The sequence below is a fragment of the Rhizobium sp. 11_C7_N12_5 genome (genome assembly GCF_051811145.1).
In the GTDB taxonomy this organism is placed as follows: domain Bacteria; phylum Pseudomonadota; class Alphaproteobacteria; order Rhizobiales; family Rhizobiaceae; genus Rhizobium; species Rhizobium lusitanum.
In genome coordinates, this window is sequence record NZ_JBPWPY010000001.1 from 3,225,187 (window position 1) to 3,340,529 (window position 115,343).

The 115,343-nt window shown below is 61.2% G+C and carries 102 protein-coding genes, 1 pseudogene and 2 riboswitches (2 of these 105 only partly in view); of the genes and pseudogenes, 57 read left to right on the plus strand and 46 right to left on the minus strand.

Going from position 1 to position 115,343, the window contains the following annotated elements:
• From AB8B29_RS15875 to AB8B29_RS15885, 3 genes are all read left to right on the plus strand, one after another.
• Positions 1–11, plus strand: the end of a protein-coding gene (locus AB8B29_RS15875) for a hypothetical protein (protein ID WP_047553853.1). It extends 604 nt beyond the left edge of the window; 11 of the gene's 615 nt are visible here — the last part of the coding sequence; its start codon lies beyond the left edge, outside the window; the stop codon is at positions 9–11.
• Between the two features lie 90 nt (positions 12–101).
• Positions 102–335 carry an AbrB/MazE/SpoVT family DNA-binding domain-containing protein gene (locus AB8B29_RS15880; protein ID WP_112442027.1) on the plus strand — a complete coding sequence of 78 codons (234 nt, stop codon included), beginning with the start codon at positions 102–104 and terminating at the stop codon, positions 333–335.
• 1 nt (position 336) lies between these two features.
• Positions 337–741, plus strand: a complete 405-nt coding sequence (locus tag AB8B29_RS15885; RefSeq protein WP_112442029.1) for a type II toxin-antitoxin system VapC family toxin — start codon at positions 337–339, stop codon at positions 739–741.
• 17 nt (positions 742–758) lie between these two features.
• Here AB8B29_RS15885 and AB8B29_RS15890 read toward each other — a convergent pair whose 3' ends face one another.
• Both AB8B29_RS15890 and AB8B29_RS15895 read right to left on the minus strand, forming a co-directional pair.
• The gene (locus AB8B29_RS15890; RefSeq protein ID WP_112442031.1) at positions 759–3,914 is read right to left on the minus strand and encodes a multidrug efflux RND transporter permease subunit; all 3,156 of its coding nucleotides are present in this window, start codon (positions 3,912–3,914) and stop codon (positions 759–761) included.
• Positions 3,914–5,077 (minus strand): efflux RND transporter periplasmic adaptor subunit, encoded by a 1,164-nt coding sequence (locus AB8B29_RS15895; protein ID WP_173412156.1) that lies wholly within the window; start codon positions 5,075–5,077, stop codon positions 3,914–3,916. Before AB8B29_RS15895 ends, AB8B29_RS15890 begins: the two co-directional genes overlap by 1 nt.
• A 207-nt stretch (positions 5,078–5,284) precedes the next feature.
• Between AB8B29_RS15895 and AB8B29_RS15900 the strand changes: the two genes are divergently transcribed.
• Positions 5,285–5,908 (plus strand): TetR family transcriptional regulator, encoded by a 624-nt coding sequence (locus tag AB8B29_RS15900; RefSeq protein ID WP_047637713.1) that lies wholly within the window; start codon positions 5,285–5,287, stop codon positions 5,906–5,908.
• Here the strand turns inward: AB8B29_RS15900 and AB8B29_RS15905 are convergent, their stop codons facing one another.
• Entirely contained in the window at positions 5,909–6,379 is a 471-nt protein-coding gene (locus AB8B29_RS15905) for an Lrp/AsnC family transcriptional regulator (RefSeq protein ID WP_037196181.1), read from the minus strand. It lies immediately after the preceding gene.
• A gap of 151 nt (positions 6,380–6,530) precedes the next feature.
• Here AB8B29_RS15905 and AB8B29_RS15910 point away from each other — a divergent pair, with 151 nt between their 5' ends.
• The 4 genes from AB8B29_RS15910 to AB8B29_RS15925 all read left to right on the plus strand — a co-directional run bounded on the left by AB8B29_RS15910 (position 6,531) and on the right by AB8B29_RS15925 (position 11,575).
• Positions 6,531–7,280: a tryptophan 2,3-dioxygenase family protein gene (locus AB8B29_RS15910; protein ID WP_037196178.1), complete on the plus strand. Its 750-nt coding sequence runs from the start codon at positions 6,531–6,533 to the stop codon at positions 7,278–7,280.
• 350 nt (positions 7,281–7,630) lie between these two features.
• Positions 7,631–8,989 carry an Nramp family divalent metal transporter gene (locus AB8B29_RS15915; protein ID WP_112442033.1) on the plus strand — a complete coding sequence of 453 codons (1,359 nt, stop codon included), beginning with the start codon at positions 7,631–7,633 and terminating at the stop codon, positions 8,987–8,989.
• Between the two features lie 132 nt (positions 8,990–9,121).
• Complete coding sequence (locus tag AB8B29_RS15920; protein ID WP_112442035.1) at positions 9,122–10,951, plus strand: M23 family metallopeptidase; 1,830 nt, start codon at positions 9,122–9,124, stop codon at positions 10,949–10,951.
• Positions 10,952–11,197: 246 nt separating this feature from the next.
• A complete protein-coding gene (locus tag AB8B29_RS15925) occupies positions 11,198–11,575 on the plus strand; it encodes a DUF427 domain-containing protein (RefSeq protein ID WP_037195990.1) in 378 nt (125 codons plus the stop codon).
• Here the strand turns inward: AB8B29_RS15925 and AB8B29_RS15930 are convergent.
• From AB8B29_RS15930 to AB8B29_RS15945, 4 genes are all read right to left on the minus strand, one after another.
• The gene (locus AB8B29_RS15930) at positions 11,572–12,642 is read right to left on the minus strand and encodes an ABC transporter ATP-binding protein (protein WP_037195988.1); all 1,071 of its coding nucleotides are present in this window, start codon (positions 12,640–12,642) and stop codon (positions 11,572–11,574) included. The genes AB8B29_RS15925 and AB8B29_RS15930 overlap by 4 nt on opposite strands.
• A 20-nt stretch (positions 12,643–12,662) precedes the next feature.
• On the minus strand, positions 12,663–13,511 hold the full coding sequence (locus tag AB8B29_RS15935) for a carbohydrate ABC transporter permease (protein ID WP_047637711.1): 849 nt from the start codon (positions 13,509–13,511) through the stop codon (positions 12,663–12,665).
• The gene (locus tag AB8B29_RS15940) at positions 13,504–14,442 is read right to left on the minus strand and encodes a carbohydrate ABC transporter permease (RefSeq protein WP_047553871.1); all 939 of its coding nucleotides are present in this window, start codon (positions 14,440–14,442) and stop codon (positions 13,504–13,506) included. Before AB8B29_RS15940 ends, AB8B29_RS15935 begins: the two co-directional genes overlap by 8 nt.
• Positions 14,443–14,747: 305 nt before the next feature.
• Complete coding sequence (locus tag AB8B29_RS15945) at positions 14,748–16,049, minus strand: ABC transporter substrate-binding protein (protein WP_037195980.1); 1,302 nt, start codon at positions 16,047–16,049, stop codon at positions 14,748–14,750.
• A 220-nt stretch (positions 16,050–16,269) separates the two neighbouring features.
• Between AB8B29_RS15945 and AB8B29_RS15950 the strand changes: the two genes are divergently transcribed.
• From AB8B29_RS15950 to AB8B29_RS16000, 11 genes are all read left to right on the plus strand, one after another.
• Complete coding sequence (locus AB8B29_RS15950) at positions 16,270–17,472, plus strand: ROK family transcriptional regulator (RefSeq protein ID WP_047637708.1); 1,203 nt, start codon at positions 16,270–16,272, stop codon at positions 17,470–17,472.
• A gap of 40 nt (positions 17,473–17,512) precedes the next feature.
• Positions 17,513–18,613, plus strand: coding sequence for a Gfo/Idh/MocA family protein (locus AB8B29_RS15955; protein ID WP_037195976.1), 1,101 nt, complete (start codon positions 17,513–17,515; stop codon positions 18,611–18,613).
• A gap of 24 nt (positions 18,614–18,637) precedes the next feature.
• Positions 18,638–19,279: a ThuA domain-containing protein gene (locus tag AB8B29_RS15960; RefSeq protein ID WP_037195974.1), complete on the plus strand. Its 642-nt coding sequence runs from the start codon at positions 18,638–18,640 to the stop codon at positions 19,277–19,279.
• A 377-nt stretch (positions 19,280–19,656) separates the two neighbouring features.
• Positions 19,657–20,685 carry a zinc transporter ZntB gene (locus tag AB8B29_RS15965; protein ID WP_047637928.1) on the plus strand — a complete coding sequence of 343 codons (1,029 nt, stop codon included), beginning with the start codon at positions 19,657–19,659 and terminating at the stop codon, positions 20,683–20,685.
• A 600-nt stretch (positions 20,686–21,285) separates the two neighbouring features.
• On the plus strand, positions 21,286–22,368 hold the full coding sequence (locus AB8B29_RS15970) for an ABC transporter ATP-binding protein (protein WP_037196176.1): 1,083 nt from the start codon (positions 21,286–21,288) through the stop codon (positions 22,366–22,368).
• Positions 22,369–22,383: 15 nt separating this feature from the next.
• Complete coding sequence (locus AB8B29_RS15975; protein ID WP_047637707.1) at positions 22,384–23,454, plus strand: ABC transporter ATP-binding protein; 1,071 nt, start codon at positions 22,384–22,386, stop codon at positions 23,452–23,454.
• A gap of 2 nt (positions 23,455–23,456) precedes the next feature.
• Positions 23,457–24,329: a carbohydrate ABC transporter permease gene (locus tag AB8B29_RS15980; protein WP_047553883.1), complete on the plus strand. Its 873-nt coding sequence runs from the start codon at positions 23,457–23,459 to the stop codon at positions 24,327–24,329.
• Positions 24,330–24,376: 47 nt separating this feature from the next.
• Positions 24,377–25,249, plus strand: coding sequence for a carbohydrate ABC transporter permease (locus AB8B29_RS15985; RefSeq protein WP_234903919.1), 873 nt, complete (start codon positions 24,377–24,379; stop codon positions 25,247–25,249).
• Between the two features lie 12 nt (positions 25,250–25,261).
• Entirely contained in the window at positions 25,262–25,549 is a 288-nt protein-coding gene (locus AB8B29_RS15990; RefSeq protein ID WP_037195965.1) for a DUF2160 domain-containing protein, read from the plus strand.
• Between the two features lie 68 nt (positions 25,550–25,617).
• Positions 25,618–27,348, plus strand: a complete 1,731-nt coding sequence (locus AB8B29_RS15995) for an ABC transporter substrate-binding protein (protein ID WP_037195963.1) — start codon at positions 25,618–25,620, stop codon at positions 27,346–27,348.
• Between the two features lie 303 nt (positions 27,349–27,651).
• Complete coding sequence (locus AB8B29_RS16000) at positions 27,652–28,506, plus strand: 5'-nucleotidase, lipoprotein e(P4) family (protein ID WP_037195962.1); 855 nt, start codon at positions 27,652–27,654, stop codon at positions 28,504–28,506.
• A gap of 260 nt (positions 28,507–28,766) precedes the next feature.
• Here AB8B29_RS16000 and AB8B29_RS16005 read toward each other — a convergent pair whose 3' ends face one another.
• Entirely contained in the window at positions 28,767–30,062 is a 1,296-nt protein-coding gene (locus AB8B29_RS16005) for an ABC transporter substrate-binding protein (protein ID WP_037195960.1), read from the minus strand.
• Between the two features lie 149 nt (positions 30,063–30,211).
• On the opposite strand from AB8B29_RS16005, the gene AB8B29_RS16010 reads away from it, so the two are divergent.
• The 4 genes from AB8B29_RS16010 (at position 30,212) to AB8B29_RS16025 (ending at position 34,854) form a co-directional block, all read left to right on the plus strand.
• Positions 30,212–31,234, plus strand: a complete 1,023-nt coding sequence (locus tag AB8B29_RS16010; RefSeq protein ID WP_037195958.1) for a LacI family DNA-binding transcriptional regulator — start codon at positions 30,212–30,214, stop codon at positions 31,232–31,234.
• A 39-nt stretch (positions 31,235–31,273) separates the two neighbouring features.
• Entirely contained in the window at positions 31,274–33,130 is a 1,857-nt protein-coding gene (locus AB8B29_RS16015; RefSeq protein ID WP_037195956.1) for a DUF2264 domain-containing protein, read from the plus strand.
• Positions 33,127–34,152, plus strand: coding sequence for a hydroxyacid dehydrogenase (locus tag AB8B29_RS16020; protein ID WP_037195954.1), 1,026 nt, complete (start codon positions 33,127–33,129; stop codon positions 34,150–34,152). The genes AB8B29_RS16015 and AB8B29_RS16020 overlap by 4 nt, the downstream gene beginning before the upstream one ends.
• Positions 34,153–34,266: 114 nt before the next feature.
• Entirely contained in the window at positions 34,267–34,854 is a 588-nt protein-coding gene (locus tag AB8B29_RS16025) for a transglycosylase SLT domain-containing protein (RefSeq protein ID WP_037195951.1), read from the plus strand.
• A 49-nt stretch (positions 34,855–34,903) separates the two neighbouring features.
• Here AB8B29_RS16025 and AB8B29_RS16030 read toward each other — a convergent pair whose 3' ends face one another.
• From AB8B29_RS16030 to AB8B29_RS16045, 4 genes are all read right to left on the minus strand, one after another.
• A complete protein-coding gene (locus AB8B29_RS16030; RefSeq protein ID WP_047637705.1) occupies positions 34,904–36,166 on the minus strand; it encodes a Gfo/Idh/MocA family protein in 1,263 nt (420 codons plus the stop codon).
• Between the two features lie 111 nt (positions 36,167–36,277).
• On the minus strand, positions 36,278–37,699 hold the full coding sequence (locus tag AB8B29_RS16035) for a mandelate racemase (protein WP_047637704.1): 1,422 nt from the start codon (positions 37,697–37,699) through the stop codon (positions 36,278–36,280).
• Complete coding sequence (locus AB8B29_RS16040) at positions 37,696–37,893, minus strand: hypothetical protein (RefSeq protein ID WP_112442047.1); 198 nt, start codon at positions 37,891–37,893, stop codon at positions 37,696–37,698. The genes AB8B29_RS16035 and AB8B29_RS16040 overlap by 4 nt, the downstream gene beginning before the upstream one ends.
• A 166-nt stretch (positions 37,894–38,059) precedes the next feature.
• Positions 38,060–38,755 carry a TetR family transcriptional regulator gene (locus AB8B29_RS16045; RefSeq protein ID WP_047637701.1) on the minus strand — a complete coding sequence of 232 codons (696 nt, stop codon included), beginning with the start codon at positions 38,753–38,755 and terminating at the stop codon, positions 38,060–38,062.
• 181 nt (positions 38,756–38,936) lie between these two features.
• Between AB8B29_RS16045 and AB8B29_RS16050 the strand changes: the two genes are divergently transcribed.
• The 6 genes from AB8B29_RS16050 to AB8B29_RS16075 all read left to right on the plus strand — a co-directional run bounded on the left by AB8B29_RS16050 (position 38,937) and on the right by AB8B29_RS16075 (position 45,374).
• The gene (locus tag AB8B29_RS16050; protein ID WP_047553920.1) at positions 38,937–40,223 is read left to right on the plus strand and encodes an ABC transporter substrate-binding protein; all 1,287 of its coding nucleotides are present in this window, start codon (positions 38,937–38,939) and stop codon (positions 40,221–40,223) included.
• 61 nt (positions 40,224–40,284) lie between these two features.
• Positions 40,285–41,196: a carbohydrate ABC transporter permease gene (locus AB8B29_RS16055; protein ID WP_063835585.1), complete on the plus strand. Its 912-nt coding sequence runs from the start codon at positions 40,285–40,287 to the stop codon at positions 41,194–41,196.
• Positions 41,189–42,073: a carbohydrate ABC transporter permease gene (locus tag AB8B29_RS16060; RefSeq protein WP_037195926.1), complete on the plus strand. Its 885-nt coding sequence runs from the start codon at positions 41,189–41,191 to the stop codon at positions 42,071–42,073. Before AB8B29_RS16055 ends, AB8B29_RS16060 begins: the two co-directional genes overlap by 8 nt.
• A gap of 73 nt (positions 42,074–42,146) precedes the next feature.
• Positions 42,147–43,172 carry a Gfo/Idh/MocA family protein gene (locus tag AB8B29_RS16065; RefSeq protein WP_037195923.1) on the plus strand — a complete coding sequence of 342 codons (1,026 nt, stop codon included), beginning with the start codon at positions 42,147–42,149 and terminating at the stop codon, positions 43,170–43,172.
• A 7-nt stretch (positions 43,173–43,179) separates the two neighbouring features.
• Complete coding sequence (locus tag AB8B29_RS16070; protein ID WP_037195921.1) at positions 43,180–44,250, plus strand: Gfo/Idh/MocA family protein; 1,071 nt, start codon at positions 43,180–43,182, stop codon at positions 44,248–44,250.
• A 44-nt stretch (positions 44,251–44,294) separates the two neighbouring features.
• Complete coding sequence (locus AB8B29_RS16075; RefSeq protein WP_037196172.1) at positions 44,295–45,374, plus strand: ABC transporter ATP-binding protein; 1,080 nt, start codon at positions 44,295–44,297, stop codon at positions 45,372–45,374.
• Between the two features lie 73 nt (positions 45,375–45,447).
• On the opposite strand, the gene AB8B29_RS16080 is transcribed toward AB8B29_RS16075, so the two are convergent.
• From AB8B29_RS16080 to epmA, 7 genes are all read right to left on the minus strand, one after another.
• The gene (locus tag AB8B29_RS16080) at positions 45,448–47,919 is read right to left on the minus strand and encodes a glycoside hydrolase family 2 protein (RefSeq protein ID WP_037195918.1); all 2,472 of its coding nucleotides are present in this window, start codon (positions 47,917–47,919) and stop codon (positions 45,448–45,450) included.
• Positions 47,920–47,997: 78 nt separating this feature from the next.
• On the minus strand, positions 47,998–48,957 hold the full coding sequence (locus AB8B29_RS16085; RefSeq protein WP_080760453.1) for a DUF1839 family protein: 960 nt from the start codon (positions 48,955–48,957) through the stop codon (positions 47,998–48,000).
• An 8-nt stretch (positions 48,958–48,965) separates the two neighbouring features.
• Entirely contained in the window at positions 48,966–49,874 is a 909-nt protein-coding gene (locus AB8B29_RS16090; protein WP_047637699.1) for an amino acid--[acyl-carrier-protein] ligase, read from the minus strand.
• Between the two features lie 5 nt (positions 49,875–49,879).
• The gene (locus AB8B29_RS16095) at positions 49,880–51,073 is read right to left on the minus strand and encodes an acyl-CoA dehydrogenase family protein (protein ID WP_037196170.1); all 1,194 of its coding nucleotides are present in this window, start codon (positions 51,071–51,073) and stop codon (positions 49,880–49,882) included.
• Positions 51,073–51,324: an acyl carrier protein gene (locus AB8B29_RS16100; RefSeq protein WP_037196168.1), complete on the minus strand. Its 252-nt coding sequence runs from the start codon at positions 51,322–51,324 to the stop codon at positions 51,073–51,075. The genes AB8B29_RS16095 and AB8B29_RS16100 overlap by 1 nt, the downstream gene beginning before the upstream one ends.
• 350 nt (positions 51,325–51,674) lie before the next feature.
• On the minus strand, positions 51,675–52,727 hold the full coding sequence (locus AB8B29_RS16105) for a lysine-2,3-aminomutase-like protein (RefSeq protein WP_037195908.1): 1,053 nt from the start codon (positions 52,725–52,727) through the stop codon (positions 51,675–51,677).
• Positions 52,724–53,788, minus strand: coding sequence for an EF-P lysine aminoacylase EpmA (gene epmA, locus AB8B29_RS16110; RefSeq protein ID WP_037195906.1), 1,065 nt, complete (start codon positions 53,786–53,788; stop codon positions 52,724–52,726). The genes AB8B29_RS16105 and epmA overlap by 4 nt, the downstream gene beginning before the upstream one ends.
• A 151-nt stretch (positions 53,789–53,939) precedes the next feature.
• On the opposite strand from epmA, the gene efp reads away from it, so the two are divergent.
• Positions 53,940–54,509, plus strand: coding sequence for an elongation factor P (gene efp, locus AB8B29_RS16115; RefSeq protein ID WP_037195905.1), 570 nt, complete (start codon positions 53,940–53,942; stop codon positions 54,507–54,509).
• 107 nt (positions 54,510–54,616) lie between these two features.
• Here efp and AB8B29_RS16120 read toward each other — a convergent pair whose 3' ends face one another.
• Positions 54,617–56,476 (minus strand): ABC transporter ATP-binding protein/permease, encoded by a 1,860-nt coding sequence (locus AB8B29_RS16120; protein ID WP_037195903.1) that lies wholly within the window; start codon positions 56,474–56,476, stop codon positions 54,617–54,619.
• Between the two features lie 165 nt (positions 56,477–56,641).
• Here AB8B29_RS16120 and AB8B29_RS16125 point away from each other — a divergent pair, with 165 nt between their 5' ends.
• The 10 genes from AB8B29_RS16125 (at position 56,642) to AB8B29_RS16170 (ending at position 65,824) form a co-directional block, all read left to right on the plus strand.
• Positions 56,642–57,484 (plus strand): AAA family ATPase, encoded by an 843-nt coding sequence (locus AB8B29_RS16125; RefSeq protein ID WP_037195900.1) that lies wholly within the window; start codon positions 56,642–56,644, stop codon positions 57,482–57,484.
• Positions 57,484–57,906, plus strand: a complete 423-nt coding sequence (locus AB8B29_RS16130) for an NUDIX hydrolase (RefSeq protein ID WP_037195898.1) — start codon at positions 57,484–57,486, stop codon at positions 57,904–57,906. Before AB8B29_RS16125 ends, AB8B29_RS16130 begins: the two co-directional genes overlap by 1 nt.
• A gap of 78 nt (positions 57,907–57,984) precedes the next feature.
• Positions 57,985–58,062: riboswitch (SAM riboswitch) on the plus strand.
• 50 nt (positions 58,063–58,112) lie between these two features.
• Positions 58,113–59,039: a homoserine O-acetyltransferase MetA gene (gene metA / locus AB8B29_RS16135; protein WP_037195896.1), complete on the plus strand. Its 927-nt coding sequence runs from the start codon at positions 58,113–58,115 to the stop codon at positions 59,037–59,039.
• Positions 59,040–59,042: 3 nt separating this feature from the next.
• A complete protein-coding gene (locus AB8B29_RS16140; RefSeq protein WP_037195894.1) occupies positions 59,043–60,230 on the plus strand; it encodes a vWA domain-containing protein in 1,188 nt (395 codons plus the stop codon).
• 110 nt (positions 60,231–60,340) lie between these two features.
• On the plus strand, positions 60,341–60,763 hold the full coding sequence (locus tag AB8B29_RS16145; protein ID WP_037195892.1) for a hypothetical protein: 423 nt from the start codon (positions 60,341–60,343) through the stop codon (positions 60,761–60,763).
• A gap of 202 nt (positions 60,764–60,965) precedes the next feature.
• Positions 60,966–61,991: an aldose epimerase family protein gene (locus tag AB8B29_RS16150; protein WP_037195890.1), complete on the plus strand. Its 1,026-nt coding sequence runs from the start codon at positions 60,966–60,968 to the stop codon at positions 61,989–61,991.
• Between the two features lie 122 nt (positions 61,992–62,113).
• Positions 62,114–62,887, plus strand: coding sequence for a GntR family transcriptional regulator (locus AB8B29_RS16155; RefSeq protein ID WP_037196166.1), 774 nt, complete (start codon positions 62,114–62,116; stop codon positions 62,885–62,887).
• Positions 62,884–63,915: an SIS domain-containing protein gene (locus AB8B29_RS16160; protein ID WP_037195888.1), complete on the plus strand. Its 1,032-nt coding sequence runs from the start codon at positions 62,884–62,886 to the stop codon at positions 63,913–63,915. Before AB8B29_RS16155 ends, AB8B29_RS16160 begins: the two co-directional genes overlap by 4 nt.
• Positions 63,915–65,072 carry an N-acetylglucosamine-6-phosphate deacetylase gene (gene nagA / locus AB8B29_RS16165; protein WP_037195886.1) on the plus strand — a complete coding sequence of 386 codons (1,158 nt, stop codon included), beginning with the start codon at positions 63,915–63,917 and terminating at the stop codon, positions 65,070–65,072. Before AB8B29_RS16160 ends, nagA begins: the two co-directional genes overlap by 1 nt.
• A 23-nt stretch (positions 65,073–65,095) precedes the next feature.
• A complete protein-coding gene (locus AB8B29_RS16170) occupies positions 65,096–65,824 on the plus strand; it encodes an SIS domain-containing protein (RefSeq protein ID WP_037195883.1) in 729 nt (242 codons plus the stop codon).
• Positions 65,825–65,918: 94 nt separating this feature from the next.
• Here the strand turns inward: AB8B29_RS16170 and AB8B29_RS16175 are convergent, their stop codons facing one another.
• The 5 genes from AB8B29_RS16175 to AB8B29_RS16195 form a co-directional block, all read right to left on the minus strand.
• Positions 65,919–69,098 carry an efflux RND transporter permease subunit gene (locus tag AB8B29_RS16175; RefSeq protein WP_037195881.1) on the minus strand — a complete coding sequence of 1,060 codons (3,180 nt, stop codon included), beginning with the start codon at positions 69,096–69,098 and terminating at the stop codon, positions 65,919–65,921.
• Positions 69,095–70,276, minus strand: coding sequence for an efflux RND transporter periplasmic adaptor subunit (locus AB8B29_RS16180; protein ID WP_037195879.1), 1,182 nt, complete (start codon positions 70,274–70,276; stop codon positions 69,095–69,097). Before AB8B29_RS16180 ends, AB8B29_RS16175 begins: the two co-directional genes overlap by 4 nt.
• A gap of 312 nt (positions 70,277–70,588) precedes the next feature.
• On the minus strand, positions 70,589–72,418 hold the full coding sequence (locus AB8B29_RS16185) for an ABC-F family ATP-binding cassette domain-containing protein (protein WP_037195877.1): 1,830 nt from the start codon (positions 72,416–72,418) through the stop codon (positions 70,589–70,591).
• A 2-nt stretch (positions 72,419–72,420) separates the two neighbouring features.
• Positions 72,421–73,074, minus strand: coding sequence for a thiamine diphosphokinase (locus AB8B29_RS16190; protein ID WP_037195875.1), 654 nt, complete (start codon positions 73,072–73,074; stop codon positions 72,421–72,423).
• A gap of 73 nt (positions 73,075–73,147) precedes the next feature.
• On the minus strand, positions 73,148–73,675 hold the full coding sequence (locus AB8B29_RS16195; protein WP_112442051.1) for a MarR family winged helix-turn-helix transcriptional regulator: 528 nt from the start codon (positions 73,673–73,675) through the stop codon (positions 73,148–73,150).
• A 166-nt stretch (positions 73,676–73,841) separates the two neighbouring features.
• Here AB8B29_RS16195 and AB8B29_RS16200 point away from each other — a divergent pair, with 166 nt between their 5' ends.
• The 5 genes from AB8B29_RS16200 to AB8B29_RS16220 all read left to right on the plus strand — a co-directional run bounded on the left by AB8B29_RS16200 (position 73,842) and on the right by AB8B29_RS16220 (position 80,816).
• Positions 73,842–75,377, plus strand: a complete 1,536-nt coding sequence (locus AB8B29_RS16200) for an MDR family MFS transporter (protein ID WP_037195872.1) — start codon at positions 73,842–73,844, stop codon at positions 75,375–75,377.
• 70 nt (positions 75,378–75,447) lie between these two features.
• Positions 75,448–75,564, plus strand: a riboswitch (TPP riboswitch).
• 50 nt (positions 75,565–75,614) lie between these two features.
• Complete coding sequence (thiB, locus tag AB8B29_RS16205; protein WP_037195870.1) at positions 75,615–76,643, plus strand: thiamine ABC transporter substrate binding subunit; 1,029 nt, start codon at positions 75,615–75,617, stop codon at positions 76,641–76,643.
• Between the two features lie 10 nt (positions 76,644–76,653).
• Positions 76,654–78,291, plus strand: a complete 1,638-nt coding sequence (thiP, locus tag AB8B29_RS16210; RefSeq protein ID WP_037196165.1) for a thiamine/thiamine pyrophosphate ABC transporter permease ThiP — start codon at positions 76,654–76,656, stop codon at positions 78,289–78,291.
• Positions 78,284–79,012 (plus strand): thiamine ABC transporter ATP-binding protein, encoded by a 729-nt coding sequence (locus AB8B29_RS16215; protein WP_047637692.1) that lies wholly within the window; start codon positions 78,284–78,286, stop codon positions 79,010–79,012. Before thiP ends, AB8B29_RS16215 begins: the two co-directional genes overlap by 8 nt.
• Before the next feature lie 379 nt (positions 79,013–79,391).
• The gene (locus AB8B29_RS16220) at positions 79,392–80,816 is read left to right on the plus strand and encodes a M48 family metalloprotease (RefSeq protein WP_037196164.1); all 1,425 of its coding nucleotides are present in this window, start codon (positions 79,392–79,394) and stop codon (positions 80,814–80,816) included.
• 39 nt (positions 80,817–80,855) lie between these two features.
• Here AB8B29_RS16220 and AB8B29_RS16225 read toward each other — a convergent pair whose 3' ends face one another.
• The 5 genes from AB8B29_RS16225 to AB8B29_RS16245 all read right to left on the minus strand — a co-directional run bounded on the left by AB8B29_RS16225 (position 80,856) and on the right by AB8B29_RS16245 (position 87,187).
• Complete coding sequence (locus tag AB8B29_RS16225) at positions 80,856–81,719, minus strand: RNA polymerase factor sigma-32 (protein ID WP_037195866.1); 864 nt, start codon at positions 81,717–81,719, stop codon at positions 80,856–80,858.
• Positions 81,720–82,123: 404 nt separating this feature from the next.
• The gene (locus AB8B29_RS16230; RefSeq protein ID WP_034509382.1) at positions 82,124–82,696 is read right to left on the minus strand and encodes a CarD family transcriptional regulator; all 573 of its coding nucleotides are present in this window, start codon (positions 82,694–82,696) and stop codon (positions 82,124–82,126) included.
• A 396-nt stretch (positions 82,697–83,092) separates the two neighbouring features.
• Positions 83,093–83,431 carry a ferredoxin FdxA gene (gene fdxA, locus AB8B29_RS16235; protein ID WP_034509384.1) on the minus strand — a complete coding sequence of 113 codons (339 nt, stop codon included), beginning with the start codon at positions 83,429–83,431 and terminating at the stop codon, positions 83,093–83,095.
• A gap of 207 nt (positions 83,432–83,638) precedes the next feature.
• On the minus strand, positions 83,639–84,043 hold the full coding sequence (locus AB8B29_RS16240) for an RNA-binding S4 domain-containing protein (RefSeq protein WP_037195864.1): 405 nt from the start codon (positions 84,041–84,043) through the stop codon (positions 83,639–83,641).
• A gap of 3 nt (positions 84,044–84,046) precedes the next feature.
• Positions 84,047–87,187, minus strand: a complete 3,141-nt coding sequence (locus AB8B29_RS16245) for a helicase-related protein (protein WP_439006609.1) — start codon at positions 87,185–87,187, stop codon at positions 84,047–84,049.
• Positions 87,188–88,458: 1,271 nt separating this feature from the next.
• Here AB8B29_RS16245 and AB8B29_RS16250 point away from each other — a divergent pair.
• The 3 genes from AB8B29_RS16250 to AB8B29_RS16260 all read left to right on the plus strand — a co-directional run bounded on the left by AB8B29_RS16250 (position 88,459) and on the right by AB8B29_RS16260 (position 89,250).
• Positions 88,459–88,614: a DUF3309 family protein gene (locus AB8B29_RS16250; RefSeq protein WP_075853478.1), complete on the plus strand. Its 156-nt coding sequence runs from the start codon at positions 88,459–88,461 to the stop codon at positions 88,612–88,614.
• Positions 88,615–88,661: 47 nt separating this feature from the next.
• Entirely contained in the window at positions 88,662–88,916 is a 255-nt protein-coding gene (locus AB8B29_RS16255; protein ID WP_037195857.1) for a YMGG-like glycine zipper-containing protein, read from the plus strand.
• A 160-nt stretch (positions 88,917–89,076) separates the two neighbouring features.
• Positions 89,077–89,250: a hypothetical protein gene (locus AB8B29_RS16260; RefSeq protein WP_174157027.1), complete on the plus strand. Its 174-nt coding sequence runs from the start codon at positions 89,077–89,079 to the stop codon at positions 89,248–89,250.
• A gap of 44 nt (positions 89,251–89,294) precedes the next feature.
• On the opposite strand, the gene AB8B29_RS16265 is transcribed toward AB8B29_RS16260, so the two are convergent.
• Positions 89,295–90,020, minus strand: a complete 726-nt coding sequence (locus AB8B29_RS16265; protein ID WP_037195853.1) for a beta-ketoacyl-ACP reductase — start codon at positions 90,018–90,020, stop codon at positions 89,295–89,297.
• A gap of 123 nt (positions 90,021–90,143) precedes the next feature.
• Complete coding sequence (locus tag AB8B29_RS16270) at positions 90,144–91,325, minus strand: acetyl-CoA C-acetyltransferase (protein WP_113118908.1); 1,182 nt, start codon at positions 91,323–91,325, stop codon at positions 90,144–90,146.
• A 240-nt stretch (positions 91,326–91,565) separates the two neighbouring features.
• On the opposite strand from AB8B29_RS16270, the gene phaR reads away from it, so the two are divergent.
• The gene (phaR, locus tag AB8B29_RS16275; protein ID WP_034509395.1) at positions 91,566–92,138 is read left to right on the plus strand and encodes a polyhydroxyalkanoate synthesis repressor PhaR; all 573 of its coding nucleotides are present in this window, start codon (positions 91,566–91,568) and stop codon (positions 92,136–92,138) included.
• Between the two features lie 222 nt (positions 92,139–92,360).
• On the opposite strand, the gene rpmF is transcribed toward phaR, so the two are convergent.
• The 4 genes from rpmF to mtgA all read right to left on the minus strand — a co-directional run bounded on the left by rpmF (position 92,361) and on the right by mtgA (position 94,951).
• Entirely contained in the window at positions 92,361–92,546 is a 186-nt protein-coding gene (gene rpmF, locus AB8B29_RS16280; RefSeq protein ID WP_006724402.1) for a 50S ribosomal protein L32, read from the minus strand.
• Positions 92,547–92,723: 177 nt separating this feature from the next.
• Positions 92,724–93,371 (minus strand): glutathione S-transferase family protein, encoded by a 648-nt coding sequence (locus tag AB8B29_RS16285; protein ID WP_047554289.1) that lies wholly within the window; start codon positions 93,369–93,371, stop codon positions 92,724–92,726.
• Between the two features lie 16 nt (positions 93,372–93,387).
• A complete protein-coding gene (locus AB8B29_RS16290; protein ID WP_113118915.1) occupies positions 93,388–94,110 on the minus strand; it encodes a DUF1868 domain-containing protein in 723 nt (240 codons plus the stop codon).
• A 94-nt stretch (positions 94,111–94,204) separates the two neighbouring features.
• Positions 94,205–94,951, minus strand: coding sequence for a monofunctional biosynthetic peptidoglycan transglycosylase (mtgA, locus tag AB8B29_RS16295; RefSeq protein WP_047554408.1), 747 nt, complete (start codon positions 94,949–94,951; stop codon positions 94,205–94,207).
• Positions 94,952–95,130: 179 nt separating this feature from the next.
• On the opposite strand from mtgA, the gene AB8B29_RS16300 reads away from it, so the two are divergent.
• A complete protein-coding gene (locus tag AB8B29_RS16300) occupies positions 95,131–96,045 on the plus strand; it encodes a polyprenyl synthetase family protein (RefSeq protein ID WP_113118907.1) in 915 nt (304 codons plus the stop codon).
• 199 nt (positions 96,046–96,244) lie between these two features.
• Entirely contained in the window at positions 96,245–96,886 is a 642-nt protein-coding gene (locus AB8B29_RS16305) for a LysE family translocator (protein ID WP_113118906.1), read from the plus strand.
• A 15-nt stretch (positions 96,887–96,901) separates the two neighbouring features.
• Here the strand turns inward: AB8B29_RS16305 and ispG are convergent, their stop codons facing one another.
• Both ispG and AB8B29_RS16315 read right to left on the minus strand, forming a co-directional pair.
• Positions 96,902–98,155: a flavodoxin-dependent (E)-4-hydroxy-3-methylbut-2-enyl-diphosphate synthase gene (gene ispG / locus AB8B29_RS16310; RefSeq protein ID WP_047637680.1), complete on the minus strand. Its 1,254-nt coding sequence runs from the start codon at positions 98,153–98,155 to the stop codon at positions 96,902–96,904.
• A gap of 127 nt (positions 98,156–98,282) precedes the next feature.
• On the minus strand, positions 98,283–99,482 hold the full coding sequence (locus tag AB8B29_RS16315) for an MFS transporter (protein ID WP_113118905.1): 1,200 nt from the start codon (positions 99,480–99,482) through the stop codon (positions 98,283–98,285).
• Between the two features lie 267 nt (positions 99,483–99,749).
• Here AB8B29_RS16315 and AB8B29_RS16320 point away from each other — a divergent pair, with 267 nt between their 5' ends.
• The gene (locus AB8B29_RS16320) at positions 99,750–100,622 is read left to right on the plus strand and encodes a DMT family transporter (protein ID WP_037195833.1); all 873 of its coding nucleotides are present in this window, start codon (positions 99,750–99,752) and stop codon (positions 100,620–100,622) included.
• Positions 100,623–100,650: 28 nt separating this feature from the next.
• Here AB8B29_RS16320 and AB8B29_RS16325 read toward each other — a convergent pair whose 3' ends face one another.
• From AB8B29_RS16325 to AB8B29_RS16340, 4 genes are all read right to left on the minus strand, one after another.
• On the minus strand, positions 100,651–101,337 hold the full coding sequence (locus AB8B29_RS16325) for a GNAT family N-acetyltransferase (RefSeq protein WP_047554294.1): 687 nt from the start codon (positions 101,335–101,337) through the stop codon (positions 100,651–100,653).
• Entirely contained in the window at positions 101,334–101,825 is a 492-nt protein-coding gene (locus AB8B29_RS16330) for a MarR family winged helix-turn-helix transcriptional regulator (protein ID WP_037195828.1), read from the minus strand. Before AB8B29_RS16330 ends, AB8B29_RS16325 begins: the two co-directional genes overlap by 4 nt.
• 322 nt (positions 101,826–102,147) lie before the next feature.
• Complete coding sequence (locus AB8B29_RS16335; protein ID WP_037195825.1) at positions 102,148–103,221, minus strand: acyltransferase family protein; 1,074 nt, start codon at positions 103,219–103,221, stop codon at positions 102,148–102,150.
• Complete coding sequence (locus AB8B29_RS16340; protein ID WP_131511887.1) at positions 103,214–104,230, minus strand: SGNH/GDSL hydrolase family protein; 1,017 nt, start codon at positions 104,228–104,230, stop codon at positions 103,214–103,216. The genes AB8B29_RS16335 and AB8B29_RS16340 overlap by 8 nt, the downstream gene beginning before the upstream one ends.
• Positions 104,231–104,707: 477 nt before the next feature.
• On the opposite strand from AB8B29_RS16340, the gene AB8B29_RS16345 reads away from it, so the two are divergent.
• The 4 genes from AB8B29_RS16345 to AB8B29_RS16360 all read left to right on the plus strand — a co-directional run bounded on the left by AB8B29_RS16345 (position 104,708) and on the right by AB8B29_RS16360 (position 107,496).
• Entirely contained in the window at positions 104,708–105,481 is a 774-nt protein-coding gene (locus AB8B29_RS16345) for an amino acid ABC transporter substrate-binding protein (protein ID WP_047554412.1), read from the plus strand.
• Positions 105,482–105,568: 87 nt separating this feature from the next.
• Complete coding sequence (locus AB8B29_RS16350; RefSeq protein WP_113118904.1) at positions 105,569–106,249, plus strand: amino acid ABC transporter permease; 681 nt, start codon at positions 105,569–105,571, stop codon at positions 106,247–106,249.
• Positions 106,246–107,007 carry an amino acid ABC transporter ATP-binding protein gene (locus AB8B29_RS16355; protein ID WP_047637677.1) on the plus strand — a complete coding sequence of 254 codons (762 nt, stop codon included), beginning with the start codon at positions 106,246–106,248 and terminating at the stop codon, positions 107,005–107,007. Before AB8B29_RS16350 ends, AB8B29_RS16355 begins: the two co-directional genes overlap by 4 nt.
• A 30-nt stretch (positions 107,008–107,037) precedes the next feature.
• Positions 107,038–107,496: a GNAT family N-acetyltransferase gene (locus AB8B29_RS16360; protein ID WP_113118903.1), complete on the plus strand. Its 459-nt coding sequence runs from the start codon at positions 107,038–107,040 to the stop codon at positions 107,494–107,496.
• A gap of 30 nt (positions 107,497–107,526) precedes the next feature.
• Here the strand turns inward: AB8B29_RS16360 and aidB are convergent, their stop codons facing one another.
• From aidB to AB8B29_RS16375, 3 genes are all read right to left on the minus strand, one after another.
• Positions 107,527–108,348, minus strand: coding sequence for an AidB family quorum-quenching N-acyl homoserine lactonase (gene aidB / locus AB8B29_RS16365; protein ID WP_113118902.1), 822 nt, complete (start codon positions 108,346–108,348; stop codon positions 107,527–107,529).
• An 82-nt stretch (positions 108,349–108,430) separates the two neighbouring features.
• Positions 108,431–111,892 carry a pyruvate carboxylase gene (pyc, locus tag AB8B29_RS16370; protein WP_037195808.1) on the minus strand — a complete coding sequence of 1,154 codons (3,462 nt, stop codon included), beginning with the start codon at positions 111,890–111,892 and terminating at the stop codon, positions 108,431–108,433.
• 80 nt (positions 111,893–111,972) lie between these two features.
• Positions 111,973–112,713, minus strand: a complete 741-nt coding sequence (locus AB8B29_RS16375) for a helix-turn-helix transcriptional regulator (protein ID WP_047637921.1) — start codon at positions 112,711–112,713, stop codon at positions 111,973–111,975.
• Positions 112,714–113,082: 369 nt separating this feature from the next.
• Here AB8B29_RS16375 and AB8B29_RS16380 point away from each other — a divergent pair, with 369 nt between their 5' ends.
• Positions 113,083–114,852 carry a glucan ABC transporter ATP-binding protein/ permease gene (locus AB8B29_RS16380; RefSeq protein WP_037196158.1) on the plus strand — a complete coding sequence of 590 codons (1,770 nt, stop codon included), beginning with the start codon at positions 113,083–113,085 and terminating at the stop codon, positions 114,850–114,852.
• 386 nt (positions 114,853–115,238) lie between these two features.
• Here the strand turns inward: AB8B29_RS16380 and AB8B29_RS16385 are convergent.
• Positions 115,239–115,343: pseudogene (locus AB8B29_RS16385) on the minus strand (porin) (its annotated part continues 503 nt past the right edge of the window); the annotation flags it as partial.

Consider the following 115,343-nt stretch of genomic DNA (forward strand, 5'->3'; position numbering starts at 1 on the left):
CGCCGATGTGATCGCCAGGAGAACCGGCACACTGCGCGACTGCCTTGAACTCGGCCTCCAAAAGTAGGACCTCTGCTTCAGAGATCATTACCGAGGCGCGCATGAGCACGACTGTAAAAGCAAAGGGACAGGTCACGATTCCCAAGGCCGTTCGCGACATGCTGGGAATCGGACCTGGCAGCCAGGTCGATTTTCGCCGGACGGCCGACGGCAACATCGTCGTCGTGCCGGTGGATGCCGGCAAGCAAGTCAGCCGGTTTGCCAAGTTTCGCGGGCATGCCGGAAAGGGCATGAGCACCGACGAGATCATGGCATTGACGCGCGGCGACGGCTGACGTGATCCTTGTCGATTCCAACGTCCTCCTGGATATCATCACGAATGATCCGGTGTGGTTAGATTGGTCGTTGGCACAGCTTGATGGCGCAAGCCTTCTCGGCCCTCTTTGCGTCAACGATGTCGTCTATGCCGAGATCTCGGTTCGCTACGATAGAATAGAAGATCTCGACGCCATGCTCGCGGAAACCGGCATCGAGATCATGCCCATCCCGCGGGCAGCGCTCTTCCTCGCAGCCAAGGTTTTCACCCAATACCGCAAATCGGGCGGGACACGCGGCGGTGTCCCGCCCGATTTTTTCATTGGTGCTCATGCGGCCGTTAGCGGCCTGTCCCTGCTGACCCGCGACACGAAGCGCTTCCAGACTTACTTCAAGTCGGTCACGCTCATCAGTCCACCGACCTAAGGGCGGAGCAGGAAGCCCTACTCCGCCGCCTGCGCATGCGGACGATGATCGATCGCCTCGTCCTCGTCGTCTTCCGGTTTCGGCTGTTTCCAGGCGATCAGGCGGTAGAACATCGGGATAAAGAAGGTGGCGATGAAGGTTGCCGCCAGCATGCCGCCGATGACGCCGGTGCCGATTGCATGACGGCTGGCCGAACCGGCGCCGGTGCTGATGGCGAGCGGGACGACGCCGAGGATGAAGGCAAGCGATGTCATCACGATCGGGCGGAAGCGCAGCCGCGCCGCCTCGAGTGCCGCGTCAGCCGCACTCATCCCTTCCTTGCGTTTCAGCACGGCGAACTCGACGATCAGGATGGCGTTCTTTGCCGCGAGGCCGATCAGCGTCACCATGCCGATCTGGAAGTAGACGTCGTTGGTGAGCCCCCGCAGATAGGTGGCGAGCAGCGCACCGAACAGCGCGAAGGGGATCGCGGTGATGACGGCGAGCGGCAGGCTCCATTTTTCATACTGCGCGGCAAGAATGAGGAACACCATGATGACGCCGAAGATCATCGCCTGCGTGCCCGCGCCACTGGTCTCCAGCTCCTGATAGGCAGAGCCCGTCCAGGCGATCTGGAAGCCATCAGGCAAGGTCTCGGCCGCCACCTGCTGCATGGCCTTGATCGCATCGCCTGATGTATAGCCGGGCGCCGGATTGCCGGTGATCTTGGCGGCGTTGAAGGCATTGTAGCGTTCGAGTTGGTCCGGCCCGATGACGCGCGACACCTTGATGAGCGCATCGAGCGGGATCATCTTGCCGCTGTCGGAGCGCACGAAGACCTGGCGCAGATCGTCAGGCGATTCGCGGAAGGGCGCCTCCGACTGCAGATTGACCTGATAGTTGCGGCCGTAGAGCGTGAAATCGTTCACGTAGAGGCTGCCGAAGGTCGCCTGCATGGCATCGAAGACCGAGTTGATCGGCACGCCGAGCGCCTTGGCCTTCTCACGGTCGAGATCGGCGCGGAACTGCGGGACGTTGGTGTCGAGTGTGGTGCGCACCGCCGCAAGCTCCGGCCGCTTGGAGGCGGCCGCGACAAGCTTCTGCGCTTGCTCCGAAAGCCCCGCGACGCCCTTGCCGCTGCGGTCCTGTACATAGACCTCGAAGCCGCCTGTCGTCGACAGGCCCTGGATCGGCGGCGGGTTGAAGGCAAGCACCATGGCGTCCTTGATGCCCATGTTGGCGCCGATCATCGGGCCTGCGAGATTGCGGGCGTCGAGTTCGGGCGTCTTGCGCTCGCTCCAGTCCTTCAGCGTCACGAAGGCAACGCCGGCGCTGCTCTTCAGGCCGCCCGACAGCAGGTCGAAGCCGGAGACCGCAAAGACGTTCTCGACGCCGGGAAGCTTCTCGGTGTTGGCAAGCGCCTCATCCATGACGGCCTGGGTGCGCGTCAGCGAAGCCGCCGGTGGCAGGATGGCGATCTGGAACAGCGAGCCCTGGTCCTCGTCCGGCACCAGCGATCCCGGCAGCGTATAGAAGAGATAGCCGGTCACGCCGAGCAGGCCGGCAACCAGCACGCAGCCGACGATGACGCGCTTCAGAAAGAAGGCGACGCCGGCCGCATAGCCCTGCGTCAGCCGCTCGAAAGCCCGGTTGAAGATACGGAAGGGCAGTACCGGCTCGTGATGGCCGGGCTTCAGGATCAGCGCGCAGAGTGCCGGCGTCAGCGTCAGCGCCACGATACCGGACAGGGTGACCGAGATCGCGATAGTGACCGCGAACTGCTTGTACATCTGGCCCGCCAGCCCGCCCATGAAGGAGACCGGGATGAACACGGCGCAGAGCACCAGCACGATGGCGATGACCGGGCCCGTGACTTCGCCCATCGCCTTGATGGCGGCCTTCTTCGGCGACAGCTTCTCCGTCGACATCAGGCGCTCGACATTTTCGAGCACGACGATGGCATCGTCGACCACGATGCCGATCGCCAGCACCAATCCGAACAAGGTCAGAAGGTTGATCGAGAAGCCGAGCAGATACATGCCGGCAAAGGTGCCGATGATCGAGATCGGCACGGCGATCACCGGGATCAGGGTTGCCCGCCAGTTCTGCAGGAAGACGAAGACGACGACAATGACGAGGAGGATCGCCTCGATGAAGGTGTGCACCACCTCCTCGATCGATACCTGGATGAACTTCGTCGTGTCGTAGGGAATCTGATAGGCGACCCCATGCGGGAACGACTTTTGCAGCTCGTCGAGACGGCCCTTGAGTGCCGCCATCGTATTCAAAGCATTGGCGCCCGGCTGCAGATAAACGGCGATCGGAACTGCCGGCGTGCCGTTGAGGCTGCTTTGGATGGAATAGCTCTTGGTGCCGAGTTCGATGCGCGCCACGTCCTTCAGCCTCAGCGTCGCGGCATTGGCCGTCGAACGCAGGATGATTTCGCCGAAGCCGTCGACATCGGGCAAGCGCCCCTGTGTCGTCACGGTATAGGTGAAAGCCTGCGGATTGTTGCTGGGCTGGTCGCCGAAGCGACCGGCGGCAAATTGCGAATTCTGCTCCTGGATGGCGGTCGCGACATCGCTCGGCGTCAGATTATATTGCGCCAGCTTGTCCGGCCGCAGCCAGATGCGCATCGAATAATCGACATCGCCGAGCAGGTTGACGTCGCCGACGCCGGGAATGCGTTTGAGATCGTCGATGACGTTCAGAAGCGCGTAGTTGCCGACATAGGTGCGGTCGTAGCGGCTGTCGGTGGAATACATCGCCACGAAGCCGAGGATGGAGGTCGAACGCTTGGTGACGACGACGCCGAGGCGTGTGACGTCCTGTGGCAGGGTCGAGACCGCACGCTGCACGCGGTTGTTGACGTTGATCGCAGCCTGATCCGGATCGGTGCCGAGCGCGAAGGTCACTGTGATCTGCATCGCGCCGCTGTTGGAGTTCGTCGACTGCATGTAGAGCATGTTTTCGACGCCGTTGATCTGCTGCTCCAGTGGAGCTGCAACGGTCTGGGCCACCGTCTCGGCGCTGGCGCCGGGATAGGTCGCGGTGACCACCACCTGCGGCGGCGTCAGCTCGGGATATTGCGCGATCGGCAGAATACGTATGCAGACGGCGCCCGCAAGCAGAATGACGATCGAGATCACCGCCGCGAAAACGGGGCGATCGATGAAGAATCTGTTGCCCAACATCAGTTCTGCGCCACCTTTTTCGCGTCCTTGGGCGTTGCATCCGCCGTCGCCTGCACAGCTGCGCCCGGGCGCACCTTGATGATGCCTTCGGTAATCAGCTTGTCACCGGCCTTGAGGCCCGAAAGCACCAGCCAGCTGTTGCCGACCTTCTGGCCGAGCGTTACCGGATTGACGTGCGCCTTGCCGTCCTGGTCGATCGTGTAGACGAATTGGCCCTGCGGGCTCTGCATCAATGCCACTTCCGGGATCGTGATGGCATTGTCGAGCGACACGCCCGTTACCCGCGCGCGCACGAACTGGCCCGGCAGCAGCCGGCGATCGGGATTGTCGACCACGGCGCGGGCCTGCAGCGTGCCGGTCGACACGTCGATCGTGGAGGAGGTGAAATCGACGACGCCGTCATGATCGTAGCTCGTGCCGTCGCCGAAAGAGATTTTGACGCCGAGATTGGGCGCTTCGCCCTTGGCCTTTTTCATGTCGACGAGCCGGCGCACTTCGGCAGCCTCGGAATCCGAGAAGGAGAAATTGACATAGACCGGATCGAGCTGGGTGATGTTGGTGAGCAGGCCGGTATCGCCCGTGGTGCCGATCAGGCTTCCTTCGGAGACCTGTTCCAGGCTGGTGATGCCGCCGATCGGTGCGGTCACCTTGGTATAGTCGAGGTTGAGCTGCGCCGTCTGAACCTGTGCCCGCGCGGCCGCGACCGCCGCTTCCGCCAGCTCCCGCGCCGAAATGGCGTCGTCACGGGCCTTTTGTGTGGCTGCATTCTGGTCGAATAGGTTGATGTTGCGCTTTTCTTCGCGCTGAGCCTGAGTGAGCTGCGCCTGCGCCTGCTGAAGCTGCGCCTGAGACTGGGCGAGCGCTGCCTGGTAGGTCGCCGGATCGATCAGGAACAGCACATCGCCGGCCTTGACCTCGGCACCTTCGACAAAGTTTCTTTTCAACAGGATACCGCCCACGCGCGCCCGCACATCGACTTGCCTAAAGGCGGAGATGCGCGCAGCATATTCGTAGGAGAGCGATACGGTCTGGGGCTTGACCTCGATTGCCGTCACCTGCGGCGGCGGCATCTGTCCGGCCTGCTGCGCGAGGGAGGGAAATGCGCCGAAAATGAATAGTCCGGCTGCGGCGAGACTGCTGCGCAGGAGGAGAGAAATATGCATCGTCATGGAAAATCACCGCGATCTCAGACATTTTTGTTGCGCCGCAATATACAAACATCCATGAATGATTGTAAACATCAAATCGACGTGACTTTTTGCTCGATATCGTGTGCCGCGCATTGGCGCTTAGATATTAGCGTATGAAATCAAATACATGGAATGAGGCGAATGACCCCCTTTCGCCTCAAGGAAGCTTCGAGGAGGAGCATGCGCAGAACCAAGGAAGATGCCGCCAAGACCAGAGAGGAAGTCCTGACCGCCGCCGCCGCGGTTTTCTATGAAAACGGCGTAAGCGGCTCCAGCCTCGAGAAGATCGCCCAGCGTGCCGGCGTAACACGCGGCGCGATCTACTGGCATTTCAAGGACAAGGCCGAGGTTTTGACGGCGCTGCATAGCGAAATCCGCCTGCCGCAGGAGGCGATCGTCGATCATGCGCTGGAACATGGCCACGACGATCCTCTGGGCCTGATCGAGCAGGCATCGATCGAGGTCGTGCATATCCTGGCGAATGACGAGCATCAGCAGCGCGTCTTTGCCATTATGATCCTCGGCTGCGAATTCACCGAGGATCCCTCCGAGACTGCCCAGCGCATCATCACCGCCAACGCCGAAATGTACGAAAAGCTGCAGAAGCTGATCGACATGGCCGACCAGCAAGGCAAGCTCGCCAGCGGCTGGACCGTCGACACCGCCGCCCGCGCCTTCCAATGCTCGATGAACGGTCTTTTTGCCGAATGGCTGCGATCGGGCAAGTCGTTTCCGGTGGTCGATGTCGGCGAGAAGCTGGTGCGCAGCCTGATCGGCTCGATGCGGCGCAGCCAAGACCGGTAATTATTCGCGGGCGTGCCGCATGGCTTCGGCAAGCGAGATGTCCGACTTGATCTCCCGGGTCGACATCGATGTCACGGTGTGCCGCACGCCGGGCAGCCTGTTGAGCTCCTGCCGCAGCAGCCAGTCGAGCGCCGCCATGTCGGTGGCCAGAATATGCAGGAGATAATCGGCCTCGCCGGTGGTCGCATGACAGCGCCAGATCAGCGGATGGCGTCGCACGGCGGCTTCGAAGACATCGAAACGCTCGACATCGATCGAGACCTGCACGAAAGCCTCCAGGCCGAAACCCAGCCGGGCCGGATCGAGCGCCGTCCTGTACCCCCTGATCACGCCCGCCTCCTCCAGCGCCTTCACCCGCTTCCAGCACGGCGTCTTGCTGAGGCCGACCAGCTCGGCGAGAGCGGCAAACGAGATCCGGGCATCCGCCTCCAGCGCGGCAATGATCTTGTGATCCAGTGCGTCCAATTTCATCGTTCTTTCCATATCGCTGAAAATGATCGATCGTACTCCTGTTTTCCAATTTTGGGTGACAAATTGGAACAATGTTCAAGCTGAAATTTCGTATCCTTCGATAGGAGCAAACATGCTTGGCGGCCGCGGGCCGGATGAAAAGGGAACGAAGATGCAAAAGGAAGAATACTACGCCCGTATCGAAGCGCCCGACATGCGCGACTACGGCGTCTACCTGCAATGCGACAAGCTGCTTGCCTGTCAAAAGCCGTTGAGCGGCATGGTCAACGGCGATGAATTGCAGTTTCAGATCGTTCACCAGGTGGAAGAGCTCTGGATGAAGCTCATCGCCTACACGCTGGTCGACGTCATCGGCTTCATGGAGGAGCGCAACACGCACCGCGTCGTAACCCTCATGGGCCGCGTGCATCGGCTCATGCGCATGATGACGACCCAGCTCGACCTCCTGGAAACCATGTCGCCAAAGGAATACCAGGAAATCCGCCTGCAGCTCGGCAATGGCAGCGGCCAGGAATCGCCCGGCTTCAAGTTCCTGCTGCGCATGCCGCCAGATCTCTGGCACGCCTTCAAGGCGCACTATCTCGATGCCGCCGGACTGACGATCGAGGATATCTACGACGGCAAATACGATCACGGCGACAGCTACGTGGTCGCAGAAGCCTTGGTGGAATTCGACGAACTGTTCCAGAAATTCCGCGCCAACCACATCTATCTCATCCAGCGCTCCATCGGGCTCGGCTCCAAATCCCTGAAAGGCCGGCCGGTTGACCTGTTGCAGGCCGGCGCCCGTCACCGCTTCTTTCCCGATCTCTGGGATATCCGCGCTGAGATGACAGATCGCTGGGGCAGCCAATATGGTGTGGTCCGGGATTCCATTTCCAAGCACGACGCCGCCGAATAGGCGACAGTTGAAAGCAACCTTCCGCCGCGCGGCATCACGCGATGGAAGGTTTTCACTGCCCGCGCACAACCGCGACAGTGGGGTTGGCGCGATATGTGTCCCTCCTCACAAGGCGCGTCGTTAGCGCCTATAGTCGACGACCATCTTTCCGACGGCGGACCCTCCTTCCACGAGGGTGGAACCCTCTCCTCCCCACAATAACAGCGACGTCAACTCCGGCGGCAACGGCATAGGCAAGGTGCTTTGCTGCCCGATAAAATGCCAAAACCATGAAATATAGCCTATTGCATAATGTTGATATCCAGCATATTTGTTTAGTCACTTCAAAATTCGATCCTCCCGGAGTCCGCATGACGCAAATTCAGGAAGCCGCCGCGCAAGACCGCGCATGGAAATTCGCGAGCGCCGACGAGGACGACCGCCCAAGCCTTCCCGAAGTCAATTCCACCATCAAGGTTCCCCATACCGGCACCTGGGTTCGGCGCCTGATCGCCTTCCTCGGACCGGGCTATATGATCTCCGTCGGTTACATGGACCCCGGCAACTGGGCGACGGACATCGCGGGCGGCTCGCAATTCGGCTACACGTTGCTTGCCGTCATCATGCTGTCCAACCTGATGGCGATCCTGCTGCAGGCACTGTCGGCCAGGCTCGGCATCGTTACCGGCCGTGATCTCGCCCAGGCCTGTCGCGATCACTATCCGCGGCCCGTCAACCTGGCTCTATGGTTTGCCTGCGAACTGGCCATCATCGCCTGCGACCTCGCCGAAGTCATCGGCACCGCGATCGCTCTGCAGCTGCTCTTCGGAATTCCGCTGATCGGCGGCGCATTGATCACCGCGCTCGACGCCTTCCTGCTGCTGCTTCTTATGAACAAGGGCTTCCGATATCTCGAAGCCTTCGTCATCGCGCTGCTGGTCGTCATCGCCACCTGTTTTGCCGTGCAGATCGTCGCTGCCGCGCCTCCGGTCGCAGGCATCCTCCACGGCTTCATCCCTTCGCCCGAGATCGTCACCAATCCCGCGATGCTCTACATCGCCATGGGCATCATCGGCGCGACCGTCATGCCGCATAATCTCTACCTGCATTCCTCGATCGTGCAGACCCGCGCCTATAAGCGCAATGACGAAGGCCGCCGCGACGCCATCAAATGGGCAACCCTCGACAGCACCATCGCCCTGATGCTGGCGCTCTTCGTCAACGCCGCGATCCTGATCGTCGCTGCCGCCGCTTTCCACACCAGCGGCCATGCCGACGTTGCCGAGATCGGTCAGGCATACGAACTGCTGTCGCCGCTGCTCGGCCTCGGCATCGCCTCCACGTTGTTTGCCGTCGCGCTGCTCGCCTCAGGGCTCAATTCGACCGTTACGGCGACGCTCGCGGGCCAGATCGTGATGGAAGGCTTCCTCCGCCTGCGGATTCCGCATTGGGCAAGGCGACTTTTGACCCGCGGCCTCGCAATTATTCCGGTTGTGTTCGTGACCGCTATTTATGGTGAAAAAGGTACTGCCAATCTGCTCGTGCTGAGCCAGGTCGTCCTGTCCATGCAGCTGCCCTTTGCTGTCATTCCGCTGGTCCAATTCGTCACGAATCGCGAGAAAATGGGCAAATTCGTCGTCTCGAGAAGTATTGCCATTCTCTCCTGGCTGGTCGCGGCAATCATTCTGGTGCTGAACTTCAAGCTTCTCTACGACACCATCTTCGGTTGACGAATCATCCGGAACGCGCGAATCTGGACCTGTGGACGATCACGGCAATTAACAGAGTCGTAATATTTGCCTAGATTTCGCCATGATTTGCCCTAGTTTGGGCCCACCGCAGTCTGCAGGGTTCCTCACTTCATGGTCGAAAGTCCATTGCGCGTCCAATTTCCTGCAGAAGCTGCGATGCAGGCGCGGCCGCATCATGAATTTCACATTCCGTTTCTGCCTCGCTCCCCACATCTTCGCCATCTGATCGCGATCAGCCTGGCGGGCACCGCTTCCTTCGGCCTTCTCGCAAGCGTGCTCTATCCATTGCTGGCGCATCATACCATCGAACAGGCCGTGCCGATGCGCACCGCCCAACTTGCGCGCCCGCAGCCGGCGCTGCGCAAGAGCACCCGCATCGCCGCTGCAAAACCGCGTTTCGATGGTGCCCGTTTCGCGCAGGTGGCAGAGAAAACCTCGAGCGGCGAAACCCGCATTTTCACCTATCACCGCACGACGCTGGTTTTCAAATCGGCGGAATCCGCAAACTCAGACGGCAATCTCGGTGCCATCAACGCCTCTTATGGCGGCGAACGTGCCGAGGAGGTGGTGTTCTCGCCGCCGTCGCTGTCGGATATCCGCCATGGTATCTATCCGCAGACGACGCATTATGATGCTGTTCGGCGCTCGCGCTTCCCCGTTCGCGGCGTTCCGCTGAATGTCAGCGTTTCGAGGGCAACCACGGGCGAGTCTGGCCGCGAGTTCCACAAGCTCGTCTCCATGCCGAAGGACAAGCAGGATCTGCAGGACATCCTGGCATCCGCGGGCCTCAGCAGCGACGCCGGCGATGAGCTGCAACGTGCGCTTGAGACCGACACGGTTTCCCCCGGCGACAGCCTGGAACTGCTGCTGGAGAAGAAGGGACCGAACGCACGCCCGAAGCTGATCATGGCCCGCCTCAGCGGCGACAAGACGCCCGAGCGCGTCGTCGCGCGCGACGATGCGGACAGCTTTGTGCCGATGGCCAATGACCAGCTGTTTTCCACGCTCTATAGCGAAAGCCAGGCCGAATTGCCTGCCTCGACGGAGGTAGCTGCCGTCGACCTCAAGGACGTTGACGGGAACGACGAGACGACAATCAGCGCCAAGCTCGAGAAGGCAGGCCTGACCAGAGAATGCGCCTCGCAGCTCGTCAAGCTTGCCAAGGCCAAGGGCATTTCGCTGACGAGCGTCGAAGATGCGCCCGACAGCGTCGATCTGCTCTTCCGCAAGGCGGAGGAAGGCAAGAACGAGTTGATGTTCATCGAGTTCCATGCCGACGGCGACACGCACCGCTTCTATCTGCACAAGAATAGCGGCGAAGAGCCCTCGGAATTCTACGATGAAGGCGGCCATTCGATCGCCAAGTCGCTTGTGCACCGTCCCGTGCCGAACGGCACGCTTGGCGACGGTTTCGCCTGGCGCATCCATCCCATTCTCGGCGTGAAGAAATTCCATAACGGCGTCGATTTCCGCGCACCGATGGGCAGCCCGATCCAGGCCGCCGGCGATGGTGTCGTCGAAAAGATCTCCTGGGAAACAGGCTACGGCAAATATGTGCGCATCCGCCACGACGGCGGCTATGAGACCACCTATGCCCATATTTCCGCAACACCGTCGGACTTGCGCGTCGGCCAGCGCGTCACCCAGGGCCAGACCATCGCCTATGTCGGCTCGACCGGCTACTCCACCGGCCCGCATCTCTACTATGAACTGCGCGTCAACGGCCGCTATGAGAATCCGCTGACGGCACAATTGCCCGCAGGCACGAATCTCACGGGCAAGTCGCTCGACAGCCTGCGCTCCCAGGTCAACCACGTCGAAAACATCATGAGCTATCTCGACGTGCCGCCGGCGCGCGACGATCCGCCACCGCCCTTCCCGGGCTTTGAGCCGGGACCTGGGCCTGCCGGCCCCGGACCGAAGCACTTCGGCGCACCTTAAGCCTCCGTCGCGCGCGCTCGGCTGATTGCGGACGCAGTTGCGCAGATTTACGACCGAGCACTGACAATCGGCGTTGCGCTTCCTATATCCCTTTCCGAACGCAAATCGTCAGGCCCTCCGCCGTTGCCGCGGCTTTGTACCTGACCCCTCACCCTAGCCCTCTCCCCGCACTGCGGGGAGAGGGCTAGGCACAAAGCGCCACATCGGCGGACACACCCGACCATCGCTCACCCCAGGAGCCACGTGATGTCGCAAAAGCCAGTCAAAACACCCGGTCCCGATCATCCCATCACGATCGAAGAGAAGCATGCCCATGTCACCGTTTCCGTCGCCGGCAAGGTGATCGCCGACACCCACGAAGCGCTGTCCCTCAAGGAGGCATCCTATCCGGCTGTGCTCTATATCCCGCGCAAGGATGTCGACCTGTCGTTGCTGGAAAGAACAAGCCACGAAACCTACTGCCCCTACAAGGGCGACTGCTCCTATTACAGCATCCCCGCCGGCGGCGAGCGTTCTGTGAACGCGATCTGGACCTACGAGAACCCTTATCCCTCGGTCAGCCAGATCAAGGACTACATGGCTTTCTATCCTGATCGCGTCGACGTGATCGACATCATCAGCTAAAGCGCCAGACCGCTCGACGCATCGAAGACGTAGACCAGGTCCGGGCTGACGGAAACATTCAGCGGCTGGCCATAGCGCACCGGAGCCTCGCCATCGACGACGGCCGTCACCTGCTCGCCGGCGAGGTCGAACAGCACATGCGTCTGGGCGCCGGTCGGCTCGACCAGCAGCGTCTGGCCGCTGAGCGGCGAACCGCCGCTCGCAAGGCTCAGATGCTCGGGCCGCAGGCCGATCTTCACGCTCTGGCCCGGCTTCACCTTGCGCTCGCCGGCGATGCGCACCGACGTGCTATCCTTCAGCCGCACGGCCGGGGCGCCATCGACACCATCGACCACACCATCGAGGAAATTCATCGCCGGCGAGCCGATGAAGCCGGCGACGAAGAGATTGGCCGGCTTGCGGTAAAGCTCGATCGGCGTGCCCTGCTGCTCGATCTTGCCCTGGTTCAGGACAACGATGCGGTCGGCAAGCGTCATCGCCTCGATCTGGTCGTGGGTCACGTAGATCGACGTCGTCTGCACCTTCTGATGCAGCGCCTTGATTTCCGAGCGCATCTGCACCCGCAATTTGGCATCGAGGTTGGACAGCGGCTCGTCGAACAGGAAGACGGCCGGATTGCGCACGATGGCGCGGCCCATGGCGACGCGCTGGCGTTGGCCGCCGGACAGCTGCGCCGGCTTGCGGTCGAGCAGCTTGGTGAGATCGAGCATGCGCGCCGCTTCGTTGACGCGCTGCTCGATCACCGGCTTCGGCTCACCCGAGAGCTTCAGGTTGAAGCCCATGTTCTCGGCGACGGTCATGTGCGGATAGAGCGCATAGGACTGGAAGACCATGGCGATGTTGCGCTCGCGCGGCGTCATGCCATTGACCACCTGCCCGCCGATCGACACATCGCCGTCGGTGATTTCCTCAAGCCCGGCGATCATGCGCAAAAGGGTCGATTTCCCGCAGCCTGAGGGGCCGACGAGGGCGATGAACTCGCCGTCATCGATCGCCAGCGAGATATCGTGGATGACCGTGAGCGCCCCGTAGGCCTTGTGGATGTTGTGCAGTTCGACGGATGCCATGCTTTTTGCTCCGATAGGGCTCAGGATTTCACCGCGCCGGCGGTGAGACCGGCGATGATATGCTTCTGCGCCAGGAAGAAGACGATGATGGTGGGCAGGATGGTCAGCGTGATGAAGGCGAGCACCAATTCCCATTCGGTACCGAATTCGCCGCTATAGACCATCATGCCGAGCGGCCAGGGATAGATCGAATCCGAGTTCAGCATGATCAGCGGCAGGATGTAGCTATTCCAGCTGCCCACAAAAGAGATGATGCTGACGGTTGCGATGATCGGCCGCGAGAGCGGCAACGAGATATGCCAGAAGAAGCGGATATAGCCGCAGCCATCAACGAAGGCGGCCTGGAACAATTCTTCCGGAAGGTTGCGAAAGTAATTGCGGAAAAGCAGGATACTCATGCCGAGGCCGAAAGCCACCTGCGGCAGCACGACGCCCCAATAGGTATTGAGCAGGCCGAGATCGCGGATGCGGATGAACAGCGGCAGGATGGCGGTCGCGGCCGGGAACATCAGGCCGATCAGGAAATAGTTCAGCAGGAAGTTCGAGCCGAAGAATTTTACATGCGCGAAGGCGAAGGCTGCCATCGCCGAGACCGATACCGTCAGGAACACGGTCAACACGGCGATGATCAAAGAGTTCATCATTTGCCGCCAGTAGCGGTCGCCGAACAGGATGCCGGCATAATTCTCGAAATGCCACTCGGCCGGCAGGCCGAAGGGATTGGTGCGAAGATCGCCGAGCGACTTGAAGCCGCCGAGCGCGGTCGTCAGCAGCGGGATCAGCACGATGGCGGCGATGATGGTGAGCGACACGTAGAGATAGATCTTCGTGCCGGTGCTCAGTCGAACGGATGTGGCCATATCAGTCATTGCGCATAAATATCCGTTTGTAGCCGAAGGCGAGGGTGACGCAGATCACGAACAGCACGACGCCGACAGCGCTGCCGAGGCCGACCTGCATGCGGGTGACGCCGAAATTGTAGAGGAAGGTCACCATCGTCTGCGTCGAGTTGAACGGTCCGCCGCCGGTGAGCGGCATGATCATGTCGAAGAGCTGCAATGATCCCACCACGGCGAAGAACACGGAGAGACGCAGCGTCGAGCCGAGCAGTGGCAGGGTGACGTAACGGAACTTCTGCCAGCCGGTGGCGCCGTCGATCTCGGCGGCTTCCAGCACGCTCTTGTCGAGGGATTGCAGGCCGGCGATGAACAGCATCATGTGGAAGCCGAAATATTTCCATACGATCACGCCGAGCACCGCGTACATCGCCAGATCCTTGTCGGCGAGCACGTAAGGCGTGGGCGTGCCGAGGAAATGGGCGATCGCGGCGAAGAGGCCGTAGTCACCGTCATAGACGAAGCGCCAGATCAGGCCGGCAGCGACTTCGGCCAGCACATAGGGCAGGAAGAAGATCAGCCGGAAGAGCACGACGCCGCGGATGCGGTTGGCGAGCATCGTTGCCAGCCAGATCGCGAGCGGCACCTGAATGGCGATCGACACCACGATGATCAGCGCATTGTTCTTGAGCGATGTCAGGAACGCGCCGTTCTTGAACAGCACCTGGAAATTGCGCAGGCCGACGAATTCAGTGGGCGGACCGTAGCCGTCCCAGCGATAGAGGCTGTACCAGGCCGCTTCCCCCATCGGCAGGATGACGAAGATGGTGAAAAGCAGAAGCGCTGGCGGCAGGAACAGTAGGATGACCGGCATGCGGCCGCGTGCGGCGGGCGACTTTCGCTTCGCTGCGGGCTTCGCCCGTGCGACGGAGGGCATGGCGGTCGTGGCGCTGACATCGGTCATAGATAATCCTGACCCCTGAAGTTCCAGGGAAGCACACGTCGTCTTTGGAATGGCGAGCCGGTATTAGGAGCCGGCTCACCCGATCAATTGTCACGCCAAAATTCAGATGAATTCCACAAATTGGCGCTAGGGCACGTTTCACCTTCTCCCCGCCGGGGAGAAGGACGCCCGAAGGGCAGGTTGAGGGGGCGTTGCACCGTAAGGGCCGCAAAGAATATGCCGCACCCCCTCATCCGTCTCTCACCGCTTCACTTCGCTCAGCGTCTCGATCCACCTTCTCCCCGTTGGGGCGAAGATCTAAGATATCAAAGCTGATCCTGCTCGAAGGCTTCCTGAACCTGCTGCGCGCCATCCTTCGGAGTGACCTGGCCCGAGACGATGCCGACAGCCACGTCGTTGACCACGCGACCGACGGACGGGCCGAGATCCTGGTCGAAGAAGTTCTGGTGCCAGGTCGAATGCGCCAGCTGGTCGGCAGCCTCATGCATCAGCGGACCCTTGACGCCGTCTTCAGCGCCGACAGCTACCGGGATGATCATGCCGGCCTGCGCCATGGTGCGCTCATTCTCCGCATTGGTCAGATAAGCGAGGAAATCGAGCGCTTCGGGCGGAGCTTTCTTGGTGACGGCCCAACCGTTCAGGCCACCGAGCGTATCGGTCCCAAGGCCAGCGCCACCGGTGACGGCCGGAAAGGCAAAGCGGCCGACATTGTCGTTCGCCAGGCCCTTGCCATCGCCGGCATTGGTGCGCTGGTTGGCGACGGTATTCTCGAACCCGAGGATCATGGCGGCCTTGCCGTCGCCGAAGACGCCGAGCGCCTGCGGCCAGGTGGTGCCGAGATAGCCAGGCTGGAAGGGTTCGAGCTTGCCGAGTTCGGCGAGCTGCTCGCCGGCCTTGATGATGGCGGGATCGTTGAAGCCGTTGCCCTTGCCGTTCTTGGCATCGCTGAAGACCTGCTGGCCGCCGTCGCGCATCACCAGATAGCTCCAGTAGAAATGAATCGGCCACTTCTCGCCGCCGCCGCCGGCGATCGGCGCGATGCCGGCCGCCTTGATCTTCTTGACCGCGGCCAGATAGTCATCCCAGGTCTTGATAGCGCTTGCGTCGACGCCAGCCTTGGCGAAGAGCGCCTTGTTGTAGAAGAAGGAAACGGTGCCCATTTTGTACGGCACGGCGCTGATCTTGCTGTCGAAGGTCAGGCCTTTGACGGCGGCCTGATTATAGCTCTTCGACCACGCACCGTCCTTGGCGTTCATGGCCGCAGTGAGGTCCTGCAATGTTCCGGTCTGCTGTTGCTGCTTCAGCACGCCGCCGCCCCAGCTGAAGAAGAAATCGGGAGCGTCCTTCGATTGCAATAGTGTCGGCAGTTTCGCCTTGAAGGCCTCGTTGGCCAGGAACTGCATCTCGATCTTCGTACCGGGATGCTTGGCCTCATACTGATCGGCGATCTTGCGCCAGACGGCAACATAAGTCGGATCGGTTTCCAGATGAAGCCATTTGACGACGGTGTCGGCGGCAGCGCTCGACACGCCGGCCAGAATCGCCAATCCGGTCGTTGCGGCAATAGCGGCGATGCGAAGGGCCTTGGCCCCACGTAGATGGATCATGATTTTCTCCTCCCAAGGGAACCAAGAGCCTCAATATTTTTTCCCTTATGCGGATTAATTCAACGGAGCTTTGCTGAAATGTCAACCACCATCGCTAAATTTTCGGCAGATCGTCGGTAAAACGGCTTGACATTGGGCAATGGGCATAGGTTATTTAATACGCATTCCGTTAAAAATACCAGGCCGCCGCCGAGCGGGTCCGACATCCGGCACCATTCTCATGAAAACAGCAGATCCCGAACTCATGCGGGCGATAAACCGCTTCAACGTGCTGGATACGATCCGGCGGGCGGGCTCCATCGCACGCATCGAAATCAGCGAACGCACCCAGCTTTCGACCACCACGGTCTCGGCGATAACAGCGTCCTTGCTGGATGACGGCCTGATCCTGGCGCGCACGGAGGGCGACCTGCGCGAGGCCGCCGCCCGAGGCCGGCCCCGCGTCATGCTGGAACTCAATCCGGATGCCGCCCGCGTCGTCGGCGCGAAGATCGCCGCCAACCGCATGGTCTTCGTCGTCACCGATTTTCGCGGCGAAGTGCTTTCGACGCTGACGCTGGCGCTCCGCGTCGACCGGCAGCCGATCGGCGTCATCGCCGATCTGATCGAGGACGGCGTGCGCCGCTGTGTCGTCGACGCCAACCTGGCGCTTGATGAAATCGATTCGGTCTGTCTCGGCCTGCCCGGCGTCGTCGAACACCGCACCGGCCATGTGCGCACCAGCCCGATCTTCCGCGAAACCGGCGTCGATTTCTCCAGGGAAATGTCCGAACGGCTGGGCGTCACCACCATCGTCGAAAGCGACGCGCACGCCATCACGCTCGCCCATCACTGGTTCGGCAAGGCACGAGACCTTGACGACATGGTGCTGGTGTCGCTGGAACAGACACTGGGGCTGGGCGTACTGCACGGCGGCCAGCTCTTTCGCGGGGCCGGCGGCCTCAGCCACAATCTCGGTGACCTCGTTCTCGGCATCGGGCCGCAGGGCACGGTCAGACTGGCGAGCCTTGCCGGCGAGAGCGCCATTCTCGGCGATCAGCCGAGCGGCCGCTTCGCCGAGGCGATCCGTCTCGGGCAGGGCATGGCGCATGCCAAGACGCTGATTGCGGCGGAAGACAATACGCTGATCGGCGCGGCGGTCCGCGCCGGCGAAGCCTGCGGCACGGCGCTCGCCAATATCGTCACGCTGTTTGCCCCGCCGCGCGTCATTCTTGTGGGATCGAGCCTGGCGCTCGGCCAGCCCTTCCTCGACAGCCTGCGGGAGGCCTATTCACTGGCGATCCCACCGTCGATCAGGGGCGTGACCGAATTGGTGTTCGATCAGTCGACCGACGAGACCTGGGCGCAGGGTGCGGCGGTCGTCGCGCTGCGCGAACTCTACGAATCGCCCTGGGGAACGACGGGGCCTGCACCGGCCCTCTGATCCTCGGGGACAGGCAAAGACAATTATCTGGAGGAAGTCTATGAACAAGGTCGGCATCGGCATTATCGGCTGCGGAAACATTTCCGGCGCCTATCTCACCGCCATGAAATCCTTTCCCATTCTCGACATCAAAGGCGTCGCCGACCTCAATCGCGAGCTTGCGGAGGCAAAGGCCGCCGAATTCGGCCTGAAGGCGGTTGAGATCGCAGCCCTGCTCGCTGATCCCACGGTCGAGATCATCGTCAACCTGACCATCCCGAAGGCGCATGTCGCGGTCGGCCTGCAGGCGCTGGATGCCGGCAAGCACACCTATTCGGAAAAGCCGCTCGGCATCAATTTCGCCGAAGGCAAGCAGCTTGCGGAGGCGGCTACCGCCAAGGGTCTGCGCATCGGCGCGGCGCCCGATACCTTTCTCGGCGGCGGCCATCAGACGGCCCGCGCCATCATCGATGAAGGCGCAATCGGTATCCCGGTCGGCGGCACCGCCACCTTCATGTGTCCCGGTCATGAGCGCTGGCATCCGAATCCGGCTTTCTATTACGAAATCGGCGGCGGCCCGATGCTCGACATGGGTCCCTACTACATCACCGACCTCGTCAATCTGCTCGGCCCCGTCTCACAGGTCGCAGGTTTTGCCGTGACGCCGCGCAAGGAGCGCATCATCACCAGCGAGCCGCGCAATGGCGAGCACATCCCCGTGCATGTCGCGACCCACGTCGCCGGCGTCATGGCCTTTGCCAATGGCGCGGTCGTGCAGATCGGCATGAGCTTCGACGTCGCCGGCCACAAGCATGTGCCGCTCGAAGTCTACGGCACCGAGGGCACTTTGATCGTGCCCGACCCCAATCGCTTCGGCGGCCCCGTCGAGTTCCTGAAGAAAGGCGGCGAGTTCGCGGAGCGCGAAATCACGGCTCCCTATGCCGACGGCAATTACCGCTCTCTCGGCGTCGCCGATATGGCGCATGCCATCCGCTCGAACCGTCCGCACCGGGCCAATGGCAGCCTGGCGCTGCACGTGCTCGAGGTCATGGAAGCCTTCCAGACCGCGTCCGATAGCGGGCGCACGGTCACCATAACAACGCAAACGGAACGTCCGGCCCCGCTGTCCGAATCCCTCGTGGACGGAAAAATCGGCCGCTAACCGCGCAATTTCAGGAGGAATATCATGCGTGAAGCACTTATCGTCTGGGGCGGCTGGAGCGGCCACGAGCCGCAGGAATGCGCCCATATCATCCGCGACATGCTGGAGGAGGACGGCTTCAAGGTCTATCTCGAAAACAGCACCGAAGCCTTTGCCGATCCCTCGATCCACGATCTCAGCCTGATCGTGCCGATCGTCACCATGTCGAAGATCGAGAAGGAAGAGGTGAAAAATCTTGCCGCCGCAATCGAGAGCGGCGTCGGCATCGCCGGCTATCACGGCGGCGCCGGCGACTCATTCCGAGAGAGCGTCGAGTACCAGTTTATCATCGGTGGCCAATGGGTCGCCCATCCCGGCAACATCATCGACTATACCGTCAACATAACCCGCCCGGACGATCCGATCATGGAAGGAATCACCGATTTCCCCTACACGTCCGAGCAATATTACATGCATGTCGACCCGTCGAACGAGGTGCTGGCGACCACGACCTTCACCGGCGAGCACGCCTACTGGATCGACGGCGTCGTCATGCCGGTGGCCTGGAAGCGCAAATACGGCAAGGGCCGCGTCTTCTATTCCTCGCTCGGCCACCAGGCCAAGGAATTCGACGTGCCTCAGATGAAAACGATCTTCCGCCGCGGCGCCAACTGGGCGGCGCGCTGAGGGCGCCTGCCTCTTTCTGGCAAGGATTGCCCGTCATTTAATGCGAGCAAGAGTTGCCCCTCACCCTAGCCCTCTCCCCGCGCACGGGGAGAGGGGACGATCCCGATCCCTCGCCTCTCGATAGGCTGGAAGGAAGGCTGCGGGTGCCCCATCCCCTTCTCCCCGTGCCGACCGGGAAAAGGTGGCCGATAGGCTGGATGAGGGGCCCAGGAGGCTTCAGGAACTTTAGTGGCCCTGTACCTCATACCGGCATGAGAAACCGGTCACCCTTCACCTTGCTACCTTGACCCGAACTGATAAAATACCGCCAGCAAGCCACAAACTCTTGTGCTGCTTGCGCTTTTCGTTGCCATGGGGGTGGGATGGATCAAGGCGCCATGGAAGCACCCAACAGCTCGTCGGTCAGCTACGGCACCGAACCGGGATTGCGTTTCGCCTCCCTGCTCGACGGGCATGGTGGCTGCAGGCAGCTCAGCATGGATCAGGTCGGTTCCTGCAAGCCCGGAGAGGGCGTCACCTGGCTGCATTTTGAGCGCGACCATCCGGCAACCGCCGATTGGATCACCCACAGGAGCAATCTTGATCCTTTCGTGGTCGAGGCGCTGCTGGAAGAAGAATCTCGTCCGCGTGTCGAACCGGTAGGCGACGGACTGTTGATCATCCTGCGCGGCGTCTGCGCGACATCGCCCGATGGCACGACGCAGAAGCCCGCCGATATCGATCTGGTGCCTCTGCATCTCTGGGTCGATGGCAATCGCATCATCTCCCTGCGCGACAGCGGCCACTACATCACGGCGCTGCGCGATATCCGCCTGTCGCTGGAAAAGAAAAAGGGGCCGCAGCGTTCCGGTGAGCTGCTCGCCCTGATCGCCGACAAGCTGGTGCGCGATCTCGAACCCGTGCTCGACGCCATGGACGAAGAGGTGGATGAGCTCGATGAGCTGATCTTTCACGGCGAGGCCGGTCAGGTGCGCGAACGCCTGAAGCTGCTGCGCCGCCGCGCCGTGCAGCTTCGCCGTTACCTGGCGCCGCAACGCGATGCGCTGAACCGCATCGAACATGACGACGCGCCCTGGCTTGCCGAACGCGATAAGCTGCGCCTGCGCGAGGTCATCGACAAGCTGATGCGCTATATCGAGTATCTCGACGCCATCCGCGATCGCACCAGCATCCTGCATGACGACCTGTCGACCGTCATCAGCGAGCGCATCGCCCGCAATTCCAACCGCCTCGCCGCCCTAGCTGCCCTGCTCCTGCCGCCGAGCGTGGTGGCCGGCCTGTTCGGCATGAATGTCGGCGGCATTCCCGGCGTCAACGACACCTGGGCCTTCGTCGTCATCGTCCTCTTCGTGACGATCACATCGATCGCCACCCTCTGGGTGCTGAAGCGCATCAACTGGCTTTAACGCCCGGCTCTCGGTTAGGCCAAGCCCATGGCGCAGGCAATCCTTTCGAATAGGCAGCAGGCAATCCCGGCCGACGAGCGGAGCATTGGCCAGGCGATCAAAGGTCCCTGAGCAGCCTGAAACCATCCACCCGCCTTTCGGGTCTGAAATATGGTTTCCCTATATTTCCGATCCCGATCAATCGGTTATCCGTTTTGTTATTTTTTGCTAAAATAAGACCTGGGCGAGATTTATGAAGCGAAACTGAAACGCGACCAGTTTTCGTTTGACATTCCTTTATCTTCATTTATCGTCATTCTTGTTTCGGTTTTCGCGTGAGGGGTGCAAATCGAAACGGGGGAGGTATCATTGTCCAGACATCAGATCCGTATCGGAAATGGCACGAAGTACGGCACAGCAAGCCGCACCGCCGCCATCAACCTCGCGCACCTTGGTTTTCGCTGCCACGACGTTTGCGCAGGCGGATCGATGCAATTCTTTCTACGACCATAGCCTCGGCAATAGACGGCACCCGGTGAAGGCATAGCCCGATCCGGACGGATCAGTCTTCTTGAAATCCTCGTGGCGGCATCGGCCTGCGACGCATGGAGGGAATTTATCGTGCTTGAACTCAAAGGCGTCTCGAAGTCGGTCACCGGCGAGACGCATATCGCGGAAACGAACCTGACGCTGCAGCGCGGCACGCTGAACGTGCTTCTTGGGCCGACGCTTTCGGGAAAGACATCGCTGATGCGGCTGATGGCCGGCCTCGACAAGCCGACCACGGGCACGATCCATGTCGACGGCGCCGACGTCACCGGCCTGCCGGTGCAGCGCCGCAACGTCGCCATGGTCTACCAGCAGTTCATCAACTACCCCGCCATGACCGTCTACGACAATATCGCCTCGCCCATGCGCCTCAGCGGCGCGAATGCGGCAACCATCGACCGGGAAGTGAAGAAGGCCGCCGACATCCTGCGACTCGGCCCCTTCCTCGATCGCCTGCCGCTCAGCCTCTCCGGCGGCCAGCAGCAGCGCACGGCGCTTGCCCGCGCCATCGTCAAGAAGGCAGGGCTGGTGCTGCTCGACGAACCGCTCGCCAATCTCGATTACAAGCTGCGCGAGGAATTGCGCGCCGAACTGCCGAAGATTTTCGCCGAATCCGGCGCCATCTTCGTCTACGCCACCACCGAGCCCTCCGAGGCGCTGCTCCTTGGCGGCAATACCGCGACCCTGTCGGAGGGACGCATCACACAATTCGGATCGACGATCGAAGTCTTCCGCAATCCGAAGGACCTGATCACCGCGACCACCTTCGCCGATCCGCCGCTGAACACCATAATGCTGAACAAGCGCGGCAGGGAATTCGTGCTGGACGAGAATATCCACCTGCCCGTGCCGCAAGGCCTCGAAAGCCAGCCGGACGGCCGCTACACGATCGCCTTCCAGCCGCATCACCTGGCCCTTGCGCCGCAGACGCCGGAAGCCGTCGCCGCGCCGGCGAAAGTGATGGTAACCGAGATCACCGGCTCGGAAAGCTTCATCCATCTCGATTTTTCCGGTCGGCGCTGGGTGATGCTAACCCAGGGCGTCCAGGATATCGACGTCGATGATGCGATCGATGTCTATATCGACCCCCGCCACATCATGGTCTTCGACACCGATGGCGCCGCCGTCGCTCCCGACCTGCAACAAGCCGCCTGAGGAGAGACATCGCCAATGGCACGTATCGATCTTGACCACATCAGGCACGCCTACAACGACCATCCCAAATCCGATGCGGACTACGCGCTGAAGGAAGTGAACCATAGCTGGGAAGACGGCAGCGCCTATGCGCTGCTCGGACCGTCCGGCTGCGGCAAGACCACTTTGCTCAATATCGTCTCGGGCCTGGTGCAAGCCTCCGAGGGCCGCATCCTGTTCGACGGCAAGGACGTGACCCGGCTATCGACCCAGGAGCGCAACATCGCCCAGGTCTTCCAGTTCCCGGTCGTCTACGACACGATGACCGTCTACGACAACCTCGCCTTCCCGCTGCGCAACCGGCATGTTCCGGAAGCCGATGTAAAGCGCAAGGTCGATGAGATCATCGAAATGATCGGCCTTTCCGACAGCGCTCATCGCAAGGCGCGCGGGCTGACGGCCGACGCCAAGCAGAAGATCTCGCTCGGCCGCGGTCTCGTGCGCTCCGATGTCAACGCGATCCTCTTCGACGAGCCGCTGACGGTCATCGACCCGCATATGAAGTGGGTGCTGCGTTCGCAGCTGAAACAGCTCCATCGTCGCTTCGGCTTTACCATGGTCTACGTCACCCACGACCAGACGGAAGCGCTGACTTTCGCCGACAAGGTGGTTGTCATGTACAATGGCGAGGTGGTGCAGATCGGCACGCCGAACGACCTGTTCGAACGCCCGCGCCATACCTTCGTCGGCTATTTCATCGGCTCGCCGGGCATGAATGTCATGCCGGTCGAAATCGAAGGCCGCAACGCGCGCCTCGGCAACCGTACGATCATCTTGCCCGGCGCGCTGCTGGAAAAACGCGCCGGCCGCTCCGAACTCGGCATCCGTCCGGAATTCGTCCGCATCGGCCGCGAGGGCATTCCCGCCACCGTCACCAAGGTCGAGGATCTCGGCCGCCGCAAGGTGGTCCGCGCCAAGCTGGATGGTCAGGATATCGTCGCTGTCATCGGCGAGGACCAGGCGGTGCCGGCCGAGCCGCATATCGCCTTCGATCCCGCCGGCATCAATATCTACGCCGACTCCTGGCGCATCGAGATGGGAGCCTGACGATGGACAAGACCTGGAACAACAAAGCCTGGTTCATGCTCATTCCCGTTCTGCTGCTGGTCGGCTTTTCCGCCGTCATTCCCTTGATGACGGTAGTGAACTATTCGGTGCAGGATACCTTCGGCAACAACGTCTTCTTCTGGGCGGGCACCAGCTGGTTCGAGCAGATCCTGCATTCCGGCCGTTTCTGGGATGCTATGTTCCGCAACCTGATCTTCTCCTTCGTCATCCTGGCGATCGAAGTGCCGCTCGGCATCTTCATCGCCCTTAATATGCCGAAGAAGGGTGTCGGCGTGCCGGTCTGCCTCGTATTGATGGCCCTGCCGCTGCTGATTCCCTGGAACGTCGTCGGCACGATCTGGCAGGTCTTCGGCCGCAGCGACATTGGCCTGATGGGCTATGTCCTCGTCGGCCTCGGCATCGACTACAACTACGTCTCCGATCCGGTCGACGCCTGGGCGACGATCATCCTCATGGACGTCTGGCACTGGACGAGCCTCGTCGTGCTGCTCTGCTATGCCGGCCTCGCCTCCATTCCCGACGCCTTCTACCAGGCGGCCAAGATCGACGGCGCCTCGCGCTGGTCCGTCTTCCGCTACATCCAGCTGCCGAAGATGAACCGGGTGCTGCTGATCGCCGTGCTGCTGCGTTTCATGGATAGTTTCATGATCTATACCGAACCCTTCGTCGTCACCGGCGGCGGCCCCGGCAACTCGACGACCTTCCTGTCGATCGATCTCGTGAAGATGGCGCTCGGCCAGTTCGACCTCGGCCCGGCGGCGGCCATGTCGCTCGTCTACTTCCTTATCGTGCTGCTTCTGTCCTGGGTCTTCTACACCGTCATGACCAATTACGATGCGGGAGCAAGCCAATGAGCGGCAAACCCCTGTCCACCACGGCCGACGACGCCGCGCTGCACAAGATGGCAGTCTCCGGCGCGACAACAGGCAATGCCGCCGCTGCCGGCGCGCAGGTTGCGCGTAGGCAGAGCGAGAAGGGCCGATGGTCCTGGCTGGTGCCGGCGATCTACATCGTCTTCCTGCTCCTGCCGATCTACTGGCTCGTCAACATGAGCTTCAAGACCAACGAGGAGATCGTCAACGGGTTGACGCTCTATCCGCACGCGCCGACACTGCGCAATTACACGATCATCTTCACCGATCCGTCCTGGTACAAGGGCTATATCAACTCGATCACCTATGTCGTCATGAACATGGTGATCTCGGTTGCCTGCGCCCTTCCCGCGGCCTATGCCTTCTCGCGCTACCGCTTCCTCGGCGACAAGCACGTGTTCTTCTGGCTGCTGACGAACCGCATGGCGCCGCCGGCGGTGTTCGCGCTGCCCTTTTTCCAGCTCTATTCCGCCTTCGGCCTGATCGACACCCATATCGCAGTGGCATTGGCGCATTGCCTGTTCAACGTGCCGCTCGCGGTCTGGATCCTCGAAGGCTTCATGTCCGGCGTGCCGAAGGAGATCGACGAGACGGCTTATATCGACGGCTATTCGTTCCCGCGCTTCTTCATCAAGATCTTCATTCCGCTGATCGCCAGCGGCATCGGCGTCGCTGCCTTCTTCTGCTTCATGTTCTCCTGGGTCGAGCTTTTGATTGCCCGCACGCTGACGGTGACCGACGCCAAGCCGATCGCCGCCATCATGACGCGAACGGTCTCGGCCTCGGGCATGGACTGGGGCCTGCTTGCCGCCGCCGGCGTGCTGACCTTGGTCCCCGGCGCGCTCGTCATCTATTTCGTCCGCAACTACATCGCCAAGGGCTTCGCGCTCGGCCGCGTCTGAAGGGAAACCGCCATGAACACAGATTTTTCCTGGATGGCCTGGACGCTGCCGACAGCGCTGTTCTTCTCGACGATCCTGGTGCTGCTGATCGGCATGGCGGTCTGGGAATATGTTTCGCCCGGCGGCAATCCGCGCGTCGGCATCCTGCATTTCGAAACGACACGCGGCGACCGGCTGTTCATCTCGCTGCTCGGCGCCGCCTTCATCCACATCGGCTGGCTGGGCCTGGGAGGCCCCAGCCTGTGGTGGGCTCTTGCTCTTTCCGTGGTCTACGCCATCGGCGTCTTCCGTCTGGTCTGAAGCAAACTGGTACGGAGGCCGGGGTCTGGCCGCCTGGGAATATACTCGCAACCTGTAGGGAGGAATTTATGCGAAGACATCTCTTAACGACGACGGCAGTCGCCCTGCTGGCCTTGGCCGGCACGGCTCATGCCGGCATGAACGAAGCCAAGGCATTCCTGGACAAGGAGATCGGCGATCTCTCGACGCTCTCGCGCGCCGACCAGGAAAAGGAAATGCAGTGGTTCATCGACGCGGCCAAGCCCTTCCAGGGCATGGAGATCAAGGTCGTCTCGGAAACGCTGACGACCCACCAGTACGAATCGCAGGTTCTGGCACCGGCCTTCACCGCCATCACCGGCATCAAGGTCACGCATGACGTCATCCAGGAAGGCGACGTCGTCGAAAAGATCCAGACGCAGATGCAGACCGGCCAGAACCTCTATGACGGCTGGGTCAACGATTCCGACCTGATCGGCACCCATTGGCGCTACAAGCAGGTGCGCAACCTGACCGACTGGATGGCGGGCGAGGGCAAGGACGTCACCAATCCCGGCATCGATATCCCCGATTTCATCGGCACCAGCTTCACCACCGCTCCGGACAAGAAGCTCTACCAGCTTCCCGACCAGCAGTTCGCCAACCTCTATTGGTTCCGCTACGACTGGTTCAACGACGAGAAGAACAAGGCCGATTTCAAGGCCAAGTACGGCTACGATCTCGGCGTGCCGGTCAACTGGTCGGCCTATGAGGATATCGCCCAGTTCTTCACCGGCCGCGACGTCAACGGCAAGAAGGTCTTCGGCCATATGGACTATGGCAAGAAGGACCCATCGCTCGGCTGGCGCTTCACCGATGCCTGGCTTTCCATGGCCGGCAACGGCGACAAGGGCCTGCCGAACGGCCTGCCCGTCGACGAATGGGGCATCAAGGTCGATGCCAATTCCCGCCCTGTCGGCTCCTGCGTCGCCCGCGGCGGCGACACCAACGGCCCCGCTGCCGTCTACTCCATCCAGAAATATCTCGATTGGCTGAAGGCCTATGCACCGCCGGAAGCCCAGGGCATGACGTTCTCGGAATCCGGTCCGGTTCCGGCGCAGGGCAACGTCGCCCAGCAGATCTTCTGGTACACGGCCTTCACCGCCGACATGGTCAAGCCCGGCCTGCCGGTCATGAACGCCGACGGCAAGCCGAAGTGGCGCATGGCACCGTCTCCGCATGGCGTCTACTGGAAAGACGGCATGAAGCTCGGCTATCAGGACGTCGGTTCCTGGACGCTGATGAAATCGACGCCGGTCGACCGCGCCAAGGCCGCATGGCTCTACGCGCAGTTCGTGACCTCGAAAACGGTGGACGTGAAGAAGAGCCATGTCGGCCTCACCTTCATCCGTGAATCCACCATCCGCGACAAGAGCTTCACCAAGCGTGCGCCGGAACTCGGCGGTCTGATCGAATTCTACCGCTCGCCGGCACGCGTGCAATGGTCGCCGACCGGCACGAACGTTCCTGATTATCCGAAGCTGGCACAGCTCTGGTGGCAGGCGATCGGCGATGCCGCATCGGGTGCCAAGGACGCACAAGGCGCCATGGACGCCCTTTGCGCCGATCAGGAAAAGGTGATGCAGCGCATCGAACGCGCCGGCGTTCAGGGCGATATCGGCCCGAAGCTCGCCGAGGAACACGATCTCGCCTACTGGAACGCCGATGCCGTCAAGAACGGCCATCTCGCTCCGCAGCTGAAGATCGCGACCGAGAAGGAAAAGCCGGTCACCGTCAACTACGACGAACTGGTGAAGAGCTGGGCCGACTCGGCCAAATAAACCCGATCGATCGATTGAGGAGATGCGGCTGTGCCGGGGTCTGAAAAGGCCCCGGCATTTTGCTGTTCCCAGCCCAAACACTTCTCAGGCGCGCGTCAACGGGACCTTCGTACGGCACCCCGGCGATGGGCTCGGGCGGGGTCATCAACCAAAATCAGCCGAATCGGGGTGCAACCAGTTGTCATATGCTTGACACATTCCATCCGCGCGCAAACTATCCTTACCCGGATCAAGACTTTCACGCCTGTTTGAAATCGTTGATGCGACCCGTTGATTTTACAGAATTTCATAAAGGAGAACGGAGTGAGAAATAGATACTTTGGACGCCTGGCATTCGTGTTCGGCCTCGCTGCAGCCGTGCCTGCTTTTGCCGCCGATGTGCCGGCCGCCATGCCGGACGATAATCTCAACGCCGTTCTCTGGGATCAAACCTCGGTCGAAGCCCAGGCCAATGCGCTTGGCGCCTATGCGCTCGCACGCCTCCGGCTTGACGAAGCGCTTGCCGACAAGAACTGGACGGCAGCACCGGTCGAGCAAACGGGCAGTTTCCAGGATTTCCCGCCGGCCATCATCCTCGATGTCGATGACACCGTGCTCAATACCTCGCCCTATCAGGCGCACAACATCACGGCGGGCACCAGCTTCACGCCGGATAGCTGGACGAAATATGTGAATGCCCAGCAGGACAAGCCGATCCCGGGCGCGGTCGACTTCACGCAATATGCAGCCTCGAAGGGCGTCAAGGTCTTCTACGTCACCAACCGCACTGCCGATGAAGAAAAGCCGACCGTCGAGGAAATGAAGCGCTTCGGCTTTCCGATGGGCGACAATGTCGACACTTTCCTCAGCGCCAAGGAACAGCCCGATTGGGGCTCCGCCAAGGGCACGCGCCGCGCCTTCATCGCCAAGAACTACCGCATCCTCTTGATGTTCGGCGACAATTTCGGCGACTTCACCGACGACTACAAGGGCTCGGTCGAGGAGCGCCAGAAGGTCTTCGAGGCCAACTCCGCCCACTTCGGCCATGACTGGATCGCCATCGCCAACCCGACCTACGGCTCGTTCGAGAGCGCCCCCTACAAGGGGGATTACAAGTTGCCGCCTGAAAAGCAGCGGCAGATGAAGCAGGATGCGCTGAAGCCCTGGGATGGGAAGTAGCCGTCGTTCGAGGGTGATTGTCAGGCACGTTCAAGTCTGTGGAACCTTAGTGCCTGGCCCCTCATCCTAGCCTTCTCCCAGCAAGCGGGGAGAAGGGACGATCGAGAAACCGCTGGTCTTCAGGAAGACTGAAGCTAAGTCAGGCATGATAACTCCCTCGCCCCGCTTGCGGGGAGAGGGTTGGGGTGAGGGGCCAGGCACAGAATCAAGGCAAAGCCGAACCAGCCTCACCGTCATCCACTCACATAGCCGGCCTTCAATCAGCTCTTCCGCTTCAGCTTCGTCGCACCTTCCTCCACCAGTCTCTTGGCCGCCTCGGCGACCGTGATCTTGCCGAAGGCGAGCTGGTCGGCGACGGGACGCGCGACGTTCTGGTCGAATTCTCCGGAGCCGAGCGGCGCCGGCACGGGATAGGTGCCGACCTGATCCTTGAGCAGCTCGATATATTGCACCGTCTGCTGCTCTACCGGATTAAGCGTCGGCAGGATGGCGGCGCGCACGGCGGGCGACATCGGCACACCGCGCTCGACGCCGAGGATCTTGCCTGCTTCGACATCGTTGACGAAGAAATTGATGAATTTCGCCGCCGCTTCGCCGTTCTTGCTGGTGGCGCCCACGCTCCAGATCAGCGCCGGGCGATAGTAATGGCCGGAGGGGCCGTCTTTCTTTTCGCGCGGCAGCATCGTGACGGCGAGCTTGCTCTTGACCACGAGCTGATAGCCGACGAGCTGGTTGGAATAGGCCATGCCGATGGCCGATTTGCCGAGAGCCAGGCAATTGCTTTCGATGACGTTCTGGTCGAGCGTCTGGACATCGGCGGAGACCGTGCCGCCGCGCTTGCGCAGCTCTTCCCAGTAGCTGTACCATTCCTTGGCATCGTCGACGCCGAAGCCGAGCCCGCCCTCCTCGGTAAAAAGGCTCTTGCCGCGCTGGCGCAGCCAGACATCGAGAACATAATTGTAGCGCGCGCCATAAGGCCCGCCCCAATAGCCGCGTTTGCCGGCCGCCTTGGTCATCTCAACGGCAAGATCCGCATAGTCTGCCCATGTCGTGGTGGGGCCGGGCGGCGTCAGGCCGGTCTTCTTGAACATGTCCTCGTCATAGAACATCGCGAAGGAATTGAGCCCAAGGCCGACGCCGTAAAGCTTGCTGTCGACGGTCGTGAGCTTCAGCACATCCTTGCCGAAACTGTCGACATTCAGCGTCGAGGGCACGAACTGATCGAGCGGCATGCAGGCGCCGCGCTTGGAATAATCGGAAATCGTGCTCGGCTCGAGCTGGAAGACATCGGCGATGTTCTGGCTGGCCATGCCAGTCGCAAGCTTGGCCCAGTAGCCGTCACCGCTGATGCTCTCGCCGATGACGGACAGATCGGGATTCTTGCTGTGAAACAGTTCGGCGACGGCGACCGTGCGCTTGCCGCGATCGGGCGAGCCCCACCACATCGCCCGCAGTTGCGTGGCGTCGGCGAAGGCCGGCATCGCCCCTCCCCCGAACGCGAGACCCGCAGCAGCTCCGGCAGTTCCGATCATGAATGAGCGGCGATTCATGCGCATGAGATTCCTCCTTCTCTTGCGTTGTCATCCGCGACGGTCTCCCGACGTCTTCAGCGGACAATTCCGAGCGAAGATATGCAATTTCATTGCGCTACGCAATAAAAAACTCTTTGTTGCAAATTTGCACAATTTTGCATAACAATTGCGATATGAGCGATGTTCGATCCAAACGTATCAGGCAAGCCGATATTGCTGCCGCAGCCGGCGTCTCCGTTTCGACGGTGTCGCGCGTGCTGACCAATGAACCCGGAATCAGCGACATGATCCGCCAGCATATCTTCAAGGTGGCTGGTGATCTCGGCTACCCGCTGAAGACGGCTGTGGAGGCGGAGGCGGGCGGCCTAGCGCTGATCGCCAGCGATAGCGTTACGGGCGGTTTGAGCGTTTTCTACGAAGGCATTCTGGAAGGCCTGCGCGCCGGCGCCGCCGAACGCGGCATGCGCTTCGACATTCGCCTCATCCGCGAGGCCCGCACCGAACCGAATCTGGTGATGGAATATCTGCAGGCTGCCGGCGCCGAGGGCCTCTTCCTTGTCGGCATAGATCCCTCCGAGGAGCTGTGCCGATGGCTCGAGGCAAGCGGCACGCCCACCGTTCTCGTCAACGGCACGGACCCGAAACTGCGCTTCGACGGGGTTTCACCCTCGAATTTCTTCGGCGCCTACAACGCGACGCGGCGGCTGCTCGATGCCGGCCACCGCCACATCCTGCACCTGACCGGTTCTCATCGCCAGACCATCCGCGAGCGCATCCGTGGCTTCGAAGCCGCGATCGCATCCGTCGAGGGGGCGCATGGCCGTATCGTGCCGATGAACTTCCGGGGCAGCTCCAGCCAGGAGGCCCATGATACAACAGCCGCGATCCTCGCTGCGGATGAGGGCTTTACAGCCGCCTTCTGCATGAATGATTTCATTGCCGTCGGCGTGCTCGACGCCGTGACCGAAGCCGGCCTGCGCGTGCCGGAGGATTTCGCCATCGTCGGCTTCGACGACCTGCCCTGCGCGCTGATGACCAATCCCAGGCTGGCGACCATGCGTGTCGACCGCGCAGCGCTGGGGCGCGAGGCCATAAGCCTGATGATCGCCCGCTTCCGCGACCGCGATGCGCCGGCACGCCACGTTTGCCACGGCGTTATACCGGTCGCCGGCGGTACCCTCCCACCCGAAACCTGAGCCTTCCCCGCAGCGGAACCAATCGAGAGAGCCACACCGATGATCTACGACCCCGCCAGCACCAATCCGCTTGCCGGCAACCCGTTGAAGAACCTCACCGACATGCGGCGGGCGCTGACCGACCTGTTCGATCCGCTCCTGCCCTATTTCTCCGAGGGCAATGCCCGTGTCCGCATCGACGCGGCAGGCGCCCATTTCGACCGGGCGGCCGCCGATCTCGAAGGATTCGCCCGCCCGCTCTGGGGCCTTGCGCCATTCGGCGCCGGCGGCGGCGATTTCGGTCATTGGGACCGTTATGCCGAGGGGCTCGCCAATGGCGTCGATCCCGACCATCCGGAATATTGGGGCACTGTCAACGGTCGCGATCAGCGCATGGTCGAGCTTGCAGCGCTCGGCTTTGCGCTCGCGCTGGTGCCCGAAAAGATCTGGGAACCGCTCGATGCGCGCGCGCGGAACAATCTCATCGCCTATCTCAAGCATGCTCGCACTTTCGACTATGCCGACAACAATTGGAAATTCTTCCGCATCTTCGTGGATATCGCGCTCGACCGGCTCGGGGCCTCCTTCGACCGCAGCCTGACGGAGAATTATCTGACAGAGCTGGATGGCTTCTATATCGCCGACGGCTGGTATCGCGACGGCGATATCAGGCGCATCGACCATTACGTTCCCTTCGCGATGCACTTCTACGGGCTGATTTATTCCAAGCTCGTCAATGACGACCGCGCCGAGCGCTACCGCGAACGCGCCATGCTCTTCGCCAAAGATTTCCGCCATTGGTTTGCGCCAGATGGCGCCACCATCCCCTTCGGCCGCAGCCTGACCTATCGCTTCGCCTGCGCCGGCTTCTGGTCGGCGCTCGCCTTTGCCGATGTCGAGGCGCTGCCCTGGGGCGAGATCAAGGGGCTTTGCCTACGGCACCTGCGCTGGTGGGCCGACAAGCCGATCGCCAATCGCGACGGCACCCTGCCGATCGGCTTTGCCTATCCCAACCTGCTGATGTCGGAAAACTACAATTCCGCCGGCTCACCCTATTGGGCCTTCAAGGCCTTCCTGCCTTTGGCGCTTCCCGAAACACATCCCTTCTGGACAGCAGAAGAAAAGCCGCTGGAAAATGAGCCGGCTATCGTCCCGCAGAAGCATCCCGGCATGGTGATGATGCGCAGCAAGGCCGATGTCGTGGCGCTCTCCAGCGGCCAGGAAAACCAGCAGATGCGCTTCGGCGCCGAAAAATACGCGAAGTTCGCCTATTCGGCCCGCTACGGCTTCAGCGTCGAGAGCGACGAGCGCATCTTTGCCGGCGGTGCGTTCGACAGCATGCTCGCCTTCAGCGACGACGGTCTGCATTACCGCGTCCGCGAGACCAACGAGGAGGCGAAACTTGCCGGCGACACGCTCTATGCCAAATGGTCGCCTTATGCTGATGTGACAGTGGAGACATGGCTCATCCCCGCCTCGCCCTGGCACATCCGCCTTCACAGGATCACTACGCCTCGGCCGCTTCAGACGGCGGAAGGCGGCTTTGCCATCGCGCGGCGCGATTTCGAGGTCGATACGCTCTCCTCCGAGACGGGTGCGGCCTATGTCATCGGCGAGGAGGATTTCAGCGGCATCCTCGATCTCGGCTCCACGATCGAGCGCAAGGGGCTGGCGCAGAAGGCGCCGCCGAACACCAACCTGATCGCTTCCAAGACGCTGGTGCCGCAGCTGCGCGCCACGATCCCCTCAGGACAAACCATTCTCGTTTCCGCAGTTCTGGCTGAAAAGGATCCCTCCTCCGTCGGCGGCATCTGGACGAAGCCGCCCGCCAGGCCCGATATCGATGCCCTGCGCGCGCTCGTGGCCGACAAGGGCATCACGGTCAGCGCCATCGAGGCGCCCGGTCGCCTGCCATGACGCAATTCGTCTCCACACGTCCCGCCATTGCCTTTGCGATGCAACCCACCCGCACGCAACACGTCCTGCCGGAGGTGCTGATCCAGCACCTCGATACGGTCGGCCGCGTGCTGGATGCAACGCCGATGCAGCGCTTCGATGATGACCGCGCAAGCAAACTGCTCGCCGAAACCGAAATCCTGATCACCGGCTGGGGCTCGCCGGCGATCGATGCCGCGGCGCTGGCGCTGGCTCCGCATCTGAAGCTGGTGGCTCATTCCGCCGGTACAGTGAAGGGCCTGCTCGGAGACAGCCTGTTCGATCGCGGCATATCGGTCAGCCATGCGGCGCAGGCCAATGCCCTCCCGGTCGCCGAATTCACGCTTGCCGCCATCATCTTTGCCGGCAAGAAGATCTTTCGCTTCCGCGATCTCTATGTCGCCGACCGCAACCGCAAACGAACGCAGCCGATCCAGGCGGAAGCCATCGGCAATTATGGCCGCACGGTCGGCATCATCGGCGCCTCGCGCATCGGCAGGCGGGTGATCGAACTGCTCGCGCCCTTCGACTACCGGGTCCTGCTCTACGATCCCATGGTCGATGAGGCAGAAGCCACGCGCCTCGGCGCCGAGAAGACCGAGCTGGACGCCTTGATGGCATCAGCCGACATCATCTCGCTGCACGCGCCGTCCCTGCCGGCGACGCGGCACATGATCGACGCCCGGCGCCTCTCGCTGATGAAAGAGGGGGCGACCTTTATTAACACCGCGCGCGGTGCCTTGGTCGACGAGGCGGCGTTGATCGCCACGCTGAAGACCGGCCGCATCGATGCGATCATCGATGTCACCGATCCGGAAATCCCGGAGGCGGATTCCGCCTTCTACGACCTGCCGAATATCTTCCTGACGCCGCATATCGCCGGCGCCGTCGGCCTCGAGCGGACCCGCCTCGGCAAGATGGCAGTCGAAGAAGCCATTCGTTTCATCGAGGGTCGGCCGCTGCTCCACGCGATCCGCCGCGAGGACATGGCGCGCATGGCATGATGCGACGCAGCAAATCCATGAAAACTCCCTGAAATCGCCCCATTTCGGCACAGGCGAACAACCCGTTTTTAATTATTCCGCGCTAGCAATCTTCTTATCGAAGAGGTTCTAGTTATGCGTACCCGCGTGCTTTCCATTCTGGCTGTGTTGCTGCTCGGCGTGCTGGCGGGTTGCGCAACCGCACCCTCGCGCACCCGCAACATCTGCGCGATCTTCGACCAGCGGGACGGCTGGTTCAACAATTGGCAGCGGGCAGCCGAACGCACGGAGCGCAAATACGGCGTGCCGGTGCCGATCCTGATGGCGACGATTTACACCGAATCCGGCTTTCGGCCACGCGCCCGTCCGCCAAGGCGATACCTGCTCGGCTTCATTCCCTGGAAGCGTCCAACGACCGCCTACGGCTATTCGCAGGCCCTCGATGGCACCTGGGACAAATACAAGCGCGAGACGGGCAACTGGACCGCGAGCCGCACCAACTTCGCCGACGCCATCGATTTCGTCGGCTGGTATCACTACCAGACGCATCTGCAGACCGGCATTCCCCTGAACGATTCCTACGATCTCTATCTCGCCTACTACTCCGGCCCGAAGGGCTATCTGCAGGGGGCATGGCGCGGCAATTCCGCCGCACTGTCCGGCGCCAAGCGCTTCAACGGCATGACCAGGATCTACGCGCAGCAGCTGCCGAGCTGCAGCTGATCGCGCGGTCGACTTCGGAGCAATTTCCGCAATACACGTAGCTGCGGGCCTAAGGCCGCGGCTCCAAGAGGTTCAAGCCGCCATCCTCGCCCCAGATGTCGGCGATCGATACCTGCTGGCCGGTGCGGCTGCTCTCCAGCGCCGCGATGCCGCAGAGAACCGACATCGCACCCGCGCGCGAACCGGCGCGTTGCTTGAGCTCGTCGTTCGGGCCGGAGCGCAACAGCATGTTGCGCAGCCGGTCGTCGCCGCCATAGTGGCCGCCGGATGAATGCGGCACCCATATCCGCTCGACGTCGCCGAAATTCTTCATGACGACGATCTCATCCGCCGGTGGCGTCGTCCAGTGTTGCTTCTCGTATTGCCGCAGCTCGATCCGGCCCTTGTGGCCGTTGAAGGCGATGTGATGCCCTTCGATCGGCATGTAGGTATTCAAGGAATAGGAAACGTTGACGCCGCTGCGGTAGCGGATCGAGGCGACCATCGTGTCCGGAATGTCGATATCCTCGCGGAAGACGCAGGCATCGCGCACGTAGCCGTCGACAGTGGACGGATCCTCATAGAGGCTTTCGAGCAGCGGTGTCGCGCCGATATCGAGATGATAGTCGCACTCCTCCTTGTAGCGACAGTTACGACAGCGCTCGCCGCGGAACGGACCCTTGCGGCCGTAATGCTTGAGATCGGCAAAGGCTGCAACCGTTTCCGGATCGGAATCCAGATACCAGTTCAGCAGATCGAAATGGTGCGTCGCCTTGTGGACGAAGAGACTGCCGGAATTTTCGACGAATGCATGCCAGCGGCGGAAGTAGTCCGCACCATGGCTGGTGTCGAGATACCAATGGAAATCGACTGAGGTGACATCGCCGATAACGCCGGAATTGATCAGCTCCTTGATCTTTGCCGCCGTCGGCGCGAAGCGATAGTTGAAGGAGACATCCAGCCGCTTGCCGGTGCGCGCCTCGGCATTGAGAATGCGCTTGATCTTGTCGACCGTCGTCGTCATCGGCTTTTCGCTGATGACGTTGGCGCCGGATTCCATCGCCTTGACGATCAGATCGTCATGGCTGGAATCGCGGGTGCAGACGATGACGAGATCCGGTTTCTCGACCCGCAGCAGCTCATCGAAATCGGTATAAACAGGCACCGACGCGCCGATATAGTCGAGCGCCCGCTTGGCCCGCATGGCGTTGAAATCGCAGACTGCAACGAGTTCGACCTCGTCGCTCCAGCGCTCGACCAGATCCTTGCCCCACATGGTCGCGCCGCGATTGCCGGTACCGACCAGAACGTAGCGTTTCTTCGATGACTGCATCTGCTCCTCCAGAATCTGTGATGGCGATGGTCAGGCTAGTCCGGGTTTGGCCGCACCTTGCTGCCTGGGCGCTGCATCAAAGACAAAACGAGCCTGACCTTAACCAGAGTCCTATTTCAGCGATGCCTCCATCGCCGTCCAGTCCGGCTCCACGGACGAACCAAGCCCGACGGCACTGATAACGGAGCCGATCGCAAGCTGCCCGCCCTCGATCCGCAGCCGCGTCCGGCCGTTGCTCACGCGATAGAGATCGGAATGGGCCCGGGCCAAAGCCGCCTGCTCGGCGTCCGGCGCGCCGGCCATGCCATCGACATAGTGATGGCCGTTGCGCTCGATATGCGTCATGCCGATCAGCGAAGCGAGCGCCAGGTCCTGCTGCACGGCAAGGCCGCCCTGCGTCGTCAGATCCTCCGCCGACATGAAATAGGGTATGCCGTCCTCGGTGCTCCATTTGGCGACGCGTGCCCGGTTCAATAGCGAGCGATAGAAACCCTTGCAGGACTTCGAGGAAATGCCGGTATAACCGAGCCCTCGGGCGGTAACGAAGGCATCGATATCGGCATCGGATTCATCGATCTCCACCGGCTTGAATGCGGCAAGCGCCTTTACCGACTTCTCGAAAGCGTAGGCACGTGCGATCGGCTGCTCGACGAACAGGATCGAAGCGGCGAAACGCGCCAGCCTCGGCTCCTCCTTTATGCGGGCGAGCAGATCCGCGACCGCCTCGGCGGATGAAAACTGCTCATTGCCGTCGAGCGTCACCGAGTATGCAGGCACCTTGGCGTCGATGACAGCAGCAACACGGCAGAGGCGGTCGATATCGGCATCGGGAGCGCCCGACACCTTGACCTTGAAGAAGGTCAGGCCATAGGCGTCGATCGCCTCCTCGAAGCTCTCCGGCAGGCCGTCGTTCAGACGGTCATCTACCGGAATATCGTCCGGCACGATCGCATCGACCAGACCGACGGTGTGGCGGGCAGCGAGGCTTCCGGCGGGTTCCAATGTCAACAGGAAGCCGGAAAGATCGAAACCGGAAAGATCGTGCGCTGTCGAAGAGTCGATGCCGGGCCGGTTCGCCCTGATCGCCTGCGCAACCGTCAGCCCTTCCAGCCGGCAGAGCGCATCGAGGATCGCCCTGTTGGCGAGCGCAAGACCGAAAGAGGCGACGAGGCCGTTCAGCTTTTCAGCCGCAGCCCGCGCCTGATGCGTTGCCTCGACGGCGGCATGCAGCCCAAACGCCGTTCCAAGGCCCGCGCCTCGCAGGGCATCGAGTGCCAGAGCCAGCGAACGGCGCAGCTGATTTTCATTGTCGGCATTGGAAAGCTCGGGCGATTTGTCGAACCATTTCGGCACCATCAGCTCGGCGGCCATCCCCCCAGCCGAACGGCCGCTCGCATCCTCGATGCGCACCCGCAGGAAAATCTGCCGCGCCTCCCTCAAGGTCGCCGCCCCGAAGCGGAAGGGAAGCCGCAATTTGACCGGGCGCTCGAATGCCTCGGCCTCGACAAGCCTGATCTTCAATGACTCTGTCATGATGGTTGGGTGCTTCCTTCGAAGAAATCGATCGTCTGCGGCTGACCGGCACTCCAGACAGGCTTCGACGTGTTGGTCCGATGCTGTATCCAACAATGCATCAGGCTACCGAGCGCCTGAGCCGGCCCGAAGAGACTATCGAGCAGGTAGCGCCGGTGGCAAATCATATCGGGAATGATGCCAACGCCCTTCATGATGTCTCCTCCCTGCCCGATTCCCTCCAGAATCAGGAAAAGCAAATGCTTGGTCGCCTAAGCAATGTAACCATATGGTTACAAGATCGCGCGATCACTCCGGCCTTGTCAACCGCCTTTTGAAAATTTCTCTGAAGGCTGGAGAGCCATGGGCCCTCGGGACACGCTATGCCCGGATGGAGGCAAGGGTCACCTCTACGATATGTTCGCCCCAGGCATTGAGCGCGTCCGGGCTGGTCAACTTGCGCGCAAAAATCGTCGACAAGGTGTGACGGTTGGACAGGTAGAAGAAACCGAGTGCCGCGATCGTCAGATAGACGGATACGGGATCGACGGCGGACCGGAACACGCCGGCAGCCTCACCGCGGCGCAACACATCTGAAAGCTCATCGATGAAATGCGAATGCATCTCCAGCACCCTGTCCGATCGCTGCAGATAGTGTGCCTGATGCAGATTTTCGGTCACGAGCAGGCTTAGAAACTCGGGATGCGCGAGAAAATGCCGCCAGGTGAACAGCGCAAGTTCCCGCATTCCCTCTTCGGGGTCGCGGCGGGCGAGATCGAGATGCTTTTCGGCGTTGCGGATCGCCGCATAGGTCGCCTCCAGCACGGCGAGATAGAGCCCCTCCTTGTCGCCGAAATAGTGGTAGAGCATCCGCTTGTTGGTCTGCGCCCGCGCCGCGATCGCATCCACCCGCGCGCCGCCGAAGCCATGCGCGGCAAACTCTTCCGTCGCTGCTTCCAGGATCGCGGCATGGGTCCGTTGCGGATTGCGCGACACTTTTTTCGACCGTGTTCGTATAGCCTCGCCGATCCCGGCTTGCGCTGACTTTTCAGTCTCTTGCCTCTCCCTGGCGGTCATGACTAACCTCCTCCCGCATCGATCTTTCCCGCGAGGGGCGCCACCGGCTCTCGCAGACGTCGTTTTGATTGTGACACGATTGACGCTTGACAGCGGTCGCATTTCTATCCAACTTGTAACCAAATAGTTATATCATGCAAAGCAGTTCGTAAATCATCGGTTTACTGGGGAGGAGACCAGGATGACTTTGACGATCGATCGCCGGCAGCTCATTGCCGGCATGGCAGCTACGCTAGCTTTCAGCAGTATCGGACTTTCCCGCGCCCATGCGGCAACGGCGATGCGCCTTCTTTGGTGGGGATCGAAGGAGCGAAGCGATCGCACATTCGCAGCCGTCAAGGCCTATCAGGCCAAGAATGCCGATGTCACCATCGCCGGCGAGTCCTTCGGCTGGGACAGCTACTGGACGCGTCTCGCCACGCAGACGGGCGGCGGCAATGCGCCCGATCTCATCCAGATGGACTATCGCTATATCTTCGAGTATGCCCGCCGCGGCGCGCTGCTCGACATGACGCCCTATCTCGGCAAGAGCCTCGCGATCGAGGATTTCGGCCCGGCTAATATCGATTCCGGCAAGGTCGACAACAAGATTTACGGCGTTAATCTCGGCGTCAATTCCTCGATGGTCGTCGTCAATGCGGCGGCCTGGACCGAAGCCGGCGTCGAGCCGCCGCATGACGGCATGACCTGGGAACAGCTCGGCGATGCCTGCGCCAAGGTGACATCAGCCAAGAAGCGCCGCGGCTTCTATGGCACTGCGGATGCGAGCGGCGGAGAGCCGGCCTTCGAATGCTGGCTGCGCCAGCGCGGCAAGGCGCTCTATACCGCCGACGGCAAGGTGGCCTTCGAGGCCAAGGATGCCACCGAATGGTTCGACTTCTGGGGACATATGCGCAAGATCGGCGCTTGCGTTCCGGCCGATGCACAGGCGCTCGACCAACAGACCCTCGAAACCGACATGCTCGTGACCAAGAAGGCAGCCGTCAGCTACGCCCATTCCAACCAGTTCGTCGCCATTCAGGGTCTGGTCAAGGAAAAGCTCAATATCGTTTCCTATCCGGTCCCCGGTGCTGACGGCAAACCCGGCCAGTATCTGAAGCCGTCGATGCTGATGTCGGTTTCGGCGACCTCTGCCAACAAGGACGCTGCCGTCGCTTTCGTCAATTACCTGGTGGAGGATCCGGAGGGCGCCAAGGCACTCGGCGTCGAGCGCGGCGTTCCGCCGTCGACAAAGATCCGCGATCTCCTGACCCCGGATCTCGATGCGACGAGCAAGCAGGTCGTCGACTATATCGGCCGACTGACGCCGCATGTCGGAGCGCTGCCGCCGTCTCCGCCGAACGGCGCCGGCGAGAATGCATTCCTGCTGAAAAAGATCGCCGAGGAAGTGGCCTTCGGCAAGACCAGCGCGCAGGACGCCGGGACGAAGTTCACCGAACAGGCAGCAGCAAACGTTACGCGAGGCTGATACCGTGGGTACAAACAGCAAGAGCGTTGCCGGCGGCTTGGCCGTCGGCGTGCGCGCGCCGATGCGCGTGGAAACCACCTACAAGGCGCCGAGCGCATTTTCGCGCAACGCGCCGGGCTATCTCTTTCTCCTGCCATGGTTCATCGGCTTCTTCGGACTGACCCTCGGACCGGCGATTGCGTCGCTCTACCTGTCCTTCACCGACTACAATCTGCTCCAGTCTCCGAACCTGGTCGGATGGGACAATTACGTGCGCATCGCCACGGCGGACGACAAGTTCCTGTCGTCGATGAAGGTGACGCTGTTCTACGTGGTCTGCTCCGTGCCGCTGAAGCTTGCCTTCGCGCTCTCGGTGGCGCTGCTGCTCAACCGCGGCATTCGAGGCCTTCCCGTCTACCGCGCCATCTTCTACCTGCCGTCGCTGCTCGGCTCCAGCGTCGCCATCGCCGTCCTGTGGCGGCAGATCTTCGATGCCGACGGCATCATCAACACCCTGCTCTGGTATGTCTTCGGCATCAACGGCCCGAGCTGGATCTCCAATCCGGACTATTCGCTCTATACCCTGATCATCCTGGCAATCTGGCAGTTCGGCTCGCCGATGATCATCTTCCTGGCGGGCCTCAGGCAGATCCCGACCGATCTCTATGAAGCCGCCAGCCTCGATGGCGCCTCCAAGAGGCGGATCTTCTTCAAGATCACCCTGCCGCTGCTCACGCCGGTGATCTTCTTCAATGCGGTGGTTCAGACCATCGACGCATTCAAGGCCTTCACGCCGGCCTATGTGATTTCCTCCGGCACCGGCGGCCCGATCGATTCGACACTGTTCTATACACTCTACCTCTATCAGGAAGCCTTCGGCTATTTCCGCATGGGCTATGCCGCCGCACTCGCCTGGATCCTGGTGATCATCATCGCGATCTTCACCACCTTCTCCTTCCTCTCCGCTCGTTATTGGGTTCATTACGATGACTGACGCGAAGCTCACCCATTTTGCCGAGGATATGAACCCGCCGCGCGAGCGTCCCTGGTTCGTCTCCGTCCTCATCCACATCGCCCTCGTCGCCGCGTCGATCGTGATGCTCTATCCGCTGCTGTGGATGCTCTCAGGCTCGATCAAGGACCAGAACGAGATCTTCGGCACGGCATCGCTGATCCCGTCACACTTCGACTTCAGCTCCTATGCCCGCGGCTGGTTCGGCGGTCAGGTCACCTTCGGCACCTTCGTCTGGAATTCGGTCGTTATCGCCGTGCTCTCGGTCATCGGCAACGTGATCTCCTGCTCGCTGGCGGCCTATGCCTTCGCGCGGCTGGAATTCTGGGGCAAGAATTTCTGGTTCGCTTTGATGCTCGGCACGCTGATGCTGCCCTACCACGTCACGCTGATCCCGCAATATATCCTCTTCCTCAAGCTCGGCTGGGTGAAGACCATGCTGCCGCTGGTCGTGCCGAAATTTCTCGCTGTCGACGCCTTCTTCATCTTCCTGATGGTGCAGTTCTTCCGCGGCATCCCCCGCGAACTGGATGAGGCCGCCATGATGGACGGCTGCAGCCCGTGGCGCATCTACTGGCGCATCATGCTGCCGCTGTCGCTGCCGGTACTCGCCACCGCCGCCATCTTCTCCTTCATCTGGACCTGGGACGATTTCTTCGGGCCGCTGATCTATCTCTCCGACATCAACACCTACACGGTGCAGCTCGGCCTGCGCTCCTTCGTGGATTCCACAGGAAGTTCCGACTGGAGCAGCCTGTTTGCCATGTCGAGCCTGTCGTTGATCCCGGTCTTCCTGATCTTCCTCTTCTTCCAGAGGCTGCTGATCGACGGCATCGCGACCGCCGGCCTCAAACGCTGATTATGAACCTCGCAGCCCCGAATACCCAAGATTCGGGACGGCGAACCAACAAACCTACGAAAGGAAATGTCGCATGAGCGCGCTGCGCTTCGCCGCCATCGGCCTCAACCACGATCACATTTACGGCCAGGTCAACGTCATGCTGCGGGCCGGCGCGGAACTGGTCGCATTCCATGCCATCGAGGACGACCTTGCCGCCGTCTTCGCCGAGCGCTTTCCGCAGGCGAAACGCGTTGCCGACAGAAAAGAAATCCTGGAGGACCGCTCCATCGCGCTGATCGTCAGCGCGGCGATTTCCAGCGAACGGGCGGGCCTTGCCATCGAGGTCATGCGCCACGGCAAGGACGTGATGCTCGACAAGCCCGGCATGGTAACGCTGGATCAACTCGCCGAGGTGCGCAGGGTGCAGGCCGAAACCAAGCGCATCGTCTCCATTCTCTATTCCGAGCATTTCGAGACGGCATCGACCGTCAAGGCCGGCGAGCTGGTCAAGGCCGGCGCCATCGGCAAGGTCATCCACACGACGGGCCTTGGGCCGCACCGGCTACGCAAGCCGACCCGGCCGGAATGGTTCTTCGACCGCAAGCGCTACGGCGGCATCATCACCGACATCGCCTCGCATCAATGCGAGCAGTTCCTGTTCTTCGCCGGCTCGCTCGAGGCCGAGGTGTTGTCGGCAACCGTGTCCAACCGCGCCAATCCCGAGACGCCCGGGCTGCAGGACTATGGTGATGTCCACCTGCGCACGCCTGACGTGACGGGCTATGTCCGCGTCGACTGGTTCACGCCGGACGGCCTTTCCACCTGGGGCGACGGCCGCCTCTTCATCGTCGGCACCGAAGGCACGATCGAGCTGCGCAAATATATCGACGTTGCCGGCCGCCCCGGCACCGATCATCTCTTCCTCACCGACCGCAAGGGCATGCAGCATATCGACTGCGCCGGCCTTGATCTGCCCTACGGGCGGCAGTTTGTAGCCGACATCAGGGACCGCACCGAAACGGCGATGGGCCAGGACCATTGCTTCAAGGCCATGGAGCTGGCGCTGAAGGCGCAGGCGCTTGCCGAAGCAACATCGCTCAACAGCATCCAAAGGTAATCCGCATATGTCCGACATAAAGAAAGTCGCGATCATCGGTCTCGGTATCGGCCGCTCCCACATCGTCGAAGGCTATCTGCCTCATTCCGATCGCTTCGAAGTTGCCGTCCTCTGCGATCTCAACGAGGAGCGCCTGAACGCGGTCGGCGACGAATTCGGCATCGGCAAGCGCATCAAGGATTTCTCCGAAGTCCTTGATATGTCCGATATCGACATTATCGATATCTGCACGCCGCCCGGCTCGCATTTCGAGCTCATCATGCAGGCGCTCGCAGCCGGAAAACATGTGGTCTGCGAAAAGCCGCTTGTGGGATCGCTCGCCGATGTCGATGCCGTCATCGCCGCCGAGAAGACGGCCAAGGGCAAGCTGATGCCGATCTTCCAGTATCGCTACGGCGACGGCATCCAGAAGGCCAAGCGCATCGTCGACGCCGGCATCGCCGGCAAGGCCTATGTCGCCACCTCCGAAACCCATTGGGTGCGTGGCGCCGATTATTATGCCGTCCCCTGGCGCGGCAAATGGGCGACGGAGCTTGGCGGCGTGCTGATGACGCATTCCATCCATCTGCACGACATGCTGACCTATCTGATGGGACCGATCGCAGGCCTTTTCGGCCGTGTTGCCACGCGCGTCAACGACATTGAGGTCGAGGATTGCGCGAGCGCCAGCCTGCTGATGGAAAACGGCGCGCTCGCCACCATCAGCGCCACGCTCGGCTCGCAGGAGCAGATCAGCCGCCTGCGGCTTGCCTTCGAGAATGTGTTGATCGAAAGCAACCACGAGCCCTACAGCCCCGGCCAGGATCCCTGGAAGATCATCCCGGCCAATGACGAAATCGCCGCGAAGATCGATGCGCTGCTGGCCGACTGGACGCCGATTCCCAACCGCTTCAACTCGCAGATGAAGCTGTTCCACGAGGCGCTAATGTCAGGTGGACCGCTGCCGGTGACGACAGCCGATGCCCGCCAGGCGCTGGAACTGGTCACGGCATTCTATGAATCATCGGAAACGCGCACCGAAGTCCGCTTCCCTGTCGGACCGGAAAGCGCAAAATACAAGAGCTGGAGGCCGTCATGAACGTTGCCCCGTCAGCCATCAGGACGAACAAGGAGGAAGCGCCCATGGCGACAAGTGTCTCGCTGCAGAAGGTTATCAAGCGCTATGGCGAACTCCAGGTCGTCCACGGCATCGATCTGGAAATCGAACCGGGGGAATTTACCGTTTTCGTCGGCCCATCCGGCTGCGGAAAATCAACGCTTCTGCGCATGATTGCCGGGCTGGAGCCGATTTCCGGCGGCGGTCTTTATCTCGACGGCAGCCGCATGAACGATGTTCCCGCCTCCAAGCGCGGCATCGCCATGGTCTTCCAGTCCTATGCGCTCTATCCGCATATGTCGGTCTATAAAAACCTCGCCTTCGGCCTGGAAACGGCTGGCATGAAGAAGCAGGACATCCAGCCGCGCGTCGAAAAGGCCGCCGAGGTCCTGCAGATCACGCAGCTTCTCCAACGCAAGCCGAAACAGCTCTCCGGCGGCCAGCGCCAGCGCGTCGCCATCGGCCGCGCCATCGTGCGTGAACCCAATATCTTCCTCTTCGACGAACCGCTTTCGAACCTGGACGCCGAGCTGCGTGTCCAGATGCGCGTCGAGATCGCCCGCCTGCACCAGCGGCTCGGCAACACCATGATCTACGTCACGCACGACCAGACCGAGGCAATGACCATGGCCGACAAGATCGTCGTGCTCAACGGCGGCAAAATCGAGCAGGTCGGCGCACCGCTCGACCTCTATAACAAGCCGAAGAACAAGTTCGTGGCCGGCTTCATCGGCTCGCCGAAAATGAACTTCCTCGACGCCAAGATCGTCGCCTCCGACGATGGCTCCGCCGTCATCGACCTCCACGGCCAGACAGTTCGCCTGCCGCGCCGGCTGGGCGGCATCCGGCCCGGAGAGAACGTGACACTCGGCGCGCGCCCCGAACATCTGAACGTCGGCGATCGCGGTCTGGCGCTCGGCACCGCCGGCGTCGATCTCGTTGAGCATCTGGGCGGCCAGACGATCCTCTACGCCACGCTGCAAGGCGGCCAGACGCTGACGGTGGCATTGGAAGATCAGCAGGCCATCCGCGCCGGAGAAACGGTCAACATCCGCATCGATCCCGAACGCTGCCACCTGTTCGGACCGGATGGCGCAACGCTGTAAGGGAAGCTGATGCGCGCAGGGGTTATCCTGCCCGCCAGGGGCGAGATAGGGCTCCGCATTCGCCGCACCTTGATCACACTTCGACGATTCGCCGGCTACCGACAGCGCGGATCTGACCCATCGGAACGGCGTCGGCCGGTATTCCTGCCCGCCGGTGAAGCCGAACACGCCGGCTGCCGTCCGGCGGGAGATGAAACCAGTCATCCTCAGCCCGGTAGGCCTCGAAATCGATCTGCACCGATTGCGCAAGCCGATCGCTGCGAAGATCCAGAAACCAATCCTCGCCCTCCTGCAGGACCGATGCTGCAATCTCGGCGTCGTGGAATGCGGCCGCCCTTCCGAGCGGGAAATGAAAGGCTTCCGCAATCAGCGCGCCGGTACCGGGTGCCGTCAGCCGCGCCACCGTCACATCATGCGACGGCGGGCCGAAGCGAAAGGCGTAGCTCGTGTCGAAAAAGGCGCCGAAGAGATCCGTGCAGGCAATCCTCTGCTTGGAGCGGGCTTCGACTACCAGTTCGCGGCTACCGCCCACCACCCTCTGACGGCCATCGCGCAGGCAGGAAACCTCGAGCGCGATATCAAGCGCCGCATCGCTCTCGTTGATCACATGCACATCAAGGCCGTTGGTGCCCTCGTCTGTCAACAGCACCTGCACAGGCCGGAAGGCGCGGCGCAATGCATACCATATCGGCTTGGGCTCGCCGGTCGAATCGATCACACCCCAGCCCGCGCCGGGCAGCAGGTCCTGCAGCGTCCAGACAAGCGCGCCGTTGCAACCCGAACCTTGTCGCCGCCATTCGGCATAGGTCTCTTCCGCGACCTCGCCGGTCACCGCGCGGGAAAGACCGAGATAGAGATCGGGGTCCTCCCGCCGCAATCGGTTGGGCTCGAAGCCGTAGAGTTCCTGAAGGTAATGATCGCGCACATCCTCGAAATCCCAGGATGCGCCGCGATCGCGTGGCACGCGCTCCTTCCATAGCGGGCTATGAACAGCCGGAACCGGCAGATGCCGGATGAGCGTGCGGGCCTGCGGCACATGCGCGAATGCCAGGCTCTCGGCCGCAAAGCGGACATCGGCGCGGCGCGCATCGGCAAGCGGCCGCATGTAGGCGCCGACGCCGTAGTAATGCGTCACGCCGGCATTCGGAGAAAACGGCATGGCGCCGCCGGACGGCGAGTTGACGACATAGGGCACATCGGGCCGAAGCGATTGTACGACCGGCGGGATGATGTCCTCGACAATCGGGCTTTTCCAGAACTGTTCGGGCAGGCCCATCATCGCCGCTTGCTGATGGATCTCGCTGCCGCCGCAAAGAACGGCAAGCGAAGGCGACAGGCGCGTACGGCCAAGAAGCTGCGCAACCTCCGCCTCGACATGGGCGTTGAAAGTCTTGTCGTTCTTCGGGTAGTCGAAATTGGCGAACATGAAATCCTGCCAGACCAGCAGGCCGAGTTCGTCGCAGAGGCGGAAGAAATCCGGCGCCTCATAGGCCATGGTGCCGCCGATGCGGATCATGTTCATGCCGGCCTGCGCCGCCAGCCGCAGCCAGGGTTCGTAATCCTCGCGGCCGCCGGGCAGGCGCACGATGTCGGCCGTCGTCCAGACCGCGCCGCGGCAGAAAATCCGCTCGCCGTTGATGACAACAGCAAAATCCTGCCCATCGGCGCCACGATCGACTGACAGCCGTCGAAAGCCGGTGTTTCCGAGGGGATATTCCGCACCGTCGATGACAAGCGCGACGTCATATAGGTATGGTGCGCCATGCGTATGCGGCCACCATGGCTCCACACCGGGAATTTTCAGGATGGCGTTGTAGCGGCCGGGACTGTCCAGCTCGAAAGCCTGCTCGACCTCACCGCAGCGCAGGACGATCTCCCCGGCATCGCCCTCGATCGAAAGCGATGCATAGAGCCGGCCTTCGCCATCATCGAGCAAGTCCGGCCGCAGGGAGAGATCGCGGACGACAGGCGCGCTCGGGCGCAGAAGGGAAACCGGTCGCCATGGGCCAACGGCATGGATCTCCGGACACCAGCCGGGCATGTGGCCGAGCAATGTCGTGCGCACGAAGCGGAGGCCCTGCGGCGTGATCATCTGCGGCCGCCAGCGGGCGCGGGGACCCTGCTCCGAAAGCCTTGGCCCCAGAGCGCGGAAGCACAGCGCCAGCTCGTCGCCGCCGAGCAGGCTCACGGCGATATCATGGGCTTCGAACATGCTTTCGGAGACGAGGATTTTCTGACCGTTGAGGAAGACCTCGCAGAGTGTCGCCAGCCCTTCCAGCCGCAGCACCGCATCGCCGGCATCCACATCCACCATGCGACAAATATACCAGGCATCCCGGTCGTTGAGGATGTGAGGTTTCGCGCGGTCGAAGAGCCCGGCCTTTTCCAGCGCCTCGGCCACGGTGCCCGGCACCGGCGCGGGGATCAAGCCGGCCGAAAAGGGCACGTCGGAAGGCAAGGCACAGGTGCCCGCATCCGTCAGGACCAGATTCCATCCTTCGCTCAGCCGCATTCCGCCGCCGATATCAGCCAAGCGCCCGCCCATGACATCTTTCCGGGGGATTTCCCCGCCCCACATCTATCCCGAAATCGCCGAGCCGTTTCGCAACCGAACGGCAGCCGGTCAGAGCTTCCGTTCAAGCAGCCCCATCATGGCATCCCACGCATCGGCCGCCGGATCAAGCGCCGTCCGCAATGGCTCGAATTTCTTGCGCGTAATGGCGCGGGCAAGCTGGAACTGCACCGATTTCGCCGCTTCGGAAATCCGTCGCGCTTCGACGGCAGCGTCGGAGAAATCCGCCGTCAGCCAGTCCAGATGGCTGCCCGCGAGCTCGAAATTGGCGCCGAGCTGGCGCAGCGTGTTGAAGGCATATTTATGGAAGAAGCCGAAAGGCCGCTCGGCAACCGCTTCGACCTGCACGGGAAAGACCTCGGCAAAGGCGCGGATAGGATTGGCCTGCGGACGGCGGCGGAAATGGAAGGACAGCAGCTGCCGCGATGTTTGCCGGACGGCGGATTCTCCCGGTGTCTTGTCGGGAAATTTCGCGAATTCCGTATAGGGCAGGAACGGCAGGTCGTCTTCCGTCAGCTGCAGCTGGAACAGCCCGTCGAAATCTTCACCTGAGAGGCGGAAGAAGCCGCCATTGTGGAAATAGTCGATTGTACGGCCGTCCATATCGAGCCGGTTGATCGCGACAGTCGTCTTGCCATGCTCGCGGCGATAACCGACGCCCTGCGTATCAGGCATGAAGAAGGAGTCCATCTCCACCAGGCAGAGCCGGCCGCGGCCGATCTGCTCGCCGACGTGATGCTGGACCTTGTCGTAGATCGCAAGCTCCGTGCAGCGGATGCCGTAGAGCGCTTCGAGATCTTCGAGCGGCACCTTAAAGAAAGTGAACTGGTCGCCCTCGAAATCCTGGCCCAGCGTGAAGCCAAGCATGGCTTCCGGCTGAAGCTTCAGGCTCGAGAGCACTTCGATCCACAGATCGATGTAGCAATTGGTCTCCGGCCACATGCGTTCGCTGTCGTGCAACGCATGTGGCTTGTAGGTGGCGGGATCCAGTCCCTGGAAAACGGCAGCCATGGAAGCGATCAGCCCCACAGCGTCTTGCGCACGCTCTCGGGCCATTCCTTGACGTCGAGACCATGGTGGTGGAAGAGCGCCAGCGCAATGCGCTCGAGGCCGAAGCCGACGCAGGCGGTATGCGCAACGCTACCGTCAGCGAAGTTCAAACCCCATTTCGTCCCAAAGGCGTCCTGGTGATAGTTGAAGCTCATACAGGCCGTCGGGTTGGCTGTCGAGGTGATCGGGATCAGCAGTTCGAACTTCAGGTTCTGGTCGCGCTGGTTGTTGGCGAGCATCTTGCCGGCGCGGCCGAAGAAGGGATCGTTGGCAACGTCGATGGTCACGTCGAGGCCGACGGCCTTCATCATCTCGATGCCGCGATCCATCCAGCTTTGGCGGAAATCCGTCACATGCTTGTCGGTGCCCATGCAGACATATTCGCGCATGCGGAAGAGCTGCTGGCGGGCCGGATCCTTGGATGGCTCGTGACGGAAGCAGTAGGACTGCAGATCAAAGAGCGCGCCGCTTTCCGACAGAGCGCCGCGCTTGGCAACGGTCGGATAAAGCGGATAGCAGGCCGCCGGCGTCAGCACGATATCGGTCGCCTGCTGGTCTTTCGTCCAGTCGTCGCCGACTTCCATGCACTTCAAGAGGCTCATATGGTCGAGTTCGCTGCCGCAGAAGCTGTGCACCGTGCCGGCGAGCTGCGGGAAGCTCTTCATGTAGCCGCTCTTTTCGAAAAAGGCGCGGTTCATGCCCGGCGGAAAGCGGATGGCCTCGGCGCCATCGGCGCCGCCGAATTTGTCGATCAGCCGCTCGAAGGCGGCAATGACGTCTTCGAACTGACCGCTGCGCCCGTAGAGACCGTCAACGCCGGTGTCGATCAGAAGACCAGAATCAAAAAGACGATCGAGAAACGAGGATTTCATATCCATTACGATTACCCCAACAGGCTTGTATCTTGTTTGTGGACGAGCAGCATGGTCGACGTGTTGCCGAGAATGCGATCATTCGAGATCATCAATTGAGCGGAGTGCGCATCGCGCAGATGGCGGCCGAGGCTGTAGGGCGTGCCATTCTTGTAGCCCATGATGCCGCAGATCAGCATGGCGTGGTTGATGATCGGCAGGATCATCTCCGACGACGCGATCTTGACGTTGTTCATCGCGACGGCAAAGGCCATCGAAGACAGCCGATCGGCATCAACCTTGGCCTCTTCATAAACCTTAAGACCGGCAACGACATTCGACTTCACCATCTGCAGCAGACTGGAGACTTCCGCCAGCCGCAATGCACCCGGCGGCTGCGTGCCCGGCGATTTGCGGGCCGCTGCGCGCACGAAAGCCTGAGCACGGGCAACGGCATCGGCCGCAATGCCGTACCAGACGCCGCTCCAGAGCAGATGCGAGCTCGCCAGCATCGATTGCGCGGCGATCTCGGCAAACGGCTTCGGCAGGATCTGCACGGCCGGCGCCTCGCCCTTGAACAGGAAGCCGTCGGAGCAGGTGCCGCGCATGCCGAGCGTGTTCCACTCGACCGTGCGTTCAATCCTATACTGATCCCTAAGGAAAACCGTCAGCACCTGGTCGGAAGAAGCCGCCTCGGCGTGGCTGCGGGATGTGATCAGGATCGCATCGGCATGGGCGCCATAGGAAATGACGGTCGCATCCTTTTCCAGGAAGCAGGTATCGCCCTCGACCTTGATGGCGCAGATGCTGTTGCGCAGATTGCCGCCAATGCCGCCTTCAGTCGTCGCCGAGGCCAGCAACAGCTGCTCGCTCGCAATGCGGCGCATGAAATCACGGTGCCAATCGCTGTCGGCGCCATGCTCGACCAGGCTCGAAAGCTTGATCTGATGCATGGCGAAAACCATGGCGCTGGCCGCGCAGGCCTGGCCGAGGATCGAGCAAAGCTCGGCGATTTCAGTGATCGATGCGCCCTCGCCGCCAAGAGCGGCCGGGATCTGGATGGATAGCAATCTCTCGGCGCGCATCGCGTCGACGGCTTCGCGCGGGAACCGGCCCTCGGCATCGACGGCATCGGCGTGTTGGCTGGCGATCGCGGCGACGCGCGCGGCACGTACCGCCGGTCCGTCTCCCGTCCCAACCTCAAGCAAAGCGACCGCCACGCTCATCATGCAACCTTCCGGCTGTCCAGGATCATACCGACAGTCTTTTCGATGGCGGCAATGCTGGCGAAGGACTTGCGGTTCAGCAGATTGTCGGGAAACTCAACGTCAAAAGCCTCTTCGATGCCGAGCATCAGCTGTACGGAAGCAAATGAGGACAATCCCGTGACATAGAGATCGGCATCATCGGCAATCCCATCGACAGCAACGGGAAGCGCACCGAATTTGGTCAGCAAATCGCGAATCGTCTTATTCATAATCTTGTCCCTTCTGGCAATGGCAAGCATAACTGCAGTTACGCAGTCTTATCGTCAGCCAAGAAGTAACGGGCAAAATAGAACATTCCGCTAATCGACGTGGTAAATACAATTGGGATATACTTCTAGAAAATTCGCATATTCAACATTTTTCTAAATGAAGTTTACCATCTGTAAGCCATGCAAGGCAGCGTTTACAGGCAAATATTAAGATGCCCTAATATTTTCGCGTATTCGATTTGTGAATAGGCGCCACCGACAATAAGGTTAATGTGCCAACTTCGCCAATACGTTTTATTCAAAAAATCTCATAACAAGCATAGCGGCAGAGTAAAACGGCGGCCCAGGATCTATGAATCGGGCGGGTAGACGTGCTCGCCGCCGCGATAATCCGAAATCGAGTAGCAACCCTCGCTGACCTCGCGAACCGAACTCTTGCCGATATCCGCCTTGCCGTGGCCGCCGGGAATATCGAGAATGTAGGTGGGCTGGCAGAGGCCGGAAATGCGGCCGCGCAGAGCCGAAACGATCGCCTGGCCTTCGGCGATCGTCAGGCGAAAATGGCTGGTGCCGGGCGCAAGATCGGGATGGTGCAGGTAATAGGGCTTCACCCGCGTTTCGACGAAAGCCTTCATCAGGGCTGCCAGCACATCCGGATCGTCGTTGACGCCCTTCAGGAGCACCGATTGGCTGATCAGCACGATCCCCGCATCGACCAACCGGGCGCAGGCAGCGCGCGCCTCACCCGTCAGTTCCCGCGGATGATTGGCATGCAGGGCCACATAGATGGTCTTGCCGCTAGCCTTCAGTGCCGCGATCAATGCCGCATCGATCCGCAAGGGATCGACAACGGGAACGCGCGTGTGGAAGCGGACGATCTTCACATGATCGATATCGGCCAACTGCCGCAAGATCTCTTCGAGCCGGCGCGGCGAAAGAACCAGCGGGTCGCCGCCGGTGAGAATGACCTCCCAAATCTCGCTGTGACCGCGGATATAGGCAAAGGCGGCATCGAGCGCCTCGCCGTCGAGCGTCCCGAGACCTTGTGGCCCGACCATCTCGCGGCGAAAGCAGAAGCGGCAATAGACCGGGCAGACATGCACGGCCTTCAGCAGCACGCGATCCGGATAGCGATGGACGATGCCTTCGACGGGGCTATGGGCATGATCGCCGATCGGATCGGCACGCTCTTCCGGCGTGACGGCAAGTTCAGCCATGTCGGGCAGGAATTGCCGGGCAATGGGATCGGCTGGATCGGTGCGGTCGATCAGCCGCGCAACGGTCGGTGTCAGCGCCACCGCATATCGCTCCGTCACCGCCTCCAGCGAAATCGCCTGATCGGCATCGATCAATCCGGCACGCTCGAGTTCGCTGATATTCCTGATCGGACGCATCGAATTCATACGCCGAACTCCGCAACCGGCGCCCAGAGCACCTGCTCGATCCGCGAGGCCCCGGTTGCCAGCATGACGAGCCGATCGAAGCCGAGCGCGATGCCGCTTGCGTCAGGCATGACGGCAAGCGCCTCCAGAAAATCCTCGTCGAGCGGATAGGTTTCGCCATAGACGCGCTGCTTTTCCGCCATCTCGATTTCGAACCGCCGCCGCTGCTCGTCGGCATTGGTCAGTTCACCGAACGCATTGGCAAGCTCGACTCCGCAGGCATAGAGCTCGAAACGTTCGGCGACACGGTGGTCTCCAGCGGAGGGCCGGGCAAGCGCGGCCTCGGAGACGGGATATTCATCGAGGATCGTCGCACGGCCGAAGCCGAGATTGGGTTCAACCTTCTCGACCAGCACCCGGCTGAAGAGATCGGGCCACACGTCATCTTTGGCGACGCGTATGCCGACCCGCCGCATGTCCGCCGCCAGACGCTCCGGGTCCGTGGATCCGTCCATGCCGATGGAGGCAAAAAGATCGATGCCGGCGTAACGTTCGAAAGCCGCTCCGACGCTGATACGCTCCGGCGTGAGGAAAGGATCGGTCTCGGCGCCGCGATAGGTCAGCTTTTTTGCCCCGACCGTCTCGGCTGCCAGCGCCAGCAGCACAGAACAGTCGGCCATCAGGGCCTCGTAGCTTTCCCCAGCCCGATACCATTCCAGCATGGTGAATTCCGGATGGTGCAGCGGGCCCCGCTCACGATTGCGATAGACATGGGCAAAACAGGCGATGCGCTCCTCACCGGCCGCGAGCAGCTTCTTGCAGGCAAACTCTGGCGACGTATGAAGATAGAGAGGTGATGCCTTGCCGTCCGTCGTCAGCGCCTCGGTCTCGAAGGCATGGAGATGCGCCTCGTTGCCGGGCGACACCTGCAGCGTCGCCGTATCGACCTCGATGAAGTCGTTGCGCGCGAAGAAACCCCGCAGAGCCGCCTGGATGGCGTTACGGCCAATGAGAAACGGCCGCCGGTCCGCATGGACATTGCGGGTCCACCAAGGAGACGCCTTGCTCGTTGTTGGCTTCATTCCTAGCTTTCTTCAGGGCGCAGGCCGCGTTGGGGGTGGCAATTTCCATTGATTTAGGGTAGTTGCGCCCCCAAGCAAACAATTGCTGCGTCTCGGAGAGCATTTAGACAGTCCCTCTACGACGCAAAACACAGCGTTACAAGGAAGTCTTATGGTCAAGGTCATCGCCTCTTCGGTCCGCAAGGGCAACGTTCTCGACGTCGACGGCAAGCTCTACGTCGTTCTCACCGCCGCGAACTTTCATCCGGGCAAGGGTACGCCGGTTACCCAGGTCGATATGCGCCGCATCGTTGACGGCGTTAAGGTGTCCGAACGCTGGCGCACCACTGAGCAGGTCGAGCGCGCCTTCGTCGAAGACGTGAACTTCCAGTACCTCTATGAAGACGGCGAAGGCTTCCACTTCATGAACCCGGCCAACTACGATCAGGTGGTCGTCGATGTCGAGACCATGGGCGACCAGAAAGCCTATCTGCAGGAAGGCATGACCTGCGTCCTGTCGATCCACGAAGGCATTCCGCTCGCGCTCCAGCTGCCGCGCCATGTCACGCTTGAGATCACCGAGACCGAACCGGTCGTCAAGGGCCAGACGGCATCCTCGTCCTACAAGCCCGCCATCCTGTCGAACGGCGTGCGCACCATGGTGCCGCCGCACATCAACGCCGGCACCCGCGTCGTCATCGCCACGGAAGACAATTCCTACGTCGAGCGCGCCAAGGACTGAGCCTCGGCCGCTTGCTTGCATGAGAAACGCCTCGTCGCCAAGACGGGGCGTTTTAGTTTCAGCGGCTGGCGTCGCCATGGCCGGACATGCACGTCTCCGAAGCAAAGTTACGGCGCGTTGGCCTTCTTCGTATCCCTGACCGTTGCCTCTGCGGGTACGGCCGCCGGTGGCGTGGCTGCGGCCACATCATCCTCGTCGCGCGATACCAGTGCCTGCAGATGCAGGACGCGAGGGGACATGGCATGAAGATAGGCTTCGTTGCGGCCGATATAGATCACGGTCACGTCGGTCAATTCCGCCAGCAGCGCTGAAAACTGCGCCTGAATTTCCGCCTCCAGCCCTTCCATGGCGTCGTCGAGGACTACCCATTTCGGCTTCGCCAACAGCAGATGCGCAAAGCCGACGGCCTTCTGCTCCTCGATATCAAGCAGCCGGTCCCAGCGGGCTTGCGTGTCGAGACGGCTCTTGAGGCGACCAAGGCTCACCTTGTCCATCGCGGCCTCGACCGCGGCCTCGTCGTAGACATCCCGATCCTCAGGGAAACAGATCGCCTCCCTGAGCGTGCCGCTCGGCACATAGGGTGTGTGTGGCATGAACAGAACGTCTTCCATCGGCGGCAGGCTGACGGTGCCGGAGCCGCTATACCATTGATGCGCCAGCACCTCGAACAGCAGCCGGCGGTTCACGCCGTGATCGCCGTTGACCATGATGTGTTCGCCGGCATTGATCGTGACCGTCCCCTCGGCAATCCGGAAGCCGTTCTCGGTCGCCTCGTCGCTGGTCCTGGTGGAGATCTCCATGTCGGTCCATACCATCGTGCCGGGCGCGGCCTTCTCGAAGACGAGGGTGTGCGGCATCGGCGTCTTGTCGTCCATCTCCGTCAGTGCCTTGCGGAAATCGGTGACGCGCATCAGCGTGGCGCGCCATTCGGCGATCGGTCCGAAATTGGCAACATACCAGCGCAGGGCCGAATTGACCTGATTGAAGGCGCCGACTGCCACCATGAGCTGGCCGAAGGTCAGCCCGCCGGAGAAATAGGCGGGCGCAGCCACGAGGATGGGGATGATCAGCACCAGCCAGCCGTAGCCGGCGGAAACCCAGGTGAGATTGGTATTGGCGATCGCAAGCTGGCGGATGACGGCGAGCACGGCGGAAATATCGACATTGATCCGCCGGCGTTCATTCTCTTCGCCGCCGGCAATGGTGATCGCCGGCATATGCTCGTTGGCATGCATGAGCGCGAAGCGCAGCTCGGCTTCCTTCGAATAGCGATCGGCATTCAGCCGCACCAGCCGGCGGCCGACGAACTGGCTGAGGAACGATGCCGAACCGGCATAGAGGATCGCCGCCCAGACCATATAGCCGGGGACGGAGAAGCTTGCACCCCTGAAATGGAAGACCATGCCGCTCGACAGTTCCCAAAGCACGCCGATGAAGCTCAGCAGCAGGATCGTCGCCTGCACCAGGCCGATCGCCAGACCCGTCGTGCTTTCGGCGAGATTGCGGGCATCCTCATGGAGCCGCTGGTCTGGATTGACGCCGATCAGGCCGGAGGAGGCAAGGCGAAGCGCACGCTTGGCCTGCAGCCATTGGTTCACCAGATCCCTTGCCAGGCCCTCGCGCATATAGAGCGCGGTCATCTGGTTCAGCCATGCCTGGATGACGTTGAGGACCAGAAGCGAGCCGGCAATGATGCCGAAGACGCCAAGCTGGTGGAAGAAGGCGGAGGTATCGCGCCTTGCCAGCGAATCGTAAAAAGGAGCGTTCCAGCTGTTGAGCAGCACCTGGACATAGGCGGTGACCAGGATAATCAGGAAGAGCGCTACGGTCAGCGAAATGATCTTGATGCGTACCGGCGAATTCCAGAAAGCCGAGAACATCATCCTCAGCCGAAAGAAAAGACTCAAATCGTAACCGACCTGCTCGTTTCCCTGGATATTCGGCTTGGCTTGCGCTTCAACTGCCATCAGCACTTCCCTGCGACGCACGTCCCGTCAGTTAATCAAGACCCGCCCTCATGTCCACCCTTGCAACAGATTGGTGCGATCACGTTCCTATATACACGGTTTCACGCCTTGAACCGAATAAGGTCAGCAACTAGCTTGCACTGGAAAGATTGAGAAAGCCTTCCGATGCAATTTCAAGGAACTGCCGACTATATCGCCGACAAGGATCTGATGGTCGCCGTCAATGCAGCCATCCGGCTGGAGCGTCCGCTTCTCGTAAAGGGTGAACCGGGCACGGGCAAGACGGAACTGGCGCGACAGGTGGCCGCTGCTCTCGGCCTGGACCTCATCGAGTGGGCCGTAAAATCGACCACCAGGGCGCAGCAGGGCCTTTACGAATACGATGCCGTCTCGCGCCTGCGCGACAGCCAGCTCGGCGACGCACGCGTTCATGATATCAGCAACTATATCAGACAGGGAAAGCTCTGGCAGGCCTTCACCTCGCCGCGGAAATGCGTGTTGCTGATCGACGAGATCGACAAGGCCGATATCGAATTTCCGAACGACCTCTTGCAGGAACTCGACCGCATGGAATTCCATGTCTACGAGACCGACGAAACGATCCGGGCCGCCATCCGGCCGATCGTCATCATCACATCAAACAATGAAAAGGAGCTGCCGGACGCCTTCCTGCGCCGCTGCTTCTTCCACTATATCCGCTTCCCCGACATGGAAACACTGGAGCGCATAGTCGAGGTACACTATCCCGGCATCAAGCAGACGCTTCTGCATGCGGCGCTGACGCAATTCTTCGAGATCCGAGACGTGGCGGGCCTGAAGAAGAAGCCCTCGACATCCGAAGCCCTCGATTGGATCCGTCTGCTCGTCGCCGACGATGTCGATCCGGCCACGCTGCGCGGCGATGCGAAAAACGCCCTGCCGAAGCTCCACGGTGCTTTGCTGAAGAACGAGCAGGACGTGCACCTCTTCGAGCGGCTGGCCTTCATGGCGCGTGGGCAGGGAAAATAATGCAGCCGGATGCTGTTAAGGTCCTGATCTACGCCGTTCGGGAGCGCCACTTGCTTGTTTTCGACGAGCCGGATTTTCCGGCGGTCGAACTGCAGGTCCCCGGCGGTACCGTCGAGGCCGGCGAAGACATAGCGGCAGCGGGAGCACGAGAGTTCGAAGAAGAAACCGGGCTCACAGCAAACGCGCTGCATCCGCTCGGCATCGACGATTACCGGTTCGAGAAGAGCGGTCGCACCTGTCACCATCAGCGGCATTTTTTCCGCTGCACCCTCCCGGAGACGACACCGGCCACCTGGCGCCACTTCGAGATGACGCCGTTCGATGGCAGCGCACCCATCTGCTTCCGCTTTTTCTGGATATCGCTCGCCGAGGCGCGGAAGCGTCTCGGCTATGGCATGGCGGCGCTTCTTGAACATTTGTAAGTGAGAACCGACATCAGAGCGCGGCCGCCAGCCGCCGCAAAGCTTGCCCATTGACCAGCGGGAACAGCAGGTTTATGAAATTCCTTCTGTGGTGATTTGGCCGGCCGGCTTGCAGCCACGTTAAATAAGTCGCTAAAGGGCCGCGTGCGGACCGGTAGCGATTCATGATCGCGGCCGGTTTTTTTGTATTTGGTCGAGTGAAAACAATGCCCATCAAGATTCCCGATACGCTGCCCGCATTTGAGACCCTCCGGAACGAGGGCGTGCGGGTGATGACCGAAACGGTGGCGATCCGCCAGGATATCCGCCCCCTTCAGATCGGGCTTCTCAACCTCATGCCGAACAAGATCAAGACCGAGATACAGATGGCGCGCCTCATCGGCGCATCGCCGCTGCAGACGGAGTTCTCGCTGGTGCGCGTCGGCGGCCACAAGGCCAAGAACACCTCCGAGGAACACCTGTTTTCCTTCTACCAGACCTGGGAAGAGGTCAAGGATCACAAGTTCGACGGTTTCATCATCACCGGCGCGCCGATCGAGCTGCTGGAGTATGAAGAGGTCACCTACTGGGACGAGATGCGGCAGATCTTCGACTGGACGGCGACCAATGTCCATTCGACGATGAATGTCTGCTGGGGGGCGATGGCCGCCGCCTATCATTTCCATGGTGTGCCGAAGCATACGCTGAAGGAGAAGGCCTTCGGCGTCTATCGCCACCAGAACCTTGCACCGTCATCCGTCTATCTGAACGGCTTCTCCGACGATTTCGCCATTCCGGTCTCGCGCTGGACGGAAGTGCGCCGCGCCGACATCGAAAAGGTGCCTGGCCTGCAGATCCTGATGGATTCAAGCGAAATGGGCGTCTGTCTCGTGCACGAACAGGCCTGCAACCGGCTCTACATGTTCAATCACGTGGAGTATGATTCCACCTCGCTGGCGGACGAATATTTCCGGGATGTGAATGCGGGCGTGCCGATCAAGATGCCGCATAACTACTTCCCCCATAACGACCCGGAGATTCCGCCACAGAACCGGTGGCGCAGCCATGCACATCTGTTCTTCGGCAACTGGATCAACGAAATCTACCAGACCACGCCTTATGATCTGGAGGAGATCGGCCAAGAAAGGGCTTGAGCCTTGTTCATTCCCTTCTTCCTGAAGCTGAAGGAAGCGAAGGTGCCGGTCACGCTCCGGGAATTCCTGTCGCTGCTCGAAGGGATGGAAGAAGGGATAGCCGATTACGATATCGAGGCCTTCTACTATCTGGCCCGTACGACGCTGATCAAGGACGAGCGCTTCATCGACCGCTTCGACCAGGTTTTCGCCGATTATTTCCGTGGCGTGGAGGCGATCGGGGCCAATGCTGACGCGGTGGAGGCAACGGCCATCCCCGACGAATGGCTGCGCAAGCTGGCGGAAAAGCATCTCACCGAAGAAGAACGGAAGCAGATCGAGGCGCTCGGCGGGTTCGACAGACTGATGGAGACACTGCGCCAGCGCTTGGCCGAACAGCAGGGCCGGCATCAGGGCGGATCGAAATGGATCGGCACGGCAGGCACATCGCCCTTCGGCGCCTATGGCTATAACCCTGAAGGCGTGCGCATCGGCCAAGAGACGTCGCGCAATCGCCGGGCGGTGAAGGTCTGGGATCGCCGTGACTTCCAGAATCTCGACGACGGCGTCGAGCTCGGCACCCGCAACATCAAGGTGGCGCTGAAGCGCCTGCGCCGCTGGGTGCGCGAGGGGGCGGCCGACGAGCTGGATCTCTCCGGCACCATCCGCTCCACCGCCGAACACGGCTATCTCGACGTCCAGACCCGGCCGGAACGGCGCAACGCCGTCAAGCTCTTGATGTTCTTCGATGTCGGCGGCTCGATGGACGATCACATTCGTGGGGTGGAAGAGCTGTTTTCCGCCGCCCGCTCCGAGTTTCGGCACATGGAGTATTTCTACTTTCACAACTGCCTCTATGAGGGCGTGTGGAAGGACAATCGTCGCCGGCGTGTCGATGTGACAGCGACAACGGATCTGATCCGCACCTTCGGTCCCGACTACCGTGTCGTCTTCGTCGGCGACGCCGCGATGAGCCCTTACGAGATCACGCAGCCGGGCGGCTCGGTCGAGCATTGGAACAAGGAGGCCGGCGAGGCCTGGCTCGCCCGAATGACCGGCCATTTCCGCAAATGCATCTGGATCAACCCCGTTCCGGAAAGCTATTGGGGCCATACGACCTCGATCTCGATGATACGCCGTCTGATGACCGATCGCATGTATCCCCTGACGCTTGGCGGGCTGGAGAGAGCGACGAAGGAATTGTCACGCTAACTGATCAGCATTTGCATGCCGCAGCGCCACCAAATTACCACAACCATTTGTAGATAAAGAAGCACAGCAGATACCGTCCCAAATCGCTGCGGAAACTGGTGGAGATATGCGTGCGCCACGCTGTAAAATTACTTCTCTTCATCGCAACCATTTTGCTCGTCTCGCAGCAGGCAAGATCCGAGGAAGAGGGCTTCTCCGGACAATGGGAACAGATCGACTCCAACGTGAGCGCCGGTGAAAAATGCCGCGTGGGAATAATCAGGCAAGGCAGATTCATGAGGATCAGCACGAACAACGGCTGGAGCGCCACCGCAGAGACGAGCAGCAACGGAAATTCCAGCTACGCGGCAGGCATGGGACGTTGGAACTCCTACGTGGAAAAATATAGTCAAAAAGCGTTCTATATCCTTCTCGCCGTTCGCGGCGACAGATTGATGGTGATCATGAAGACCGAAAAAGCGGATGGGTCGAACCAAATGGTCAGAACGCTTTTCAGCAGACGGACAGCCAAACTTCGTTACGGCAAGACATAGTAGATCAGGATGAAATCGACCGCCTGTCTTACGCACCGCACATTCGCAGCATAACGTGCCAGTCCCAAGCCAGCGGCAAAGCCTAATCAGACCTTGCCTCTCCTCTGCTCGCCCCTAGTTTTCGCCATCGAACTGGTTGCGGAACGGCGCGAATGGAGGCAGGGTCTGACCTCGCATACTCAAAAGCAATGGATGAGTTGATATGACGGAAAGCACTTTGCAGCGGGAAATTTTTGGGACGACGGCGGATGGGGATACCGTCTATCGCGTCAAGATCGTCGGTGGCGGCCTGACCGCCCACATCATGTCCTGGGGGGCGGTCGTCCAGGATCTGCGCCTTGACGGCCACGGGCCCTCGCTTCTGCTCGGCTTCGACAATTTTGCCGATTATCCCCTCCACTCCTCCTATTTCGGCGCCACGCCCGGCCGCTGCGCCAACCGCATCGGCGCTGGCCGCTTCACGCTGGATGGCAAGCAATACCAGCTCGAGCTCAACGAAAAGGGCGTCACGCACCTGCACGGCGGCAAGGACAATATCGCCAAGCGCAACTGGACGATCGTTGAGCACGACACCGACCGCGTAGTCCTCAAGATCGTCGATCCCGACGGGCGCGCCGGCTATCCCGGCAACTGCACGATACAGGCGACCTATCGAGTGCATGGCAACGGCGAACTGTCGGTCACCTACGAATCGACCACCGACCAGCCGACGCTCGCCAACGTCTGCCAGCATGCCTATTTCAATCTTGACGGCCGCGACGATGCTCTCGGTCACGACATCATGATCGCCGCCGATCACTATACGCCGACGGATGAGAAGCAGGTACCCACGGGCGAAGTGCGTTCGGTCGAAGGCACTGTGTTCGATTTCCGCGAGATGGCGCCGATGAAGCGCTTCGACGGAACGGAGCAGGCGCTGTACGACCATAACTTCTGCCTCTCGACCGAGCGCACTGCCAAGCGTTCCGTTGTGCTGGCCCGCAGCGTCAATTCCGGCGTGTCGCTGGAGGTGCGCACCACCGAACCCGGCGTGCAGTTCTATACCGGCTTCAAGCTCGACGTTCCGGTTCCCGGCCATGATGGCCGCAAGATCGGACCGTTCGCCGGCTTCTGCCTGGAAACGCAGGTTTGGCCCGACGCGATCAATCACGAAGGCTTCCCCAATGCCGTGCTCCGCCCGGGCGAGGTATTGCGGCAGGAAACGGATTACATCTTCACCAAGAACTGATCGGGGCATGCCCCGCTCTCTTGAAATTCGGCCGGGCGTCCAAAGCGCCCGGCCGATTCTTTTTAGGCCCGCAGGCAGATTCGCCTTGTGAATTGGTTCTAAATAGGTTCTATATGCACATCATGGATAGAACCAGTTTGATCGCTGAATTGAACAGCCGCGGCCTCAGCGATGGGACCGGGAGTGGGCCGCTCTATAAGCGTCTGGCGCAGGCACTGACGGGCCTTATTCAGGAGGGACTGCTGAAATCGGGCACCGCGCTGCCCGGCGAACGCGATCTTGCCGGCGCCCTGCAGATCGGCCGCGTCACGGTGCGAACGGCCTATCGCGACCTGCTCGCTTCGGGCGTCATCGAATCCCGCCACGGCAGCGGCACCTTCGTCTCGCAGCATGTCGAGCGCATCGAGCAGCCGCTCTGGCGCCTCTCCTCCTTCTCCGCCGACATGCGCTCACGCGGCCGCGAGCCGGCAGCCCGCATCCTGTCGCGCACCATCAGCGCGCCGGCGCCGGAGGAATCCTTCCTGCTCGGCCTCGGCCTTGACGAACCTGTGCTGCGGCTTGACCGCCTGCGCCTGGCCGACGGCCAGCCGCTCGCCATCGAACGCGCCGTCGTCCCCATCAAATTCCTCGGCGAGGACGCGGTATCCGAGGGTTCGCTCTATGATGCGCTCGCTGCCAAAGGCTTCAAGCCCGTGCGTGCCCAGCAAAGGCTGACGGCCGTGACGCTGGACCCCACATCCGCATCGATCCTGACCGTCAAGGCCGGAGCGCCGGCGCTTTTGATCGAACGGGTGTCACGCCTCGCGGACCAGCGCGTCGTCGAATACACCCGCTCGCATTATCGCGGCGATGCCTATGATTTTGTAGCCGAATTGAGAATTGGAGATGACCTATGAGCGAGACCCAATCCCTGATGCTGACGGAAGCCGGCCAGTCGCCGGACGTGGTTGCAACGCTGCTTGACAAGGAAAAGCCCGCCTTTGCCGAAATCGCGAAGCTCTTCTCCTCCACGCGCCCGTCGCTGGTCACGACAGCCGCGCGCGGCTCTTCCGACCATGCCGCGACCTTCTTCAAATATCTCTTGGAAATATCCTGCGGCATCCCGGTCGCCTCGGTCGGCCCGTCGATCGCCTCCGTCTATGGCGTTCCGCTCCACCTAAAGGGCGGCATCCACTTCACCGTGTCGCAATCCGGCGGCAGTCCCGATATCATCGCCATGCAGGCCGCCGCCAAGAAGGGCGGCGCTACCACGATCGCCGTCGTCAACGTCACCGACAGCCCGCTTGCCAACGAGGCCGACATCGTGCTCGGCCTCAATGCCGGCAAGGAACAGAGCGTCGCCGCCACGAAATCCTTCATCGCCTCCGTTGCAGCCCTTGCCGGCGTCACCGCAACGATCTCGCAGGACCAAGCCCTCTTCGCCGGCCTAGCCAGGCTGCCGGAAGCACTGAGGGCCACCTCGGGCATCGACGGCAAGGCTGCCGAAGACGTGCTCTTCAACGCCTCCTCGCTCTATACCGGCGGACGCGGCCCCGCCTTCGCCATCGCACTTGAAGCCGCGCTGAAGGCCAAGGAAACCGCCGGCCTGCACGCCGAAGCCTTTTCGCTGGCCGAACTGATGCATGGCCCGATGCGGCTGGTGCAGCCAGGCTTCCCCATCGTCGCCTTCTCGCCCGATGACGCGGCCTTCGCCAACAATGCCCGGGCGCTGGAGCGACTGCAGAAGCTCGGCGCAACCGCCGTCTCCTTCTCGACCGCTCCGCTTGCCGGGATCAACCTGCGCATGCCGACCACCGGGAACGGCCTGCTTGATCCGCTGGTATCGCTGCTTTGCTACTACCGCCTCATCGAGTCCGTGACGCGCCGCAAGGGCTTCGATCCTGACAAGCCGGCTAACCTTCTCAAGATCACGGAGACCATGTGATGGACTATAAGGTCTTTACCGGCGCCCGAATTTTCGACGGCGACCGCTTTCACGACGACAGTGCACTGGTGATCGGCAACGGCCGCATACACGCGATCACCAGTGCCAACGACGTGCCCGACAACGCCGAAACGGTCCAGCTTAACGGCGGCGTCCTGTCGCCGGGCTTCATCGACGCTCAGGTGAACGGCGGTGGCGGCCGCATGCTGAATGACGAGCCCTCGGCCGAATCCATGTACATGATCGCCGAGGGGCATCGCCCCTATGGCACCACCTCGCTGCTGCCGACGCTGATCACCGATGTCGCGGCCGCGACGACGGCCGCAATCGAGGCGGCAGTCGAGGCCGTGAAGGCCAATCGCGGCGTCGCCGGCCTGCATCTCGAGGGCCCGCATCTGGCGCCGGCCCGCAAGGGTGCGCATCTGGCCGAGCTGATGCGTCCGGTCGAGGACAGCGATGTCAGAACCTTCATCCGCGCCCGTGAGGCGATCGGTACGCTGCTGGTCACCATGGCGGCCGAACAGGTGACGGAGCGGCAGGTGCAGGCGCTTGCCGAAGGCGGCGTCATCGTCAGCATCGGCCATAGCGACTGCACGGCGGAAGCGGCAAATGCGCGTTTCGATGCCGGCGCCCGCGGCGTCACCCATCTTTTCAACGCCATGAGCCAGATGGGCCATCGTGCGCCGGGCCTTGTCGGCGCGGCGATCGACCACCCTGCCCCGTGGTGCGGCATCATCGCCGATGGCCACCATGTCGATCCGATCGCGCTGCGCGTTGGACTTCGCGCCAAGCGCGGTGAAGGCCGGCTTTTCTTCGTCACGGATGCCATGTCGCTCGTGGGCACCGATCTTCCGAGCTTCACGCTGAACGGCCGCACGGTCTATCGCACCAAGGGCGGCTATTGCTCCAAGCTGACGCTGGACGACGGCACGCTCGCCGGCTCCGATGTCGATATGGCTTCCACCATCCGCTATGGCGTCAATGTCCTTGAACTGCCGCTGGCCGAAGCGTTGCGCATGGCGACCTCCTATCCCGCCCGCTTCCTGCGGCTCGGCGATCGTGGCCACCTGACGCCCGGAACCCGCGCCGACCTGGTCCATATCGACGACGGCATCGAGGTCACTCAAACATGGATCTCGGGCCAGCCTTCGGCTTGAAACAATCGAGAAGGAGGCACGGCATGAGCACAATCACAGACAGCTATTTCTCCGCCCTCATCGACCGGCTGGAAACCCTGCGCGAAGCGCTGGCGGAACCGATGTCGAGGGCCGCCGCCGCCATCTGCACGGCAGCGCGCGCCGATCGCCGCGTCTATGTCTTCGGCACCGGCCATTCGCATATGCTGGCGGAAGAGGTGCACTATCGCGCCGGCGGCTTGGCTTTCACCATCCCGGTGCTTGTGGGATCCGCCATGCTGCACGAAGGCGCCGTCATCAGCTCGGTCTATGAACGCACGGAGGGCCTCATCCGCCCGATCTTCGAGCGCTATGGCATGCAGCCGGGCGACGTGCTGATCATCGCCTCCAATTCTGGCGTCAATGCCGCGCCGATCGAGGCTGCCGATTTCGGCCGAGAAATCGGCGCGACCGTCATCGCCATCACCTCGTCCGCCTATTCGGCCGCCATCGCCAACGGCCGCAGGAGGCTTGCTGATATCGCAGATATCGTGCTGGACAATGGCCTGCCGCCGGGCGACGCCATCATCGACCTGCCGGGCACCGATCTAAAGGTCGGGCCGGCGTCGACGGCCATCGGCACCACGGTGCTGAACGCCATCTTCGCCGATGTCGCCGCCGAGCTCTGCAAGGACGGCGAGCCGCCGGTCTACCTCAGCGCCAACATGCCGGGCGCCAAGGAAACCAATCAGCGGCTGGTGAAGAAATACCGGCCACGCAACCCGCATCTCTAGAAACGCGCGGCGGTTTTCAGTCCGGAATTGCATGAAAGCAAACGATTGGAGCGGCTCAGCAATCCCATGGAAAGCTGAGCCGCTCCAATTGATGTTATTGCGCCGCCGCGTCTGAGGCTGACGGCTCTTCCACCACTGCCTCTGTCTGCTTACGCCGCCTGCGCAGCACGACGTAGAACACCGGCGTCAGGAACAGGCCGAACAGCGTCACGCCGAGCATGCCGGAGAATACGGCCGTGCCGAGCGACTGGCGCATTTCCGCGCCGGGCCCGGTGGCGATCATCAACGGCACAACGCCGAAGATGAATGCGAAGGCCGTCATCAGGATCGGCCGCAGACGCAGATGGCTGGCCTCGATCGCCGCCTCCACCGCGCTCTTTCCTTCGAGCTGCGCCTGACGCGCGAATTCGACGATCAGGATCGCGTTCTTGGCCGCAAGGCCGATCAGCACGATAAGTCCGATCTGCGTCAGGATATTGTTGTCCATGCCTCTCAGATGCACCCCGATCAATGCGGCGAGCACCGCCAGGGGCACGATGAGGATGATGGCGAGCGGCAGCGTCCAGCTTTCATACTGGGCCGCAAGCGCGAGGAAAACGAAGATGACCGACAGGGCGAAGATATAGACCGCCGTATTGCCGGTATTCCTTTCCTGATAGGCAAGCTCCGTCCATTCGAAGGTCGTGCCCGTCGGAAGAAGGTTCTTCGCCAGCCCCTCCATGGTGTCGAGGGCCGTACCGGTGGAGACGCCCGGCGCCGGATTGCCCTGGATGGGAACCGAGACATACATGTTGTAGCGCTGCACCAGCGTCGGCCCGGTCGTATCCCGGATATCGACGAGGGTGCCGAGCGGCACCAGCGCGCCAGTGGCTGAGCGAACCTTCAGCGCCAGAATATCCTCCCGGTCCATGCGATATTGCTGGTCGGCCTGCGCCCGCACCTGATAGACGCGGCCGAAGGCGTTGAAGTCGTTGACGTAGGACGTGCCGAGGTTGATCGACAGCGTCTCGAAGATGTTCGGGATCGGCACGTTCAGCGCCCGCGCCTTGTCGCGGTCGATCGCCAGGAAATATTGCGGGCTGTTGGCCGAGAAGGTGGTGAAGACGCCGCTGACACCCTTATTCTGTGCGGCAGCGCCCATCATTTGATAGGCCAGCGGCAGGATCCGGCGCATGTCGGGATTTTCGCGGTCCATGATCTGCATCTTGAAGCCGCCGGAATTGCCGACGCCGCGGATCGATGGCGGCGGAATGGCGATGATGAAGGCCTCCTGAATGCCCTGGAGGCTGCCATAGATCTGGCCGATGATCTTCATGGCCGTCTCGCCGCTCTTCAATCTCTCCTCGAAGGGTTTGAAGGGCGTGAAGATGACGCCCGAATTCGAGGCATTGGTGAAGGTCGCGCCATTGAAGCCGGCAAAAGCAACGGCGTTTTCCACGCCAGGCGTCTTGTTGATGATCGCGGTCGCCTTCTCGATGACGGCATTGGTGCGCGCCAGCGACGCTCCATCCGGCAATTGCACGACGACGATGGCATAACCCTGGTCCATTGTGGGAACGAAGCCCTGCGGCACGATCCTGCCCATGAACCAGGTCGCGCCGAGCAGCCCGACGAACACGAGAAGAGCGCAGCCAAGCGCGACCCAGGTGGTGACGAGATGGCGGATGACCCAGGAATAGCCCCTGCTCATCGACTCGAAACCCCTATTGAACCCATCGCCCAGAGCGCGACCGAAACGCGAGACGATATTGTTGGATTTCTTGTGGTCGTGTGGACGCAACACGATGGCGGCAATTGCTGGCGACAGCGTCAACGAATTCAGGCAGGAAATCGCCGTTGCGATGGAGATGGTCACCGCGAACTGCCGGTAGAACTGTCCCGTTATGCCCGGAATGAAGGCGGTCGGCAGGAAGACGGCGATCAGGACCAGCGAAATCGCCAGAACTGCAGTGCCGACCTCGTTCATCGTCACATGCGACGCCTCCTTTGGCGTCATCCCGAGCGCCAGGTTGCGCTCGACGTTTTCGACGACCACGATCGCGTCGTCGACGACAATGCCGATGGCGAGCACCAGGCCGAACAGCGTCAGCATGTTCAGCGAGAAACCGAAGGCGAGCAGGAAGGCGAAGGTCCCGATGAGCGATACCGGAATGGCGACGATCGGAATGATCGCCGTCCGCCACGACTGCAGGAAGACCAGCACGACGATGGCAACGAGCACGGCTGCCTCGAAGATCGTCTTATAGACCTCGTAAATCGATTCCGCGATGAATTCGGTCGGATTGTAGACGATGCGATATTCGAGGCCCTGCGGAAAATCCTGCGCCAGGCTCTGCATCGTCTTCTGGATGCTTGCGGCGGCGTCAAGCGCATTGGTGCCGGGGCGGGCAAAGATGCCGAGCGCAACCGCCGGCTTGCCGTTCAGATAGCTGTTGGTAACGTAGTCCTGCGCGCCGAGCTCGATACGCGCCACGTCCTGCAGCTGCACGAGCCGGCCGCTATCCGTCGCCTTGACGATGACATAGCGGAATTGCCGCGCATCGGAAAAACGCCCCTGGGTCGTCACCGTATATTGAAAGGCGTTGGTGCCCGAAACCGGCGGCCCGCCGATCGAGCCGCCGGACACCTGCACGTTCTGGTCCCGCAACGCCTGGACGATGTCGCCTGCGGTCATGCCGTAGGCGGCGAGCTTTTCCGGGTCGAGCCAGATGCGCAGCGAATATTGCCGCTCGCCGAAGAGCTGCACGTCGCCGACACCGTCGAGACGGACGAGAAGGTCGCGGATGCGCGTTCGGGCATAGTTGGAGATATAAAGCTGGTCGTAGCGGTTGCTCGGCGAGAGCAGATGCACGACCATCATCAGATCCGGCGAGCTTTTGACCGTGGTGATGCCGATGCGGCGGACATCATCGGGCAGGCGCGGTTCGGCAATGGCGACGCGGTTCTGCACCAGCACCTGTGCCTTGTCGAGATCGGTGCCGAGCTTGAAGGTGATGGTCAGCGACATCGAGCCGTCGGCGCTGGAATAGGAGGACATGTAGAGCATGTCTTCCACGCCGTTGACCTCCTGCTCGATCGGCGTCGCCACCGTATCGGCGATCGTCTGGGAATCGGCGCCCGGATAGGAGGTGCGCACCACGATCGTGGGAGGCGCGACCTCCGGATATTGCGCCACCGGAAGCTGGAAATAGGCAATGCCGCCGACGATCAGCAGCACGATGGACAGAACCGACGCGAAAATCGGCCGGTCGACGAAAAAATGGGAAAACCTCATTGATCCGTCCCCTGTGCGTCCGCCTGAGCCGGCGGCTCGTCATTCGACGCTTCCTGCGGCAATTCGATCAGCTGAGGCGCGACCTTGACGCCGGGCCTGATGCGCATCAGGCCGTTGACAATAATGGTCTCGTCACCGGTCATGCCGTCGCGGATCACCCGGTAGCCATAAAGCTTCGGCCCGACCCGCACCGACTTCGGCGTCACGTTGCCGGCCGTGTCGACGACATAGACGACACGCTGGTTCTGATCCGAACCGATGGCTTCGTCGGGCACCAGAATCGCCTTGTAGCTGTTAGAGCCCTGCACCTGGATGCGCCCAAACAGGCCGGGCTGGAGAATGAGATCGGGGTTGGGGAAGGTAGCGCGAACACGGATCGTACCCGTTTGATTGTCCACACGGTTTTCCGCAAAGTCGAGCTTGCCCTTGAAAGACTTCTGGTGAGAGTCGGCGATCGTCACGGTGACGTTGAGACCGCCGCCGCCCTGCTGCAAGGCGCTGCCGTTCTTGCGCGCCTCGTCGGCATAGGAAAGCAGCCGGCGCTCATCGACGTCAAAATAGAAATCGATCGGGTCGAGAGACACGATGGTCGTGAGGATGGTCTGATCGGCCTGCACGAGATTGCCGACGGAAATCAGCCGACGGTCGATCCGGCCGCTGAGCGGCGCGGTGATCTTGGTGAAATCCATGTCGAGATTGGCGCGATCCACGGCCGCCTCCGCCCCACGCACATTCGCCTGCGCCGAGATGAGGTCGCGGCGGCGATCGTCCAGGTTCGAGGCCGACTGGCTGCCCGTCGTCGACAGGGATTCCGTCCGCTTGAATTGCGCATCGGCAAGCGTGAGCGACGATTTCGCCACCTCCAGCGACGCCGTCGCCTCGTTCAAGGTGGTGATGAACGGCCGCTGGTCGATGACAAAGAGCAGGTCGCCCTGCTTGACCATGGTGCCGTCCTTGAAATGCACCTCCTGCAGATAACCGCCGACCCGCGAGCGCACGGAGACCTCGTCGACCGCCTGGAAGCGCCCGATGAACTCGTCGCTGTCGATGACATCGCGAACGACGGGCTTGGCGACCGTGACGGGCGCAGCCGGCGGCGCGCTTTGCGCCAGCGCCTGGGCGCTCGAGAAAACGGTGATTACACAGCTGAACAAGATGGCACGCGGCAGCATCGGCATGAAGGCCCCCTCGAAAAACCGCACACGACAATAAGCGCCGCCGCGTTAAACGTCTACGATATTTGCCTGCAACTTTTACGAAGGACCTGTCGCCATCAGGCGAAATCCAATCAAGTCTCTTCGGACTTCCCCAACATGCACCACGGGCCGCGCCGGCCCGGGGGTATCAACCGGCTCATCGTCCGGCAGCATGCGTTAATGTATAAACAGTTTATCGGATTCGACAACAGGGAATGAAGCGGCCGCGACCGAGCGCAACCGATTGTTTTTTCTAATATAGACGGACGCGCATAGGGCGAGCTGGCAGAGATATCAGCCCTCCAGCTCCTCGCGCAGCATTTCAAGCTCAAGCCATTCCTCTTCCATCCTGATCAAGCTTTCGCGCAGCTTTTCCATCTCTGCCGCAAGACGATTGAACGTAGCGGGATCCTTGGTGAAGAGAGTGGGATCGGCCATTTTCTTCTCGCGGACGGCGATCTCCGCTTCCGCCTTGGCCATTTCCTTGGGCAGGTTTTCCAATGCGAATTTCTGCTTGTAGGAAAGCTTGGCCTTGCCTTTCGAAGCGTCCGCGGCGGATGACGCAGTCTCTGCGGCCCTCGGCTTTTCAGCCGCCTTTTCCGCCCGCTTGCGCTCTTCCATCGCGCCCTTGCGCTGTGTGAGCATGTCCGAATAGCCGCCGGCATATTCGATCCATCGGCCGTCCGGATCTTCCGGGTTGGCGGGCGCGATCGTCGAGGTCACGGTGCGGTCGAGAAAATCGCGGTCGTGGCTGACGAGGATGACCGTGCCGGAAAAGCCGGCGACGATTTCCTGCAGCAGATCGAGCGTCTCGATGTCGAGATCGTTTGTGGGTTCGTCGAGGATCAGCAGATTGGTCGGCCGCGACAGGATACGCGCCAGCATCAGCCGGGCGCGCTCGCCGCCGGAAAGATTCCTGATCGGCGTGCGGGCCTGCTCCGGCTGAAACAGGAATTCCTTCATGTAGCCGGTTACATGCCGTTGCTCGCCGTTGACAAGCAGGTTTTCGCCGCGCCCGTCGGTCAGGTAGTTGGCAAGCGTGTCCTCGGGATCAAGCTCTTCGCGCTTCTGGTCGAGCGTGGCGATCTCCAGATTGGTGCCGAGCTTCACCGTGCCGCTGTCCGGGGCCAATTGGCCGGTCAGCATCTTCAGGAGCGTCGTCTTGCCGGCGCCGTTCGGGCCGACGAGGCCGATGCAATCGCCGCGATGCACGCGGATCGAAAACGGCGCCACGATGACGCGTTCGTCATAGGCCTTGGTGATCTTCTCGGCCTCGATCACCAGCTTGCCGCTCTCCTGCGCATCCGCGGCGGTCGCCTGCACGGAACCCAGCGCGCCCCTGTGGCCACGATGGCGCGAGCGCATGTCGTGCAATTCGCCGAGGCGGCGCATGTTGCGCTTGCGCCGCGCGGTCACGCCGTAGCGCAGCCAGTGCTCCTCGCGCTCGATCGCCTTGCCGAGCTTGTGCTGCTCCAGCTCTTCGGCTTCCAGCACCTGATCGCGCCAGGCTTCGAAGAATGCAAAGCCGCGATCGAGCCGCCGCGAGGTGCCGCGATCGAGCCAGACGGTCGCCGTCGAGACTTTTTCGAGGAAACGACGGTCGTGCGAGATCAATACCAGCGCGCTGCGGGTCTTCTGCAGCTCGCCTTCCAGCCATTCGATGGTTGGCAGGTCCAGATGGTTTGTGGGCTCATCGAGCAGAAGGATGTCCGGCTCCGGCGCCAGAACGCGGGCAAGAGCCGCACGGCGCGCTTCGCCGCCTGAAAGGTTCTTCGGATCCTCTTCGCCGGTGAGGCCGAGATGCGACAGGAGATAGGTGACGCGATAGGGATCGTCGCCAGGCCCCAACCCGGCTTCGGCATAGGCGGCCACCGTCTTGTAATCGGCGAAATCCGGTGCCTGTTCGAGATAGCGCACGGTCGACGACGGATGACGGAACACTTCGCCGGACTGCGCCTCGACCATGCCGGCTGCGATCTTCAAAAGAGTCGACTTGCCCGAACCATTGCGGCCGACGAGGCAGATCTTGTCACCCGGCTCCACCTGCAGCCCGGCGCCGGCGAGCAGGGGTGCTCCGCCGAAGCTCAGGAAGATGGCGTCGAGTTTCAGAATGGGAGGGGCCAAGATCAGACTCCGCTGAGATCATAAGGGCGGGCAAGGACGATCGCCCTGCCGCTGCCGAGCGAAAAGCGCACAGCGCCTTCCGCCACATTGGAAATGGTGCGCGACGTGCCGAAGGGCAGATGGAAATCGCGCAAGGGATAACGGGCATTGTCGATGAAAAGCCCCGTAAGGTCGCTGAAACCGAGAACCGAAAACAGCGATCCGGTCGGTAGCTGAAGCATCAGCTCTCCCGGCGGAAGCGGCACCGCTTCCTCATCACCGGAGGTCAGCAGCACATCAAAGCCCTTTTCGGCGAGCTGGACGCCGTAGAGCAGGTGCTGGATCGCATGATCAGACCGTTCGCCACCCATGGCCCCGGCGAGGATCAACCTGGTTGCCCCACGATCGATTGCCTCCGATACGGCAATCTCGCCATCGGTTGCCGCTTTCGCCGCCGGATAGGGCTGCTTCGGCACCTTGGGAAACGCCGCGAGGAGGTCCGCGGATGTGGAATCGAAATCGCCGACCCAGAGCTCCGGCTCTGCGCCAAGCGCCACGGCATGGCGCATGCCGCCGTCGGCCGCGATGAAACGGCTACCGGAAACCGCGGCGCGCAACCGATCCGTCATGCGAAGCTCGCCGCCGAGTAGGATGGTGAAGGTGGTGGACTGGCTCATGCGCCAAGCCCATAGCGCAAAGTCGTATCCCTAGGGAAGAGCGCCGTTCGCAAGAACGACCCGTGTCGGCCGCTCAGTCGGCCGTTTCCTTGAGGCGGGCCTCAATAACGCGTTCATAGCCTGTGACATAGCGATCGAACAACAACGAGAAACTCTTGATTTCCTCAGCCGACCAATCGGCAAAGATGCCGCCGATGACGGAGTATTTTTGCGCCTGAATTTCCGACAGCAACCGTTGCCCCAGCGCGGTGAGCACGACGACGATGCGCCGCGCATCTGCCTGGGACGCCTTTCGCCGCAAGACACCGCGCGCCACCATATCGGCAACGATGCGGCTCGCCCGCGACGGATCGATGCGCAGGATGTCCGCAATCGTCCCGACGGTGACTTCGCCTGTGGCCTCTGCCCGCCTCACGACGTCGAGCACATCTAGATGCGAAAGCTCAAGCCCCGGGGCGACGTTCTGGATGGCGAGCCTGCCGATCATACGGCGGCCTGTCAGCAGGCGCATGCGCGTCATCGCCTGACCGATCAGCAGGAGATTCGCGTCTTCGGTCAGCGGCGGGCCTTCAACTTCACGTGTATTCATCGCTGATGTCATCTTTCCACCATATCAGAGGCGGAAAAGAAATAAAACATGCAAACAGCATTCACCTGTCATTGACAATTATATGCTAACAGCACATATGTTTCCTATATGAAGGCGGGGCGCCCCGCGCATTCGCTCGACTGCGCAGCGTTTCGGACAAGCTGGGATATCTTGCTCCATGGACATGCAGACAACGTTCGCGCCGCTCGTGACGGATCCCAGGCGGCGGCTTATTCTCTTCCTGTTTCTGATGACCGCCATGTTCATGGCAACGCTCGACAATCAGATCGTATCGACGGCACTCCCTACCATCGTCGGCGAGTTCGGGCATCTGGAACGCTTCGGCTGGATTGGATCGGCCTATCTTCTCTCCCTTTCCGCCGTGATGCCTGTTTATGGCAAGCTCGGCGACCTCTTCGGCCGCAAATATGTGATGATGACGGCGATCGCGATCTTCACTGTCGGCTCCGCCGTCTGCGGCCTTGCGGTGTCGATGGACACGCTGATCGCCGCCCGCGTGCTGCAGGGCTTCGGCGGCGGCGGCATCATGGTGTCGATCTTCGCCGTCAACGCCGATCTCTTCGAGCCGCGCGAACGCGCCCGCTACCAGAGCTATTCGAGCCTCGTGCTGATGGCGTCCGGCGCCATCGGCCCCGTCCTCGGCGGCACGATGAGCGATCTGTTCGGCTGGCGCTCGATTTTCCTCGTCAATGTGCCGATCGGCTTCATCGTGCTCGCCGGCCTCGCCACCATGCTGCCCTACCGCAAGCCGGCCCGCCGGCCGAAGATCGACTATGCCGGCGCGCTTGTTCTTGCACTGACGACGACAAGCATCGTGCTCGCCGCAGACGGCACCGAACTCTTCGGATCGCTGCTGTCGCCGCAATGCCTCGGCATCATCGCCTTCGGTGTCATCTGCGCTATCGCCTGGGTCTTCATCGAGCGGCGTGCGCCCGAGCCAATCGTGCCGATGACACTGTTCCGCAATCCGACATTCGGCCTGCTCCTGATCATCTCGATCACCAGCGGTGCGGTCGCCATCGGCATGGTCAACTACTTCGCTCTCTTCCTGCAGACGACGACGGGCCTTTCGCCCTCGCTGGCCGGCCTGCTGTTCATCCTTTTGACCGGCGGCATCGTCTGCGGCTCGCTTTCCGCCGGCAGGTTGATCGCGGCAAGAGGCCGCTACAAACCCTTTGCCGTCGCCAGCGCCGCCTGCAGCACCATTGCTTTCGGCTCGCTCGCCTTCGTCCATGCCGGCACGCCCATCGCCGTCATCGGCGGCCTGATGCTGCTGCACGGCATCGGTATCGGCCTTGCGCAGCAGGTGCCTGTCATCGGCGTGCAGAACGCCGCCAATAGCCGCGACGTCGGTGCTGCTACCGGCGCGGTGACGCTGTCGCGGATGGGCGGTGCCTCGATCGCCATCTCCATCTATGGCGCCATCATCGCCGCCAAGCTCGGCAATGTCGGTGTCTCGATTTCAGGCGTTTCCGACATCAAGGAACTGACGCCGAAGATGATGGCGGCCCTGCCGGAAGCCACCCGCGAAGCCGTCGCCAATGCCTATGCAAGTGCCTTCAGTCCCCTGTTCATGACGGCAGCCGGCATCTGCCTGCTCGGCCTTCTGACAGCGCTCACGCTGAAGAACGTGCAGCTGCCCGGCGCCACCAAGAAATTCGAAAACACGGTTGCCGCCGAAGCCGCCGAATAGATCGTGCGGCCTGCAATCGACGGGGGAATCATTCCCCTTGTCATCCCTTCGTCACAAGGCTAAATCTGCCGATGCTCTAACGGGGTGCCTTATGTCCTTTGGGATATTTGGCTGAGAGGCTTTGACAGGCCAACCCGCGGAACCTGATCCGGCTAACACCGGCGGAGGGATTAGACGCGTGACGAAATCATGGCGCCCTTTTCCCCTTCAAGACGAAACCAAAGAGGAGGCGCTGTCATGCACGACCGATCGCTATTGTCATTCTTCGCCGGCCTGGCTCTCGCCGCCGGCACGACGTTTTTTACTGCCCAGGCCGCCCAGGCTGCCGACAAGACGCTGACCATCTACACCTATGAGAGCTTTACCGCCGATTGGGGTCCCGGCCCCAAGGTCAAGGCCGCCTTTGAAAAGACATGCGGCTGCACGGTCAACTACGTCAGCGTCACCGACGGCGTGGCGCTTCTGTCCCGCCTCAAGCTCGAGGGCGCCGGCACCAAGGCCGATATCGTTCTCGGCCTCGACACCAATCTAGTCAATGAAGCCAAGGATACCGGCTTGTTCGATGCGAGCGGCGTCGACACATCGGCGCTCAAGGTTCCCGGCGATTTCAAGGATGATGTCTTCGTGCCCTATGACTACGGCCATTTCGCCGTCATCTATGACACGCAGACGGTCAAGAACCCGCCGAAGAGCATGAAGGATCTCGTCGAGGGCGATCCCCAGCAGAAGATCGTCATCGAGGATCCGCGCACCTCGACACCGGGCCTCGGCCTCCTGCTCTGGGTCAAGTCGATCTACGGCGACAAATCAGCCGATGCCTGGACCAAGCTCAAGGGCCGCATCCTGACGGTGACGCCCGGCTGGTCGGAGGCCTATGATCTCTTCACCAAGGGCGAAGCGCCGATGGTGCTCTCCTACACCACGTCGCCGGCCTATCACATGATCGAGGAAAAGACCGACCGCTATCAGGCGGCTGCCTTCTCCGAAGGACATTACATCCAGATCGAGGTCGCCGGCCTCGTCAAATCGTCTTCGAATAAGGACCTTGCCCGCGATTTCCTGAAATTCATGGTGTCGCCGGCCTTCCAGGACATCATCCCCACCAGCAACTGGATGATGCCGGCCTCCGCCACATCGACGCCGCTGCCGGACGCCTTCAGCAAGCTCGTAGTGCCGACGAAGACCTTCCTCATGAGTCCTGAAGTCGTCGAGAAGAACCGCAAGGCCTGGATCGACGAATGGCTTGCCGCCACCAGCGGCAACTGACATCGCGACCATGCTGACGGCACTCGAAAGAAGACGCGCCATTTCCGGCGGGGCGCTCAGCCTCGCCGGCATCGCGCTTTTCGTCGGGATCGCCGTCGTCGTCCTGCTTGCCGCCGGCATCGAATCCGGCGGCGACTCCACGCTCGCAGATCCCTATCTGCTGCGCGTGCTGCGGTTCACCCTGCTGCAGGCGACCCTGTCGGCGCTGCTCTCCATCGTGCTTGCCATCCCCGTCGCCCGCGCCCTGGCGCGCCAGCCGCGCTTTCCCGGCCGGCTGTGGCTGATCCGCCTGATGGCCGTGCCCATGGGCCTGCCTGTCCTGATCGGTGCGCTCGGTCTGCTCGGCATCTGGGGGCGCCAGGGATTGCTCAATCAGGCCCTCACGGCACTTGGCCTGTCGCAGCCCGTCAGCATATACGGCCTTGCCGGCATCCTGCTGGCGCATGTCTTCTTCAATATGCCGCTTGCCTGCCGGCTTATGCTCGCCGGGCTGGAGCGTGTGCCGGCGGAATATTGGCTTGTTGCCGGAGGCCTCGGCATGCGGCCCGCCTCGGTCTTTCGCTTCATCGAATGGCCTGTCTTGCGCGGCCTCATTCCCGGCATCGCCGGTCTGATCTTCATGCTCTGCGCCACCAGCTTCACACTGGTGCTGATCCTCGGCGGCGGCCCGGCCGCAACCACGCTGGAAGTCGCGATCTACCAGGCGCTGCGCTTCGATTTCGATCCCGGTCGTGCCGTATTGCTGTCGCTGCTGCAGATCGTCGTCACAGCCGCGATTCTCGGCGCGATGACACTGTTTCCCTCGCCTGACGATCATGGGCTGACGAGCGGCCGCTCCCTGCGGCGCATCGACGGGCAGCTGCGCGCCGCGCGATGGGCCGATGCTGTATTGCTGTCAAGCGCTGCCCTCTTCATCGGCCTGCCGCTTGCCTCAGTCGTCGTCGCCGGCCTCGAAGCCGATCTTCTCAAGCTCGCCGGTCAGACGATCTTCCTGCAGGCGGCTGTCACGAGCCTCGCCATCGCACTCGCCGCCGGCCTTCTGGCCGTGGCAATATCGTTCGCGATCATCCGCACCCGCTCGGTGATCTCGGCCGACCGCAACAAGACCTTCAGCCTGCGCGGTCTGGCGACGGCTCTGAGTGGAACCTCCTCCCTCATCCTGCTCGTTCCGCCGATCGTGCTGGCAACCGGCTGGTTCCTGGCGCTCAGGCCATTCGGCGATCCCAGCCGCTTCGCCGCCGTCCTGATCGTGACAATCAATGCGCTGATGGCGCTGCCCTTCGTCATCCGCGTCCTCGAGCCGGCTTACGTGGTTCATAGACGCCGCACCGAGCGGCTGGCGGCGAGCCTCGGCCTTGAGGGGCTCTCCCGCTTGCGCCTGATCGACTGGCCCGGCCTGCGCAAACCGCTTTTCACGGCGCTCTCCTTCGCCATCGCGCTTTCGCTCGGCGATCTCGGCGCTGTCGCTCTTTTCGGCTCGGACAGCCTGATGACCCTGCCCTGGCTGGTCTACAGCAAGCTCGGCAGCTACCGCACCAACGATGCCGACGGATATGCCTTGATCCTCGGCGTGGTATGCCTTCTCCTCACCATCGCCGGCACGGCGGGCCAAGGCACCCGCGAAGACGAAGGCAGGCGAAATGACTGACCGCGGCGACATGATCGAACGCAGCATCGCGATGACCGGCGTAGAACTGCGCCTCGGCACGCATGATTTCCGCTTCGATTGCGCATTGCCGGAGGGCAGGATCATTGCCATTGCCGGCCCCTCCGGCTCGGGCAAGTCGACCTTCCTCAACCTGTTGGCCGGCTTCGAACAGCCCGATCGCGGCCGCGTCCTGCTTGCCGGACAGGATGTGACCGGCAAGCATCCCGCCGAACGGCCGGTGTCGCTCGTCTTCCAGGACAACAATCTCTTTGCCCATCTGGATCTCTTCACCAATGTCGGCCTTGGCATCAGCCCGTCGTTGAAACTCTCCGCCCGGGACCGCCAAAGGGTCTCGGAAGCCCTGGCGCGTGTCGGGCTCCCGGGTTTCGAAAAGCGCAAGCCGGGAACGCTTTCCGGCGGAGAGCGGCAGCGCGCAGCCTTCGCCAGGGCACTGGTGCGCGACAAACCGATCCTGCTCCTGGACGAACCCTTCGCCGCACTCGATCCTGGGCTGCGCTCCGGCATGGTCGAGCTGCTGAAGGCTCTCCACCACGAAAGCGGTAATACGGTCCTCATCGTCTCGCACGATCCGGCCGAGGTCAGGCGTCTTGCCGACCATGCCGTCTTCATCGACGGCGGCACGATTCGGCTTTCCGCGCCCATCGAAGCCTTCCTGAAGGAGGGCGGCATTCCGGCACTGACCACATTTTTGCAGCATTGAATGCGACGCAGCATGCTGTTGCCGGTTTTGCCTTAATTTCGTCCAGCCAAACGGCTGAAAGTCCTGGGAGAAATGCTTGCTAAAATACAACGCTGCCACATTTAAACGGAGTCTCGCTATGCAACCGGTGCCAAAATCGGCTAGAGCAAGGGGTGGAGACCGTCCGGTAAACGCGGATTGATGGGGTGAAAGCAACCTTTATCGGCGCGCGACGACGATCGGCCCGGTAACGATCAACCGGATTTTGGCGCCGAGCCGGCATGGCAGCGAAATGAGTGAGACACAGGTACTGAAGCAGAGCGAACGAGCAAAACGAAGGATCAGCGTGCCCGTCGCAGCCCGTTTGCGCCGCCTGGCTTCTCTTCTTGTCGCCGCGGCAATGTTGAACAGCTGCCAAACGGTGATGGATCAGTCCTATCAGCCGAGCGTTTCGCCCTCAGCCAATCCGCAGATCGTGTCCGAGGTGCAGAAAAACGATCCGCGCGCGCAGATGGGCGCGCGCGAGCATCCACGCATTCTCGCGAGTTACGGCGGCGAATACAAGGACGCCAAGACCGAACGTCTCGTTGCCCGCATCGCCGGCGCCTTGACCAGCGTGTCGGAGAACCCGCAGCAATCCTATCGCATCACCATTCTGAATTCGCCGTCGATCAACGCCTTCGCCTTGCCGGGCGGCTATCTCTATGTGACGCGCGGCCTTCTGGCTCTTGCCAACGATGCGTCGGAAGTTGCCGCCGTGCTGTCGCACGAAATGGCGCACGTGACAGCCAATCACGGCATCGAACGCCAGAAGCGCGAAGAGGCCGAGGTCATCGCCAGCCGCGTCGTCGCCGAGGTCCTGTCGAGCGATCTCGCCGGCAAGCAGGCGCTGGCCCGCGGCAAGCTGCGCCTCGCCGCCTTCTCCCGCCAGCAGGAACTGCAGGCCGACGAGATCGGCATTCGCACACTCGGCCAGGCAGGCTATGACCCTTACGCCGCGGCACGCTTCCTGAACGCCATGGAAGACTACAGCCGCTTCATGACGGCCAATTCCGACGTCGACCAGAGCCTGGACTTCCTGTCCAGCCATCCGAGCACTCCGCAGCGCATCGACCTCGCCAAGGCACACGCCCGCGAATTCGGCGAGGAAGGCAAGGTCGGCGACACCGGCCGCGACTATTATCTGAACGGTATCGACGGCCTGCTCTATGGCGACAGCCCGGAGGAAGGCTATGTGCGCGGCCAGACCTTCCTGCATGGCGGCCTTGGCATTCGTTTCGACGTGCCGCCTGATTTCCGTATCGACAACAAGGTCGAGGCTGTCATGGCGACCGGTCCTGGCGATATCGCCATTCGCTTCGACGGCGTTGCCGACACCCAGAACCAGAACCTGACGAATTATATTTCCAGCGGCTGGGTGACCGGCCTCGATCCTTCGTCGATCCAATCGATCACCGTCAACGGCATGCCGGCCGCCACCGCGCGCGCTTCTGCTGATCGCTGGGATTTCGACGTCACCGTCATCCGCGACCGCACGCAGATCTTCCGTTTCCTGACGGCGGTCCCGAAGGGGAACCTCGCCCAGCTCGATCAGACGGCCAATGTGCTGCGGTCGAGCTTCCGGCATATGACCCCGGAGGAGGCTTCGTCGCTGAAGCCGTTGCGGGTTCGCGTCGTCACCGTCAAGCCCGGCGATACGATCACCACGCTTGCTGCCCGCATGATGGGCACCGACCGCAAGCTCGACCTCTTCAAACTGATCAATGCCCTGCCCACCGGCGCAAACATTGCACCGGGCGACAAGGTCAAGATTATTGCGGAATAACGGCGGGTTTACCTTCCCCCGCTCGGGAGAAGGTGTCTCTCAGGCATAGGTTGCCATACGCGGGTCGGCATCCACCAGCGCGCTGCGGAGCTTGTCCATCGCGCGGCTTTCGATCTGACGCACACGTTCCTTGGAAATGCCGAGATCGGCGCCAAGCTCCTCCAGCGTCGCCCCATCCTCGACAAGGCGGCGGGCGCGGATGATCTTCATCTCGCGTTCATTGAGGTGCTTCAGCGCCGATGCGAGCCAGATGCGACGACGTTCGCCATCGATCATGTCGGAAACCTGCTCATCCGGAAGCGGCTCGTCGCTGATGAGAAAATCGATACGTTCGGCGCTCTCCGAATCGCTTGCTATCGAAGGCGCCTGCAGCGAGGTGTCGCTGCCGGAAAGGCGCGCATCCATGGTCTGCACATCGGCAAGGCTGACGCCGAGCGTGACGGCGATTTCCTCGTGGATAGACTGAACGGTAATGCTCGAATTGCTTCTTGCGAGCTTGGCGCGCAGACGGCGGAGATTGAAAAACAGCGCCTTCTGCGCCGAACTCGTGCCGCCGCGCACGATCGACCAATTGCGCAGGATATAATCCTGGATCGACGCGCGGATCCACCAGCTGGCATAGGTCGAAAAGCGCACTTCCCGCTCCGGCTCGAAGCGGGCGGCAGCTTCCAGCAAGCCGACGTAACCTTCCTGCACGAGATCGCTCATCGGCAGTCCGAAATTGCGGAATTTGCCTGCCATCGAAATGACAAGGCGCATATGGGCGGTTGCGATCTGATTGCGGGCGCCGCGATCGTCGTGATCCTTCCAACGTATGGCGAGATCATGTTCTTCGTCACGATCTAGATATGGAGCAGCCATCGCAACTTTAATCATGCGCCGATCTGCAGACATATTCGTCATATGCATCTCCTGGGTTCGGCCTCAAGTCGTCTCTGTGCCGCGGTCGACGAAAAGGGCAGCAAGCGTCGTTTCCGAACATCCCTGCTCGGATGAAAATCAATGAATGAAATGCAATTGGAGACCAATCTCCGGCTCGCCGGATAATCGATGACTAGTCTAACTCGATATCAGCGAACGAATCTGACGATTGAAGCATCTTCAGATCGCCGGGGAGCTTCGAATGAAAACGCATAGGCCGGTCCTCGTGAACAATCAATGAAACAGCCAGTCGAGACAACTCACCCGTAGGAAGGAACCCGCACCGACCGCCAACACGAGCTTTAAACGCGGCAGACGGAAAAAGGTTCCAAAGAAAAAACCCGGCACGAGGGCCGGGTTTTTTGAAGCAGTATCTGGCACTGGTCTTATGCGGCTTCGTCCTGGGAATCGTCTTCTTCGACGACCTTGCCGCGCTTGGGACCCTTGTTGAGATTGGCCTCGACGAGGCGAACGGCTTCGGTCTCCGACATCTTGTTTACGGCAGCAATTTCGCGCGCCATGCGATCGAGCGCGGCTTCATAGAGCTGACGTTCGGAATAAGACTGTTCCGGCTGATTCTCGGCACGATAAAGATCGCGAACCACCTCAGCGATAGAGATCAGATCGCCGGAATTGATCTTGGCATCATATTCCTGAGCGCGACGCGACCACATGGTACGCTTGACGCGGGCCTTGCCCTGGACGACCTTAAGTGCACGCTCGACGAAATCCGTCTCGGAAAGCTTACGCATGCCAATGCTCATGGCCTTGGCCACGGGCACCTTCAGACGCATCTTGTCTTTTTCGAAGTCGATCACAAAAAGCTCAAGCTTCATGCCTGCGACTTCTTGCTCTTCAATCGCGGTGATCGTACCAACCCCGTGAGCGGGATATACGATCGATTCACCAGTCTTGAAGCCATGGCGTGCTGCTGAAGGTTTTTTCTGCTGGGTCGTCATTCTTTTCAAAAACTCCCTGTTACGCACCGGTAAAGGCCGGCGCCGGGTCAGTCAGGCCCGGATGAGACGGAAGCACCGTCGGGTGACTTCATCCTGGTCCAGCCAGACTCATGCAAAAGAAACCCCTCCATCGCGATCCCAGACCCGACAACTCAAAACGTTGATATGTCAAGGAAACCGCGTACGGATTGGTGATTTGCTTTCGTGATGGTTTTGGGCATGCGAAATGCCGCTGTGGATCAGTGTGGGCAAGCTATCACAAAAATCTGAGGAAATCAATAATTTGCTTCACGCGCGCCAAAAAGGCCACGTTGACAGCCCGTGCGGCCCAACGGCAATGATTCGTTCCGTGCGATATCGACTACACCTTTATCGGCAGCCTGTCACGGCTTTCGATCAGTCGCCCGCACCCGGGTTCGCCGAGAAATACTTCTCGAACTTGCCCTCTTCGCCGTCCATTTCCTTGGCTTGCGGAAGCGGATCGCGCTTTACCGTGATATTCGGCCAGATGGACGCATATTCGGTATTGATCTTCAGCCACTTGTCGAGACCCGGCTCCGTATCGGGCTTGATCGCCTCGGCAGGACATTCGGGTTCGCAGACGCCGCAATCGATGCATTCGTCAGGATGGATGACGAGAAAATTCTCGCCCTCGTAGAAGCAGTCGACGGGGCAGACTTCCACGCAATCGGTGTATTTGCAGCGGATGCAATTGTCGGTCACGACGTATGTCATGAAGCACTCCAGGAATGTCTCTAGTTTTCCGCGGATGCGCAACCTGGAACGTCGCGCCCTCCCGCGGTGCCGAACGAACAGACGAATGCCAAGCGAGCACGCGTGCCGTCCGGCTGGTTACCGGCAGGTTGATGGTGAGGTATCGACTTTGTAAGCCAATTTCAAGGACAAACAATCTTGAAAACCATCCGGGGCAGACAGAGTTTTCTAATCCCCGTCCTTGGTCAGGCGATCGATGGCGCGCCGGTCGCGTTTCGTCGGCCTGCCGCTGCCCGGCGCCCGCAAGGCCTGTTCGAACGCCGTGAGGCGTTTTGTCTCATCTGGCGGAGGCGTCAGGTCCTCGTAGAGCAGCTTGGCTTCCTCAAAGGGTCCCCTGCGTTCGCCGGGTGCACGCACGACGAGGACCAAATCGCGCCGTTCGAGGGACAGCTCGATCCGGTCGCCTGCCTTGATGCCATAGCTCGGCTGTACGACCCGTTCGCCGTTCACCCGCACGCTGCCATTCTGCACATAGACCTGCGCCAGCGAACGGGATTTCACCATGCGGGCAAAGAACAGCCATTTGTCGATGCGCTGTCGCGAACCGGAAAATGTCTGTCCCTCGTCCTTCATGGCCTATTTCTTCATCTGCTCCTTAAGCGCAGCGAGCTTTGCGAAAGGAGAATCCGGATCGATCGGCTTTTCCTTGCGCGGCGGCTTGGCTTCGAAGCGCAAAGGCTGCGACGCGCCGCGATTGTTCCGGTCGTTCCGATTGTTGCGGTCATTGCGATCGCCGCGTTCTTGGCGGTCGTTGCGCTCGGGGCGGCCCCCTTGATGCGGCGGACGGCCACCATCGCGATTATTGCCGCGCGGGCCTTTGTCGGCACCACGGACTTCGCGACCGTCGCGCTTGTCACGGCCTTCGCGATTGCCTTCGCCGCTCGGCTGCTGCTCGCCAGCGCGGCGGTTGCCGTTCTGAGCGCGGCCCTCGCCCTGTTGGCCACGGCGATCACCGTGACCACGCCCGCCTTGACGCTGCTGTTGATCGCTGCGGCCGCCAAGACGCCAAAGCAGAACCGGCTTCGGCTCCACCGGCTCCGCTGCAACGGCCTCGGTTTCGGTGGCTTCGGTAGCCGCAACCGCCGGCTCAGTCGATGCATCCGCAGCCGGAACTGGTTCCTCGGCGGTTGATTCGGCCTCCTTGGCGGGCTCGTCGCTGGCAGCGTCGGCATCGTCGTGGTCTGCCTTTTCGGCAGCAGCTTCCGTCGCCTGCGCGGCCGGAGCCGCCACTGCATCCTGCTGTGCGAGGAAGGCTGTCGCCTCCTCCGCCTTCACGGGATCGGCACGATAGCCGAGACCCTTGAGGATCTCTTCCATATCCTCGAGCGTCGCGCCGAGGATCGAGAGCATCGCCGTCGTCGTCGTGAAGCGGCGGCCGTCATAGGCGCCTTCAGGTCGCGAAGCCTGGCCGGGCTTCCACTGCAGCAGCGGGCGGATGATATCCGCCAACCGCTCGAGAATGTCGATGCGCACCGCGCGCTTGCCAAGGAAGCGGAAGCCGGCGAGCTTGTAGAACATGCGCTCGTAGCTCGGATCGGTGACAACAGAGGTGCGGCCGGCGGCCAGCACCGGAATGAGATCGCCATAGCCCGGCTTGTCCAGGCCATCGTTCTTCAATGCCCAGAGCAGGCTGATGAGCTCGGCCGGAGCCGGCTTCAACAGCGCAGGCACGAAAATATGATAGGCGCCGAAGCGAACGCCGTAACGGCGCATGGAGGCGCGCGCGTCCTGATCCAGCGACTTCACCTCTTCGGTGACATCGCGGCGGAAGAGCACGCCCAGATTTTCCACCAGCTGGAAGGCGAGCCCCTTGGCGAGGCCCTGCAGATCCTCAGCGCGCTGGAGATCGTCGAGCGGCTTCAGGATCGTGCTGATGTGATGGTTCACGAAGCGCTCGATGCGGGCGGCGACATGATCGCGCGCATTGCCGGTCAACTGCTCGTCGGCGAGCAGGAGGACACGCGGCCGCATGATATGATCGCTGCCCGATAGGCGCGCCACTGGATCGCCGAGCCAGCGCACGAGACCATCGGCACTGATCGCAAGATCGCTGTTGCCGGCCGCGTGCATGCGAGCGGCACGCGCCTCGAACTCCAGCGCAAGCGCCTTCAGCGAAGCCGACTGGACAGCCTTGGCGTCCGGCCCCTCCGTTCCGGAGATTGGCGTGAACCGGAATCCGGTCAACTGCCCCACATGATGCCCCTCGACGAAGACATCCCCATTCACACTGATTTCAGCTTCCAGCATCGCATTCTCTCTCAGGCGCTTCATGAGCACAGATGTCCTGCGATCAACAAAGCGTTTCGTCAACCGTTCATGTAACGCATCGGACAATCGATCTTCGATTTCCCGCGTCTTTTCTTGCCAGTGTGTCGGATCGGCAAGCCAACCGGGCCGGTTCGACACATAGGTCCAAGTCCTTATCTGCGCGATTCGCGCCGAAAGCGTGTCGATCTCGCCATCTGTCCGATCGGCTCGATGCACCTGCTCGGCCAGGAAGTCCTCTTTCACCGTGCCATAGCGCACGAGATCGGAAAAGAGGGTAGCGATAAGATCGGCATGCTGGGCGGGCGTGATACGCCGATAGTCGGGAAGCGCACAGGCCTCCCATAATTTTTCGACCCGCGCCGGGCTGCTGGCAAGATCGGCAATCTCCAGATCGCGTGACAGATATTCCAACGCCTGCTGGTCTACCGCAGGCAGCGCCCGCGTCAAGCCCTGCACGCGCGGGGCGTCTTCGAGACTGGCGCGCAGCGCGGCGATCGAGGCGAAGTCGAAATCCTTGCTGCGCCATTGCAGCACCTTCACCGTGTCGAATTCGTGCCCCTCCATCCGGCGCACCAGCTCATCGTCGAAGGGATCGACCTGACCCGTCACGCCGAAAGTGCCGTCCTTCAGATGGCGCCCGGCGCGGCCTGCGACCTGGCCGAGCTCGGCGGGATTGAGATTGCGGAACTGATAGCCGTCGAACTTGCGGTCCTGGGCAAAGGCGACATGATCGACGTCGAGATTGAGGCCCATGCCGATGGCGTCGGTGGCGACCAGATATTCGACATCGCCTTCCTGGTAGAGCGCCACCTGCGCATTGCGGGTGCGGGGGCTCAGCGCGCCGAGCACGACGGCGGCTCCGCCGCGCTGGCGGCGAATAAGCTCCGCGATGGCATAAACCTCGTCGGCGGAAAAGGCGACGATCGCCGTGCGTTGCGGCAGGCGCGTGATCTTCTTCTGCCCGGCATAGAAGAGATGCGACAGCCTCGGCCGCTCGATGACGGTAATCCCGGGCAGAAGCTGCTCGAGAATCGGCCGCATCGTGCCGGCGCCGAGCAGCAGCGTCTCGTCCCGGCCGCGCAAATGCAGGATGCGATCCGTAAAGATATGGCCGCGTTCCAGATCTCCGGCCAGCTGCACTTCATCGATGGCGACGAAGGAAGCACGCGTCTCGCGCGGCATGGCCTCGACGGTACAGACCGAAAAGCGCGCATTGGGCGGCGATATCTTTTCCTCACCCGTCACCAGCGCAACATGCTGGGCCCCGACCTTCTCAACGACGCGCGTATAGACCTCACGCGCGAGCAGCCGCAGCGGCAGGCCGATCACGCCACTGCCATGCGCCACCATGCGCTCGATGGCATAATGGGTCTTGCCGGTATTGGTAGGTCCGAGCACTGCGGTCACGCCGCGTCCGCTCAGGATCATGGGGTGCGAGATTTGAGTCATGGGTCCGTGCATGGGCGAGAAACTACCGTCTTCCGATCAGCGAGCTCCTCCTTGAAGAGAAGAACAAATGACGACCATATGTGACAAAGGCAAGACCTGAATCAAAAAACAGCGGCCGCAACAGCTGATTTCATAAACGGCAGTCTCAACCAAAAGCTACATTATCCCTGCATCCCATGCGAGTCCCCCCGACTGGGGAACAGCTTGGGAACGAATCGGCGACGAATCGCTGACTCGGCGGCGTTCTTCATTCGTTCACTACTATATATGGATTTCGATTCACAGAATCCCACCAGATACTGAATCGCACTTTCATGGCCTTTTTCGCGGAAAGGGGAGTCAAGCAATGAATTCGCGGGAGGCGAAATTTCACACGGATTTACGGTTAATCATTTGTAAACATACCGGATTTCCCGATGTGCCCGCCGTCGCATTAACAATCGGGCCAAAGCCGGAACGAATCAGCGACGAATCGCTGATTCCGGCAGTTTCTGTCTTTGTTCTCTACAATATATAGCGGCTTTTCGTCGAAAGCACGCAGGACTCTGAATGGTTGAGACCGCGATTCGGCCCGAATCTTGGATTGCGGTTAATCTTTCAGCGAGCCCAGATATAATGAATCAATAAATACACCCTGTAATTGTATCCGTTAACGCTTCGACCAAAGCCGGAACGAATCGGACACGAATCGCTGATTCGTCCGCGTATTTCGTTTGTTCACGGCCATATCTAGTAGCTGGACAGAAATGCATCGCGAGATGAAGAACGGCACGCGGGCGCCGGCCAACGCGCAAACTCGTCCCCATTAACCAATCGGACCTGCGACACACCACTTTCCGGCGAACCGCCCAGGCTCCTTCCCGCTCGAGCCTCGAGCGCAAGCGCCTTCCCCGCCGACCCAACGTTAACCAAGGCCATATGCAGAACGAATCGCAGACGAATCACAGACATGATCGCCTTCCCGTTTCGTTCACCGCAACACATTGTATTTTTAGAAAATTTTAACCATAGGCATAAGTCCTGCCTGGCCGGTTCGCCATCACATCACATGATCGCGTTAACCCTTTGCCGGACACCGAGCCCATTGCACTCGCGTATTTTTATTTCTTAGCCGGAACAATTTTCCCGGAAGAAAGTTTCTACGGCAGCAACGCAAGGAACTCCGCTAGTTCCCCACAAACGAACCAGCGGGGTCGCATGGAATATGCTGTTGGCCGGGCGACAAGCCCGTGCCGGCGAAATGTTCGAGCGACGCACATGGAGGACGCATCATGCTTGGTACGGTACTGCTCGTCATACTGATTCTGCTACTGATCGGCGCACTTCCGAGCTGGGGTTACAGCCGGGCTTGGGGATATGGTCCATCAGGCGGCCTCGGACTTGTTCTCGTTATCGTTCTTATTCTGCTATTGATGGGTCGGATCTGATCCTCAGACCATTGTTGAAAACCTCGAAACACTAGGGAGCTAACACCATGAAGAAGATCATCGTCGCGATCGCGCTCGTCGGCGCACTAGCGTCGTGCACCGCCACGGAGAAAGGCACAGCCATCGGCGCCGGTACAGGCGCCCTGATCGGTGGCGTGGCCACGCATAGCTGGGGTGGCGCCGCGGTCGGCGCTGTCGCCGGTGGTGTCGTCGGCAACCTTATCGGACGGTCGCATGAACGTAGCGGCTATTGCATCTACCGCGACCGCTATGGTCACCGTTACGAGGCTCGTTGCCGCTAAGGCAGGCTGACGCCTCATGGCCGGTTGCCCTTGACGGTCGATCATGATCGTCAGGCTCTTTGCGCCGCCCCCCCGGGGAGAGCAACTCCTGTAGGACAATCCTCTTCCCGCGAGAACCGATCGCGGGAAGGGAGCAGTGTTTTGAGAAAGGAACGGCATCATGGCCGCAATCATCGCAAGCATTGCAGCGTTCGCGCTCATTGGCACCAGTTTTTACGCGCTCGTCTACGCGACAAGGGCGCGTGACAAGGAAAAGCGGCGGATGGCATTGGAAGCCGTCGTCCTGGAATTCAAGCCGCGACGGCAGCAATCGGCCAATTCAGGCCGAGGATGATTGCCGGGCTCGCCCGGCAATCCCACCGATAACGAAGATCGGCTTCAAGCGAAGAACTGCCCGCCATTGGCTGATATCGTCGATCCCGTGATGAAACCGGCATCGTCGCTGGCAAGGAAGACAACGACGCGGGCGATTTCCTCGGGCTGGCCCAGACGTCCCACGGGGATCTGCGGAATGATGCGCTCGTTCAAAACCTTTTCCGGCACAGCAAGCACCATTTCCGTGCCGATATAGCCCGGGCAAATGGCATTCACGGTGATGTTTTTGGCAGCCCCCTCCTGCGCGAGCGCCTTGGTGAAGCCGAGGTCGCCGGCCTTGGCGGCGGAATAATTTGCCTGGCCCATCTGCCCCTTCTGACCGTTGATCGACGATATGTTGATGACGCGGCCGAAGCTGCGGTCGCGCATGCCCTGCCAGACATGATGCGTCATGTTGAACAGGCCGGTGAGGTTTGTATTGATAACCTCCTGCCATTGCTGTGGCGTCATCTTGTGGAACATGGCGTCCCGGGTAATGCCGGCATTGTTGACCAGAACCTCGACATGGCCGAGATCGTGCTCGACCTTGGCGATGCCTTTGCCGCAGGCCTCGTAGTCGGTCACATCCCACTTGTAGACGGCAATGCCTGTCACTTCGTGGAAGGCCCGCGCTTTTTCCTCATTGCCGGCATAGGTTGCCGCCACCTTGTAGCCCGCATTGCGCAGCGCCATTGAAATGGCCGCTCCGATTCCTCGCGTACCCCCCGTTACCAATGCCACTCTGCTCATGTGCCACTCCCCTTTGTTGCTGCGGAGACGAGACGACCGCTCATCAGGTCGCCTGCTCCGCCTTCGCCGCCTCTTCTGGAAAACCTTGCTCGGGATCTCGAGCGCCCCCGCGCTCGAGATGCTTCAAAATGCCTCGAAGCACATGGCAACACCCATGCCGCCGCCGATGCACAGCGTGGCGAGACCCTTGCGGGCGCCGCGGCGCTTCATTTCGAACAGCAGCGTGTTGAGGATGCGCGCGCCGGAAGCGCCGATCGGATGGCCGATGGCGATGGCGCCGCCATTGACGTTGACGATCGACGTATCCCAGCCGAGGTCCTTGTTGACGGCGCATGCCTGAGCGGCGAAAGCCTCGTTGGCCTCGACAAGGTCGAGGTCGTTGACCGACCAGCCCGCTTTTTCCAACGCTTTGCGGGACGCCGGGATAGGTCCCGTGCCCATGATCTGCGGATCGACGCCGGCCGTTGCCCAGGAAACGATGCGCGCGAGCGGCTGGATGCCGCGGCGCGAGGCTTCGCCCTCGGTCATCAGCACGGCTGCGGCCGCACCGTCATTGAGGCCGGAAGCGTTGCCGGCCGTCACCGTGCCCTCCTTGTCGAAGGCGGGCCTGAGCTTGACCATGCCATCCAGCGTCGCGCCATGGCGGATATATTCGTCGGTATCGACAGTGACGTCGCCCTTGCGCGACTGGATCGTGAAGGGAACGATCTCGTCCTTGAACCGCCCGGCCTTCTGCGCTGCCTCTGCCTTGTTCTGCGAAGACACGGCAAACTGATCCTGATCCTCGCGCGAAAGCTGCCATTGGCGCGCGATATTCTCCGCCGTGATACCCATGTGATAGCCGTGGAAGGCATCCATCAGGCCATCCTTGATCATCGTGTCGACCATTTTCATGTCGCCCATCTTGGTACCGGCGCGAAGATGCGCGGCATGCGGAGCCATCGACATGGATTCCTGCCCGCCGGCAACGATGATCTTCGCGTCGCCGGTCGCGATCTGCTGGAGGCCGAGCGCGACTGCACGCAGGCCGGAACCGCAAAGCTGGTTGACGCTCCAGGCGGTCGCTTCCTGCGGGATGCCGGCCTTCATCGCAGCCTGGCGGGCGGGGTTCTGTCCTTCGCCGGCCTGCAGCACCTGGCCAAGGATCACTTCGTCGACTTCCTTGGCGTCGACGCCGGCGCGTTCCAATGCGCCCTTGATGGCGGTGGCGCCAAGCTCGTGCGCGGGAACGGCCGCAAAAGCGCCGTTGAAAGAGCCGACGGCGGTACGCGCCGCGCTGGCGACGACGATGGATGAACTGCTCATGGATGCCTCCTCACAGAATGGACAGTATATGAGGCGAAACTGTCAAAGCTTTGCGCCTGAGTCAAACAGCAAGAATTTTCATCGCGCACATTTCGCGAAGCTGTCACTGCCTTCAAAAAATGCAATCAAAGGAAAGGTCTTGCCGCATCGCACAAAGCGATTGTCACCAAGCTTCTTTTGCGTCTACACTTAGGGGTGGAGGAGTATTCCATACAATCAGACGGGGCCAGGAGACTGATAATGGCAAAAAATGAGGGCCAGATCGTAATCAAGAAATATGCCAATCGCCGCCTATACAACACCGGAACCAGCACTTACGTGACGCTGGACGACCTTGCGGAGATGGTAAAAAAGGGCGAGGAGTTTACCGTCCAGGATGCAAAAAGCGGTGAGGATATTACGCATTCGGTCCTGACGCAGATCATTTTCGAACAGGAATCGAAGACCGGCAACACGCTGCTGCCGATTTCTTTCCTTCGCCAGTTGATCGGTTTTTACGGCGATCAGATGCAAATGGTCGTACCGAGTTTTCTCGAGCATTCCATGCGTTCGTTCACAGAGCAACAGGTGCAGATGCGCGAGCAGATCAACCGGGCCTTCGGCGAAACGCCTCTCGGCAAGAACCTGCAACTGCCGATCCAGATGGTCGAGGAACAGGTTCGCCGCAACACCGAGATGTTCCAGCAGGCCATGCAGATGTTCTCGCCCTTCATGAAGCCCCCGGCGAAGGAAAGCCGCAAGGCCGAGGCCAAGGATATCGACGAGCTGAAGGAACAGCTCCGCGCCATGCAGAGCAAGCTGGATAGCTTGTGAAATCTACCCTTCTCCCCTCGGGGAGAAGGTGCCCGCTATCCTTCAACGCTCCAGAGGGCGGATGCGGGATGAGCGCCGACCTTGAATTTACGGAGAGTGCATACCCAGCGGCGCGGCCCCCTAACAGGCCGCTTTTCTTCCACCCATACAACCAGATCAAAACGGAAAAAGGCCGGCGAACCGCCAGCCTTTTTAATTCATGCCATCAAGGCAGCGCTGAAATTATGCGCTTTCCTTCGGCGTCAGGACCTGGCGACCGCGATACATACCGGTCTTCAGATCGATATGGTGCGGACGGCGCAGTTCGCCGGAGTTCTTGTCTTCAACATAGGTCGAAGCCTTCAGTGCGTCAGCCGAACGGCGCATACCGCGCTTGGACGGGCTTGTTTTTCTCTTCGGTACAGCCATTTTCGGTACTCCAATTTGCGGACGAAACATATCTACGGCCAGCCAGGCGGCCGAAATAGACATGCATCAATTTCGGAATTTGGCCGGGCTTGTACATGACTTATCGGGCTTTGACCAGTCCCTTCCAGCATTTTTTGCCCGCAGCAGCTGATTCAGCATATCGGAACCGATCGAGGTTCAATCCTCGTCTTCCGGCACGGTCCATGTTTCCTGCAGCGCCGCCTCTTCCCACTTCTTCCAGGCAGGCAAGCCTTTCATGATAGCCATATAGTCCTTTGTGTCGGCATTGGTAGCGATATCGTATCGCTCGAGGCGGCTGATGACGGGCGCAAACATCGCGTCTGCCCCAGAAAACGCTCCGAACAGGAAAGGACCGCCGGAGCGGGACCGCGCCTCGCGCCAGATTGTCTCGATGCGTGCCACATCCTCCATGACCCCTTCCAGCCGGTCGGGGCGGCTCACCGGACGGCGCATGTTCATCGGGCATGCATTACGCAGAGCACTGAAACCCGACAGCATCTCCATGCTGTAGGACCGTGCCAGCGCTCGCGCCTGCCGATCCCTGGGCAGCAGGCCGGCATCGGGGAAAAGCTCGGCCACATATTCGATGATGGCAAGCGATTCCCAGACTTTGAAGCCGCCATGCACCAGCATCGGTACTTTGCCCGTCGGCGAAACCTCGCGAATGTCGGGATTGCCGGCCGGAAAATCGAAGGGGATCAGAACCTCTTCGAAGGCGATGCCGCAACCCTCCAGCGCGATCCATGGCCGAAACGACCAGGAGGAATAGTTCTTGTTGCCGATATAAAGGATCAGCTTGTCCATGATCCCTGCTCCCTTGTTAGCTCCGGAATTCCAAGACGCGAAGTTCCTCGAAATGGTTCATATCATCGAACGAGCAGAAGGCCGGTGGCCGCAGCTCAAGAACGGGCACCTCGGCACGAAGCTCGGCCGCTACCTCGTCCAGCATCGCCTGCCAGCGCGGCAGCGCCTCATCGGCCAGCCGCTCGATGACATAGGTGAAGGTAATGTGAAAGGCATAGGTGTCGTGATCGGGATGGCGATAACCGAGGAGATCGGCCAGCGCATTGCGCCATTCCCGCATCGTCTTGCGGTCCGCTTCAGTTGCGCCATCGACCAAGAGGCCGCTCGGTCGCGCCTTTATCACCGCCACCTTGAACGGATCGCGCATGGAGAAGGCCTTTAGCCGCTCACGCATGATCTCGGTCATCTCGTCGATCGGCGTATCGAGCGCAAGATCTGCAGGCCAATGAGGCTGCGTGCGTCGATATTCGATGACGCCCTGGAACAGCGTCATATGAAGGCTGGAAACCGGCGTGAAGGTAAATTGCCGGGCTTCCGGCATCTCCAGGTACTTCTGCCTTGCCACTACCATGGCACGCTGTGTTTGCGAGCCCTCAGGCACATGGCAGACGATCGTATTGCCAGGCTCGTACTGGAAGACCCCGGAAAGATCGTAGCGCGTACCGAGATGGCGCGGCGGCTCAGGATGCAGGCTCTTGGCATATTGCAGCAGCTCGGGGGAAAAGGCGGAGAAGTCCATGGCATGTCCGATCGTCGTTGGCAGATCATCCGCCCTTAGGTCATAGCCAAGAATGGCAGATGACAACAAGCCGATCGAACGACAAGTTCTGATCTCAATCATAAAGGCATTTGATGTATTCGTCGGCATTCCTCGCACGCCGCTGGATCAGTGAGGCGAGCTGGCTGAGGCCGCGCCCCGGCTTGCTCGCCACCCGATCGATCGGATTGGGGAGCGAGACCGCAAGAAGAGCGGCCTGGCGCGCAGTGAGCTTGGAAGCGGGCACCTTGAAATGATACCGCGCCGCCGCCTCGATGCCGTATATGCCGGGGCCCCACTCGGCGACATTCAGATAGATTTCCATCATCCGGCGCTTCGGCCAGACGAAGGAGGCCGAAACCGCAAGCGGCAGCTCCAGCGTCTTGCGCACGAAGGAACGGCTGTTCCAGAGAAACAGGTTCTTCACCGTCTGCATCGGGATGGTGCTGCCGCCGCGCGTGGATTTGCCCTGGAGCGTCTCCTGGACCAGCATCCGCATCTCGCCCCAATCGACCCCGCCATGGAAGCAGAACTGCCCGTCCTCGGAAACCAGGACCGATTTCACCAGCACCGGCGCTATCTGGTCGAGCGGAACCCAGCGGCGATCATATCCCTGAAACGTGACCACATCGCGCAGCATCAGGGTCGAGACCGGGTGTACGAACGGCAATACGTAGAGGAGGATGAAGAGATAGGGCAGCAGCAACAAGCCGATCAGGATGAGGACGATGCGTTGCCAAAGCGGACGGTCCTTGAAGCGCGCAAACAACGAGGACCGTTGCGGCATATCGGCTTCCTCCTCATTGTCCGTCGATATGTCCAATTGCCTGACGTCCACAATCGCTCCATCCCGGAACACTCTTCACGCATCCGGGAAACGCTCAGAATGCTGCAATCGTCATACCGTCTACACAAAGCGATGACCAGAGTGCGACGCAATTCCCCAACCGGCTGTTGACAATTCTCGTTGCCAGCCATCGCCTCTCATGCCAAACAGCGGCCATGGACAGCACCCATTCCTCATTCGAACAGCGCCTCAGGGACAATGCCGGCAAGATCGAGGCGACGTTGAGCCGGCTTCTCGGCGATGCCAGCCTCAGCGACGAGATCGTTCGTCCCGTCCGGCTTCTGAGCGCGATGCGCCATGGCGTGCTGAATGGCGGCAAGCGGCTGAGACCCTTTCTCGTCATGGAGTCATCAGCGCTTCTCGACGGCAATGCGGATGCCGCCCTGAGGGTCGGCGCAGCCCTCGAATGCGTACATTGCTATTCGCTTGTCCACGACGACCTGCCTGCCATGGACGACGACGACCTGCGTCGCGGCCAGCCGACCGTGCATATCGCCTTCGACTACGCGACAGCGATCCTGGCGGGCGACAGCCTGCTGACCTACGCCTTCGATATCATAGCCGCACCCGAAACGGAGTTGCCGGCCGATCGGAAAATGGCGCTCGTGCTTGCGCTCGCGCGAGCATCCGGCATCGGCGGCATGGCCGGCGGCCAGGCACTCGACCTCGCGGCGGAAAAAGAGACGCCGGACGAAAACGGCATCACGACGCTGCAGGCGATGAAGACAGGTGCGCTGATCCGCTGCGCTTGCGAGGCAGGCGCGATCATCGCCGGCGCCGGCGTGGAAGACCGAAGGCGACTGCGGACCTTCGGCGAAAAGATCGGCCTCGCCTTCCAACTTGCCGACGACCTGCTCGACCTGACAGCCGATGCCGCCACCATGGGCAAGGCAACGGGCAAGGATGCCGCCCGCGGCAAGGGCACGCTGGTGGGCCTGCACGGCCAGGAATGGGCCGAGACGACGCTCGCAAGGCTGGTCACCGAAGCGGCCGATCTGCTGTCCGGTTACGGCGACAAGGCGCATGTGCTTGTCGAAACAGCGCGGTTCGTGGCGAACCGCAGGAACTGAACTCTCTCGGACGCAGCGGCCTGCCTTGCACCAGAGCACCCCGTTGCAGGGGCCTTTCGAAACAGCCCAATGTCACCATGACAAGAATCTCCGCAGCGGAGGGTGATTTTCGCTGCGCTTTATGACAAATTCCCCTACCGAATTGGCCCGCAGACGCGGAATTGTCCGCGCCAGCCAAGGCCCCCCGGGAATTTTCTCCATGCGCGAGACGCTTGCCTATCTGCCGCAGATCCTGCCGGCCTATATCGCCTATATCATCGCCGTCGTCAGTCCCGGCCCGGCGATCATGGCCATCATCGGCACATCGATGACGCACGGCCGCAAGGCGGGCATGACCCTCTCGCTCGGCATCTTCGGTGGCTCGCTGACCTGGGCGATCGCCGCTGCTGCCGGCCTCGCCACCCTGCTCCAGACCTACGCGATGGCGCTGGAGGTGCTGAAGATCTTCGGCGGCATCTATCTGCTCTATCTTGCCTACAAGGCATTTCGCGCCGTGCGGGTAAGCGGCGACGTGCCAACCGCCACCATGGAAACAAAGGCACCGACCTTCAAGTCGCTGGTCCTGCGCGGCTACGGCATCCACGTCACCAATCCGAAAGCGATCTTCGCCTGGCTCGCCATCATCGCGCTCGGCATGCCGCAGGGCGCTCCCGCCTCCGTGGCGGTGCTGATCATCATCGTCTGTGGCGCCACAGGTTTCGTGGCGTTCATGGGCTATGCGATGCTGTTCTCGACGCCGCATGCGCTGAAGATCTACAGGAACGCGCGCCGCTGGATCGAAGGCGCCATGGCCGGCTTCTATTGCTTCGCCGGCATCAAGCTGCTGACGAGCAATATCTAGCGTGAGGGCGGCGGATCACTCCGCCGCGACGCTCTTCTGGCCGAACCGCTTCTCGATATAGTCGGCAACCAGCGCTTCGAAGTCCGAAGCGATGTTCGGGCCGCGCAGCGTCATGGCCTTCTGGCCGTCGATGAAGACCGGGGCTGCCGGCGTTTCGCCGGTGCCTGGCAGGGAAATACCGATGTCGGCGTGCTTGCTTTCGCCGGGACCGTTGACGATACAGCCCATGACGGCGACGTTCAGCGCCTCGACGCCCGGATATTTCTCGCGCCAGACCGGCATGTTCTTGCGAATGTCGTTCTGGATGTTCTGCGCCAGTTCCTGGAAGACGGTCGAGGTCGTTCGGCCGCAGCCGGGACAAGCCGCGACGACGGGTATGAACTGGCGGAAACCCATGACCTGCAGCAGCTCCTGCGCCACCTGCACCTCGCGGGTACGGTCGCCATTCGGCTCCGGTGTCAGCGACACGCGGATCGTATCGCCGATGCCGTGCTGCAGCACATAGCCCATGGCGGCCGACGAGGCGACGATGCCCTTGCTGCCCATGCCGGCCTCGGTGAGGCCGAGATGCAGCGCATGGTCGGAATGCTCCGACAGCATGGAATAGACGGCGATCAGATCCTGCACCTGGCTGACCTTGGCCGACAGGATGATGCGGTTGCGCGGCAGGCCGATTTCCTCGGCGAGATCGGCAGAGATCAGCGCCGACTGCACGATCGTCTCGCGCGTCACCTGGCGGGCCGACAACGGCGAACCCTCGGCGGCGTTCTTGTCCATCAGCGCGGTCAAGAGATCCTGATCGAGCGAACCCCAGTTGACGCCGATGCGCACCGGCTTGTCGTAGCGGATCGCCATCTCGATGATCTCGGCGAACTGCTTGTCCTTCTTGTCCTTGAAGCCGACATTGCCGGGATTGATGCGATATTTCGCCAGCGCCTCGGCGCAGGCCGGATGATCGGCGAGCAGCTTGTGGCCGATATAATGGAAATCGCCGATCAGCGGCACGTCCATGCCGAGCCGCAGCAGCCGCTCGCGGATCTTCGGCACGGCGGCCGCACTTTCGTCGCGGTCGACGGTGATGCGCACGAGCTCCGAGCCGGCCTTGAACAGGGCCGCCACCTGCGCCACGGTCGAATCGACGTCGGCGGTATCGGTATTGGTCATGGATTGTACGACCACGGGCGCACCGCCACCGACGATCACACCGCCGACATCGACGGCAACGGAGGAACGGCGCGGTTTCGGGTCGAAATCACTGGCAGACGACATGGATAGCTCTCGCAGGCCTTTGAAACTGGTGCCTTTCAGGTGGATCACGGAGCGGTCGTTGTCAACCGCTCCGGGTATCTCTTTTGATCGGACAGGATCAGGCCGATAGCGAGCAAAAGCGACAAAATTAATGCTTGCTGTCACCGATACCGTCAGCGTAGCGCGCCAGCGACGACAGCGCCAGCACGACGAGCAGCAGCACCGGCAGCGCCATCAGCACCGGCGAGAATCCGATGTGTTCGGCGGCAAAGCCGATGGCCGAAGGCGCAACCAGCATGCCGGAATAGCCGAGCGTGGTAACGACGGAGATTGCGATGCCGGGCTGCAGGCCCGGAATATTGCCCGCCGCGGAGAAGGCGATCGGCACCATGTTCGAAATGCCGATGCCGCAAAGCGCGAAGCCGAGAATGGCGATCTCCGCATTCGGCGCCAGCGCCGCCGTCAGCATGCCGACGATGGCAGAGATCGTGCAGACGCGCAGCGTCCTCACCGCACCGAGCCGATCACGCACGAAATCGCCGGCGAAGCGCATCGTTGCCATGGTGGCGGAAAAAGCGGCGAAGCCGAAGCCCGACAAGATGACCGATGCTCCCTTTTCCTGGCCGAGATAGAGCGCGCTCCAATCGAGCACGGCACCCTCCGGCACCATGCAGAACAGCGCGACGATGCCGAGCAGCCACGGCAGCGGGATCATCGGCAGCCGCGCCTTCGGCTTGGCCTCGTCCGGATGCGGCTGATCGCCGAGCACCATTGGCCAGGCGACGACCAGGAAGAAGATTGCCAGCACGGTCGAAACCTCAGCATGGCCGAGAACGCCCCAATGCGAAATCAGGAAGCCGCCGATCGCCGAGCCCAGCAGACCGCCCAGGCTCCAGAAGGCATGGCAGGACGACATGATCGCCCGGCGCATGGATTGCTCGACCGATACGGCATTGGCGTTCATCGCCACGTCCATGGCGCCGATGAAGCCGCCGAAGAAGAACAGCGCAACGGCCGCCGTCCAAACATTTGGTGCCAACGTCAGAGCCAGGAGCATCGGTACCAGCAGCACCCCGAACGCCCTGACGACGACCCTCGAACCGCGAACGGCGATCTGCGCGCCGGCCAGCGGCATCATGACAAGCGAGCCGACGCCGAAGACCAGGATCATCAGGCCGAGTTCGAATTTAGACAGTTGCAGCCGCTCGGCGAACTCCGGAATTTTCGGTGCCCAACAGCCGACCATGAAGCCATTCATCAAGAACAGCAGGGAGACGGCCGCGCGCGATTTTGTGAAAAACCCGCTCCTTCGCGCCTCAAGACCCTCCGATCTCGTCATATTGTCCATAAAAAATCCTCCGGATCGGTGCCGCACTCTATTTAAATCGATTGAAATCGCAACGATTGAAAACGGCCGACACGGTCACATTTCGTCTCCCTCTGTTAAAGCGGAGGCAAAGACGCCACAACCTCGAATAAATCATTCATATGTGCACGGCATTGGCAAAATGTCCTATTGACGGCGAAAAAGTAGGCTCCTATCGGTTGAGGCCTGAAAGATTCTTCAGTCGGCCCGAGTCGACCATTTTTTGTCGGCCATCCCTTTGGTGCTTCCGTGAAAAACCCCATCAGCTATGGCATCCTGCTTACGGTGTTTGCCTACATGCTGTTCACTGCCCATGATTCGGCTGTGAAGCTGCTCGTCGCCTCCATTCCGGTCTGGCAGGTCCTGTTCATTCGAAGCTGCACCATCCTTGCCGGCTGCTTCGTCTTCGAAGGCCCGTCGCTGGTCCGCAAGGTGGCGCGCTCGCCGATCATCAAGCCGATGATCGTGCGCAGCATCATCATCCTGATTGCCTGGATTTCCTATTATTCGGCGGCCTCCTACCTGCAGCTCGCGGAGGTGACGACGCTTTACTATGCCGCACCGATCGTCGGCACCATTCTCGCCACCATCGTGCTGCGCGAAAAGGTCACCTTCGCCCGCTGGATGGCGGTGGGCGTCGGCTTCTGCGGCGTGGTAATCGCCTCCAATCCCGTGGGACTGTCGATCTCCTGGCCGGTCTATCTGGCCCTCCAGGCCGCCATCCTCTGGGCAAGCGGCATGGTGCTGCTGCGCAAGACGGCGCTGCATGAGAAGAGCCATATCCAGATGGCCGTCTCCAACATCATGTTCATCATCCTCACCGCCGGCATGGCGATTGCGCACTGGCACACGCCGACGCCGTTCCAGATCGTCCTGCTTGCGCTGACCGGCGTCATCGCCGGCGCAGGCCAGCTGGCCCTCTTCGAAGGCATGCGGCAGGCGCCCGTCTCCGTGCTTGCACCCTTCGAATATACGTCTCTCGTCTGGGCCTTCCTGCTCGGCTACCTGATATGGGGAGACATCCCCGGCGCCAACACCTTCATCGGCGCCATCCTGATCCTCAGCGCCGGGTTCATCATCATTATCAGCGAACGGATGAAGCGGCGCGCCGCGGCGGCCTGAGGCGGATCCAGGCTGGCCGAAGGGATGATTACGCCGCCTGCCGGCGCGTAACCACGCTGAGATTCATTTCGGTGCGCAAGCGGAAACCAAGCGCCTTGTAGAGCGAGATGGCCGGAGTATTCGCCGCAAAGGCATGCAGGTAGACGGTCTCGTCCCTCGCCGAGATCTCGCCGGCAACGAAGCGGAAGAGCAGGGTGCCGAGGCCCCGCCCCTGAAAATCGGGATGGGTGCAAAGGCCGCTGAGCTCGGCAAAACCGGGCTGGCGCATGCGCTGACCGGCCATGGCAACGAGCCGGCCATCGATCTTGACACCCCAAAAGGTGCCGAGGCTCTGGGCGCGCAACGTGAAGGGACCGGGCTTGGTCAATGTGGCCAAAGCGAGCATCTCCGCTGCATCGCCTTCCGTCAGCGGCGCGATCCGGCTGTCTGAGATGCGCTCATGGGGCCGTTCGGCGATCATCTGCACGAGCCTGCTTTCGGAGAGGACCGTCAAGCCCTGCGGGATCGTGATTGGGCAGGCTTCGACGAGCGCCATGACCTCGTCGGCGGCAGGCAGGTTCTCCAATGCCTCAAGGCTTTCCGCCGTATCATCGGCAGCGGCCGCGAAGGGCACGATCGAGGGCGGATAGCGGCGGGCGCGTTCACTGCCTTCGGCCAATGTCGCATGGGCGGTTCGCAGCGCATTCCAGGCCGGCCGGTCGAGAATATGACTCATGATTTCTGCTCCTTATCGACACCTCGACGGGCAAGCGGCGCTTCGGCAAGCCCGTCCTCGATCGCGGCGAGCTGTTGCAGGATCGGTCCGGAGAGATCGCCGCAAAGCTCGGTCACCGCCTGTTCGATGCGCGGCCAGACCGATCGTTTCGAATAATCGACGAGTTCCCGGCCCTTTGGCGTCAGCGAAACCAGCCTTCGGCGCTGATCCTCGGCCGAGGCCTGCATGTCGACGTAACCCAGCTCCAGAAGCTGCGAGATGGTGCGCGTGGCACCCGGCTGGGTGATGCCGACGGCCTGGGCAAGTTCGCCTATCGTCATCGGGCCGGCGCGGTCGATCGCCGCGAGGAAGGGATATTGGGCCGACTGGAGGGAGACGCCGAACTCCACCATGATCTGCTGCGTATCCGCCTGAAGGCGTTCGCCGATACGGCGAAAGCGGCTGCCCAGGCAAAGGAAACCCAGCGATTTCACGATATCCTCAGCCAAGGTGTCCTCCATAACAATTTACATAACTTGTTATATAAACTGTTATGGAATTGATATCAAGCGCCTCTTCGGGTTGGGATGGCGAGCAGTTTCATGTGGGAAGCCGGGCAAGGACTTGTCCAGGCGAAGTCGCAGCCGCAGGGCTCAACGAACGCGACGACGAGCTCACTCCAGAGGAATTCTGTGATACTCCGCAGCTGCGAAGCCGGTTCGAGATCAATATCCGCCGCGGGCCAAATCCGCTATTGCCGGCACCCGCCAGGCGCAAGCCAGGGAGCGCCTCGCAAGAGATCCCTTCAACCGCCGCCAGATAGCCGGGATTTTATTCCGCCTGAACGACAGGCTGCCCGATAGGTTTCGAACGCCTCATCAGAAAAGCCTGCATCGGTCGCTCAAAAAACTTCAGAAGCATCACAGAGATCCCAATCGTGCAAAGCGTAACCAGGACCAATATTCCCGTCACAAAGGATATGGAAAAGTGGTCGCCCAGCAATTTGATCGGAAGCTGCAATGTGTAGGGGTGTATGAGGTAAAGCGAGTAGGAAGCGTCGCCTAGGAGAACCAGGGTAGCCAATATTTTTCCGGCAGGCAGCCGCATGAGCAGGAAGCCCGAGACCAGAAGGACAGCCAACAGGCTCGAGGCGAAAATATTGGGGCCGGCGAGTGTCGTGATGAGGAAATGGGCTCCGCACGCTAAAATAACCAGAGCAACCGCGACGGTATTCGATCCACTCCTGAAGGCGCTGGACGCGGAGTATGCTTTGTGAAGCATCATGCCGAGAGCGAACTCGATCAATATCGGACTTGTGTAGAAACGCCATTCGACAGACCCGTGCGGCCAGATCGCACCCAGTGCCACCAGGGATAGGACGATTGCGCAGGCATACCATGTCGCCTTGGCGCCAAACAGCAGGCAGGCACCGAAAATCATGTAGAAAAACATCTCGTAACAGAGCGTCCAACCCAGAAACAGGATCGGCTGTATCGCGCCTCCGCTTTTCTCATAAGGGATGAAAAGAAGAGATTTAACCACAGTCTCCACGCTCACGATCGTCGAGTTGAGCAGGTTGGGCTTCACAAGCGCAATCAAGATAATCGCGAACGTCAGCAGCCAGTAGAGCGGAACGATTCTGGAAAGTCGCTTGCGTGCGAAATAAGCAACCCCACGTGCCGGATCGGAGGAGTAGCTGATGATAAATCCACTCAGAACGAAGAAAACGTCGACGCCGGCTGCGCCCATGCCAAGATAGTTGCGATCGAGATGATATTGTATCGTGAGACCGCTTCCGAAATGGAAGAGAACGACCGCGAAAGCCGCCGCGAACCGAAGTACCTGGAGAGATTCAAAATGCTTCGAGTTTGATTGCCGAATTGACAGTACGCGTTCGTTAATCATGAAGGCCCCGATCCGCTTTGATTGCCTGTTCCAACACTGTTGCCATTGCCGCATTGGTGCTGCGGCTTGGATGCCAATCGCATCCGAAATCTGTCGGTTTGACCCGCAAGTTCAGATAGCGCAGACGATTTTCGCCTTTCGCGGCGCTCGTCTGGACGGCGAGTTCAATTGCTTTCTCCGCCACGTCGAAATCCTTCTGGGACATCATCGGACCGAGTGCGGCGTATAGATACGCCTTCGGAAATTGATGCCTCAGCCTGGCGACGAGCTTGACGTATTCATCGACAAAATCGCTGGGATTCTTGTTGCCCGAGAAGTCGTTCGTTCCCAAATTGATAACCACCGCGGAAACGCGTTCATTGGGAGCGCTGGGTGCGCCATGTCTCAACGGCGTCACGTTATCCATCACGTCAGCCATGGTTTTCGTGCCTTTGCCGGCATGCGAAAGACCGATTCCCGAAACCGCGAGCGTCGTCAGTTCCATTCCCAGACTACGCGCTGCTACGGCGGTATATGTCAGGTATTGATTTTCCGTCTCGGGGCTGAATTTGCATCCGGGGCCGACGCCCTCGACGCCATAGCCGGCGGTGATGGAGTCCCCTATGGCCACCAGTTCATCCCTCGGGGCTGACGGTGGGAGAAATGAACCGTCCGTTTCCGCCGAAACGAATATGGTATCGCCAATCCATCCCTCGGTGCGGCGCGTCGCGCGAACATCATGGACGCCTTGCTGCAACCCGTCGGCAAGCTGGTATTGGTGCTTCCCCGCCTGCAGATCGAGGCGCTGGGGAACGCCATCCACTTCGATCACCAGACTGTTTTTTCCGGTATCAACGAGCGTGACGGAGAGCGATCTGCCTTCGAAACGAAGCGCGAAACCGCTGCCAGGCCAGCCAAAAGCTGCGTCATCAGCAGCAACGCGGCCGATCCATTTCGATGGCCGCTCAGTCGTTTCCGCCGCAAAGGCCGGCATGAAAGTAGACAAACCCAGAAGGAAAGACGCAGCCACGACAACAAGCCTAGTAACCGGCCAAGGCCGCCAGCACGCAATGATGGGCAATTCGTCACCTCTTCGGGCTGTGTCAGATCAATTCCTGCACTTCACTTCGTAGTAGAAACGCATTTCGATTGCCGCCGGCGTCTCCCGGCAAGCCGCCAGGAGACATTCATGGCGCACGCCCTGCGTGAACGATGCCGCACCAAACAACAATCACATGACGCAACGGGCAACATTGAGAGAAATGGAGCAACACCGGGAGAAGTAGGGCAACATTCAGAATTGTCACCATGCTGCACTGCCACATCAGTCAGCAATTATCGACGGAGACGGAAGCCTCGGCTCTCCTGACGGCTAGATCGGCTGTTCTTTGAGAAAAATATTCGCAATTGCCCAATCGTTTCGCAGTTTTCTACGCTTCCGTGATGCAATTTTTCTGCGATGTATGCGACATTGATTGAAACCGCTCTCAAGAAACGGAAGAAAATTATGAACTGGTTGAAGACTGTTGCTGCCGCCGCCCTCGTGCAGGCTGCGTTTCTCCTGCCCGCCCATGCCGGCGACAACCTCAAGGCGATCCAGACCGCCGGCGTGCTGAAGGTCGGCACGGAAGGCACCTATGCGCCCTTCACCTATCACGACGAGAGCGGCAAGCTCACCGGCTTCGATGTCGAGATCGCCGAAGCCATCGCCGGCAAGCTCGGCGTCAAGGCGCAGTTCCTGGAAGGCAAGTGGGACGGCCTGATCGCCGGTCTCGACGCCAACCGCTACGACACGGTCATCAACGAAGTTGGCATCACCGATGCCCGCAAGCAGAAATATGATTTCTCCGATCCCTACATTGCCTCGAAAGCCGTGCTGATCGTCAAGGAAGGCAATAAGGACATCAAGGATTTCGCCGACCTCAAGGGCAAGAAATCAGCGCAGTCGCTGACCAGCAATTTCGGCAAGCTCGCCCAGCAGTCCGGCGCCGAACTGGTCGGCACCGACGGCTTCGACCAGTCGATCCAGCTCGTGCTGACAGGCCGCGCCGACGCGACGATCAATGACAGCCTCTCCTTCCTCGATTTCAAGAAGCACAAGCCCGACGCGCCGGTGAAGATCGTCGCCCAGCAGGCCAATGCCGATTATTCCGCCGCCATCATCCGCAAGGGCGAGCCGGAGCTGCAGGCTGCCATCAACAAGGCACTGGCCGATATCAAGGCCGACGGCACCTATACCAAGATCTCGCAGAAGTACTTCGGACAGGACGTTTCGAAGTAAGTGGGAATAGGCAGAAACACCAATTTGTGAAAAAGATGCGTCCGGGGTCATCTCCGGACGCATTCTCTTATCGAAAGGCGCTTCTCCTTGGAGCACTGGTTGCAACTGATGTGGGACTCTTTGGGCTCGCTGCTTTGGGCAGGGCTCGTCTTTACTATCCCGCTCACCCTCATCACCTTCGTTCTCGGCCTGCTGCTCGGGCTCGTCACCGCCGTTGTCAGGCTGTTCGGCCCGCGGCCGTTGGTCGCCGTCGCGCGCTTCTACGTCTGGGTGATCCGCGGCACGCCGCTTCTGGTGCAGCTCTTTGTCATCTTCTACGGCCTGCCAAGCCTCGGCATCCTGCTCGATGCCTTCCCGGCCGCCATCATCGGCTTCACGCTGAACGTCGGCGCCTATTCGTCCGAGATCATCCGCGCCGTCATCTCCTCGGTGCCCAAGGGCCAGTGGGAAGCGGCCTATTCCATCGGCATGAACTGGCGCCAGGCGATGAGCCGCACCATCCTGCCGCAGGCCGCCCGCGTCGCCGTGCCGCCACTGTCGAACACCTTCATCTCGCTCGTCAAGGATACCTCGCTTGCCGCCGCGATCACCGTGCCGGAACTGTTCCAGGCCGCGCAGCGCATCGTGGCGACGACCTATGAGCCGTTGATCCTCTATATCGAGGCCGCCATCATCTATCTCGTGCTCAGCACGTTCCTCTCGACGCTGCAGGGCTATCTCGAACGCCGTTTCGCCCGCTCCGGCGGCACGCTGGAGGCGCAGACATGATCGAGCTGTCGCATATCGAAAAACGCTTCGGCGACAATGTCATCCTGAAAGATATCAGCCTGCTGATCCCGGAAGGCACCGTGACGGCCCTGGTCGGCCCCTCTGGCGGCGGCAAGAGCACGCTTCTGCGCTGCATCAACCTTCTGGAAATTCCGACTGCCGGCACCATCCGCATCGGCGGGGAAACGGCCACCTTCCTGCCGGGCAAGAGGCCCGCTTGGCAGGAGATCCAGAAAATCCGCCGCCAGACCGGCATGGTCTTCCAGAATTTTCAGCTCTTTCCGCACCAGACAGCGATCCAGAACGTCATGGAGGGCCTGACGACCGTGCTGCGCTGGCCGGCGGACAAGGCCCGCGCCCGCGCCGTCGAACTGCTGACCAAGGTCGGCATGGCGCACAAGATGGATGCGTGGCCCTCGACGCTGTCGGGCGGGCAGCAGCAGCGCGTCGCGATCGCCCGGGCGCTTGCGCCCTCGCCGCGCGTGCTGCTCTGCGACGAGCCGACCTCGGCGCTCGATCCGGAACTCGCAGCCGAAGTGGTCGATGTCCTCGGCAAGCTCGCCAACGAAGGCACAACCATGGTCATGGCGACACATGATCTGCGGCTTGCCTCGAAGATCGCCAACAATGTGGTTTTCCTCGAGGCGGGCAACATCGTCGAGACAGGTTCCTCCCGCAGCATCTTCGGCTCACCGTCGCAGGAGCGCACCAAGCAGTTCATCTCGACGCTGAATGCCGGTCACAGCTACGATATTTGAGGATCGGACCGCTCGCCGGAGGCAACGAGAGTGACGCAACCCTTTTTTCTGCGCGCGGCGACCGCTGACGATGCCGAGACCATTCGCCTGCTGACGCGGGAAGCCTATGCCAAATGGGTGCCCATCATCGGTCGCGAGCCGCTGCCGATGGTTGCGGACTATGCGGAGGCCGTTCGCAAGCACCGCATCGACCTCGTGGAGATCGAAGGCAGGCCTGCCGCGCTGATCGAAATGGTTCCCGGCGCCGACCATCTGCTGATCGAGAATGTCGCAGTATCGCCGGCACATCAGGGGCAGGGCATCGGCCGCAGGCTGCTGGCGCACGCCGAGGATGTCGCGGCCTCGCTGGGACACAGGGAAATCCGGCTCTATACCAACAAGCTTTTTGCCGAAAATGTGCGGCTCTATCTGAAGAATGGCTATGCGATCGACCGTGAGGAGGCGTTCAAGGGCGGCTTCATCGTCCATATGCGCAAATCGGTCGGATAGCGTGCGGCAAGCCGCAACGAGCCGGGTGTTTTACACCGGCGCGATCTGGTAGCCTTCGGAGGCACGCCGCACGCGGCCGAAGCCGGTGATATGGCCGCCGGCGATGATCCAGCCTTCGCGGGCGGCATCTTCCAGCACGGCTTGACGCGTTCGCAACGCCATCTCGGCATCGAGATCGAAGATCAGCCCGATCTTCGGATCACCGGGTTGAAGATCCCCCAGATGCAAGGCATCGCCCCAGATCAGGAGATGGTTGTCTTCGCCGCGAACCAGATAACCGGTGTGACCGGGGGTATGGCCCGGCAGAGGCCGCGCCTCTATGCCGGCCAATACAGGGCCTTCCCCGATCCGTCGGACTCGCGACCCATAGACTCGCTGGAGCTGTTCGGCCACCTTGAAGCCGCCGCGCCGCGCCTCCGGTGTTGCCTCCCGAGCGGCCGGATCGGTGAAAAAGGCGAGATCCCTGTCCGGCACGAACACATCGGCATGGGGGAAATACGGGGTGTCTCCATCCAACAGACCGAGCGCATGATCGCCATGCAGATGGGTGATCAATATGTGCTGGACCTGTTCCGGCGTGATTCCCGCCTCACGCAATGCAGATCGCGCGTGACCGTAATTGGGTCCCCACGAAGTTCCCGTACCGGCGTCCACGAGAATGATGCCATCGGCACCCCGCAGGGCGAAACAGTTTACATCCACTCGAAGCGTCGGCTTGCCCCAAGCCTCGATGACACGCTGCCTTGCAACACTGCCATCGGCATGGATGAGCACATCAATCGACGGTTCGAAAACGCCGTCGTGCAGAAGGATGACGTCATATTGCCCGAAACGCCGGAATTTGCTCGTCATCGATACGATTCCACCTCGATATCCAGACTAAAAAAAGGGGCGGAGCCCGAGAGTCGCCCCTTCCCTATTTCATCAGCGACGATCAGGCGCCGTAGACGACCAGCAGGTCCTTGGCATCGATCTGATCGCCGGCGCGCACGAGCACCTCTGCGATGGTGCCGTCCTTCTCCGCATGCAGCGCCGTTTCCATCTTCATGGCCTCGATGGAAACGAGCACATCACCGGCCTTGATGGCCTGGCCGGGGGCCACGAAGACGGTGGAGATGACGCCCGGCATCGGCGCGCCGACATGGGCTGAGTTGCCCGCTTCCGCCTTGCGGCGGATGGCGCTGCCGGAAGCGCCATGGGCGCGATCCGGCACCTTGATGCGGCGCGGCTGGCCGTTGAGCTCGAAGAACACCGTCACCATGCCCTTGTCGTCGGTCGTCGTCATCGCCTGGTTGACGACGACGAGCGTCTTGCCGCGTTCGATCTCGGCGAACAGCTCTCCGCCTTCTTTCAGCCCATAGAAATAGGCTGGTGTCGGCAGCACGGAAACGGGGCCGTAGGTGTCGGCGGCCAACGCATAGTCGGTAAAGACCTTCGGATACATCAGATAGGAGGCAAACTCGAAGTCATCGACCTTGCGCTCCAGCTTGGTCTCGATCGCCTTGCGCTCGGCATCGAGATCAGCTTCGGCCAGCAGCGAGCCCGGACGTACAGTATAGGGCTTGTCGCCTTTCAGCGCCTTCTTTTGCAATGCTTGCGGCCATCCGGACGGCGGCTGCCCGAGATCGCCCTTCAGCATGGAGACGACGGATTCAGGGAAGGAGACTTCCCGATCCGGGCTGACGACGTCGGCAACCGTCAGATCCTGGCTCACCATCATCAGCGCCATGTCGCCGACCACCTTGGAAGACGGCGTCACCTTGACGATATCCCCGAACATCTGGTTGGCATCGGCATAGGCCTGCGCCACCTGATGCCAGCGGGTCTCGAGGCCAAGCGAGCGGGCTTGTTCCTTGAGGTTGGTGAATTGTCCGCCCGGCATTTCATGCAGGTAGACTTCGGAAGCCGGTCCCTTGAGGTCGCTTTCGAAGGCAGCATACTGATTGCGCACAGCCTCCCAATAGAAGGAGATGCGGCGGATCCATTCGGGATCGAGGCCGGGATCGCGCTCCGTGCCCTTCAGCGCCTCGACGATCGAGCCGAGGCAGGGCTGCGATGTATTGCCTGACAGTGCATCCATTGCCGCATCGACCGCGTCGACGCCGGCGTCGACGGCGGCCAGCACCGTCGCAGCGGCAATGCCTGACGTGTCATGCGTGTGGAAGTGGATCGGCAGGCCGGTCGCCTCGCGCAGCGCCTTGAACAGCACCTTGGCGGCAGCCGGCTTCAACAGGCCGGCCATGTCCTTCAGCGCGATGATATGAGCGCCGGCCTTTTCCAGCTCGACGGCGAGATCGGTATAGTACTTGAGGTCATATTTCGGGCGGGCGGAGTTGAGGATATCGCCCGTGTAGCAGATCGCCGCCTCGCAAAGCTTGTTCTCCTCGGCAACGGCATCCATCGACACGCGCATGTTCTCCACCCAGTTCAGGCAGTCGAACACACGGAAGAGATCAACGCCGCCCTTGGCCGCCTGGCGTACGAAGTATTTGACGACATTGTCGGGATAGTTGGTGTAGCCGACGCCGTTGGCGCCGCGCAGAAGCATCTGCAAAAGCAGGTTCGGCGCACCCTCGCGGATCAACGACAGGCGCTCCCACGGATCCTCGGTGAGGAAGCGCATCGAAACGTCGAAGGTGGCGCCGCCCCAGCATTCCAGCGACAGCAGCTGCGGCAGCGCCCGCGCATAAGTGCCGGCGACATGGGCGATGTCATAGGTGCGCATGCGGGTGGCGAGCAGCGACTGATGGCCGTCGCGCATCGTCGTGTCGGTCATCAGCACGCGCTTTTCATTGCGCATCCATTCGGCGAACTTCTGCGGACCGAGCTTGTCCAGCAGCTGCTTGGTGCCGTCAGGCACCTTGCCGTCGATATAGGGCAAGACCGGCTCTGCCGCCTTCGGCGAGGGCGTCGGGCGGCCGCGCGTTTCGGGATGGCCGTTGACGGTGACGTCGGCAAGATAGGTAAGCAGCTTGGTCGCTCGATCCTGGCGCTTGACCTGCTGGAACAGTTCCGGCGTCGTGTCGATGAAGCGGGTCGTATAGCTGTTGTCGCGGAATTTCGGGTGGGTGATGATCGCTTCGAGGAAGGTCAGGTTCGTCGCCACGCCGCGGATGCGGAATTCACGTAGCGCACGATCCATGCGGGCGATCGTCTCTGCAGGCGTAGACGCCCAGGCCGTCACCTTGACCAGCAGAGGATCGTAGAAACGGGTGATGATGGCGCCGGAATAGGCCGTGCCGCCGTCGAGACGGATGCCGAAGCCGGCGGCCGAGCGATAGGCTGTTATGCGGCCATAATCCGGAATGAAGTTGTGCTCGGGATCCTCGGTCGTCACGCGGCACTGCAGGGCATGGCCGTTGAGGCGGATATCCGCCTGCTTCGGAACGCCCGATTCCGGCGTGCCGATGGCAAAGCCGTCGAGGATATGGATCTGCGCCTTGACGATGTCGATGCCGGTGACGACTTCGGTCACCGTATGCTCGACCTGGATGCGCGGGTTGACTTCGATGAAGTAGAACTTGCCGGTATCGGCATCCATCAGATATTCGACGGTGCCGGCGCCGACATAGCTGGTCGCGCCGGCGATCTTCAGCGAATAGGTAGCCAACTCCTGGCGCTGCGCGTCGGTGAGGTAAGGCGCCGGCGCGCGCTCGACGACCTTCTGGTTGCGGCGCTGGACCGAACAGTCGCGCTCGAACAGGTGAACGACATTGCCGTGCGTGTCGCCAAGCACCTGGCTTTCGACGTGGCGGGCACGCTCGACCAGCTTTTCGAGATAGACCTCGTCCTTGCCGAAAGCGGCCATTGCCTCGCGCTTGGCTTCCGTTACCTCCTTGGCGAGATCCTTGGGATCGCGGATGGCGCGCATGCCGCGACCGCCGCCGCCCCAGGAGGCCTTGAGCATCACCGGATAACCGATCTCCTCGGCCATCTTCGCGACTTCGGCCATATCATCAGGCAGCGGCTCGGTGGCGGGCACGACCGGCACGCCGACCGAGATGGCGAGGTTGCGGGCTGCCACCTTGTTGCCAAGCTGGCGCATCGTATCGGCCCTCGGACCGATGAAGATGATGCCGGCGGCATCGCAGGCGTCGACAAATTCCGGGCTTTCCGACAGCAGGCCGTAGCCGGGGTGAATGGCGTCGGCGCCGGAAAGCTTGGCGACGCGGATGATCTCGTCGATCGACAGATAGCTTTCGATCGGACCGAGGTCGCGGGCCAGATGCGGGCCGCGGCCAACCTGATAGCTCTCGTCCGCCTTGAAGCGGTGCAATGCCAGCTTGTCTTCCTCGGCCCAGATGGCGACTGTTTTTATGCCGAGCTCGTTGGCGGCGCGAAAGACGCGGATGGCGATCTCGGAACGGTTGGCAACCAGGATTTTGGAAATGGGCAATGCAGTCTCCTCACGGCATCGAAACGGGCAATGCTGCACCCGCGAAGAGAATTCTTAACTTCTTGTCACGAGAAGTTCAATTACGGAATAAGTCCGTTTCTGAAAGCAATCGCGACGATATGCTGCCGGTTCCGGGCCTTCAGCTTGTCCTGGATGCTGTTCGTGTACCAGTCGACGGTATGGTTCGAGATTTTCAGAAGCTTGCTGATCTCGATCGACGTCATGCCTTCGGCGAGGTGATTCAGAACTTCCATTTCGCGCTTGGTCAGATTGATGTCGCCCTTGGCGGCTTCTTCCAGCGATTGGGCCTCGTCGCGCAGCTCCAGAAGCCTCCAGAACGCCTTTCTTGCCACGGCATCGAAAAGGGAAAGCTCCGTCGGCGACAGGTCCACGGCATCGCCGCCGATCGTCATGCTTCCAAGCAGGCCGTTGCGTCCGTGAATAGGGAAGATATAGCCGTCGACGAGCCCGTTGGCGCGGGCATCCGCCATCATCTGCTCCATCCGCCGCCGCAGAGGGTCTCCCTTCAGCGCAATCATGGCATCGCGCCAACGGAAGGGCCGCTGCGCCCGGCCGAGATGGCGCGCCACCGGGTCGACGAGCAGATATCTCTTGCTGGCGTAAGTCCGCGGCCAATTATCGGGCCAACGACCCGCAAGTATGAAGTTGGCAATATCGACATTCGGCCGCGGCTGCCTCAACAGGCCATAGAAGTCGAACTTGTAGGAGCGGAGCACCAGCTCGAGTTCGACCACGACATTCTTGGTAAGCTTGCATTCTTCGATGACCACAAGCAATTGCAATAACGAATGGATAGTCACATGCACCCCTTGGCTTTACAGCCCGAATTGTTGGCGGCCGGACATTGCGGTCGATATCCGCTTAAGCCCGCAACCCGCTCGATCGCCGGCAACATACTCAGCTCGGCACAAAATTGAACGCCTTTGGCGAAATTTTTATCTTTCAATCTGGAATGGATATATTTGCGCGACGCAACAGCGTGGTGGCGAAACCATTCTCAAATTGTCACATTTCTGCGGCGACCGATAGCGTCACCTTCGCGCGAGTGCGCGCGGCACGTGAAAATTCCCGTGAAAAAACAGCGTTGGATTCCGTTAATCGCCGGTTCAGGTAGCGATATGTAGCATCGCAACATTCCTAGTTCTGCTTATGCACAGAGGGTGCCCAACGTGTCGCTGTTCAAAGTCTATGCAAGAGCCCTGAAGTATCTTGGCGCGTATCGCTACCGCGTCTGGATGGTCGTGATCGCAAACATCGCGTTGGCGATGACGACCATTTACGAACCGGTTCTGTTCGGCCGCATCTTCGACGCCATTGCCAAGAAACAGGCAGTGACGCCGACCATGATGCTGTGGGCCGGCTTTGCCGTCTTCAGCGCTGTCGCCTTCATCGTCGTGTCCCGCGAGGCGGATCGTCTCGCGCATGGACGCCGCGCGTCCTTGTTGACCGAGGCCTTCAGCCGCATCATTTCCATGCCGCTCTCCTGGCACAGCCAGCGCGGCACGGCGAGTGCGCTGAACACGCTGCTGCGCGCCTGCGAAGCGCTGTTCGGTCTGTGGCTCGAATTCATGCGCAACCACCTGACGACGGCGGTAGCGCTCGTCGTCATGGTCCCGACTGCCATGGCTATGGACCTGCGCCTCTCGGCAGTGCTCATCCTGCTCGGTATCTTCTACTGGGTCATCGGCCAGATGGTCATGAACCGCACGAAGGACGGCCAGACTTCGGTCGAAAGCCACTATAACACGGTCTTCTCGCATGTCAGCGACTCGATCAGCAACGTTTCGGTGCTGCATAGCTACAACCGCATCGAAGCCGAAACCAAGGCGCTGAAGTCGTTCACCGAACGTCTGCTTGCCGCCCAGTATCCGGTTCTCGACTGGTGGGCGCTTGCCGGCGCGCTGAACCGCACTGCCTCGACCGTTGCCATGATGGCGATCTTGATGATCGGCACCGTGCTCGTCCAGGACGGCAGCCTGAGCCTCGGCGCGCTGATCACCTTCATCGCCTTCGCCAACGTGCTGATCGGCCGTCTGGAACAGCTGCGCAACTTCGCCAACCAGATTTTCGAGGCACGCGCCAAGCTGATTGACTTCTATACGCTGGAAGATTCGGTTCGCGAACGCGAAGAGCCGGCTGGCCTGGCCGAAATCAAGGACGTGAAGGGCGAAGTCGAGTTCCGCAACGTTTCCTTCGGCTTTGCAAGCACCTCCCAGGGCCTGCACGACATCTCCTTCAAGGTGAAGGCCGGACAGACCGTTGCCATCGTCGGTCCGACCGGCGCCGGCAAGACGACGCTCGTCAACCTGCTGCAGCGCGTCTTCGACCCGCAGGGCGGCCAGATCCTGGTCGATGGCCAGGACATCACCAAGGTGACGCGCCGGTCGCTGCGCCGCTACATCGCCACCGTCTTCCAGGACGCCGGGCTGCTGAACCGCTCGATCAGCGACAACATCCGCCTCGGCCGTGAAGGCGCGACCCAGGAAGAGATGATCCGCGCTGCCCAGGCGGCTGCCGCCAACGACTTCATCGAAACCCGCGAAAGCGGCTACGAAACCCGTGTCGGCGAGCGTGGCAACAAGCTTTCCGGTGGCGAGCGCCAGCGTATCGCGATCGCTCGCGCCATCCTGAAGGACGCACCGATCCTCGTGCTCGACGAAGCCACGAGCGCGCTCGACGTCGAAACGGAGAACAGGGTCAAGGCGGCGATCGACAACCTGCGCCAGAACCGCACGACCTTCATCATCGCCCACCGTCTGTCGACGGTACGCGAGGCCGATATCGTCCTCTTCCTCGACAACGGCCGCGTCATCGAGAACGGCAGCTTCAGCGAGCTCAGCCAGAGTAACGGTCGCTTTGCCGCCCTGCTGCGCGCCAGCGGCATCCTGACGGACGAGGAAGTCCGCAAGGCGCACACGACGGAACACGAAGCCGCCTGATATTCGCAAGGGGCCCAAGATCGAAGCCGGGAGAGCAGTGCTCTCCCGGCTTTTTGCTGCCGAACTTCCGGCCGGACGACGTTTGTCGGGCAAGCGCGATGCCACCGCAATCTGCGCCTGGCCCCTCACCCCAACCCTCTTCTCCCCGTTGAAGCGGGGGAGAGGGAGCTTACCGCACAGAGTCAGCACCTTTCCCCGTCCACAGGTGCCGCAAACACGAACAGATCCCCTCTCCCCGCCTGGGGGACACCTACATCCAGAAGCCACAGCCAACCAAAAACAAAGAAAGGCCCGGCGGGAAAACCGGGCCTTTCCGCGTTTCTGATCGGAGGTCAATTCGGTTGGGCGCTACCAGGAGTTAACATCGGCGCCCAACGGAGATCGGATCAGAACTTGCGCTCAAAGCGGAATACGCCGGCCCACTGGTCGCGGTCGGCGGCATCCCAATCGGTGTGGGAGACTTCCGGCTCGATCAGCAGATCCTTGACCGG

Excerpts from the sequence above, each read along its gene's own strand:
- rpmF (WP_006724402.1), bottom strand. The coding sequence starts at position 92,546 with ATGGCTGTACCGAAGAGAAAAACAAGCCCGTCCAAGCGCGGTATGCGC.
- AB8B29_RS15985 (WP_234903919.1), top strand. The coding sequence starts at position 24,377 with ATGGCAGTCTCCGGCGCGACAACAGGCAATGCCGCCGCTGCCGGCGCG.
- AB8B29_RS16080 (WP_037195918.1), bottom strand. The coding sequence starts at position 47,919 with ATGGGCGGGCGCTTGGCTGATATCGGCGGCGGAATGCGGCTGAGCGAA.
- AB8B29_RS16170 (WP_037195883.1), top strand. The coding sequence starts at position 65,096 with ATGAGCACAATCACAGACAGCTATTTCTCCGCCCTCATCGACCGGCTG.
- metA (WP_037195896.1), top strand. The coding sequence starts at position 58,113 with ATGCCCATCAAGATTCCCGATACGCTGCCCGCATTTGAGACCCTCCGG.
- AB8B29_RS15915 (WP_112442033.1), top strand. The coding sequence starts at position 7,631 with ATGACGCAAATTCAGGAAGCCGCCGCGCAAGACCGCGCATGGAAATTC.
- AB8B29_RS16245 (WP_439006609.1), bottom strand. The coding sequence starts at position 87,187 with ATGACTCAAATCTCGCACCCCATGATCCTGAGCGGACGCGGCGTGACC.
- AB8B29_RS15930 (WP_037195988.1), bottom strand. The coding sequence starts at position 12,642 with ATGGCATCCGTCGAACTGCACAACATCCACAAGGCCTACGGGGCGCTC.
- epmA (WP_037195906.1), bottom strand. The coding sequence starts at position 53,788 with ATGAAGCCAACAACGAGCAAGGCGTCTCCTTGGTGGACCCGCAATGTC.
- AB8B29_RS16060 (WP_037195926.1), top strand. The coding sequence starts at position 41,189 with ATGACTGACGCGAAGCTCACCCATTTTGCCGAGGATATGAACCCGCCG.
- AB8B29_RS16315 (WP_113118905.1), bottom strand. The coding sequence starts at position 99,482 with ATGGACAATATGACGAGATCGGAGGGTCTTGAGGCGCGAAGGAGCGGG.
- AB8B29_RS16290 (WP_113118915.1), bottom strand. The coding sequence starts at position 94,110 with ATGGACTTCTCCGCCTTTTCCCCCGAGCTGCTGCAATATGCCAAGAGC.
- AB8B29_RS16020 (WP_037195954.1), top strand. The coding sequence starts at position 33,127 with ATGACGCAATTCGTCTCCACACGTCCCGCCATTGCCTTTGCGATGCAA.
- AB8B29_RS16085 (WP_080760453.1), bottom strand. The coding sequence starts at position 48,957 with ATGGCTGCCGTTTTCCAGGGACTGGATCCCGCCACCTACAAGCCACAT.
- aidB (WP_113118902.1), bottom strand. The coding sequence starts at position 108,348 with ATGACGAGCAAATTCCGGCGTTTCGGGCAATATGACGTCATCCTTCTG.
- AB8B29_RS15955 (WP_037195976.1), top strand. The coding sequence starts at position 17,513 with ATGAACAAGGTCGGCATCGGCATTATCGGCTGCGGAAACATTTCCGGC.
- AB8B29_RS16100 (WP_037196168.1), bottom strand. The coding sequence starts at position 51,324 with ATGAATAAGACGATTCGCGATTTGCTGACCAAATTCGGTGCGCTTCCC.
- AB8B29_RS16200 (WP_037195872.1), top strand. The coding sequence starts at position 73,842 with ATGGACATGCAGACAACGTTCGCGCCGCTCGTGACGGATCCCAGGCGG.
- AB8B29_RS15880 (WP_112442027.1), top strand. The coding sequence starts at position 102 with ATGAGCACGACTGTAAAAGCAAAGGGACAGGTCACGATTCCCAAGGCC.
- AB8B29_RS16345 (WP_047554412.1), top strand. The coding sequence starts at position 104,708 with ATGAACTGGTTGAAGACTGTTGCTGCCGCCGCCCTCGTGCAGGCTGCG.
- AB8B29_RS15995 (WP_037195963.1), top strand. The coding sequence starts at position 25,618 with ATGCGAAGACATCTCTTAACGACGACGGCAGTCGCCCTGCTGGCCTTG.
- AB8B29_RS15975 (WP_047637707.1), top strand. The coding sequence starts at position 22,384 with ATGGCACGTATCGATCTTGACCACATCAGGCACGCCTACAACGACCAT.
- AB8B29_RS15945 (WP_037195980.1), bottom strand. The coding sequence starts at position 16,049 with ATGATCCATCTACGTGGGGCCAAGGCCCTTCGCATCGCCGCTATTGCC.
- AB8B29_RS15890 (WP_112442031.1), bottom strand. The coding sequence starts at position 3,914 with ATGTTGGGCAACAGATTCTTCATCGATCGCCCCGTTTTCGCGGCGGTG.
- AB8B29_RS16045 (WP_047637701.1), bottom strand. The coding sequence starts at position 38,755 with ATGACCGCCAGGGAGAGGCAAGAGACTGAAAAGTCAGCGCAAGCCGGG.
- AB8B29_RS16250 (WP_075853478.1), top strand. The coding sequence starts at position 88,459 with ATGCTTGGTACGGTACTGCTCGTCATACTGATTCTGCTACTGATCGGC.
- AB8B29_RS16090 (WP_047637699.1), bottom strand. The coding sequence starts at position 49,874 with ATGGATATGAAATCCTCGTTTCTCGATCGTCTTTTTGATTCTGGTCTT.
- AB8B29_RS15965 (WP_047637928.1), top strand. The coding sequence starts at position 19,657 with ATGGAAGCACCCAACAGCTCGTCGGTCAGCTACGGCACCGAACCGGGA.
- AB8B29_RS15910 (WP_037196178.1), top strand. The coding sequence starts at position 6,531 with ATGCAAAAGGAAGAATACTACGCCCGTATCGAAGCGCCCGACATGCGC.
- AB8B29_RS16070 (WP_037195921.1), top strand. The coding sequence starts at position 43,180 with ATGTCCGACATAAAGAAAGTCGCGATCATCGGTCTCGGTATCGGCCGC.
- AB8B29_RS16155 (WP_037196166.1), top strand. The coding sequence starts at position 62,114 with ATGGATAGAACCAGTTTGATCGCTGAATTGAACAGCCGCGGCCTCAGC.
- AB8B29_RS16120 (WP_037195903.1), bottom strand. The coding sequence starts at position 56,476 with ATGGCAGTTGAAGCGCAAGCCAAGCCGAATATCCAGGGAAACGAGCAG.
- AB8B29_RS16355 (WP_047637677.1), top strand. The coding sequence starts at position 106,246 with ATGATCGAGCTGTCGCATATCGAAAAACGCTTCGGCGACAATGTCATC.
- AB8B29_RS16195 (WP_112442051.1), bottom strand. The coding sequence starts at position 73,675 with ATGACATCAGCGATGAATACACGTGAAGTTGAAGGCCCGCCGCTGACC.
- thiP (WP_037196165.1), top strand. The coding sequence starts at position 76,654 with ATGCTGACGGCACTCGAAAGAAGACGCGCCATTTCCGGCGGGGCGCTC.
- AB8B29_RS16095 (WP_037196170.1), bottom strand. The coding sequence starts at position 51,073 with ATGAGCGTGGCGGTCGCTTTGCTTGAGGTTGGGACGGGAGACGGACCG.
- AB8B29_RS15900 (WP_047637713.1), top strand. The coding sequence starts at position 5,285 with ATGCGCAGAACCAAGGAAGATGCCGCCAAGACCAGAGAGGAAGTCCTG.
- AB8B29_RS16220 (WP_037196164.1), top strand. The coding sequence starts at position 79,392 with ATGTTGAACAGCTGCCAAACGGTGATGGATCAGTCCTATCAGCCGAGC.
- AB8B29_RS15950 (WP_047637708.1), top strand. The coding sequence starts at position 16,270 with ATGAAAACAGCAGATCCCGAACTCATGCGGGCGATAAACCGCTTCAAC.
- AB8B29_RS16125 (WP_037195900.1), top strand. The coding sequence starts at position 56,642 with ATGCAATTTCAAGGAACTGCCGACTATATCGCCGACAAGGATCTGATG.
- AB8B29_RS16035 (WP_047637704.1), bottom strand. The coding sequence starts at position 37,699 with ATGACAGAGTCATTGAAGATCAGGCTTGTCGAGGCCGAGGCATTCGAG.
- AB8B29_RS16040 (WP_112442047.1), bottom strand. The coding sequence starts at position 37,893 with ATGAAGGGCGTTGGCATCATTCCCGATATGATTTGCCACCGGCGCTAC.
- AB8B29_RS16260 (WP_174157027.1), top strand. The coding sequence starts at position 89,077 with ATGGCCGCAATCATCGCAAGCATTGCAGCGTTCGCGCTCATTGGCACC.
- fdxA (WP_034509384.1), bottom strand. The coding sequence starts at position 83,431 with ATGACATACGTCGTGACCGACAATTGCATCCGCTGCAAATACACCGAT.
- AB8B29_RS16230 (WP_034509382.1), bottom strand. The coding sequence starts at position 82,696 with ATGACGACCCAGCAGAAAAAACCTTCAGCAGCACGCCATGGCTTCAAG.
- AB8B29_RS16175 (WP_037195881.1), bottom strand. The coding sequence starts at position 69,098 with ATGAGGTTTTCCCATTTTTTCGTCGACCGGCCGATTTTCGCGTCGGTT.
- AB8B29_RS16105 (WP_037195908.1), bottom strand. The coding sequence starts at position 52,727 with ATGAATTCGATGCGTCCGATCAGGAATATCAGCGAACTCGAGCGTGCC.
- AB8B29_RS16335 (WP_037195825.1), bottom strand. The coding sequence starts at position 103,221 with ATGATTAACGAACGCGTACTGTCAATTCGGCAATCAAACTCGAAGCAT.
- AB8B29_RS15935 (WP_047637711.1), bottom strand. The coding sequence starts at position 13,511 with ATGACTGATATGGCCACATCCGTTCGACTGAGCACCGGCACGAAGATC.
- AB8B29_RS16325 (WP_047554294.1), bottom strand. The coding sequence starts at position 101,337 with ATGAGTCATATTCTCGACCGGCCGGCCTGGAATGCGCTGCGAACCGCC.
- AB8B29_RS16265 (WP_037195853.1), bottom strand. The coding sequence starts at position 90,020 with ATGAGCAGAGTGGCATTGGTAACGGGGGGTACGCGAGGAATCGGAGCG.
- AB8B29_RS15905 (WP_037196181.1), bottom strand. The coding sequence starts at position 6,379 with ATGAAATTGGACGCACTGGATCACAAGATCATTGCCGCGCTGGAGGCG.
- AB8B29_RS16285 (WP_047554289.1), bottom strand. The coding sequence starts at position 93,371 with ATGGACAAGCTGATCCTTTATATCGGCAACAAGAACTATTCCTCCTGG.
- AB8B29_RS16130 (WP_037195898.1), top strand. The coding sequence starts at position 57,484 with ATGCAGCCGGATGCTGTTAAGGTCCTGATCTACGCCGTTCGGGAGCGC.
- AB8B29_RS16065 (WP_037195923.1), top strand. The coding sequence starts at position 42,147 with ATGAGCGCGCTGCGCTTCGCCGCCATCGGCCTCAACCACGATCACATT.
- thiB (WP_037195870.1), top strand. The coding sequence starts at position 75,615 with ATGCACGACCGATCGCTATTGTCATTCTTCGCCGGCCTGGCTCTCGCC.
- AB8B29_RS16150 (WP_037195890.1), top strand. The coding sequence starts at position 60,966 with ATGACGGAAAGCACTTTGCAGCGGGAAATTTTTGGGACGACGGCGGAT.
- AB8B29_RS15920 (WP_112442035.1), top strand. The coding sequence starts at position 9,122 with ATGGTCGAAAGTCCATTGCGCGTCCAATTTCCTGCAGAAGCTGCGATG.
- AB8B29_RS15960 (WP_037195974.1), top strand. The coding sequence starts at position 18,638 with ATGCGTGAAGCACTTATCGTCTGGGGCGGCTGGAGCGGCCACGAGCCG.
- AB8B29_RS16190 (WP_037195875.1), bottom strand. The coding sequence starts at position 73,074 with ATGAGCCAGTCCACCACCTTCACCATCCTACTCGGCGGCGAGCTTCGC.
- AB8B29_RS16270 (WP_113118908.1), bottom strand. The coding sequence starts at position 91,325 with ATGAGCAGTTCATCCATCGTCGTCGCCAGCGCGGCGCGTACCGCCGTC.
- AB8B29_RS16030 (WP_047637705.1), bottom strand. The coding sequence starts at position 36,166 with ATGCAGTCATCGAAGAAACGCTACGTTCTGGTCGGTACCGGCAATCGC.
- AB8B29_RS16025 (WP_037195951.1), top strand. The coding sequence starts at position 34,267 with ATGCGTACCCGCGTGCTTTCCATTCTGGCTGTGTTGCTGCTCGGCGTG.
- AB8B29_RS15925 (WP_037195990.1), top strand. The coding sequence starts at position 11,198 with ATGTCGCAAAAGCCAGTCAAAACACCCGGTCCCGATCATCCCATCACG.
- AB8B29_RS15980 (WP_047553883.1), top strand. The coding sequence starts at position 23,457 with ATGGACAAGACCTGGAACAACAAAGCCTGGTTCATGCTCATTCCCGTT.
- AB8B29_RS15940 (WP_047553871.1), bottom strand. The coding sequence starts at position 14,442 with ATGACCGATGTCAGCGCCACGACCGCCATGCCCTCCGTCGCACGGGCG.
- AB8B29_RS15895 (WP_173412156.1), bottom strand. The coding sequence starts at position 5,077 with ATGCATATTTCTCTCCTCCTGCGCAGCAGTCTCGCCGCAGCCGGACTA.
- ispG (WP_047637680.1), bottom strand. The coding sequence starts at position 98,155 with ATGTCGTCTGCCAGTGATTTCGACCCGAAACCGCGCCGTTCCTCCGTT.
- AB8B29_RS16225 (WP_037195866.1), bottom strand. The coding sequence starts at position 81,719 with ATGACGAATATGTCTGCAGATCGGCGCATGATTAAAGTTGCGATGGCT.
- efp (WP_037195905.1), top strand. The coding sequence starts at position 53,940 with ATGGTCAAGGTCATCGCCTCTTCGGTCCGCAAGGGCAACGTTCTCGAC.
- AB8B29_RS16240 (WP_037195864.1), bottom strand. The coding sequence starts at position 84,043 with ATGAAGGACGAGGGACAGACATTTTCCGGTTCGCGACAGCGCATCGAC.
- AB8B29_RS16075 (WP_037196172.1), top strand. The coding sequence starts at position 44,295 with ATGGCGACAAGTGTCTCGCTGCAGAAGGTTATCAAGCGCTATGGCGAA.
- AB8B29_RS16015 (WP_037195956.1), top strand. The coding sequence starts at position 31,274 with ATGATCTACGACCCCGCCAGCACCAATCCGCTTGCCGGCAACCCGTTG.
- AB8B29_RS16300 (WP_113118907.1), top strand. The coding sequence starts at position 95,131 with ATGGACAGCACCCATTCCTCATTCGAACAGCGCCTCAGGGACAATGCC.
- AB8B29_RS16160 (WP_037195888.1), top strand. The coding sequence starts at position 62,884 with ATGAGCGAGACCCAATCCCTGATGCTGACGGAAGCCGGCCAGTCGCCG.
- nagA (WP_037195886.1), top strand. The coding sequence starts at position 63,915 with ATGGACTATAAGGTCTTTACCGGCGCCCGAATTTTCGACGGCGACCGC.
- AB8B29_RS16005 (WP_037195960.1), bottom strand. The coding sequence starts at position 30,062 with ATGCGCATGAATCGCCGCTCATTCATGATCGGAACTGCCGGAGCTGCT.
- AB8B29_RS16255 (WP_037195857.1), top strand. The coding sequence starts at position 88,662 with ATGAAGAAGATCATCGTCGCGATCGCGCTCGTCGGCGCACTAGCGTCG.
- AB8B29_RS15990 (WP_037195965.1), top strand. The coding sequence starts at position 25,262 with ATGAACACAGATTTTTCCTGGATGGCCTGGACGCTGCCGACAGCGCTG.
- AB8B29_RS16050 (WP_047553920.1), top strand. The coding sequence starts at position 38,937 with ATGACTTTGACGATCGATCGCCGGCAGCTCATTGCCGGCATGGCAGCT.
- AB8B29_RS16305 (WP_113118906.1), top strand. The coding sequence starts at position 96,245 with ATGCGCGAGACGCTTGCCTATCTGCCGCAGATCCTGCCGGCCTATATC.
- AB8B29_RS16055 (WP_063835585.1), top strand. The coding sequence starts at position 40,285 with ATGCGCGTGGAAACCACCTACAAGGCGCCGAGCGCATTTTCGCGCAAC.
- AB8B29_RS16180 (WP_037195879.1), bottom strand. The coding sequence starts at position 70,276 with ATGCCGATGCTGCCGCGTGCCATCTTGTTCAGCTGTGTAATCACCGTT.
- AB8B29_RS16215 (WP_047637692.1), top strand. The coding sequence starts at position 78,284 with ATGACTGACCGCGGCGACATGATCGAACGCAGCATCGCGATGACCGGC.
- phaR (WP_034509395.1), top strand. The coding sequence starts at position 91,566 with ATGGCAAAAAATGAGGGCCAGATCGTAATCAAGAAATATGCCAATCGC.
- AB8B29_RS16010 (WP_037195958.1), top strand. The coding sequence starts at position 30,212 with ATGAGCGATGTTCGATCCAAACGTATCAGGCAAGCCGATATTGCTGCC.